At 59.6% G+C, this 113,599-nt stretch carries 100 protein-coding genes, 1 tRNA gene and 1 pseudogene (1 of these 102 cut by a window edge); 49 read left to right on the forward strand and 53 right to left on the reverse strand.

All coding sequences use genetic code 11. The annotated features are described in order from the left end of the window. The 4 genes from D0T11_RS23600 to D0T11_RS06190 form a co-directional block, all read right to left on the reverse strand. Positions 1-108, reverse strand: a 108-nt coding sequence (locus D0T11_RS23600; protein ID WP_449547621.1) for a transposase-like zinc-binding domain-containing protein, incomplete at its 3' end; no start/stop codon positions are given. Between the two features lie 123 nt (positions 109-231). After that, positions 232-3,228, reverse strand: coding sequence for a protein O-mannosyl-transferase family (locus D0T11_RS06180; protein ID WP_119654914.1), 2,997 nt, complete (start codon positions 3,226-3,228; stop codon positions 232-234). 250 nt (positions 3,229-3,478) lie between these two features. Beyond that, positions 3,479-4,102, reverse strand: a complete 624-nt coding sequence (locus D0T11_RS06185; protein WP_119654915.1) for a T9SS type A sorting domain-containing protein — start codon at positions 4,100-4,102, stop codon at positions 3,479-3,481. 217 nt (positions 4,103-4,319) lie between these two features. Beyond that, positions 4,320-5,081 (reverse strand): biotin--[acetyl-CoA-carboxylase] ligase, encoded by a 762-nt coding sequence (locus tag D0T11_RS06190; RefSeq protein WP_245990632.1) that lies wholly within the window; start codon positions 5,079-5,081, stop codon positions 4,320-4,322. A gap of 42 nt (positions 5,082-5,123) precedes the next feature. On the opposite strand from D0T11_RS06190, the gene rsfS reads away from it, so the two are divergent. Both rsfS and ftsH read left to right on the forward strand, forming a co-directional pair. Then, the gene (rsfS, locus tag D0T11_RS06195; protein ID WP_119654917.1) at positions 5,124-5,519 is read left to right on the forward strand and encodes a ribosome silencing factor; all 396 of its coding nucleotides are present in this window, start codon (positions 5,124-5,126) and stop codon (positions 5,517-5,519) included. 99 nt (positions 5,520-5,618) lie between these two features. After that, positions 5,619-7,742, forward strand: coding sequence for an ATP-dependent zinc metalloprotease FtsH (gene ftsH, locus D0T11_RS06200; protein WP_119654918.1), 2,124 nt, complete (start codon positions 5,619-5,621; stop codon positions 7,740-7,742). 86 nt (positions 7,743-7,828) lie between these two features. Here the strand turns inward: ftsH and D0T11_RS22020 are convergent, their stop codons facing one another. Then, positions 7,829-8,047, reverse strand: a complete 219-nt coding sequence (locus D0T11_RS22020) for a hypothetical protein (RefSeq protein WP_147374540.1) — start codon at positions 8,045-8,047, stop codon at positions 7,829-7,831. Positions 8,048-8,324: 277 nt separating this feature from the next. Here D0T11_RS22020 and D0T11_RS06205 point away from each other — a divergent pair, with 277 nt between their 5' ends. The 4 genes from D0T11_RS06205 to D0T11_RS06220 all read left to right on the forward strand — a co-directional run bounded on the left by D0T11_RS06205 (position 8,325) and on the right by D0T11_RS06220 (position 13,533). Continuing rightward, entirely contained in the window at positions 8,325-8,987 is a 663-nt protein-coding gene (locus D0T11_RS06205) for a LutC/YkgG family protein (protein WP_119654919.1), read from the forward strand. Then, positions 8,962-9,756, forward strand: coding sequence for a UDP-2,3-diacylglucosamine diphosphatase (locus D0T11_RS06210; protein ID WP_119654920.1), 795 nt, complete (start codon positions 8,962-8,964; stop codon positions 9,754-9,756). The genes D0T11_RS06205 and D0T11_RS06210 overlap by 26 nt, the downstream gene beginning before the upstream one ends. Beyond that, entirely contained in the window at positions 9,704-10,666 is a 963-nt protein-coding gene (locus D0T11_RS06215) for an NHL repeat-containing protein (protein ID WP_147374541.1), read from the forward strand. The genes D0T11_RS06210 and D0T11_RS06215 overlap by 53 nt, the downstream gene beginning before the upstream one ends. A 236-nt stretch (positions 10,667-10,902) precedes the next feature. Further along, on the forward strand, positions 10,903-13,533 hold the full coding sequence (locus D0T11_RS06220) for a S8 family serine peptidase (RefSeq protein ID WP_119654922.1): 2,631 nt from the start codon (positions 10,903-10,905) through the stop codon (positions 13,531-13,533). Positions 13,534-13,843: 310 nt separating this feature from the next. Here D0T11_RS06220 and D0T11_RS06225 read toward each other — a convergent pair whose 3' ends face one another. Both D0T11_RS06225 and D0T11_RS06230 read right to left on the reverse strand, forming a co-directional pair. Then, positions 13,844-14,653, reverse strand: a complete 810-nt coding sequence (locus D0T11_RS06225) for a M57 family metalloprotease (RefSeq protein WP_119654923.1) — start codon at positions 14,651-14,653, stop codon at positions 13,844-13,846. A 316-nt stretch (positions 14,654-14,969) separates the two neighbouring features. Further along, positions 14,970-15,773, reverse strand: coding sequence for a M57 family metalloprotease (locus D0T11_RS06230; protein ID WP_119654924.1), 804 nt, complete (start codon positions 15,771-15,773; stop codon positions 14,970-14,972). Between the two features lie 407 nt (positions 15,774-16,180). Between D0T11_RS06230 and ricT the strand changes: the two genes are divergently transcribed. Together ricT and D0T11_RS06240 are read left to right on the forward strand one after the other, a co-directional pair. Beyond that, a complete protein-coding gene (ricT, locus tag D0T11_RS06235) occupies positions 16,181-17,800 on the forward strand; it encodes a PSP1 domain-containing protein (protein WP_245990634.1) in 1,620 nt (539 codons plus the stop codon). An 18-nt stretch (positions 17,801-17,818) separates the two neighbouring features. Further along, on the forward strand, positions 17,819-18,319 hold the full coding sequence (locus tag D0T11_RS06240) for a gliding motility lipoprotein GldH (RefSeq protein WP_119655020.1): 501 nt from the start codon (positions 17,819-17,821) through the stop codon (positions 18,317-18,319). Between the two features lie 78 nt (positions 18,320-18,397). Here D0T11_RS06240 and D0T11_RS06245 read toward each other — a convergent pair whose 3' ends face one another. Continuing rightward, entirely contained in the window at positions 18,398-18,589 is a 192-nt protein-coding gene (locus D0T11_RS06245) for a cold-shock protein (RefSeq protein ID WP_119654926.1), read from the reverse strand. Positions 18,590-18,729: 140 nt separating this feature from the next. On the opposite strand from D0T11_RS06245, the gene D0T11_RS06250 reads away from it, so the two are divergent. Beyond that, positions 18,730-19,611 carry a hypothetical protein gene (locus tag D0T11_RS06250; RefSeq protein WP_119654927.1) on the forward strand — a complete coding sequence of 294 codons (882 nt, stop codon included), beginning with the start codon at positions 18,730-18,732 and terminating at the stop codon, positions 19,609-19,611. Positions 19,612-19,882: 271 nt separating this feature from the next. Here the strand turns inward: D0T11_RS06250 and D0T11_RS06255 are convergent, their stop codons facing one another. Further along, positions 19,883-20,773, reverse strand: a complete 891-nt coding sequence (locus tag D0T11_RS06255) for a hypothetical protein (RefSeq protein ID WP_119654928.1) — start codon at positions 20,771-20,773, stop codon at positions 19,883-19,885. Between the two features lie 158 nt (positions 20,774-20,931). Between D0T11_RS06255 and D0T11_RS06260 the strand changes: the two genes are divergently transcribed. Continuing rightward, entirely contained in the window at positions 20,932-21,720 is a 789-nt protein-coding gene (locus D0T11_RS06260) for a phosphatase PAP2 family protein (protein ID WP_119654929.1), read from the forward strand. Positions 21,721-22,238: 518 nt separating this feature from the next. Further along, entirely contained in the window at positions 22,239-22,613 is a 375-nt protein-coding gene (locus D0T11_RS06265; protein WP_119654930.1) for a hypothetical protein, read from the forward strand. A gap of 192 nt (positions 22,614-22,805) precedes the next feature. Here D0T11_RS06265 and D0T11_RS06270 read toward each other — a convergent pair whose 3' ends face one another. Further along, positions 22,806-23,846 carry a ComEA family DNA-binding protein gene (locus D0T11_RS06270; RefSeq protein WP_119654931.1) on the reverse strand — a complete coding sequence of 347 codons (1,041 nt, stop codon included), beginning with the start codon at positions 23,844-23,846 and terminating at the stop codon, positions 22,806-22,808. A 302-nt stretch (positions 23,847-24,148) separates the two neighbouring features. Next, positions 24,149-25,126, reverse strand: coding sequence for a hypothetical protein (locus D0T11_RS06275; protein WP_245990635.1), 978 nt, complete (start codon positions 25,124-25,126; stop codon positions 24,149-24,151). 127 nt (positions 25,127-25,253) lie between these two features. Between D0T11_RS06275 and D0T11_RS06280 the strand changes: the two genes are divergently transcribed. From D0T11_RS06280 to D0T11_RS06290, 3 genes are all read left to right on the forward strand, one after another. Continuing rightward, positions 25,254-25,850 (forward strand): DinB family protein, encoded by a 597-nt coding sequence (locus tag D0T11_RS06280; protein WP_147374542.1) that lies wholly within the window; start codon positions 25,254-25,256, stop codon positions 25,848-25,850. A gap of 170 nt (positions 25,851-26,020) precedes the next feature. Continuing rightward, positions 26,021-32,320, forward strand: coding sequence for an alpha-2-macroglobulin family protein (locus tag D0T11_RS06285; RefSeq protein WP_119654933.1), 6,300 nt, complete (start codon positions 26,021-26,023; stop codon positions 32,318-32,320). A 149-nt stretch (positions 32,321-32,469) separates the two neighbouring features. Further along, complete coding sequence (locus D0T11_RS06290; protein WP_147374543.1) at positions 32,470-32,814, forward strand: hypothetical protein; 345 nt, start codon at positions 32,470-32,472, stop codon at positions 32,812-32,814. A gap of 97 nt (positions 32,815-32,911) precedes the next feature. Here the strand turns inward: D0T11_RS06290 and D0T11_RS06295 are convergent, their stop codons facing one another. From D0T11_RS06295 to D0T11_RS06310, 4 genes are all read right to left on the reverse strand, one after another. Further along, a complete protein-coding gene (locus tag D0T11_RS06295; RefSeq protein ID WP_147374544.1) occupies positions 32,912-33,772 on the reverse strand; it encodes a hypothetical protein in 861 nt (286 codons plus the stop codon). A gap of 122 nt (positions 33,773-33,894) precedes the next feature. Beyond that, positions 33,895-34,221, reverse strand: a complete 327-nt coding sequence (locus D0T11_RS06300; RefSeq protein ID WP_182888272.1) for a 2Fe-2S iron-sulfur cluster-binding protein — start codon at positions 34,219-34,221, stop codon at positions 33,895-33,897. A 92-nt stretch (positions 34,222-34,313) separates the two neighbouring features. After that, entirely contained in the window at positions 34,314-35,330 is a 1,017-nt protein-coding gene (locus D0T11_RS06305) for an NAD(P)/FAD-dependent oxidoreductase (RefSeq protein WP_119654936.1), read from the reverse strand. Positions 35,331-35,696: 366 nt separating this feature from the next. Continuing rightward, positions 35,697-36,467: a S24 family peptidase gene (locus tag D0T11_RS06310; protein WP_182888273.1), complete on the reverse strand. Its 771-nt coding sequence runs from the start codon at positions 36,465-36,467 to the stop codon at positions 35,697-35,699. A gap of 173 nt (positions 36,468-36,640) precedes the next feature. Here D0T11_RS06310 and D0T11_RS06315 point away from each other — a divergent pair, with 173 nt between their 5' ends. The 5 genes from D0T11_RS06315 (at position 36,641) to dnaB (ending at position 40,112) form a co-directional block, all read left to right on the forward strand. Continuing rightward, entirely contained in the window at positions 36,641-36,889 is a 249-nt protein-coding gene (locus D0T11_RS06315; RefSeq protein ID WP_147374546.1) for a hypothetical protein, read from the forward strand. 2 nt (positions 36,890-36,891) lie between these two features. Continuing rightward, positions 36,892-37,194, forward strand: a complete 303-nt coding sequence (locus D0T11_RS06320) for a helix-turn-helix domain-containing protein (protein WP_119654939.1) — start codon at positions 36,892-36,894, stop codon at positions 37,192-37,194. A 12-nt stretch (positions 37,195-37,206) separates the two neighbouring features. After that, positions 37,207-37,761: a hypothetical protein gene (locus D0T11_RS06325; protein WP_119654940.1), complete on the forward strand. Its 555-nt coding sequence runs from the start codon at positions 37,207-37,209 to the stop codon at positions 37,759-37,761. A gap of 110 nt (positions 37,762-37,871) precedes the next feature. Beyond that, positions 37,872-38,705, forward strand: coding sequence for a hypothetical protein (locus tag D0T11_RS22450; RefSeq protein ID WP_182888274.1), 834 nt, complete (start codon positions 37,872-37,874; stop codon positions 38,703-38,705). Positions 38,706-38,720: 15 nt separating this feature from the next. Continuing rightward, positions 38,721-40,112, forward strand: coding sequence for a replicative DNA helicase (gene dnaB / locus D0T11_RS06335; RefSeq protein ID WP_119654941.1), 1,392 nt, complete (start codon positions 38,721-38,723; stop codon positions 40,110-40,112). A gap of 287 nt (positions 40,113-40,399) precedes the next feature. Here dnaB and D0T11_RS06340 read toward each other — a convergent pair whose 3' ends face one another. The 6 genes from D0T11_RS06340 to D0T11_RS06370 all read right to left on the reverse strand — a co-directional run bounded on the left by D0T11_RS06340 (position 40,400) and on the right by D0T11_RS06370 (position 50,855). Next, entirely contained in the window at positions 40,400-40,912 is a 513-nt protein-coding gene (locus tag D0T11_RS06340) for a hypothetical protein (RefSeq protein ID WP_119654942.1), read from the reverse strand. Continuing rightward, on the reverse strand, positions 40,912-43,143 hold the full coding sequence (locus D0T11_RS06345) for an AAA family ATPase (RefSeq protein WP_119654943.1): 2,232 nt from the start codon (positions 43,141-43,143) through the stop codon (positions 40,912-40,914). The genes D0T11_RS06340 and D0T11_RS06345 overlap by 1 nt, the downstream gene beginning before the upstream one ends. Positions 43,144-43,371: 228 nt before the next feature. Then, positions 43,372-45,606 carry a DEAD/DEAH box helicase family protein gene (locus tag D0T11_RS06355; protein ID WP_119654945.1) on the reverse strand — a complete coding sequence of 745 codons (2,235 nt, stop codon included), beginning with the start codon at positions 45,604-45,606 and terminating at the stop codon, positions 43,372-43,374. 35 nt (positions 45,607-45,641) lie between these two features. Next, on the reverse strand, positions 45,642-46,745 hold the full coding sequence (locus tag D0T11_RS06360; protein WP_119654946.1) for a phosphoadenosine phosphosulfate reductase family protein: 1,104 nt from the start codon (positions 46,743-46,745) through the stop codon (positions 45,642-45,644). 11 nt (positions 46,746-46,756) lie between these two features. Next, entirely contained in the window at positions 46,757-49,990 is a 3,234-nt protein-coding gene (locus D0T11_RS06365) for an ATP-binding protein (RefSeq protein ID WP_119654947.1), read from the reverse strand. Next, the gene (locus D0T11_RS06370) at positions 49,974-50,855 is read right to left on the reverse strand and encodes a DUF4007 family protein (protein ID WP_119654948.1); all 882 of its coding nucleotides are present in this window, start codon (positions 50,853-50,855) and stop codon (positions 49,974-49,976) included. Before D0T11_RS06370 ends, D0T11_RS06365 begins: the two co-directional genes overlap by 17 nt. A 382-nt stretch (positions 50,856-51,237) precedes the next feature. Between D0T11_RS06370 and D0T11_RS06375 the strand changes: the two genes are divergently transcribed. From D0T11_RS06375 to D0T11_RS06385, 3 genes are all read left to right on the forward strand, one after another. Beyond that, positions 51,238-51,816 carry a hypothetical protein gene (locus D0T11_RS06375; RefSeq protein WP_119654949.1) on the forward strand — a complete coding sequence of 193 codons (579 nt, stop codon included), beginning with the start codon at positions 51,238-51,240 and terminating at the stop codon, positions 51,814-51,816. Next, the gene (locus D0T11_RS06380) at positions 51,791-52,621 is read left to right on the forward strand and encodes a hypothetical protein (RefSeq protein WP_119654950.1); all 831 of its coding nucleotides are present in this window, start codon (positions 51,791-51,793) and stop codon (positions 52,619-52,621) included. The genes D0T11_RS06375 and D0T11_RS06380 overlap by 26 nt, the downstream gene beginning before the upstream one ends. Before the next feature lie 88 nt (positions 52,622-52,709). Then, positions 52,710-54,386, forward strand: a complete 1,677-nt coding sequence (locus tag D0T11_RS06385) for an AlbA family DNA-binding domain-containing protein (protein WP_119654951.1) — start codon at positions 52,710-52,712, stop codon at positions 54,384-54,386. A 9-nt stretch (positions 54,387-54,395) separates the two neighbouring features. On the opposite strand, the gene D0T11_RS06390 is transcribed toward D0T11_RS06385, so the two are convergent. The 7 genes from D0T11_RS06390 to D0T11_RS06425 all read right to left on the reverse strand — a co-directional run bounded on the left by D0T11_RS06390 (position 54,396) and on the right by D0T11_RS06425 (position 58,574). Further along, positions 54,396-54,764: a hypothetical protein gene (locus tag D0T11_RS06390; RefSeq protein WP_147374547.1), complete on the reverse strand. Its 369-nt coding sequence runs from the start codon at positions 54,762-54,764 to the stop codon at positions 54,396-54,398. Positions 54,765-54,821: 57 nt separating this feature from the next. Beyond that, the gene (locus D0T11_RS22455) at positions 54,822-54,962 is read right to left on the reverse strand and encodes a hypothetical protein (protein ID WP_182888275.1); all 141 of its coding nucleotides are present in this window, start codon (positions 54,960-54,962) and stop codon (positions 54,822-54,824) included. A 759-nt stretch (positions 54,963-55,721) separates the two neighbouring features. Beyond that, positions 55,722-56,021: a hypothetical protein gene (locus D0T11_RS06405; protein WP_119654955.1), complete on the reverse strand. Its 300-nt coding sequence runs from the start codon at positions 56,019-56,021 to the stop codon at positions 55,722-55,724. An 84-nt stretch (positions 56,022-56,105) separates the two neighbouring features. After that, entirely contained in the window at positions 56,106-56,549 is a 444-nt protein-coding gene (locus D0T11_RS06410; protein ID WP_119654956.1) for a hypothetical protein, read from the reverse strand. Then, positions 56,536-57,033: a M15 family metallopeptidase gene (locus D0T11_RS06415; protein WP_119654957.1), complete on the reverse strand. Its 498-nt coding sequence runs from the start codon at positions 57,031-57,033 to the stop codon at positions 56,536-56,538. The genes D0T11_RS06410 and D0T11_RS06415 overlap by 14 nt, the downstream gene beginning before the upstream one ends. Next, positions 57,020-57,250 (reverse strand): hypothetical protein, encoded by a 231-nt coding sequence (locus tag D0T11_RS06420; RefSeq protein WP_147374548.1) that lies wholly within the window; start codon positions 57,248-57,250, stop codon positions 57,020-57,022. Before D0T11_RS06420 ends, D0T11_RS06415 begins: the two co-directional genes overlap by 14 nt. A 964-nt stretch (positions 57,251-58,214) precedes the next feature. Continuing rightward, positions 58,215-58,574, reverse strand: coding sequence for an SLOG family protein (locus D0T11_RS06425; protein WP_119654959.1), 360 nt, complete (start codon positions 58,572-58,574; stop codon positions 58,215-58,217). Between the two features lie 166 nt (positions 58,575-58,740). Here D0T11_RS06425 and D0T11_RS06430 point away from each other — a divergent pair, with 166 nt between their 5' ends. The 7 genes from D0T11_RS06430 to D0T11_RS06460 all read left to right on the forward strand — a co-directional run bounded on the left by D0T11_RS06430 (position 58,741) and on the right by D0T11_RS06460 (position 61,830). After that, positions 58,741-59,061 (forward strand): hypothetical protein, encoded by a 321-nt coding sequence (locus D0T11_RS06430; protein WP_119654960.1) that lies wholly within the window; start codon positions 58,741-58,743, stop codon positions 59,059-59,061. Beyond that, a complete protein-coding gene (locus D0T11_RS06435; protein WP_119654961.1) occupies positions 59,054-59,353 on the forward strand; it encodes a hypothetical protein in 300 nt (99 codons plus the stop codon). The genes D0T11_RS06430 and D0T11_RS06435 overlap by 8 nt, the downstream gene beginning before the upstream one ends. 11 nt (positions 59,354-59,364) lie before the next feature. After that, entirely contained in the window at positions 59,365-59,676 is a 312-nt protein-coding gene (locus tag D0T11_RS06440; protein WP_119654962.1) for a DUF3846 domain-containing protein, read from the forward strand. A 3-nt stretch (positions 59,677-59,679) separates the two neighbouring features. Next, a complete protein-coding gene (locus D0T11_RS06445) occupies positions 59,680-59,895 on the forward strand; it encodes a hypothetical protein (RefSeq protein WP_119654963.1) in 216 nt (71 codons plus the stop codon). 58 nt (positions 59,896-59,953) lie between these two features. Continuing rightward, complete coding sequence (locus D0T11_RS06450) at positions 59,954-60,694, forward strand: hypothetical protein (protein WP_245990638.1); 741 nt, start codon at positions 59,954-59,956, stop codon at positions 60,692-60,694. An 85-nt stretch (positions 60,695-60,779) separates the two neighbouring features. Next, complete coding sequence (locus tag D0T11_RS06455; RefSeq protein ID WP_119654964.1) at positions 60,780-61,469, forward strand: PD-(D/E)XK nuclease-like domain-containing protein; 690 nt, start codon at positions 60,780-60,782, stop codon at positions 61,467-61,469. A gap of 40 nt (positions 61,470-61,509) precedes the next feature. Beyond that, positions 61,510-61,830, forward strand: coding sequence for a YegP family protein (locus D0T11_RS06460; RefSeq protein WP_119654965.1), 321 nt, complete (start codon positions 61,510-61,512; stop codon positions 61,828-61,830). Positions 61,831-62,041: 211 nt separating this feature from the next. On the opposite strand, the gene D0T11_RS22025 is transcribed toward D0T11_RS06460, so the two are convergent. The 6 genes from D0T11_RS22025 to D0T11_RS06470 form a co-directional block, all read right to left on the reverse strand. Further along, positions 62,042-62,722, reverse strand: a complete 681-nt coding sequence (locus D0T11_RS22025) for a hypothetical protein (protein ID WP_147374549.1) — start codon at positions 62,720-62,722, stop codon at positions 62,042-62,044. Positions 62,723-62,773: 51 nt separating this feature from the next. Then, positions 62,774-63,223 carry a hypothetical protein gene (locus D0T11_RS22030; RefSeq protein ID WP_147374550.1) on the reverse strand — a complete coding sequence of 150 codons (450 nt, stop codon included), beginning with the start codon at positions 63,221-63,223 and terminating at the stop codon, positions 62,774-62,776. A 97-nt stretch (positions 63,224-63,320) separates the two neighbouring features. Continuing rightward, complete coding sequence (locus D0T11_RS22460) at positions 63,321-63,488, reverse strand: hypothetical protein (protein ID WP_182888276.1); 168 nt, start codon at positions 63,486-63,488, stop codon at positions 63,321-63,323. A gap of 3 nt (positions 63,489-63,491) precedes the next feature. Beyond that, a complete protein-coding gene (locus tag D0T11_RS22035) occupies positions 63,492-64,301 on the reverse strand; it encodes a hypothetical protein (protein WP_147374551.1) in 810 nt (269 codons plus the stop codon). A gap of 4 nt (positions 64,302-64,305) precedes the next feature. Beyond that, complete coding sequence (locus D0T11_RS06465) at positions 64,306-65,604, reverse strand: reverse transcriptase domain-containing protein (RefSeq protein WP_119654966.1); 1,299 nt, start codon at positions 65,602-65,604, stop codon at positions 64,306-64,308. A 317-nt stretch (positions 65,605-65,921) separates the two neighbouring features. Beyond that, positions 65,922-66,401 (reverse strand): exodeoxyribonuclease X C-terminal domain-containing protein, encoded by a 480-nt coding sequence (locus D0T11_RS06470; protein WP_147374552.1) that lies wholly within the window; start codon positions 66,399-66,401, stop codon positions 65,922-65,924. Between the two features lie 206 nt (positions 66,402-66,607). Between D0T11_RS06470 and D0T11_RS06475 the strand changes: the two genes are divergently transcribed. After that, entirely contained in the window at positions 66,608-67,690 is a 1,083-nt protein-coding gene (locus tag D0T11_RS06475; protein WP_147374553.1) for a helix-turn-helix transcriptional regulator, read from the forward strand. Between the two features lie 108 nt (positions 67,691-67,798). On the opposite strand, the gene D0T11_RS06480 is transcribed toward D0T11_RS06475, so the two are convergent. Then, positions 67,799-68,236 (reverse strand): hypothetical protein, encoded by a 438-nt coding sequence (locus D0T11_RS06480; RefSeq protein WP_245990640.1) that lies wholly within the window; start codon positions 68,234-68,236, stop codon positions 67,799-67,801. 164 nt (positions 68,237-68,400) lie between these two features. Next, positions 68,401-69,147, reverse strand: coding sequence for a hypothetical protein (locus D0T11_RS06485; protein WP_119654969.1), 747 nt, complete (start codon positions 69,145-69,147; stop codon positions 68,401-68,403). Between the two features lie 151 nt (positions 69,148-69,298). Between D0T11_RS06485 and D0T11_RS06490 the strand changes: the two genes are divergently transcribed. Beyond that, the gene (locus D0T11_RS06490) at positions 69,299-69,499 is read left to right on the forward strand and encodes a hypothetical protein (protein ID WP_119654970.1); all 201 of its coding nucleotides are present in this window, start codon (positions 69,299-69,301) and stop codon (positions 69,497-69,499) included. Between the two features lie 161 nt (positions 69,500-69,660). Here D0T11_RS06490 and D0T11_RS06495 read toward each other — a convergent pair whose 3' ends face one another. The 3 genes from D0T11_RS06495 to D0T11_RS06505 form a co-directional block, all read right to left on the reverse strand. After that, a complete protein-coding gene (locus D0T11_RS06495; protein ID WP_119654971.1) occupies positions 69,661-70,959 on the reverse strand; it encodes a site-specific integrase in 1,299 nt (432 codons plus the stop codon). 158 nt (positions 70,960-71,117) lie between these two features. After that, a tRNA-Arg gene (locus D0T11_RS06500) sits at positions 71,118-71,191 on the reverse strand. Between the two features lie 147 nt (positions 71,192-71,338). Beyond that, a complete protein-coding gene (locus tag D0T11_RS06505; protein ID WP_119654972.1) occupies positions 71,339-72,049 on the reverse strand; it encodes a TVP38/TMEM64 family protein in 711 nt (236 codons plus the stop codon). Positions 72,050-72,231: 182 nt separating this feature from the next. Here D0T11_RS06505 and D0T11_RS06510 point away from each other — a divergent pair, with 182 nt between their 5' ends. Then, a complete protein-coding gene (locus D0T11_RS06510) occupies positions 72,232-73,371 on the forward strand; it encodes a cystathionine gamma-synthase (protein WP_119654973.1) in 1,140 nt (379 codons plus the stop codon). Positions 73,372-73,459: 88 nt separating this feature from the next. Here the strand turns inward: D0T11_RS06510 and D0T11_RS06515 are convergent, their stop codons facing one another. Both D0T11_RS06515 and D0T11_RS06520 read right to left on the reverse strand, forming a co-directional pair. Then, the gene (locus D0T11_RS06515; RefSeq protein ID WP_119654974.1) at positions 73,460-75,988 is read right to left on the reverse strand and encodes a T9SS type A sorting domain-containing protein; all 2,529 of its coding nucleotides are present in this window, start codon (positions 75,986-75,988) and stop codon (positions 73,460-73,462) included. Between the two features lie 36 nt (positions 75,989-76,024). Next, positions 76,025-76,762 (reverse strand): hypothetical protein, encoded by a 738-nt coding sequence (locus D0T11_RS06520; RefSeq protein ID WP_119654975.1) that lies wholly within the window; start codon positions 76,760-76,762, stop codon positions 76,025-76,027. Between the two features lie 367 nt (positions 76,763-77,129). Here D0T11_RS06520 and D0T11_RS22465 point away from each other — a divergent pair, with 367 nt between their 5' ends. Further along, positions 77,130-77,285 carry a hypothetical protein gene (locus D0T11_RS22465; protein ID WP_182888277.1) on the forward strand — a complete coding sequence of 52 codons (156 nt, stop codon included), beginning with the start codon at positions 77,130-77,132 and terminating at the stop codon, positions 77,283-77,285. Positions 77,286-77,496: 211 nt separating this feature from the next. Next, positions 77,497-78,192 carry an SGNH/GDSL hydrolase family protein gene (locus D0T11_RS06525; protein ID WP_119654976.1) on the forward strand — a complete coding sequence of 232 codons (696 nt, stop codon included), beginning with the start codon at positions 77,497-77,499 and terminating at the stop codon, positions 78,190-78,192. Between the two features lie 118 nt (positions 78,193-78,310). On the opposite strand, the gene D0T11_RS06530 is transcribed toward D0T11_RS06525, so the two are convergent. After that, on the reverse strand, positions 78,311-79,321 hold the full coding sequence (locus tag D0T11_RS06530) for an OmpA/MotB family protein (protein WP_245990642.1): 1,011 nt from the start codon (positions 79,319-79,321) through the stop codon (positions 78,311-78,313). Between the two features lie 242 nt (positions 79,322-79,563). On the opposite strand from D0T11_RS06530, the gene accD reads away from it, so the two are divergent. The 7 genes from accD (at position 79,564) to D0T11_RS06565 (ending at position 86,280) form a co-directional block, all read left to right on the forward strand. Beyond that, a complete protein-coding gene (gene accD / locus D0T11_RS06535; protein ID WP_119654977.1) occupies positions 79,564-80,457 on the forward strand; it encodes an acetyl-CoA carboxylase, carboxyltransferase subunit beta in 894 nt (297 codons plus the stop codon). A 238-nt stretch (positions 80,458-80,695) separates the two neighbouring features. Continuing rightward, complete coding sequence (locus D0T11_RS06540) at positions 80,696-81,439, forward strand: OmpA family protein (RefSeq protein ID WP_245990644.1); 744 nt, start codon at positions 80,696-80,698, stop codon at positions 81,437-81,439. 358 nt (positions 81,440-81,797) lie between these two features. After that, a complete protein-coding gene (locus D0T11_RS06545; protein WP_119654978.1) occupies positions 81,798-82,502 on the forward strand; it encodes an OmpA family protein in 705 nt (234 codons plus the stop codon). A 109-nt stretch (positions 82,503-82,611) separates the two neighbouring features. Further along, positions 82,612-83,373 (forward strand): endonuclease III domain-containing protein, encoded by a 762-nt coding sequence (locus D0T11_RS06550; RefSeq protein ID WP_119654979.1) that lies wholly within the window; start codon positions 82,612-82,614, stop codon positions 83,371-83,373. A 317-nt stretch (positions 83,374-83,690) separates the two neighbouring features. After that, positions 83,691-84,674, forward strand: coding sequence for a radical SAM protein (locus D0T11_RS06555; RefSeq protein WP_119654980.1), 984 nt, complete (start codon positions 83,691-83,693; stop codon positions 84,672-84,674). A 448-nt stretch (positions 84,675-85,122) separates the two neighbouring features. Further along, positions 85,123-85,632: a gamma carbonic anhydrase family protein gene (locus D0T11_RS06560; protein WP_119654981.1), complete on the forward strand. Its 510-nt coding sequence runs from the start codon at positions 85,123-85,125 to the stop codon at positions 85,630-85,632. A gap of 120 nt (positions 85,633-85,752) precedes the next feature. Continuing rightward, positions 85,753-86,280 (forward strand): hypothetical protein, encoded by a 528-nt coding sequence (locus D0T11_RS06565; RefSeq protein WP_119654982.1) that lies wholly within the window; start codon positions 85,753-85,755, stop codon positions 86,278-86,280. A gap of 136 nt (positions 86,281-86,416) precedes the next feature. Here D0T11_RS06565 and D0T11_RS06570 read toward each other — a convergent pair whose 3' ends face one another. After that, positions 86,417-87,748, reverse strand: coding sequence for a hemolysin family protein (locus D0T11_RS06570; protein WP_182888278.1), 1,332 nt, complete (start codon positions 87,746-87,748; stop codon positions 86,417-86,419). 228 nt (positions 87,749-87,976) lie between these two features. Between D0T11_RS06570 and D0T11_RS06575 the strand changes: the two genes are divergently transcribed. The 4 genes from D0T11_RS06575 to D0T11_RS06590 all read left to right on the forward strand — a co-directional run bounded on the left by D0T11_RS06575 (position 87,977) and on the right by D0T11_RS06590 (position 93,728). Beyond that, entirely contained in the window at positions 87,977-90,178 is a 2,202-nt protein-coding gene (locus tag D0T11_RS06575; protein ID WP_119654983.1) for a protein-disulfide reductase DsbD family protein, read from the forward strand. A gap of 134 nt (positions 90,179-90,312) precedes the next feature. Continuing rightward, a complete protein-coding gene (locus D0T11_RS06580; protein WP_245990646.1) occupies positions 90,313-91,431 on the forward strand; it encodes an isoaspartyl peptidase/L-asparaginase family protein in 1,119 nt (372 codons plus the stop codon). Positions 91,432-92,025: 594 nt separating this feature from the next. Next, complete coding sequence (locus tag D0T11_RS06585; RefSeq protein WP_119654984.1) at positions 92,026-92,511, forward strand: AsnC family transcriptional regulator; 486 nt, start codon at positions 92,026-92,028, stop codon at positions 92,509-92,511. 248 nt (positions 92,512-92,759) lie between these two features. After that, complete coding sequence (locus D0T11_RS06590; protein WP_119654985.1) at positions 92,760-93,728, forward strand: energy transducer TonB; 969 nt, start codon at positions 92,760-92,762, stop codon at positions 93,726-93,728. A gap of 85 nt (positions 93,729-93,813) precedes the next feature. Here D0T11_RS06590 and trxA read toward each other — a convergent pair whose 3' ends face one another. From trxA to D0T11_RS06610, 4 genes are all read right to left on the reverse strand, one after another. After that, positions 93,814-94,143 carry a thioredoxin gene (gene trxA / locus D0T11_RS06595; protein WP_044016382.1) on the reverse strand — a complete coding sequence of 110 codons (330 nt, stop codon included), beginning with the start codon at positions 94,141-94,143 and terminating at the stop codon, positions 93,814-93,816. Between the two features lie 222 nt (positions 94,144-94,365). Next, the gene (locus D0T11_RS06600) at positions 94,366-94,734 is read right to left on the reverse strand and encodes a hypothetical protein (protein ID WP_088463728.1); all 369 of its coding nucleotides are present in this window, start codon (positions 94,732-94,734) and stop codon (positions 94,366-94,368) included. A 99-nt stretch (positions 94,735-94,833) separates the two neighbouring features. Further along, positions 94,834-95,751 (reverse strand): TIGR01777 family oxidoreductase, encoded by a 918-nt coding sequence (locus tag D0T11_RS06605; protein ID WP_119654986.1) that lies wholly within the window; start codon positions 95,749-95,751, stop codon positions 94,834-94,836. Positions 95,752-95,869: 118 nt separating this feature from the next. Then, positions 95,870-96,391: a GbsR/MarR family transcriptional regulator gene (locus tag D0T11_RS06610; RefSeq protein ID WP_119654987.1), complete on the reverse strand. Its 522-nt coding sequence runs from the start codon at positions 96,389-96,391 to the stop codon at positions 95,870-95,872. 519 nt (positions 96,392-96,910) lie between these two features. Between D0T11_RS06610 and D0T11_RS06615 the strand changes: the two genes are divergently transcribed. Together D0T11_RS06615 and D0T11_RS06620 are read left to right on the forward strand one after the other, a co-directional pair. Next, entirely contained in the window at positions 96,911-97,291 is a 381-nt protein-coding gene (locus tag D0T11_RS06615) for a YsnF/AvaK domain-containing protein (protein ID WP_245990649.1), read from the forward strand. A 41-nt stretch (positions 97,292-97,332) separates the two neighbouring features. After that, the gene (locus tag D0T11_RS06620) at positions 97,333-98,163 is read left to right on the forward strand and encodes a YsnF/AvaK domain-containing protein (protein ID WP_245990651.1); all 831 of its coding nucleotides are present in this window, start codon (positions 97,333-97,335) and stop codon (positions 98,161-98,163) included. A gap of 669 nt (positions 98,164-98,832) precedes the next feature. Here D0T11_RS06620 and D0T11_RS06625 read toward each other — a convergent pair. From D0T11_RS06625 to dnaE, 3 genes and pseudogenes are all read right to left on the reverse strand, one after another. Further along, positions 98,833-100,284 (reverse strand): hypothetical protein, encoded by a 1,452-nt coding sequence (locus tag D0T11_RS06625; RefSeq protein WP_147374554.1) that lies wholly within the window; start codon positions 100,282-100,284, stop codon positions 98,833-98,835. A gap of 103 nt (positions 100,285-100,387) precedes the next feature. Further along, positions 100,388-101,881: a helix-hairpin-helix domain-containing protein gene (locus tag D0T11_RS23535; RefSeq protein WP_380283435.1), complete on the reverse strand. Its 1,494-nt coding sequence runs from the start codon at positions 101,879-101,881 to the stop codon at positions 100,388-100,390. Further along, positions 101,858-105,328: pseudogene (gene dnaE, locus D0T11_RS23540) on the reverse strand (DNA polymerase III subunit alpha); the annotation flags it as partial. The gene D0T11_RS23535 and the pseudogene dnaE, both read right to left, overlap by 24 nt. Before the next feature lie 396 nt (positions 105,329-105,724). Between dnaE and D0T11_RS06635 the strand changes: the two are divergent. Then, positions 105,725-106,792: a fatty acid desaturase family protein gene (locus tag D0T11_RS06635; RefSeq protein ID WP_119654991.1), complete on the forward strand. Its 1,068-nt coding sequence runs from the start codon at positions 105,725-105,727 to the stop codon at positions 106,790-106,792. 86 nt (positions 106,793-106,878) lie between these two features. Here D0T11_RS06635 and D0T11_RS06640 read toward each other — a convergent pair whose 3' ends face one another. Together D0T11_RS06640 and D0T11_RS23330 are read right to left on the reverse strand one after the other, a co-directional pair. Next, on the reverse strand, positions 106,879-107,583 hold the full coding sequence (locus D0T11_RS06640; RefSeq protein ID WP_147374555.1) for a LysM peptidoglycan-binding domain-containing protein: 705 nt from the start codon (positions 107,581-107,583) through the stop codon (positions 106,879-106,881). Between the two features lie 44 nt (positions 107,584-107,627). After that, a complete protein-coding gene (locus D0T11_RS23330; protein WP_119654993.1) occupies positions 107,628-109,850 on the reverse strand; it encodes a lytic transglycosylase domain-containing protein in 2,223 nt (740 codons plus the stop codon). A 360-nt stretch (positions 109,851-110,210) separates the two neighbouring features. On the opposite strand from D0T11_RS23330, the gene D0T11_RS06650 reads away from it, so the two are divergent. Next, positions 110,211-110,930 carry a porin family protein gene (locus tag D0T11_RS06650; RefSeq protein WP_119654994.1) on the forward strand — a complete coding sequence of 240 codons (720 nt, stop codon included), beginning with the start codon at positions 110,211-110,213 and terminating at the stop codon, positions 110,928-110,930. A gap of 241 nt (positions 110,931-111,171) precedes the next feature. Here the strand turns inward: D0T11_RS06650 and D0T11_RS06655 are convergent, their stop codons facing one another. Continuing rightward, positions 111,172-113,599, reverse strand: partial view of a TonB-dependent receptor gene (locus D0T11_RS06655; RefSeq protein WP_119654995.1) — the 3' portion only. 500 nt of this gene lie beyond the right edge of the window; 2,428 of the gene's 2,928 nt are visible here — the last part of the coding sequence; the start codon falls outside the window, past its right edge — the gene reads right to left on this strand; the stop codon is at positions 111,172-111,174.

Raw genomic sequence — 113,599 nt, forward strand, 5'->3', positions numbered from 1 at the left:
TTGGTGGCGGCAGGCTTTGCACTGGTATTTGGGCTGGCCGTGGCGGCTGCCGTTCTTGCGCAAGTCAGCACTGCTGCACTTGCCACACGTCAACGTGGTCTGAAGCATGGGAGTAAGATACTACTCACCCCGCATTATACCACCGCCACCCGGCCAGGACCCTCCCCAACGCAAAGGCCGGCCCCGKTTCCGGGGCCGGCCTTTGCGTTGGGGACGAGGACGAAACGGTGCTTACCGCCCGCGGTAGTATTCGTTGAGCAACTTGATGGCCCGCTCGGCCCGGGTCCGGTCGCCGATGGCCTCGGCGGCGCGGCCAATGCTGTTCAGGCTCAGCAGGTAGGTCTGGAACTCCTGGTCGAACAGGGCCTGATTGTGGGTGCTGTAGTAGGCCAGGCCCCGCTCGGCGCGGCCAATCATGGTGTCCATAATTTCGTTGGCCCGCTTGGTGTCGCCCACGGCCACCAGGGCCGGAATAAACTGGGGGATGTAGTAATCGTAGGGAATGGCCTTGTCGGGCATCACCTCGAACGCCTTGTCGAGCACTTGTTTGGCGCGAACCTTGTCGCCGTCAGCGAGCAGGGCGTCGGCCAGGCGCGAGAATTTGTCGCGGTAATTGGCCGGGAAGCGCAGGTTGTTTTCGTCGTAGAAGATGTTGGGGTTGTCGAGGCCGCGGTAGGCGAAGGTCTTCATGAGCTTCTCGTACATCAGGTCCTCGGCCACGTAGCCTTCGTCGCCGCCGCCCTTGGGGTCGTAGTTGGGGTCTTTGGCGGGCAGAATGCGGTAGGCCATGCCTTCGAGCTGGAAGTAGGGTTGCAGGCCCATGAAGTCGCGCGAGTCCACGGTGCTGGAGAAATACACCGGCCGCTTCCAGTTGTTGGTGGCCAGAATATCCAGAATTACGAGGCTCTTCTTCTCAATGGCACTCTTGCTCACCGTCCATTCCATGCGCGGTACCAGCTGGGCGCGGCGGCTGGCCGGCACAATGCCCATCTTTTCCACGGCAGCAGTATCCACGGGCAGGTAGAAATTGCGCGAGGGGAAGGAGAGCAGCGACTTGCTGCCGTCGCCGTAACTCACTTGGAGCAAGGGGCTGTTCTGTTCTACCAGCTGCATGAACTGGCGCACATCTACTTCCTTCACGGCCGGGTTTTCGGCGAAGGGCAGGTAGTCGTTGGTGCCTTGCTTGAAGTTGGCGTTGGTCATCGAAATGGGCAGCGGCTCCGACTTATAGGAGTCGCGCTTCATCTGGTCAATGTACCAGTCGGTGTTCAGGTAGCTGAGTACGGCCACGCGCACGTCGGTCCGGATGCCTTCCACTTCCTGGGCGTACCAGAGCGGGAAGGTGTCGTTGTCGCCGTTGGTGAACAGGATGGCGTTCGGGGCGCAGGAGTTGAGCAGGTTCTTGGCCGAATCCACGGACAGGTAGCGGTCCGACCGGTCGTGGTCGTTCCAGCCCTGGCTCACCATAATACCCGGCACCACCAGGCCCAGCAGCGTAACCACGCCGGCGCGCACGGTGTCGGCCTTAAGCACGGATTGCAGCAACTCGGCCAGGGCCAGCACCCCCAGCCCGATCCAGATGGCGAAGGCAAATGTGGCCCCCGCAAACGTGTAGTCCCGTTCCCGGGGCTCAATAGGCGGCTGGTTGAGGTAAAGCACGATGGCCAGGCCCGTGAACAGGAACAGCAGGGCCACAATGAAGGCGTTGCGCCCGTCGCGGCGGATGTGGAAGAACAAACCCAGCAAACCCAGCATCAGGGGCAGGGCAAAGAAGGCATTGCGGGCCGGGCTGTCGGCCACCCGCTCGGGCAGGCCGTTACCGTCGGCGCTGCCCCACAGAATGCCGGACTGCTGCAAGTCGCCCTCGCGGCCTACGTAGTTCCACATGAAGTAGCGCCAGAACATGTGGCCCATCTGGTACTTGAACAGGAAGCCCAGGTTCTGGCCCATCGTAGGCTTCACATCCTTACTGATGCCGTCAATCCATTTCTGGTAGTTGTACACGTGCAGCGGGTCGCTGCTGTAAATGCGCGGCAGCAGCATTTTGTCTTCGGGGCGGTATTCGAGCACCGGGCGGTACTCGGCCACCACATATTTGCCATTCTGGCGCACGTAGCGCGGGGCACCCTCGTTCTGGGCAATAGGCTGGGCATTGAGCTGGGGGCCGTAGAGCAACGGCCGGTCGCCGTACTGCTCGCGCTTGAGGTAGCTCACGAAGGAGAGCACATCCTCGGGGTTGTTCTCGTTGATGGTCGGGTGGTAGCCGCTACGAATCGGCACGATGAGGTAGCTCGAATACCCGATCAGGATAAACACGAAGCTCAGCATCACCGTGTTCAGCAGCCGGCTCCGGCGCTGGAACGACTGCCGGAACCCCAGCCAGATCAGGCCCACGAACACCAGCAGGAAAATCACGATGCCCCAGTTGAAGGGCAGCCCGACAGTGTTGACGAAGAACACCTCGAACGCGCCCGCCAGCGTGGGCAGGCCCGGAATGATGCCGGCCAGAATCAGCCCCACAATCAGACTGCTCACCACCAGCGTGATGATGCCGCCCATAGTGGTCGGGTTCGGGGTGCGGCGGTAGTAGTAAATGAAGCCCAGGGCCGGGATGGCCAGCAAATTCAGCAAGTGGACCCCAATGCTCAGGCCGATAACGTAGGCCAGCAGCACCAGCCACCGGTCCGAATCGGCCTCGTCGGCGCGGTTTTCCCACTTCAGCATCAGCCACACTACCGCCGCCGTGCACAACGACGACATGGCGTACACCTCCGCTTCGCCGGCATTGAACCAGAACGAATCGGAGAAGGCGTAGGCCAGCGCGCCCACCGCGCCCGCGCCCAGAATTAGTAGCGTCTGCCCGAAGGTGGGCTCCAATAGCCGGTCGTCGTGCATGCCGGGACGGTGGAGCACCAGCTTCTTGGCCAGCATCGTGATGATCCAGAACAGGAACAGCACCGTGAACGAAGAACTCAGTGCCGACAGCGCGTTGATCAGCACCGATACCTTGGTCACGTCGCCGAAGGACAGCAGCGAGAACAGCCGGCCCAGCAGCAGGAACGTGGGAGCCCCGGGCGGGTGGGGCACCAGCAGCTTGTAGGAGCAGGCAATGAACTCGCCGCAGTCCCAGAACGAAGCCGTAGGCTCGATGGTGAGTAGAAACACGGCGGTGGCCAGGGCAAATACCAGCCAGCCCGCCAGATTATTCAGGCTTTTGTAACTCCGCATAAAGTAGGGTAGGGAGAAGACCAGCCGACGCCGGTCCGCCGCTAAGCAACGGGAAAAAGTTCAGAGAGAAAGTCAGCGAAAGTCCAAAAGTAGCCAATAAGTAGCGAGGTGCCCACGCTAAATCAACCAATGCCCATCGGCACCTCAACCAACTCCCGGAATCGGCCTGCAGCCGTTGCCCCAAAGCAAAAGCCTCTGCCGGTGGGCAGAGGCTTTTGCTTTGGGGCAACGGCTGCGCGAAGCGGTCGGGTTAGTTCTGCAAAAGCAGCCGCTTCGTCGAAACTACCCGGTCGTTCTGAAGCAGGCTGTAGAAGTACATGCCCGCCGGCAGATCCGAAAGGTTCAGGCTCATGCCCCCGTCGGCTGCCTCGGGTCGGAGCGCCACCGTGCGCACTTCGCGCCCGATAATGTTGCTCAGCCGCAGTTTGTAGTCGTGGCCCACGGCCAACTGCGCGACCGAAACCGTCACCAGCCCCCGGGTGGGGTTCGGCGAAACTGAAAACGCGGGCACCACCCCGCGGGCCGTAGCCGTGGCAGTCGTAATACCACTCACCGTGATGACGCCAAACTGCCCCAGGCCGGGGGCTCCGTGCGCGGTGCAGTGGTAGGGGAAGTTACCCGCCGCCGCAAAAGTGATGGACTTGGCTACATTGGCCGCATTCATCGGAAACGTAGCCCAGGCCCCGTTATCGGAAGCAGTCGGGTGGCTGCTCTGCCCCACGTACTTCCACGTCACCACGTCGCCGGGCTGAATGGTAAGCGCGGCGGGCCGGTAGAAATTGTCACCTACCTCAATGGTAAACGTGGCCGCCAGCAGCGGGAACTGCCATAACAGCAGGAAAAAAAGCGAAAGAGAGCGTAAAGTAAGTTTCATGGCATGCAGCGAAGCGTAGTCGGAGAAAAAGGAACAAAACCCGTAGGCTAATGATAGAATTTACAACTACCATGCCCTGTTGGCCGGCGGTGTCATTCGGGCAGATACTAGATTAGAGGCATTGGTTGCCCCATAGTTTAGGCGCAGAGATGGTAAAGTACGGTAAATAGTTGGTAGTGAATATACTAAAACGATTAAATAATCGCTACAGGAGTTTTTACACGTACCGGATTTCCTTCAGATCGAAGTAGCGGATCTGGTCCCCGGTTGCCAGGGCCAGCCGGCCGGCCTCATCTACGCCCACAATCCGGCCCCGCAGCGGCTGCCCGCCGGCCTCGTAAGCATGCGGCTGCTCAAAACGGTAGAGCACCTTCAGATAGTCGGCCCGCAACCCGCCCACCCGCCCCGCCCGCAGCTGGAGGTAGCGCCGCTCCAGGCACTCCAGTAGCCGGCCGGCCAGCGTAGCCAGCTGGTAGGCCCGGCCCGTGAGGCAGCCCAGCGAAGTAGCCGTGGGCACCCCGAATTTCTGCTGGTTCACGTTCAGCCCGATGCCCACAATACTGTGCTGAATCTTTGCGCCGCTCAGGGTGTTCTCGATCAGGATGCCGCCCAACTTCTGCGACCCATATACTATGTCGTTTGGCCACTTCACGCGCAGGGCCTCAGCTGGCCCCAGCAGGGCCGTCAGCCAGTCGTGCACGGCCAGGGCCACGGCCTGGCTGAGCAGAAACTGGTCGGCGGCGGGCAGAAAGGCGGGCCGCCACACCACCGACAGGGTCAGGTTTTCGCCCGGCGCTGCTTCCCATTGGTTGCCCCGCTGGCCCCGCCCGGCCGTCTGTTTGTCGGTTATGACGCAACAACCATCCGTGGCCCGGTTTTGGCCAATCAGAACCTGCGCTTCCGTGTTTGTGGAAGCGCATTCGGGCAGCCAGACAAGCTGTTGGCCCGTGAAGAGCGTTTGGGGGAATAGTGCCTCCACGTGTTTTTCGTACTTTGTGACGTTCAAACCTAACAATACCTTATGAAAAGTACCCTGGTTCGGCAGGATTCGGACAAGTTGGCAGATGTAGTGGTGCGCGGGATGCAGGAGAAGAAAGCCTCCGACATCGTGGTGCTCAATCTGAAAGAGCTGAAAAATGCCGTGGCTGATTACTTCGTAATCTGCTCGGCTTCTTCGGATACGCAAATTGAAGCCATTGCGCGCTCCGTGGAGGAGGAAGTGGAAAAACTGACCGGCCAGAACCCCTGGCAAACGGAAGGGCGAATGAACCGTGAGTGGGTACTGCTCGACTATGTGGACGTGGTCGTGCACGTATTCCTGCGCGACCGGCGCAAGTTCTATTCCCTGGAAGAGCTCTGGGGGGATGCCCAGATCACGTACGTGGAAGAAGACGAAACTTCGGCGGCCGTAAAGTAAAGGGCGGGCTGTGGCGTCTTCGTGAAGGCGGGCGGGCATGCCAACAAACGCCTGCTTGGCGTGTTCCGCCTTTGTTTTTTGTTCTAGCAACTTCAATCCATGTCCGATACGACGCCTAAAAAGAAAAAACCAATACTTCCCAACCCGGCTCCGCGGCCGGGAATGCAGCTCTGGGTCCTCACGGGCCTGGTAGTCCTGATTCTGGGGATGGTGTACCTCAACCAGAGCAAGCCGATGGTCGAGATCAAGCAACTCGAATTTGAGCAGATGCTCAAGGTCGGGGATGTGGCCGACGTGGCTCTGGTAAACGACCGGCAGGTGGAAGTGACGCTCAAACGGGAGGCCCTGGCCAAACCGGAGTACAGCAAGCGGCTGGCCCCGCGTGGCCCGCTGGCTACTGCCCCCGCCGCAGGAGCCCCCCAGTTTGGCTTCCGGGTAGTGGATGGCAAGGTGTTCAAGGAGGATCTGGACAAGCTCCAGGCGACCCTGCCTGCTACCAACCAGGTGGGCCTGAAAGTAACCGAGGAACATGGCTACGGTGACTTTATTGGCACCTGGGGCTTCATGATCCTGCTTTTCGTGGGCTTCTGGTTCCTGATGCGCCGCATGAGTGGGGCCGGTGGTCCCGGGGGCCAGATCTTCAACATTGGCAAGAGCCGCGCTGCTCTCTTCGAGGGCGGCGACAAGGTGAAAATCACTTTCAAGGATGTTGCCGGCCTGGAAGAAGCCAAGGAGGAAGTACAGGAAATCGTGGAGTTCCTCAAAAACCCCAGCAAGTTCACCATTCTCGGCGGTAAAATTCCGAAGGGAGCTTTGCTGGTAGGCCCTCCGGGTACGGGTAAAACCCTGTTGGCCAAAGCCGTAGCCGGCGAGGCCGATGTGCCCTTCTTCTCGCTGTCGGGTTCTGACTTCGTGGAAATGTTCGTGGGCGTGGGCGCAGCCCGGGTGCGCGACCTGTTCAAGCAGGCTAAGGCCAAGGCCCCCTGCATTATCTTCATCGATGAAATTGACGCCATCGGCCGTAGCCGCAGCCGGGGGAACACGCCCGGTGGCAACGACGAGCGGGAAAACACGCTGAACTCCTTGCTGGTGGAAATGGATGGTTTTGGTACCGATTCCGGGGTAATTATCCTGGCCGCTACCAACCGCCCCGACACCCTCGACTCGGCCCTGCTCCGTCCTGGCCGCTTCGACCGTCAGGTCAGCATCGACAAGCCCGACATCAACGGCCGCACCGAGATTTTTGAAGTTCACCTCAAGCCCATTACCCTGGGTCCCGATGTGGAAGCCAAAAAACTGGCCGCCATGACGCCCGGTTTCGCAGGGGCCGAAATTGCCAACGTCTGCAACGAAGCGGCCCTCATTGCGGCCCGCCGCGACAAGAAGATGGTGACCATGCAGGACTTTACCGATGCCGTTGACCGCGTAATCGGGGGCCTGGAGAAGAAGAATAAAATCATCAGCCCCGGCGAGAAGAAAATTGTGGCCTATCATGAGGCGGGCCACGCCGTAGCCGGCTGGTTCCTGGAGCACGCCGACCCGTTGGTGAAGGTGAGCATTGTGCCCCGCGGCGTGGCTGCACTGGGGTATGCCCAATACCTGCCCCGCGAGCAGTTTCTCTACAACACCGAGCAGCTCATGGACGAAATGTGCATGACGCTGGGCGGGCGTGCCGCCGAGGAAATCGTGTTCGGCAAGATTTCGACCGGGGCGCTCAGCGACCTGGAGCGCATCACGAAGGTGGCCTACAGCATCGTGACCATGTATGGCATGAACGAAAAGCTGGGTAACGTTTCGTTCTACGACTCGAAAGGGCAGAATGAGTACGGCTTCACGAAGCCCTACTCGGAGGCTACCTCGCAGATGATTGACGAGGAGGTACGCACCATCATTGCCCAGGCCTACGTGCGCACCAAGGAGCTGCTCACGGAGCGCCGCCACGAGCTGGAGGTAATTGCCAAGGAGCTGCTGGAGAAGGAAGTGCTGCTTCAGGACGACCTGCAACGCCTCGTGGGGCCGCGCCCTTACGACACCCAGACCAGCTATCAGGCCCACATGGCGGGCACCGACCGCTCGGAAACGCTGAGTGAGCGCAAGCAGGAGCACCCCGGCCTGCCCCTGGGCAACGATCTGCCCGACCTGAACCTGCCCGGCGTCGACCAGGGTACGGACCCGGCCGGTGCTCCTTCGGACCCCAGCGGCGCGGCGGCAACGCCCGTATAAGCGCCCAATTTTTCACACGACAGCCCGCTGCACTTTGGTGCAGCGGGCTGTCGTGCGTTTTTACTGGCCGATAACTGCCTGACGAATCAGGTTCCTGCAGCGGCTGCGCCCTGGGACTCGCGCCGCCGTAGGTAGTGCTGAGAGGAAACCAGGCGCCGGGCCTTGGCAAGGCCCGGCCGGGCAAAAGCCGCCCGGATGCCAGGGAGCAACTCCAGCAGCCACCCATTGAAATCGGCTTCCGAAGCGGGCAACAGCGTCAGGGGCGCGGCAGAAGAACGGGCTACGGGAGCAGCGTTTCCGGGCATGGAGGAACGGGCTGTTTTTTCGGTGGAGGTAATTTTTCACTGGCCGCAAGGCCAAAAGGATGCCATGATGGCTGCAAGCGACTGCTGATCAGGGGTGTTGAGTTGACTCCTGGTTTTGATAAGGGCGTTTTGGGTATCGGGGCCGCAGTAGGAAGCGTCAGTGGAATGGAATTTTATCTACTGGTTTCGGGGGGAGTAAGCACTTGGGCAAGGAGGATAGGTGCAAGGCCCAGGGGGTGTTTTCAGGATGAGCGAAACCGGCTTACCTTTACACGCTATGTCGGATACCTCCCGTGATATTGTACTGCGCCGGATTCGGGAAGCCCTACGGCAACCCGCGCCCCAGCCGGCGCGGCCCGATTTTACGGCCCCACTCCATCCCCGCCCCGCTGAGGGCGACGATCTGGCAGTTGCTTTCGCCCAGAGCTTCGTGCGCGTGGGCGGTGTGTTCTACTACTGCGAGTCGGAGGAACATTTCTACGACCAGCTCTTCGCGTATAAAAAAGAGAAGCAGCTGGAGCACCTTTATGTGTGGGAACCGGAGCTGAAGAAGCTGCTGCACGCCGGTAACCTGGTTTTTCTCAACGATGAGACCGGTTTTCAGCAGCATGCCGACGCCGGCCTGACCACCTGCGAAGCCCTGGTGGCGCGTACCGGCAGTATCCTGGTGTCGGCGGCTACCGGCAGCGGGCGGCGCCTGAGCATCTACCCCGATCAGCACCTGGTGCTGGCCCGCACCTCCCAGATTGTAACAGATATCGGCGACGCGCTCCGGCTCATGCAGCTCAAATATGGCCCCGATAAGCTACCTTCCATGATTTCCCTGACTTCGGGGCCTAGCCGCACGGCCGATATCGAGAAAACGCTGGTGCTCGGTGCCCACGGCCCGCGCAGCCTCGTGTTGTTTCTACTGGATGACGCGCCCGCCGCAACTACCTGACCTCGCCCTGCCGCCCGGCCGCCGGGTATACTTCGCCTCCGACTTCCACCTGGGCGCGCCCGATGCCGCCCGCTCGCGGGAACGGGAGCGGCGCATTGTGCGCTGGCTCGATGCCGCCGCCCGGGATGCGGCAGCCATTTATCTGCTGGGAGATATTTTCGACTTCTGGTTCGAATACCGCCACGCCATTCCGCGCGGTTTTACCCGCCTCCAGGGCAAGCTGGCCGAACTCACCGACGCTGGCATCCCGGTAACGTTCTTTACCGGCAACCACGATATGTGGATGTTCGACTACTTCACCCAGGAACTCAATATTCCGGTGCTGCGCCACCCGGTCAGCCAGCGCATCGGTGGTCACCAGTTCCACATCGGCCACGGCGACGGCCTGGGTCCCGGCGACCACACGTATAAGCTGCTGAAAAAAGTGTTTGCTTCCCCACTGGCCCAGTGGCTGTTCGCCCGCCTGCATCCCAACCTGGGCATTGGGGTGGCTACTTACTGGAGCCGCCACAGTCGCCTGCAAAACGGCGCGGCCGATGCCCGGTATTTTGGCGAGGATGAGTGGCTCCTGACGTATTGTCGGGAAGTGCAGGCACGGTTTCCGCACGAGTACTACGTATTCGGGCACCGCCATTTGCCCCTCAACGTGGAAGTAGCCCCCGGAAGCCGCTATATAAATCTGGGTGAGTGGGTCAATTATTGTACCTACGGCGTGTATGATGGTGATACGCTGGCGCTACTGGAATATGAAGATGGGTCGGGGCAGTGAAAAACGGGCAAACGGGCTCTGCCGCGTCCTGCTTGCACTGCTTACTGCCCACGTTTCACTTCTCACCCAGGCCCAGACCACGGCCCCGCCGGCGGGGGCGGTGACCCCGGCGGGCCAGGCGGCCCCCGGGACTCCGCCGCTGCCCGATACGGCCACGACCCGCCGGGGCTGGCAGTTGGTGCGCACCATCAAACTCGACCAGCCCGGGGCCGCGTCCCTCGACCGGCGCGGGAACCTGTACGTGGCCGACCGCCAGAACAATCTGCGCCAGTTCGGCCCCGATGGGCAGGCGCTTAACACCTACTCGCCCCCCCTGCCAGGGCATGTGATGCAGGTGGAGGCCTGGAATACGGCCAAAGTGCTGGTGTTTTACGATGACCGCCAGCAGGTGCTGGTCCTCGACCGGTTTCTGTCGCCCATCAGTGAGCTGGCCCTGGCTACTTACCTCGACGGCCAGGCCCGGGTGGTGACGCTGGCCCCCGACGACCGGTACTGGCTGCTCAACGAATCGGACCTGACGCTGCGGCAGTTCGACGTGACGCAGAAACGCTTTACCATCACGACGCCCCTGGATCTGCTCATCGGCCGCTCCCGGCCCGATTTCCGCTTCCTGCGCGAGTACCAGAACAACCTCTACCTGCTCGACCGCACCGGCGGCGTGTACGTGTTCGACAACCTGGGCAACTACCGCAAAAAACTTCCCCTGCCGGGCCTGACTTACGTCGGTTTTCGGGGCGATGAGCTGTATTACGTAGCCGCCGACGGCCTGCACTTTTTTCATCTTTACCAGCTCACTGAGCGGGTAGTGCCCCTGCCGGTTGCCACCGCGCCGCAGGTTCTGGTAGGCGACGAATATGCCTATCTGCTCACGACCACCGGCGTACAGGTGTATAAAATGCCAGGCAAGTAGGCAGTGGAGGGAGAACCGGCGGGTAAGAGCTTGCTTATGGAGCGTCGGAGCTCCGTGCGGCCGGTAACTCGGGCGAAGGCGGCACTGGATTTAGAAGGGCGAAAGCAGAGTGGACTGGGCCATGAAAAGGGGGGAGCATTACCCCGTGATGCGTGGCGGTTTCTGGTTATATTTGAAAGCAGCAACCCCGGTTACTGCTTCCGCTCCCCAACTGCTTCCGCAACCAATCCGCTACTATGTCTACTGCCGTGTTGCGCCACGCCGGGCGCTTATTGTTGTTGCTGTGGCTCAGTAGCGCCGGGACGCCTTTGCGGAGTGCCGCGCAGCCCGGTTTCCGGGCCGTCAGCCGGCTGGCCCCGGGGTTGCGGCCGGGGGGCGAAACGGCCTGGCTGCGGGTGAGCGTGACCAATGAAACGGCCTTTCGGCAGTGGCTGGCGCGCACCCGCCCCGGGGCCACGAGCCAGGCCGAACCCCGGCACGCCGGCCTGTTGCGCGTGCGCGGCATTGCCCCCGAGCACCTGGCCACCTGCCCGTGGGTGAGCTTCGTGGAAGCCGCCGACCGCGTTGCCCGCCCCGAGCGGGAACTGGGGGGAACCGATTTTGGGGCCAACAAGGTAACGGCTGTGCAGGGCCGCTACCCGGCCCTCACCGGAGCCGGCCTCACGGTATCCATCAAGGAGAGTCCGCTGGACCTGGCCGATATTGACTTTAAGGGCCGACTGCTGAATCCGGACCCGCTGGCCCCGTTGCTCAACGCCCACGCCACCATTATGGCCACCCTGATTGCCGGCGCGGGCAATTCGGCCCCCAGCGGCCGGGGAGTGGCCTGGCAGGCACGCATCGCCCAATCCAGCTACGACAACCTGCTGCCCGACGACGGGGCGCAGTTGGCCGCGCAGGCCGTATCGGTGCAGAACCACTCCTACGGCGTGGCCGTGGAAAACTTCTATGGCCTCGAAGCCCGCGCCTACGACCAGCAGGCGCGCCAATACCCGAACCTGCTGCACGTGTTCTCCTCGGGCAATTCGGGCGACCAGCCGGCCGCCCCGGGGGCATACGCCGCCTTGCCTGGAGTGAGCAACCTGACCGGAGAGTTCAAGAACGCTAAAAACAGCCTGAGTGTGGGCGCTACCGATGCTCTGGGCGCAGTGAGCCCGCGCAGTTCGCGGGGGCCGGCGGCCGATGGCCGGGTGAAGCCGGAGCTGGTGGCCTTCGGGGATGGCGGCACCTCCGACGCAGCGGCCCTCGTTTCGGGCATCAGCCTGCTGGTGCAGCAGGCCCACCAGCAACAGCGCGGCACGCTGCCCTCGGCGGCGCTGGTGAAAGCTGTCCTGCTCAACACAGCCGACGATACCGGCGCGCCCCAGGTAGATTTTGTGGCCGGCTACGGGCAGGTGGATGCGCTTGGGGCCGTGCAAACGATGCTGGCGGGCCGGTTCGTGGAAGACGTGGCCCGCCAGGGCCAGGAGCAGGTGTTCCGCCTGACGGTGCCCGCCGGCATCCATCGCCTCAAGCTCACGCTGGCCTGGACCGATGCCGAAGCCGCCGCCAACGCGGCCCCCGCGCTGGTCAACGACCTCGATCTGACCCTCCATCACCCCGCCTCCGGCCAAAGCTGGCTGCCCTGGACGCTGAACCCGTATCCGCACCCCGATTCGCTGGCCCAACCCGCCCGCCGACGGCCCAACCACCTCGACAACGCCGAGCAGATTACGCTGGATGCTCCCGTGGCCGGCACCTACGAACTGCGGGTACACGGTTATCAGCTGACGCAGGGCAGTCAGCCATTTAGCGTGGCGTACGAGTTTGAAACCGGCCTGAGCTGGATTTCGCCCACCAAAACCCACAACCTGGGGGCGGCTGGCCCGGAGTTGGTGCGGTGGCAGTGGGCCGGCCCCGCCACCCCGGCCCGCCTGGAGTATCGGCCGCTGGGCCAAAGCAACTGGCAGGTGCTCAGTACCGCGCTCGACTTGACGGCGCAGACCTTCCGCTGGACGACCCCCGACACCACCCAGCCAGGCCAGCTCCGGCTGGTGGCCGGGACCACCACCGTTGTTTCGGATACGTTTTTCGTGGCTCGTCCCCTGCGCCTGGGAGTTGGGTATTCCTGCGGTCAGGAGGCGCTGCTCACCTGGCGCCGGGTGCCCGGGGCCAGCGCCTACCAGGTGTACGCGCTGGGGGCAACTCACCTCAGCCCGTTGCGGTTGGTGGCGGATACGGCGCTGCTGCTTTCGGCCTCCGAAGTAGCGGCCCGCTATTTTGCCGTGGCGCCCGTTATCAGGGGCCGGGCCGGCGAACGAGGCTCAACGGAGGACCTGCAACAAGCCAGCAACGGATGCTACGTACGCTCCTTCCTGCCCCGGCAACTGGTTACCGATACGGTGCGCTTTGATCTGACACTGGGCTCGGGCTTCCGGTTGCGCACGATAACGCTGCAACGCCGCCGTCCCGACGACGGCCGTTTTGAGGACGTACAAACCCTGCCAGCGGGCGCGGCCACGGCCCTGGTCCTGACCGATGCCGCCCCCCTGACCGGTTACGCCCAGTACCGGGCGCGGCTCTCGCTCGCCGATGGAACTGAGGTATACAGCCAGCCGGAGCGGGTTTTTCGGGTAGTGGACGCGGCGGCCGTGTTGGTGTATCCGGTTCCGGTGGTGGTGGGGGAGCCGTTGCGCATTGTGTTGCCGCCCGAGCAGACCGCCGACGTGCGACTCTACGACCTGGCTGGCCGCCTGCATAGTGCCCCCGTGGCGGAGGTTGGCACCATCAAGCGCATTGCCACCGGCACGCTTCGTCCGGGCACTTACCTGTTGCGTATTAGCCTGCGCGGCGGCGCTACCATTACCCGTCGCATCACCGTTCTGTAGCCTGGGGCCACCGTCAGGCAGTTCTTGCTTGCCGCTAGTGCGGCAAAGGATGGGGGAAGGGCGAGAGAGAACCGGCCGGGCTTGCCGGCCAGTTTCGTGCTGCGTAACCGCAGCCGTGTACTGGGTGCTTTGTTCTGATGCCGTTGCTTCTGAAGGCTCTGCCTGAACATGAATGCCGACGAGCAGGCGGCTATCTTTCCTGGAACGGTTGCCGACCGCTTGCCGGCAGCGGGGCGCTAACTAGAAAAGCCGTCCCGACTCAGCTGAGTCAGGACGGCTTTTCTAGTTAGCGCGGTTAACCGCACTACGCTTAGTACACGTAGTTGAGGGCCGTGCGGTCGTTGGCGTTGAAGGGGCGGTCGTCGGTTGAGCCGATGCAGGCCAGCATCCACGAGTTCGGGTCAGCGCCGGAAGGAGTGCCAGGAATCAGGATAGCCCCAATCGTGCTGGCTCCCTCGTTGGAGGCGGACCCACCGCAGCTATACGCGCGGTTGAAGTAGTCGGTGTGGCGGAAGCCAATGCAGTGGCCCATCTCGTGGGCCATGATGGTGGCCACGTTGTTAATGGAGCGGGCCCCGATTACGCTCGGAGCGAGTTTGAAGCCGGGGGCAGGGTTGCCATTGGAAGGGAAGCCACCCGACTGGCCCAGCACGCCCGGACCCAGATCGGCCGAGTAGGTAATGGGCAGATCGGCCGTGCCGGAGGTAATGCGGCGCATCGTAATGCGCAGACCCTGGGCATTGTAGCGACGGATAGCCTCGTCGGCGGCCTGCACGTAGCCGTTGGGGAACTGGCTCGACACGCTCACCGTGAGCACCCGGGGCAGGCGGCTCACCAGGTTGGTGGTGCGGTACTGCTCATCCTGACCCACGCGCAGCAGGCTCTGCTCCGGCTTGCTGGCCAGCATTTCCTTCGTCAGCAAAATGTCGCCTTCCACCACTACGCCTTCGGCCGTAGCCTGGGCTCCGTCGGTGGTAAAGCCTAAGGCTTTAATCTGATCGATGGTGCTTTCCGAAAGCTGGTTTTTGACTTCGATGGCGGCTTTCTCCTGGCAGGAAGAGAGGGAAAGGGCCGTAACTGCCAGCAGGGCGAGCGGGGCAAAGGTGTTGAGTGCTTTCATTTATTTGGTTGTGCTTAAGTGGAAGAACGAAACAAACTTAGCTTTCCATTGATGATATTTCAAAATAAAGGCCAAAATGTTATAGAAGTTTCACTTGTTCATTTGAATAAATAGAAATGTCACAATCAGGTGGAATGCGCCCTTAGGCACAGTAGGAGGAGTTTTTGGTGAATGATGAGGAGAAGAAAAAAAGTAGCCCAGGCAGTACCGTGCAGGGGCCTGGCATACAAACGCACGGGAGCCAAAACGCAAAAGGCCAGCCTCCGGGAGGCTGGCCTTCTTTTCTCCCCGTGAAGAGCGAGAACTGGAACGCGTTCTAGTACACGTAATTGAGGGCCGTACGGTCGTTGGCGTTGAATGGCCGGTTTACGCCGGTGCCAATACAGGCCAGCATCCAGGAATTCGGGTCAGGACCCGAAGGCGTGCCGGGAATGTAAATGGCGCCTACCGTGCTGGCACCCTCGTTTACGGCCGAGCCGCCGCAGCTGTACTGCCGGCTCATATAATCAGTGTGGCGGAAACCGATGCAATGGCCGATTTCGTGGGCCAGCACCGAGGCAATGGTCGTGGTGGCGTAGTTCGTGCCCAAAGCATCCGAGTTCACCAGTACCTGGCTGTAGGGGTTGCCCCCCGAAGGAAAGCCGGCCGAGGCCAGGTAGGAAGAGCCCGTAGGAGCCTTCGTTAGCACAATGCTGCCCCCCGAAGTCACCCGCGAGAACTTGAGCAGCAGGTTCTCGGCATTGTAGCGGCGGATAGCCTCATCGGTGGCCGTTACATAAGCAGAGGGCAGGGTAGTAGACACGCGCACCGTGATGGTGCGGGGCAGCCCACTCACCATATTGGTGGTGCGGTACTGCTCCTCCTGGCCCACGCGCAGCATCTGGTAATCGGGCGTTGCGGCCAGCATTTCGGGGGTGAGCATGATGTCTCCTTCCACCAGTACCCCGCCATCAACTTTGGTAGCGCCATCGGCCGTGAAGCCCAGCGCCCTGATCTGGCTGATGGTGGTTTCGGACAGCGTATCCTTTACTTCTACATTGGCTTTTTCCTGGCAGGAGGAAAGCGACATGCCCAGCGCGGCCACCAGGGCGAGCGGGACAAGGGTCGTGTTTTTTTTCATGTGTTTTGGTTGTGTTTTGGTGAAAGAACAGGATAAAAATAGCTTTTTGTTAATGATATTTCAAAATACAAGGGGCTTGATTGCTGAAATTGTACACAAGTAAATAAGTCACAGGTAGCTGAATATTGACCGGTTTCAACTGATTGATATTGAACTATAAGGCTATGCGAGCGTCAGTAGGAAAGGACCCTCTCGTGAACCCGGGAAGGGGTGAAGCCTCCGGGTAGGGGGCCGGTGTACCAGCGAAACGGTGAGCTTCCCGGGCAGGATAGCACTGATTTGGCCGGTAAAAAAATCTGCTTTCTGACCTGCAATCGGCTGCCCCGGCTATTTCTTTATCTTTGTCGATAACCGATTTCACGCAGCCCTTCTTTTCCGGCTGCTTTACCATATAGATCCTCCAAGCCGTGGCTTGCTCAACCTGCTCCTCCTCCGGCGGGGGGTGCTCCACTACTTCTGCTTCGGGCTGCGGCTCAAAGGGCAGCTGTAGCAGTGGCTGTACCCGCCTCAACGTATTCGACTGGCTCCAGGACCTGGATATGCCCAGCGACTTCAAGGAATTTGACCTCGTGGAAGTACGCTTCAAAGGCGGCCGCAAGGACTTTTTCCGTAACCAGAGCCGCCTGCCCCTGATCACCGGCGACGCCGTGGTGGTGGAAGCCGCCGGCAATGGCTGGCACCTGGGCCACGTTTCGCTCAAGGGCGAACTGGTGCGCCTCCAGATGAAAAAGAAAAAGGTGCCCCTGGATTCCAAGGAAATCCGCCCCATTCTGCGGGTGGCTACCGACCAGGATGCCGAGCGTTGGCAATCCGTCCGCGACCTGGAAACCGGCACCATGTTCCGGGCCCGGGCCGTGGTCGACGAGCTGCGCCTGAAGATGAAGCTCTCCGACGTGGAGTACCAGGCCGACCGCACCCGCGCCACGTTCTTCTACTCGGCCGATGACCGGGTGGACTTCCGCGACCTGATTAAGCGCTTGGCCGACGAGTTTCGAGTGCGTGTGGAGATGCGCCAGATTTCGTTGCGCCACGAGGCCGGCCGCCTGGGCGGCATCGGTAGTTGCGGGCGGGAGCTGTGCTGCTCCACCTGGCTGTCTGATTTCAAGAGTGTGAGCACGACTGCCGCCCGCTACCAGAACCTGAGTCTGAACCCGGCCAAACTCTCGGGCCAGTGCGGCCGGCTCAAGTGCTGCCTCAATTACGAGCTTGATACCTACCTCGACGCGCTCAAGGACATTCCGCAGGTGCAGCGTCCGCTGCTCACCGAGAAGGGCGAGTATGTTCTTCAGAAAACGGATATTTTCAAGCGCAAAATGTGGTTTGCCGGCCGTGGCGACAACAATTGGGTGGTGGTGCCCGCCGAGCGCGTGCGCGAGGTGCTGGAGCTCAACAAGCGGGGCGAGAAGCCGGAAACGCTGTTGCTGCCTATGCGCGAGGAGGAAAGAGAGCCCGAGGTAACGGCCATCGTGGAAGGCTCCCTGGAGCGCCTGGACGACAAAATAAAGGCCTCTAAGCGGCCCAAGCGCGGCAAAAAGAAGCGGACCGATGAGCCCCAGAGTGCCTCTCCGGCTCCGGCGGCGGCCCGGCCTGCTCGTGGCGGAGCTGGCCGCAGCAGTGCCCCCGCCCCGGACGACCGCCCGGCCCCCGCGCCCGCCGAAGGCGGCGAAGCAGCCGGCCGCCCCGAAGGCGGCGAGGAGCGCGCCCGACCCCGTGGGGCTGCGGCCCGGCCGCTTAACCGCCGCGGCCGGGGCCGCAACGGCGAGAGCCGCAACGAAGGGCGTGGTGAAGGCCGCCGCGCGCCGGGTCGCACCTCCGAAGGCGGCGGTGCCTCTGCTTCCGACACCCCACCCCCGCCCCGCGAGGGTGCCCGCTCGCCCCGCAACCCCGGCGAAACGCCGGCTGGGGGGAGCCGCATGGGCACCGAGGGCGGGAGCGAAAGTCGTCGGGGCCGTGCGGGCCGCCGGGGAAGTAGCCGTCCTGGGCGGGAGGGTAGTGGCGCGGAGGGAGCCGCGCCAGCAGGTTCTTAAGTACTGTTGCCGATGCTGATGAACTATAAGCTACTACGCGCGCTGCCCGTGCTGGCCCTGCTGACGCTGGCCGCCTGCGACCCCGCCGAGGTCTATGAAAAGAACACCGACCTTACCTCGCCGGCCGGCGACCCGTACGTGTGGGCCGTGCAGGAAAAACCCGCGTTCGAGTTCGAAATCCCGGACACCACCCAGGCCTACGACGTGTACCTGAACGTGCGGAATGTGGCCGATTACGGCTACTACAACCTGTACGTGCGGGCAACGCTGACCGGCCCCGATAACCGGGTGCTCTCGCGCAAGCTCCACGAAATGACGCTCATGGACCCCAAAACCGGCGAACCCCGCGGCGACGGAAGCGGCGACATTTTCGACCACCGCTTCCTGGCCCTGCCCGGCCAGCAGTTTCCGGTAGCTGGCACGTACAAAGTCGTGCTGGAACAGTATATGCGCCAGGACCAGCTGCGCGGCATTATGGCCGTGGGCGTGCGGGTGGCCCGGCACCCGGCCAGCAACTGAAAAGGGGTAGCACTACGCCGCAAAAAAAGGCCCGCCGACACTGTCGGCGGGCCTTGCTGGCTTGGGAAGTTGAGGTGCCTAAACGCGCTCTACCTTCACGGCATTCTGGCCTTTCTTGCCGTCGACGACGTCAAACGAAACCCGGTCGTTTTCGCGGATTTCATGCACCAGGCCGGTCTGATGAACGAAAATTTCCTGGCCGTTTTCGTCCTGAACAATGAATCCGTAGCCCTTGGACTCATTGAAAAATTTTACTGTTCCGGTTTTCATAGCGGGTGTAAGCGGTTGTGGAATGAGAGAATGGCGGTAAATCTACGGGGTTTTCCAGACTGACAAAACTAAATTGCCCGGAACGTGGCCGCCGGGGCTGCGTATGAGAACCATCTTCCATCCCAGCTGCCGCTACTCCAATGACTGACGCCCCCCAACCCGCTGACACGCCCGCTACTACTCCCGCCAACGAGGCCGCCTCGATGCCTATCGAGTTGCAGACGCCCGATAATACGGCCGCCGGGCAACCCGTGGCCCACGACCGCAACCACGAGCAGAATGAAGTAGCCGGGGCCAGCCGGGGCGAATTCGGCCGCCAATCGGACCAGGGCCTGACCCAGGGTGGCTATGGTAACGAGCTGAGCCGGGGTACCGCCACCTACGCCGGCCCTCCGGTGCAAGCGGCAGCTACCACGGGCTACGTAGGCGAGCGGGCGCAAACGGCCGCGGGCGTCCCGTCGGACGAAAACGGCAGCTTCGGTACCGAGGCCGTGGGGGCGGGCCAGCCCGCCGGCTCCAGCGTGGGAGCGGCCTTTGCCAACGACAACGCCGCACCCCAGGGGCCGGACTCCGGCTACGCCGATAATTACGGTACCTCTTCGTTGGGCGGCCAGCCCAATGAGAGTCCCCGGCCGGAGCCCGGCCAGCGCAATCAGCACGAAGACTACACGCCCGGCCACCCCGAAGCCGGCCCCGAGGGGCTGCGAACCGGAGCCCAGCCTACCAACGCCACGTACGGAGCCGATGAGGCCGCCGCCACCCCCCCGGCCGGGGAGCCCAACGGCTACGAAGCCGCCGGCTCCGCCGATGCCCAGGGCGACGAAAAAGTCGGTTTCGGCTCCAAAGGCGGTTCCTACAACGACGAGTACGATGATGCCCGGCCCGCCCAGTCGGCCGGCTCGCCCGCCCGGGGCGACTACGAAAAGCAGGACGCGGCCCCCAACTACGGCGAGGCCTCGGATGAGCGCACCGACAACCCCGATTCGCCGGACTACGGACCCAAGTCCGGTTCCCCGGCCTAGCAAGTCGTCCGGATTGCCAATAGGGCAACATCCCGCCCCGGCCAGAGCTGGGGCGGGATGTTGCCCTATTGACGGGCCAAACAAAGGTGCGGAACAGCCGCCTAATGGCCTTTGGGGGGGGATTAAGCTTGCCAGCTTGCCAGCGTCGTGCGTGGAGTGTCCGGGCACTGAGGACATTATTGCGGGGGCGGTGGGGTCAGGGAAGTAGCAGGCCCGCTCGATCGGTTTCAGGCTTGCTGCTGCCGGCTTCTAGTGGACCACTGCCGACTGCTTATGGTGTCCCCGCAGCCTGGGGGGCGACCTTGTGGCGGGCTTCGAAGAGCTTGCCCTTTTCGTTGCTAAAGACCAGGTCCTGGTTGGTGGTGTAGACTACTGCTTCGGCCTGCCCGGACTTGGGTAGCCTGAGCTGGCTTTTCAGCCCGTCGAAAAGGCGCCGGTTGGGCAGGCGCTCGAACTGGTACACGTACCCGGCCCCCAGCAGTGCCACCCGCTGGCCATCGGGGCTGATGTCGGCGGCCGTAACCCAGGTGGGCAGTTGCAGGCTGTCGGCGAGGCGGGCCACGTAGCGACCGGGGCGGGCGGGCAGCACGTATTGCTTCACATATTGGCCCTCGCCCCGGTTTTTGGTGTAGAGGTAGAGGCTGTCCTGGAAGTAGTAAAAGGCCTCGCAGTCGAAGTTGCGGTGGGGCTTGCGGGGCGGAAATTTCCGCTGGTCGGGGTAGGAAAATTCGATAGTATCCACCTGTTGCAGGGTGGGGCCGCTGAGGCGGTAGATGCGCAGGTTGCGGCGCTTGTTCTTGTTGTTGCCGAAGTCGCCCACGTACAGGCGGTGCTCATCGTCCTGGGTCAGGTCCTCCCAGTCGATGTTCTGGAGCGGTTCCAGGTCCAGGGATTGGAGCAAGTCGCCCTGCCGCGTGACGCGGTAGAGGCGGGCCGTGTTGCCGCCGTCGGCGTGGGTCCACAGGTCGCCGCTAGGGCCGGCAATTTCCAGGCCCGAGCTTTCCTGGGCCCGCTTATTGAGCTTGCCGATTTCCGCTACCTCATATTCCTTGTTCACGTTGGCAAAAGCGCCCCGGCTGTTGTCGGTGGTGCAGGCAGTAGTAGCGGGCAGCAGGGGCAGCAGGAGCAGGAGCGGAAAACAGCGGGAGAGGGGCAGCAGCATGCGGGCGGAAAAAGGAAACAGGCAGAATTGTTGGTTGGGTTTGCGGCTGCTTACGCCGAGCCCGGTAAAACGGCCATCTAAAGATCCGAATATACCGGCCGTTTTAGTAGCACCGCTTCCCGGAAGGCGCTACCTTACCAGAGCTAATCTGCCCGTTTATGAAGCTTACTGGTTCCCCGCTGTTCGGCTGCCTGCTGCTGGCCTTCCTCTTGCCGGGCCGTCCTGGTTGCGCACAGGTTCTGGCCCCAACCGATTCGGTGCGCCGCCCGGAACCGGCGCGCCCCTGGCGGCGGCGGCCCGCGGTGCTGCGCACGGCCATTCCGCTCACCCTCGTAACGCTGGGCTACTTCAGCCGAAACGAAAATATGCTGGACGAGTTCAAGGAGGAGCTACGCGAGGAAACCCGGGAGCACTTCCCGCAGTTTTCAACTACCCTGGATGATTATAGCCGGCACGCGCCCATCTGGATGGCTTACGGCCTCTACGCCGGCGGCATGAAAGGAGAGCGGGGCGTGGTGCCGTTCAGCATCTGCTACGGCCTTTCGCACGCCCTGAGCACGGGTCTGGTCAGCAACCTCAAGCGCATCAGCCATACCCGGCGGCCCGACGTGGCCACCGACTTCAGCTCCTTCCCCTCGGCCCACACGGCTGAGGCCTTCATGACGGCCACGCTCCTGCACGAGCAGTTTGGTAAGGACCGCCCCTGGGTATCGGTGGCCGGCTACACGGTTGCCACGGCCACGGGGGCCATGCGCATGCTCAACGACCGGCACTGGGTTACCGACGTGGTGGCCGGGGCCAGCATCGGCTTTCTCTCCGCCGAAGCCGTGTGGCGGCTCTATCCCGCCGTGGCCCGCCTGCTGCCCGCCCGCCTGGGCCAGAAACTGCTGCTGCTGCCCACCTACGCGCCCGGCGGAACTGTGGGGGCGGTACTGGTGGTGCGTTGAACCAAAGTGTTTATGCCCGGTGCCGGCCTCTCCACAAAAGGCCGAAGCAAATCTTGCCTGTAAACAGTATTTTAGAGGCATCAGATAAGTAGCAATAGCTCGGTGCTTATCTGACTTCTGTCCCTTTACATAATGCAAGTTATAAACCCGCTCTTGGAATCGGTGCGGGTTTTGGCCCTGCTGACCGGGGCGCTGTCGCGTGGTACTTTTGCCGGAGGACCAGGCTCCGGTTTAGGAGTTTACGAAACTCATCTACTTGGCGCGTTTCGTAAACTTTGAATCGTAGACGAGTTTCTTAAACTCTCCTTGTCCTATTGGGGCCAGCTGGCCACCAAGTGCTGAGCTGATTCCTGCCGTTCACTGAAAGGAGCGTTAGATTACTTGTTCATCCGTCACCCAAAGCCTGGTGCTGCCCCTATGGAATAAGGGCAACTTTTCGAGGGAAGTAGTTTGGGCACTGATGCAACGGATGACGGCTCAGGACGGTCACCAGGTTAAACAGCCCTTTTAGATTTTAAATGATGCGAAAGCCCTTGCTTTTACTAGCCCTGCTGACAGCTAGCTGCCAAAAGGCTGCTGAGGTAGCCCCCAATACGGAAATGGCCGCTGATGAGGTGGAGATTACGACCCAGGGCCGCAATTATGACTGCGGGGTCGCACAGGTGGTGGCCAGCGACCCGGCCCAGGTACGGCGCACGATTGGGCCATCGGGTTACGAGCCCACTTATTTGGCCTACCAGCTTGATACGGTCCTGTGGGTGCGGAAAAATCGTACGTTGTACGTGCGAATTCGCAAGCCGCAGCCAAATGAGGCGGTTATCTGCCATGCGCTCGGACCAGGCTACGCGGCGTTTACCGTCATCAGTGCCCGTTTGAAGCCAGGCAGCGAGTAGGCAGCTCACTCGTTCAGGAAAACGGTGATTCAAATAGACCGCATAGCGCTTATAACGTCTTACAAACGGTCATCTGGAAAACGTTATGTTCGTTCTTACTCACCTGCTGCCCACCTGCTGCCCACGTATGCTCCGGGTGAAACTGCAAGGGTGGGAGTGCGGTAACTGGTAAGCCGGCATCTATTCACCCACTCACCGGACCACAATATAGGGCAGCATCTTATCAAACGTGGCCTCGTCCAGCACCCGAATTTTGCGCAGGTCGGTGGGTTGCTGGAAGGGGCCGTGCTGCTGGCGGTAGGCCACCAGCACCCGGGCCAGGCGCTTGCCCACGTACGGGTGGGCCTGCAATACCTCGAAGGAAGCGGTATTTACATCGAGTAAAGCGGGGGCGAAGCCGGGGGCCACGAAGGTGTACTTGCGCAGGCTGTCCACCAGGTCGGGGGCGTCGTGCAGGGCGTATATTTCGGCCAGCTGGTTTGCCTGCCGGAAGCCGCCCAGCCGCTGCCGGTACTCGACCACCCGCCGCGCGTAGCCCCGCCCGATGCCCCGGATTTGCATGAGCTGGGTGGTGTCGGCCGCGTTCAAATCGAAGGCCACCAGGTTGCGGGGCTTGGCCGCAAACCCGGGCCGGGCCTCGAAGGGCTTGCGCTCGGGGAAGCGGTTTTCTCCTTTGACGAAGCTACGCGGCTCCCGGGGCGGGAGCTGGTCGGGGAGCTGGAGATAGGGCGCGAGGCGGGCGTAAGTGGTGTCGGAGAGGCCGTAGGCTTTGCGCAGCTGCTCCTTGGCCCGGAAGCCACCCACGGCGGCGCGGTACTTCACCAGCCGCTCGGCCAGCCAGGCGGGCAGCCCCCGGGCCTGCCAGTCGCGGGCCGAGAAGGTATTCGGGTCGAAGGCCGCCAGCGGCACCTGGGGCACCCGCTCGCGGGCGGCGTACGAGCGGCGCGGGTAGCGGCTGACGAAGGCGGGCCGGGCGGTGCGGCGGGCGGCCAGCGCGGTGGCCCAGGCATCGAGGCGGCGCTGGTCGGGGGCCGGGTTGTAGGTGGGCAGGGCCGGGCGCAGCAGCGCGGGCAGCGCCAGCCAGAGCCCCAGCAGCAGCAGCAACACCACGAAGCCCGAGGTTTCGCGCCGCGAAAACCCGAAGTAGCGCCGCACCGCCCGCCGGGCGCGGGCCGCCACCGAAAAGCGGCGCACAGAAGCCGGGACGGGTGGTTTGGGGCGGGAAGCGGCCATAACGAATAGACTAAAGGACCGAATAGACTCGCTTAGTTTAGCGGGAAATCGGCAGAAAATCAACTGACTGCGCGCAAAGTGCCGCCGTCGGCCGATAGGCGGCGAAAACGCAGTAGCGCGGGCCAGTTCCTTTCCGCCACCCGAAGCGCCGTTTCGGCCGGCAACACCGGGGCCACCCAACACAAGGAGCAGGCGCGTAATAATGGTATACACGCCTTGCCCACCGAGCGGGGTTGTATACCTAACCGGGTTACGCACTGACCGGGCTTACCCGGACTTCGTCCGCTTCCGGGGCTGCCGTACTACTTCCGGATTTTCACGTCGACCTCGTAGCGGTAGCGGGGCGGGCCGCCGAGCGGGATGGCGAAGAAGGGCAGGGCCACGTCGTACTGGTCGGTCACGTAGAACACCAGGTCGTTGGGGGCTTTGGAGAGGGTGGTGAGTTGGAGGTCCAGCGACAGGCCGTGCTCCTTGTCGGTGATGGGGTGGGTGCTGCTGGCCCACTCGTTGTTGCCGCTCACGGCGGCCGGGTGGCCGTTTTTGGAGACGCTGAAAATCTTCAGGCCCACGTCGCCGTCCACATCAAAGTTGCTTTGCTTGATGCTCACCACCCGGTCGTTGACGAAGGGGTAGAGGTGGGTTTTGCGGCCGGGCGTGGCCGCGAGGCGGAAAGCGTACTCGTAGGTGAAGGCGTTGCCGCCCTCCACGGCCACGTTCTCGGTGGGCGAGGTGCTCAGGAAATAGCGGTAGAGGTTGCCGTCGTCGCCACTTTTGCCCTGCACCACCATCTTGAATACGTAGCCCTCAAACTCGGGCACCAGCTCGCCCTCCAGCGGGTTGAGCGGCCCGAAGGTGTACCACTGGTTGTCGTAAGTTTTTTCGCTGCCGAACCGCACCTGCTTGAGCAAGGTGCCGGAGCGGTACTGGCCTTTGGGGTCGGTGGCGCGGGCATCGGGGGCGGAGTGGGTGCCGGGGCCGCCGTAGAGGCTGAACTCGGTGGTGGTGTTCCAGCCGTGTTTGATTTCGTCGTGCTGGCCCCCGCAGTCGGGGTCGAAGACGCGGATGTAGACCGGCTGGCGGTTTTGCTTCGGGATGAGAAAGAAAAAGGTCTGGGTGAAGTCGTCGTCGCCCCAGCTCTTGTCGGCCTGGGCCCCGAAGGTGACCAGGAAGGCAATGTTTTCGCCCGGGTTGGGGGCGGCCTGAGCCCGCGCACGGCTCAGGGGCACGAACAGCAGCAACAGCACAACCGGGCTCAGCCGGCGCAGAAAAGACAAGAACATATCCCGAAAGTACCGCCCGAGGCGGAATTTCCACGAATCGGGGCCGGAATTAGGGCGCGGCGTTGCCGAATCGGGCGGGGGCGCGTATCATTACAACTGATTCCGCTTTCCCCGCTTGTTCCGCGCCATGCCAACGACCCCCCACCGTACCACCGATTTTCTGGATGCTCTGGCCGCTGAGGTGGAGCGGGCGCGCGAAATGGCCAACCGCCGCTTCCGCTCCCTCACCGACGACCAGCTCAACCGTGGCCCTGGTCCGGGCAAATGGAGCGTGGGCCAGTGCCTGGAGCACCTCAACATTGTGGGCGGCCTGTACCTGCCGGTAATGGGGCGCAAAATAAAGGCGGCCCAGCAGCGCGGCTCCTCGCCCGCCGACACGGTCAAGCACGGCTATATCGGTCAGAAAATGACTGACGCCATGCGCGTACCGGCCGCCGAAAAGCCCATTCAGTCGCCCCAGCAGTATGCGCCCAGCGGTTCGCGGCTGCCGCGCACAGTGGTGGAGGTGTTCGGCCGCCAGCTCGATGAGCTGAGCAGCCTGCTCAGCCAGGCCCGCCGCGTGAACATGAACGCCATCCGCATTCCCAACCCGATCATCCCGCTCCTGTATCCGCGTCTGACCGACGCTTTCGAGCTGCTGGTGGAGCACCAGAAACGCCACCTGCTCCAGGCCGAGCGCGTGTTGGACGGGCTTGGCGTGAGTGAAAGGGAGGACGAGGAGTGAGCCAGGGAGTTCGTGAAGCACTAACCGCCGGCTTCCCACCACCCCGCCGAACCTGCGTTCGGCGGGGCTTTTTTTGCTCTTTCGGGTTGGGTTAGAGAATCGGTGTGGAATCCGGCGGCATCCGGCATCAGGGTTTTCAGCAACTTGCCCCTCTCATTCGTTCTGCTGCTATGCGTCCATTCCTGTTCAGCTTACTCGCCCTGCTGATGCTCATCGCTCCTGGTTCATCGTCGCAGAACACACCCGGGGGCGGTGGCCCCGGCGGCCCCAACGCGGCCACCTGGAAGAAAATCGACCAGCTACTAGCCAAAGACCAGACGGCCTCGGCCGCCCGGTTACTGGAGCCGATCTACCAGCAGGCCCGTCGCCAACAGGATACGCCCGAGTATTTGCGCGCTCTGCTCTACCAGCTGCGCCTGCTGGAAAATAAGGAGGAAGAGGCCGACTACCAGGCCATCCGGCTGGTGGAGGCCGACGTGCAAACGGCGCGGTTTCCGGCCCGGCCGGTGCTGCACAGCCTGCTGGCCCAGCTCTACGCCCGCTACTACAACCAGCACCGCTACCAGCTCTACCGCCGCACCGCCGTGGCCGGCCCCGACACGGCCGACCAGAGCCGCGCCGACCTGCGCACCTGGGACGCCACCCGCCTCGGGGCCGCCGTGGTCAGCCACTATCGCGCCTCGACTACTGATGAGCCCGGCCGCCAGCAGCAGCTGAAACTCGCGGACTTAGGCTACCTGACCCGTGGAGCCGATGCCGAGGGCCGCCAGCGCCACCCCACGCTGTTCGATTTGCTGGCTTTCCGGGCCGTGGCCGGGTTGAGTAATGACGAGTTCTACATCACCCGCCCCGCCCAGCAGTTCCAGCTCACCGACCCGGCCCTGTTTGGCCCGGCTGCCGCGTTTGCCGGCCTCAAGCTGGAAGCCCCGGCCGCTGATTCGCTCAACGGCCAGTTCCACGCCCTGCGGGTGCTTCAGCAGCTGCTGGCCTTCCGCCTCGCCGATACCGGCAACCCCACCGCCCTGGCCGACGCGGATTTGCAGCGCCTGGAGTTCGTGCACCAGCACGCCCAGCTGGAAAACAAGGCGCAGCTCTACCGCGCCGCCCTGGCCCGGGCCGCCGAAACCTACCGCGCCCTGCCCGTAGCCGCCGAGTTCCGGGCGGCCGAGGCGGCGGCCTGGCAGGAGCAGGACCCCGCCAAAGCCCACGCGTTAGCCCTGGCTATAGAGCAGCAGTACCCCAAAACCCGGGGGGCAGAGCAGGCCGCCGCGCTGCGCCGCCAGTTGGAGCGGGTGGAGGTGAGCTTCACTACCGAAGACGTGCTGCTGCCCGGCCAGCCCTGGTTGCTGAAGTTGACCGCCCGCAACGCCTCACGCCTTTACGCCACCGCCTACCGCCTGAGCAGTGCCCACCGGCTGCGGCAGCTGGAAAAGCCCGAGCTATACGAGAACAAAACCCTGACGCAACGCTACGCCCGCCAACTGGCGGCCAAGCCTACTGCCACCTGGACGCTGGACGCCGCCGCCGGTCCGGCCGATTTCCGGAGCCATACCGGGCAGCAGGCCGGTCCGGCCCTGCCGCTGGGCCAGTACCTCATCGTGCTGAGCACCGCGCCCACTAACCCCACCAAAGAACAACCCGGCACCATCACAGCCACGAGCCAGGTGCAGGTGAGCCAGCTGAGCTACGTGCGCCGTAGCGCCCCCGATGCCGAAGGCCCCGAGCTGCTGGTGCTCCACCGCCAGACCGGCGCACCCCTGGCCGGCGTGCGGGTGCTGCCGTTTTTTCAGTTCTACGACCAGAGCCGCCGCGCTTACGAGCAACGGCGCGGGCAGGTGCAAACCACTCGTGCCGAAGGACAGGCGCAAATCCCCCTGGGCATCAAAACGGGCGAGAACACTCAACTGGCGGCCACCCTTTTCACGCAGGGAGCCGACTCGTTGCTGATGACTGAGAACATGGGTTACTATGGCCCCCGCCGGAGCCGCAGCAAGGAGCGGGAGCAGCCTCAGCGCCAAAGTTTCCTCTACACCGACCGCGCCATTTATCGGCCCGGCCAAACGCTCTACTTCAAGGGCATCCTGACCGAAACGCTGGCCGGCAAGTCGCGCCTGCTAACCAGGCAATCCGTTTCCGTTCTTCTCATCGACGTGAATGGCCAAACGGTGCAGACGCTACCCTTCACGACTTCCGATTTCGGCTCCTTCCACGGCTCGGTCGTGCTGCCTACGGGCCTGCTCAACGGCGAAATGACCCTGCAAACCGAATATGGCAGCGTGGGTTTTGCCGTCGAAGACTACAAGCGGCCCACGTTCCAGGTTGCGTTTGCACCGGTGCCGGGCACGCCCGTGCTGGGGCAATCCGTAACGGTGCGCGGCACGGCCACCGCCTACGCCGGCCAGCCCGTGGATGGGGCCGCCGTGAGCTACCGGGTGGTGCGGCGCACGTTCTGGCCCTATTTCGGGCGCGGCTTCTACGGAGGCGGCGCGCCAGAGCAGGAAATTGCCAACGGCACGGCCCGCACCGATTCGGCGGGCGGTTTTGCCGTGACCTTCGTGGCCCAGGCGGGGGAAACCGCTCCGGGCGGCAAGCGCGGCCCCTGGCAGCCGGGCTACGTGTTCGAGGTAACGGCCGATGTGACGGACGCCGCCGGCGAAACCCGCACCGGCGAGCAGCGCCTCAGCCTCGGCACCGAGGCCCTGACGCTACGTTTTGAGTTGCCGGAACTACTCAACCGCACCGAGTTGCCCGAGTTACGCCTGCTCAGCACCAACGCCACCGGCGAGGCCCTGCCCGCCCAGGGGCAGCTGCGCCTTTATCGCCTCACGCCGCCCACCCGGGCGTTCCGGCCCCGCCTTTGGGAGCGGCCCGAGCGCGAGGCCCTGAGCGCGGAAGAGTTCCGTGGCCGCTTCCCGCTCGATGCCTACGGGCCCGAGGACAACGACAGCACCTGGACCCGCACGCTGGTGCTCACCCAGGCTTTCGATACCGAAAAAACGCCCCTGCTGCCCGAGCTGGCTGCCCAGCTGGCCCGCCAGGAGCCCGGCCGCTACCTGCTCGAAGCCACGGCCGCCGCGGTAACCGCCGGTCAGCCCGCCCCGCGCGCCGAGCAACTCTTCACCCTCTTCGACCCCGCCGCCGCCCAGCTGCCGGTGCCCACCACCGACTGGTTTGTGCCCCTGCAAGACAGCATCTGCCCCGGTGGCGTGGCCCGCTTCCTGGTGGGCAGCTCCGAAGCCGGAGCCCGCGTGTTGCTGGAAGCCGAAGCCAAGGGCGAAACCCTGCACTCCGAGTGGCTGACACTACGAGCCGGCGAGCAGCGCGTGCTGGAAGTGCCTGTGCCCGCCGCTCTTGGCGAAACCCAGCTCTACGTCCACCTCACCCAGGTGCGCGACAACCGCCTCTACCTGCACACCGCGCCCGTGCAGGTAGCCGCGCCGCCCGCGCCGCTGGTGCTCAGCATCGCCACCTTCCGCGACAAACTCCAGCCCGGCCAGCGCGAAACCTGGCGCGTCACCATCCACCAAACCAACGGCCAGCCCGCCGACGCCGAGCTGCTGGCCACGCTCTACGATAAGTCGCTGGACATATTCCGGCCCCACGGTTTCGCGGCGCTGGACTTTCCACGGCCCTATTTCTCCGCCACGTTGGCCTGGCAGGGGCATTTTGGGTTGGAAGAGAGTGAGGAATTATTCGATGCGCAGCCGGAACTGGGTCCGCCCGATCCGGTCGATTACCCGCACCTCAATATGTGGGGGTATGTGGGGGAAGATGAAATTGCGGACCAGAAAGCCCTGCGGGGTAGCGTAATTTCAAACAAAGTCATAAAGGGTAACACCGACAACCCAGCCGATTTGGCTGGGCTGGAGTCATCAGCTGCTATGGCTGCTCCTATGGCCGCTCGCTCGGCAAAGTTTTCCGCGCCGGTTATCAAACGGGACGAAGAAGTACGTGCTGATGCCTCCAGCGAACTGGCTCGGCCAGCCCCCCAACCCGACCTAAGCAACGTGCAGGCCCGCTCCGACTTCCGCGAAACGGCTTTCTGGCTGCCCGCGCTGCGCACCAATGCCCAGGGCGAAACCGTGCTCGAATTCCAGATGCCCGAGGCCGTCACGCGCTGGCAACTGCTGGCCCTGGCCCACGACCAGCAGCTCCACTCCGGTCTGCTCCAGCGGGAACTTGTGACCCAGAAGAAGCTGCAAATCACGGCCAACGCCCCGCGCTTCTTCCGTGAGGGCGACCAGCTCACTTTCCAGGCCAAGCTCAGCAACCTCACTGCCGACGCCCTGGCCGGTACCGCCCAGCTCTTCCTGCTCGACGCCCGCACCCAGCAGCCCCTCAACACCCAACTCCTGCAAAGCCCCGCCCAACTCGCCTTCGACCTGAAAGGCAACCAAAGCCAGGCCTTGAGCTGGAGTATCACCCTGCCCGAAACCGCCGAGGGCCAGCTACCCTTAGAAGCCGTAACCTACAAAGTAGTAGCCAGGGGGGAATTAAGAATTGACAATGAAGAATTAAGAATTAAGGACCGCAAGGCACGTCGGAAGTCCAAAAACCAGCAACCAAAAACCAAAAACCAAGAAACCATCGAAGACGGCGAGCAGAACACGCTGCCGGTGCTGCCCAACCGGCTGCTCGTAACTGAGAGTCTGCCGCTGCCGATTGTGGGGCCGGCCACCCGCGAGTTCGAGCTCAAGAAGCTCACCAGCACCACCTCGGCCACCCGGCGCAACTACTCGCTCACGCTGGAAATGACGCCCAACCCGGCCTGGTACGCCGTGCAGGCGCTGCCCTACCTGATGGAGTACCCCTACGAGTGCTCCGAGCAGACCTTCAGCCGCCTCTATGCCAACCTGCTGGCGGCCAAAATTCTGCGCAGCAGTCCGGCCCTGAAAACCACCCTGGCCGAGTGGCAGCGCGCCGCCCAGGCGGGCGACAAAGCGGCCCTGAGCAGCAAGCTGGAGCAGAACCAGGAGCTGAAAAGCCTGCTGCTCCAGGAAACGCCCTGGGTGCGCGACGCCCAATCGGAAACCGAGCGGATGCGCCGCCTCGCCGAGCTGTTCGACGAGCCCCGGCTGGAGGCCGAAACGGCCCGCGCCCTGGCCAAGCTCCGCCAGATGCAGCTGCCCGACGGCGCGTTTCCGTGGTTCGAGCGCATGCCCGCCGACCGCTACATCACCCAGCTCATCGTGGCCGGCTTCGGCAAGCTGCACAAGCTGGGCGCTTTCGATGCCCTGAAAGACGAGCAGGCTCGGCCACTGCTGCAAAGCGCCCTGGCGTATCTGGATGGCGAATTGCAGCAGAATTATGCTAATCTGCGCAAGCAGCCCAAGGTTGAGCTGACCCAGGACCACCTCACCGACCTCCAGATTCAGGCCCTGTACGCCCGCAGCTTCTGGCCGGCGCCAACCGTGCCCAAAGCGGCCCAGGCGGCCTTTGCCTACTACCAGCAGCAGGCCGCTACCTACTGGCTTGGCCGCACCCGCTACCTCCAGGCCCAAATGGCCCTGCTGCTGCATCGGGCCAAAACCCCAGCCGCCGCTACTCGCATCATAACCGCGCTCAGCGAAAACGCCCTGCACAGCGACGAGCTGGGCATGTACTGGAAAGATGTGCGCCCCGGCTACTACTGGCGCGACGCCCCCACCGAAACCCAGGCCACCCTCATCGAAGCCTTCGACGAGGTAGCCAACGACCAACGCGCCACGGATGAAATGAAGCTCTGGCTGCTCAAGCAGAAGCAGGTGCAGAGCTGGCCCAGCACCCGTGCCACCGCCGATGCCTGCTACGCCCTGCTGCTGCGCGGCTCCGACTGGCTGAAACCCGCCACCGAGCCGCTAGCGGTAACGGTAGGAGGGAAGCCCGCCCAGCCCACCCGCCAGCAGGCCGGCACCGGCTATTACAAACTCACCTGGCCTGCCGCCGAAATCCGGCCCGCCCAGGGCCGCGTAACGGTGCGCAAGCCCGATGCCGGCGTGGCCTGGGGCGCGCTCTACTGGCAGTACTTCGAGCAGCTCGACAAGATTACGTCCGCCGCCACCGGCCTGAGCCTGGAGCGCCAGCTCTACCGCGAGCAGCGCACCGCCGCCGGCCCCGTGCTGGAGCCCCTCACGCCCGCCAGCCCCCTGCGGGTGGGCGACGTGCTGGTGGTGCGCCTGGTGCTGCGCGCCGACCGCGACCTGGAATATGTCCACCTCAAGGACCAGCGCGCCGCCGGCCTGGAGCTCATCGGCCAGACCAGCGGCTACCGCTACCAGAACGGGCTGGGCTATTACGAGAGCCCCCGCGACGCGGCCACCAACTTTTTCATCAGCGCTTTTCCCAAGGGCACCCACACCTTCGAGTACCGGTTGCGGGCGGCGCAGGCGGGCAATTTCAGCGGCGGCCTCTCGCAGCTGCAATGCCTCTACGCCCCCGAATTCACGACCCACTCGGCCGGCACGCGGGTCATCATTGCCGGGCAGAAATAGGATTCCGCATTGCTGAGCCGCGCAGCTATTTTCGGCGAATACGGGCAAATAGCCTGCCTGGTAGCACTTTGTTGGAGCCAGGGGTTGAGACTTGCCGACTCGAATTGTATCTTTGCGCTTCGTTTAGAATCTAGCAAGAACTAAAGTTGATGCGTAAACTCGTAATGCTACTATCGGTGGTGCTGCTCGGCAGCGCGCCTGCCTGGGCCCAGGACGATGCCAAAGCCTCGGCCACCATCACGCCTACCGACCTGCCCGGGGAAGAAGGACTATCGGCTCAGGAGCGGGCCGAGCGCGATTTCCTGATGCCTACCCGGCGCAAGCGCGCCGCTGCCCTCGAAGCCGTGGAAGAAGCCGCCCGCAAAGCCGAAGCCGCTGCCCAAACAGCTTCGGCTTCCTCCGAAGAAAAACCGACCCCGGAGGCCACCGAGGTCGTTGTGTCAACGGAGGCCCGTAAAACGGTTGTCAAGCGCAAATCATCCGGCCGGCGTTAGGCCGGCTTCTCTCTCCAAACCATAGCAGAAAGCGCCGCCCGGCTACATGCCGGGCGGCGCTTTTTTGTGCGAAAGAAAGGCCCATGAGCTACCCGCCTTACTCTTCCGCCGGCTCGAAATACACCGGCGGCGCTTCCGGTTCCGGCGTGGCCGATGACGCGGGCATCCGGCCGTAGCGGGGCGTGTGGGTGGTGGCCCGGTTCGCGGGGTGGCCCAGTTGCCAGCCGTAGCCCAGCTGCACAGTAGCGTAAGAACCGCGGTTGCGCAGCACAAATCCACCCTGCTGTACCTGTCCGTTGGCATTGAGGTAGGCCAGCTGTTGGGTGCGGCTCTCCACCAGCGTCCGTAGGCCCTGGCAGTAACCCAGGCTGAGCAGCAGGCTGTGGGTTGCATCCAGCGCGTACCGTACCCGGGCTTCGCTGCCTACTACTACAGCTGTGCGGTGCCGTTGCTGGTTGCGCCATTCCGCTACCGGGTGGCTGAAGGTCGGCTGGGGCTGTTGCGCCCCCCAGGAACTCAGATAGTTGTTCTGATAGGGGCGGGCCAGCCAGGCATACGCCGCCATCAGGGCCGCATCCAGGCTCAGGCGAGGACTGATCTGCCACAGAGTAAGGCGGCGCACTGCCAGCCCGGTTTGCAGCAGCGCCCCAATGCCCACCCCGGATGAGCTACTGCTATTTGGAATCCGGTACCGCACGCCCGGTTGCAAGTCGGTCACTGCCTGAAAAGCCTCCAGCGCCCAGCGCGGACTAACCGGGTACGAGAGCCGCAACCCGGCCGCCAGGGCTAACCCGTGCGCGGGCCGGAAGCTGCGGGGCGTGGCGGCGAAGCGCTGCATGGTCGCCTGCGAAAGGGCGACCCCGGTACTCAGACTTAGCTGGGGGCCTTGTTGCGCGGAGCCCGCGTACGGCAGCAACAGCACGAAGCCGCTGCTTATCAGGTATCGATAAAGAAACATAAAATGCCGGAGTTGTCTAAAGCATAAAGACCTATAACGGCAATCCTGCGAGTGTAGTATGTTAGTGGTACAAACAAAAAGCCGGCCCAGGGGCCGGCTTTTTGTTTGTAGTGAGGAGCACGTTACGCGTCCTGAGGCATGAGGCGTACCACCAAGCCGTCCAAGCGCGGGTGCAGGCGAATCTGGCAGGAGAGGCGGCTGCCCTGGGTCATCACGGGCAGGCTTTCGAGCATGGCCAGCTCATCGTCGGAGGGCTCGGGCAGCTCGGGGCCGGCCAGCACCTCTACGTGGCAGGTGCCACAAAGCGCCATGCCCCCGCAGGTGGCCTGAATGTCGTAGCCATCGGCCTTCATGATTTCCATCAAACTCAGCCCCATATCGGTGGGGGCCGTAATTTCGTGGCGGTGGCCGGGAGACTCCTCCACGTACACCCGTACTTCGTCGGTCATTTTCTTCAGCTGATGGCTGATAGCTGATAGCCGATAGCTTCGACCTGAAAGAACATCAGGCTAACAGCTAACAGCTCTCAGCTAACAGCCAATTATAGAGTGGGCACCCCGTTGACGGTGGTGTATTTGAGGGTGTACTTCTTGTCGGGGAAGATGTACTTGAACGCGCCCTGGCACATGAGAGCGGCCTCGTGGAAGCCGCAGAGAATGAGCTTGAGCTTGCCGGGATACGTGTTGATGTCGCCGATGGCGTAGATGCCGGGCTCGGAGGTGGAGTAGTCCACGGTGTTCACCTTCACGGCGTCATTCTCCAATTCCAGGCCCCAGTCGCCAATCGGGCCGAGCTTGGGCGTGAGGCCGAACAGCGGAATGAACGAGTCCACGGCCATCTGCTCGGTGCTGCCGCCGTTGGCCGTGATGGTCACGGCATTCAGGCGGCCGTTGCCGTGCACGTGGGTCACGTTGCTGCTCAGCACCAGTTTCACGCGGCCGGCCTCGTGCAGTTTCTGCACTTTCTCGGCCGAGTCGGCCGCGCCGCGGAACGTAGTGCCCCGGTGGACCAGCGTAACCTCGCTGGCCACTTCGGCCAGGAAAATGGTCCAGTCGAGGGCCGAGTCGCCGCCGCCGGCAATGACCAGGCGCTGGTCGCGAAACGTTTCGGGGTCGCGCACCATGTAGTACACGCCCTTGCCGCCCTCAAACGTGGTCAGGTCCTCGATAGCAGGCTTGCGGGGCTCAAACGAGCCCAGGCCGCCGGCAATGGCAATGGCCTTGCAGCTGATTTGGGTGCCGTCGATGGTGTTGACGACGAAAGAGCCGTCGTCGAGTTTGCGGTAGCCCTCTACCCGCTCACCCAACGTGAAAGTGGGGTGGAAGGGCTCAATCTGCCGCATCAGGTTGCTGACCAGGTCGCCGGCCAGCACTTCCGGGAAGCCCGGAATGTCATAAATAGGCTTCTTGGGATAGATTTCTGAAAGCTGCCCGCCCACCTGGGGCAGGGCATCGACTACGTGGCAGCGCAGTTTCAGCAACCCGGCTTCAAACACGGCAAACAGCCCTACCGGGCCGGCCCCGATAATGCAGATATCGGTGGAAATAGAATTGGTCATGTACGAACAGCGAAAAACGAAACATCCTGGCCCACGGGGCCGCACGCATAACAACCCAACCAGTCAAAACGTTGGCGAACAGGCTCCGATTGGTTCGGGGGGGCTTGCGCGGCCGCAAAGATAGGCAGCCGCCCGCCAGCCGTTGCCATATCCGCGGGAGAGAATATCGGCCATTACTCCAGCTGCGCTGGATAACAACAAAAAACGCCCTCAGCAAGCTGCTGAGGGCGTTTTGGTGGTCACGTAAGAACCACACTACCCCGCCCCGAAGGCTCGCTAACCTGTTTCTTGTCAACTACTTACTCCGCTGCTGAAAATCCCCGCTCCAAAATGGGGGCGCAAATGGGGGCGCAGAATCCCTAAAGCCTATTCCGCCACCAGCTTCACATCATACCGGGCCGCCACGTCCAGCAGAATACTCCGCAGGTGCTGCGAGTCATGGGCCAGCATTTCCAGCAGCACCAGCATCCGGTCAAATGTCTCGTTGGTGTTGGCCGGGATGCTGCCGGTCAGCAGCGCGTTGACCTGCCACAATTCTTTCAACTCCTTCTGGGGTAGAAAAAACGGGTCGTAAAACCGGTTGTCGGATAGCAGCTCGATAGGCTCGTTCTTCTTCACCGGTCCGCGCAGGCGCTTTACCATCAGCCGGTCATGCGTCACGACCACGTAAATGTGCTTGGGCTGAATCAGGTCCAGGCGCTCCGTGAAGGAGCCAATAACTAGGTCGCCGGGGCTGATGGTGGGCTGCATACTGTCGCCGGCCACCTCAAAGGCCCGCACCGACTTGCCGTGATGGCCAGGCACGCTGATAGTGTCTAACTCCCCCAGCGTTTCCTCCACGTCACGGGCAATCAGGTAACCAGCCTGCGCCTTCGTGCTCACGATGCTCACCTGCTCCTCGCCTTGCGCATTCACCGTCACCGCGTACGGGATGCCAGGGTAGCTGCCCGCCTCCGTAGCGGCGTCTGAGGTGTGGCCGGCCCGAATCATCGGAACCTCCCCGCGCATCAGCCACTCGGCCCGCAGCTCCGGGTAATTTTCCAGAATGTCCATTAAAGTTTCGTAGCCGGGCTTCGATTTATTCTGCACCAGCTTGTACAACTTTTGGGGACCCTCATAGCCCAGATTTTTGGCCAATTGATAGGCTGATAGTCCGTAGTGGCTCATTAAGGCACTGATACGGTCGCCGACTAGGGTTCTTTGTTCCACTTTTTTTGCTGTTAGTGGGTAAACTTTTATTGCTTATGCCAACTTTGGTAGCCATGTTTGTACGAACAGGGTCTAAACAAAGATACATAACAGCAAACAAAATGGAACACTTGGCAAAGATTATTTCCGAATTGCGCGCTACGCTGCCCAAGCGCAACGACTACGCCCGCCGCACCGTGGAGCTACTGGCTACTCAGGGCAAGACCTACTCCAAGCAGCAGGTCTACAATATCATGACCGGCCGCTACCATAATGCCGACGTGGCCGAGGCTTTCATTAGCGTCGTGGAAACCGAGAAGAAGCGCGTCGCCGCCCTCGAAGCCCGCGCTACCAAAGTCACCGCCGCCTAGCCATGCAAGTCGCCCTACTCGTTCCCGAACAGGAGTGGCAACAGCTGCTGGCCGACGTGCAGCGCCTCAAAGCCACCGAATCCGCCACCAAGCCCGCCCCGCCGCCGCCCGACCGGCTGCTGACCGTGCGACAGGCCGCGGCCCACCTCAACATCAGCCCCGAAGGCGTCCGCAAGGCCCGCCGGGCCGGCCGCCTGAGCGGCTTGCGCCTCAACGAAAAGGAGTGGGGCTTCCGCGAATCTGAGCTAAACCGTCACCTGAACCGCTACAACCGGCCACTGCCCGCGCTGGCTCGGGCAGCCTAACCCATTCTGCTCATGTCCCAGCTACTACCCATCGTCGGCCCCGGCAGCCCCGCCGGCCCGGACTCCGAAGCCTCCGCGTCCATCATCACCATTCAAAAGGCCCGGCTCAAAGACCAGCACCTGACCTGCGAGTTCATTGAGCAGCGCACCCCGGAGGCCCCGCCCCGCACCTTCGCCCTGACCTGCACCGAGCAGGTCCACCCCGACCTGCCCCACGCCCTCAGCCGCCTGGTGCCGCACCTGTGCCTGCTCACCGAGCAGCTGACCGAGACGCCCGACTTCTGGCCCGACGAATCTGAGGAGCTGCCCGCCCTGTTCGAAGCCTTCACCGTCACCGGCTTCTCCCTGGGCCGCTACCAGGGCGGCGTCACGCTCATCGGCCAGCGCGAGCTAACCGGCGGCCGGGTGCTCAACCTGACCACGCCCTACCAGTCTTTCGACGACGAGCAGGCCACCTACTCCTACACCGGCCTGCTGGAAACAACCCTGACTACTGCCCTGGCCGAGGTTGAAGCAGCCCTGCGCGGCAAATGCACCGACTACCGCCAGCTCGCTCTAAGCTTTTAGCTGACGGCTGTTAGCTGATAGCTTTTCCACCCTTGCCGCTCGCCCGCCAGGCCGGTTTTCCTCCTGAACATAAAGCTAACGGCTAACAACTGTCAGCTAACAGCTACAAAATGAAGCTCCCGGCTATCCAATTCTACCCCGGCGACTGGCACAAAGACCAGGGCGTCCAGGCCCTCGACCTCGCGCAGCGCGGGGCCTGGTTCGAGCTGCTGCTGATGATGCACGACAGCGACGAGCGCGGCGTGCTGCTCGTCAACGGCAGCCCCATGCCCGATGCCGTTATTGCCCGCCGCCTCGGTTTGGATAACCAAACGGCCAACCAAATGCTAACCACCCTGCTCGACTACGGCGTGGCCAGTCGCCGCGAGTCCGACGGCGCACTGTTCTGCCGCCGCATGGTCAAGGACGAGCGGTTGCGCCGGGTACGCACGGAAGCGGGCAAAAAGGGCGGAAACCCGCTTTTGCTTAACCAAAGCCCCAACCAAACCCCCAAGCAAACGCCAACCACCCGGGTTAAGCAAATTCCAACCCCTTCATTTTCATCTTCAACTTCAATTACATCTACAAAAAAAGAGAGGGCGGCGGCTGACGCCGCCCCACCCGCACCCACCGCTGAGAAGAAAGTTGAAAAGCCGTTAGGCTCCCCTCCCTACCGGGGAGGGGTTGGGGGAGGGGCTCCCGCGCTGGCTGAAATCCAGGCCTACGCCGCCGAGCAGCACCCCACCAGCGCCGATGCCCAAATCGAGGCCGCCGCCTTCCACGACCACTACGAAAGCAACGGCTGGCGCGTGAGCGGCAAAACTCCCATGGCCAACTGGCGCGCCGCCTTCCGCAACTGGATGCGTCGCCGTGCCCAATTCCAGGCCGCCGCCAGCGGCCAGTCGTCCACCCCCTCCCGGGCCCGCACCGCCCCCAAGCCGTCCGACCCCGCCCGCTGGAGCTAACCCATCCCAATCCCTATGAACTCCCGTCCCGCCACGTCCGCCCCCCGCTCCAACCAACTGCCCCCGCAGGTGCTCGACCTTGAAGCCGCCGTGCTCGGCGCGGCCCTGCTCGAAGCCGATGCCCAGCGCATCATGCTGGCCACGCTCACCACCGAGGAGGTGTTCTACTGTCCCGCCCACCAGCAAGTCTACCTGGCTATTCGTGACCTGGTGCAGCTCGGCGACCACGCCGACCTGCTCACCGTCACCCTGCAGCTGCGCCACCGCGGTACGCTGGCCCGCACTGGCGGCCCGGCCTTCGTGGCCGGCCTCACCACCAAAATCAACTCGGCCGCTCACCTCGAAACCCACTGCCGCGCCCTCCAGGAGCAGCATGCCCGCCGCGTCATCATCAAGGCCGGCACCGAAATGGCCGCCTACGGCTACGACGATACCCGCGACCCCCTGCAGCTGCTGGCCGACGCCCAGACCCACCTCACCACGCTCCACCGCAGCCTCGAAACCCGCCCCGGCCAAACCGCCGCCGCCGCCGAGGAAGCCACCTTCGCCCACCTGGCCCAATCCGTCGGCCAGCACGGCCTCACCGGCGTGCCCACCGGCCTCGCCCAGCTCGACGGCCTCACCGGCGGCTGGCAACCCTCCGACCTCATCATCCTGGCCGCCCGCCCGGCGATGGGCAAGACGGCCGCCATGCTCCACTTCGCCCGCACCGCCGCCCTCGACCACGGCCAGCACACCGCCATCTTCAGCCTCGAAATGCCCACCCTGCAGCTTATGCAGCGCCTGGTGGCCAGCGAAGTCCCCGGCTACAGCAACTCTGACTTGCGACGCGGTAACCTGCCCGGCGGCCTGGAGCAAGTAGCCCACATCCGCCAGCAGGCCCGGCGCCTGCGCACCCACGGCCACGCCCTCCACCTCAACGACACGCCCGGCCTCACCATCCAGCAGTTGCGCGCCAAGTGCGCCCGCCTGCATGCTCAGCACCCACTGCGCCTGGTCCTGGTCGACTACGTCCAGCTCATGCGCGGCGACACCAAAGGCAACCGCGAGCAGGAGGTCGGCAGCATTAGCCGCGGGCTGAAAGAGTTGGCCAAGGAACTCAATGCCCCTGTCATTGCCCTCTCGCAACTCAGCCGCGACGTGGAGAAAAGGGGAGGGGAGAAGCGCCCGTTGCTCTCCGACCTGCGCGAGTCCGGCAGCCTGGAGCAGGACGCCGACTGCATCATCTTCCTCTGGCGCGGCGAGTACTACAACATCGCCGAGTACGAGGACGGCACCGCCACCGCCGCCACCGTCCTGTTCGACATCGCCAAGCACCGCAACGGGGCCACCGACGATTTAGTGGCTGCCTGCAACCTTCGCCGTGGTACTTTTCAGGACCTGACTGCAATGCCCGCTAGCTTCTAAAACCCTGCGAAAGCAGCAAAATTTCGATACTCATTCCGCAATACAAATCCTGTATAATCAATGATTTGCTACGTGTTTTTAGCGAGTGATTCTGATACCTATTTCACCTATGTCTGTCCCCATAAGTCATCAGTTGCTTTGACCTTACCACCACGCTCGTGCAGCCGTGGGCCCATGCCGGGTACCTCTGCTACTGCGCCAACCTCCGAACCGCCACACTAGCCGGCTTTGCCCGCGCCGTGTTTGAAGTAAACAATGTGTTTATGTAGCCAATCAGATAACGCTTCTTACTTCATAATCAGTACGACCTCTTTTAGAAAAGTTACTACGTTACCGGGGTTCTCAAAAAACTGAGGTAACTCTTTACTTTTTGCCAACATCAGTTCGAAACCGCCAGCGGCATATTTTTCCATATTCTTAACCAAGTCTAGTCCCTTTTCATCTGCTTGTTCAAGACTCAATTCTTCGATTTCGTCAAATGGTAATTTTGCCAAGGTTAACAGGCTCATAAAAATAAAGTCGACCAGAGGTTGCGGCTTCCAATCCTTAATCTGTAGGAACTTAGGCCCAGCTGCGTTGCGCTCGAAATGTCCTTGATGCCGCGCCTTAATGCCAACCATCGTGGCATACATAAAACACTCGTAAACCGTCCCAAATGCTTTACCTCGTTCAAACTGCTCTTCATCGGAGCCTGCGCTTCTGCTAACGTCTTTAACGCGTGTTAAACGGCGCATGAAATCCTCGTAGGTATTAGGGTAGAGAGGGTACTTCTCTAGAAATTTTTCCTTAAGTAATTTCATTAGACAGCGAGGCGGGTAATTTGAACAGAGAGATTCTTACGGTTTTGGTTTGATTGTCCAGGGGGAATAACTAGTTGATAAACCTTCAGTTTTTTGCCCTGAGCTTCTACATCAGCTTTAACTAATGCAAGCTTTTCGCTGTCCACTACGTAACGGCCTTCTTCATTAGGGTCTTCATCTAGGAAGTCCTTTATGATGACAATGCTTTGTCCAAAAGCCTTTGCTGCTTCCGCAAGAAAACCTCTTGTCTTTACTGCATCGAAATCAGAAGTGGGCGCGTCTGTAATCAATGGGTAGTTTTTAGCTACCCCACGATTACGGTTTGCCGTAACAATAGCCATGATGATAGCGAGTTTGAATGAGCTTACTTGCGACGTATTAAGGTTCTGCATTGGGGTGCCAGCATCATCCTGAATTTCAGGTATGTACCCACCAGCTTCATACACGAAGCGAATCTGACCGTAAACTGCACCTGTGCGTTTATTTATACTGCTGTAGTGCTGGTTAGCTGTGTCTTCAAGGTGGCTAATCAACTTTTTGTATTGCGCTTTCTTAGTCAGCTCTGTTAGTTCACGCAGGTCAGATAGCATTTTTCGCTTCTCTAGCAATTTAGGGTCAACGTCGCTACCCTGCGTGAGTTTACCAAACTCCTCTTTCACCGTTTTCAAGGTTTCTGTTAGAGCAGCTGACTCTTGGCTGTACCGCTCAACTAACCCGGAATAGCGTTCTAATTCTCTTTTTGCCGACTCGATAGAGAGCACGACGCTTCCAGCAGTGCCGTTAGCTACCACACCGCTATTTACTGTCTCTGTTTCTGTCTCCCCAATGATGCGCTCTAACTCCTCTTGCAAGAGCAATTTTTGCGCCTCAAGCTGTTTTTGCTCAACGTACGCCGCAGCTATTTCATCATTAGCACGCGTAGCCTTCTCTCGCATTTTAATGCCGTGACGGTACATTTCCCGCAAGTCCAATTCAATGCTTGGCAGTGGTAAAAGCTTGGTTTTTTTGGGTTCGTTCTGGACTAGCAGGCTCTCGATTGCGATGTATTCTGAGGTTCCTTTGAGTGCTGGACGGTTGCAGACTAAGCAATGCTGCTTTTGCAACATATCCTTGACGTGTACCCCATCGGGAATGCCCTTTGGCAGCCTGGTCTGCTCTTGCTCACTCTGCGCCAACGTTGCTTGGTGTTTGGCTTCACGAGCCAAAGCGAAGCTGGAATAAGCGTCATATTTTTCCTCGAACTCATCCACTAAGTCCTCGGCGCCCATAATCAGCCAATTATCGGTAAAAAGCCGTTTGGCAAACCCAAGTTTTAAATCGTCAATTCGGGCTCGGACCTGCCCCAACTCACGCTCTCGGTGTTGCCGCTCTTTCTCCAAGGCTTGGATTTTGGTGGCAGAAGTCAACTGACTGATAATGCCATCTAACTTCTCAGACGCACCGTCTCGATTTTGTTTAGCCTCATCCATCTTCGTTTCAACTACCGTCAGCTTGGTTTGAACGTCCAGCTGTTGATGTTGCAACGTCTCCGTTTTCTGTTTACGAGTGGTGTCGGTTTTGAGGGCTTGTTTTAGTTCGTTATCAGCCGTTGTGTAGGCTGCCTGCGCAACTTCAATAAATCGGTCCCACTTCTCCACATCTGACAGCTGGTTAACCACCTGTTTAAGTGAATCGCGGCTAGAAGTATCAATAAGACTGTTGATGCCCCGTTCCCCCTGAAACCACACATACCGCTGAATATCACCCGGAATGAGTTGGGCTAGTAACTCCACCGGGTTGCTTACAGGCTTAAAGTGGTTAACGGCCTTGCGATAACCTTCAAGTAGACTCTCGGAGTCAGCTTTAAAGTCATTTGCTCCCGTTTTAGTGACGCTGAGCCGTCGAACGAACCGATAGGATTCATCTTGGTGGCCACTTTCTATCTCGATGCAAACTTCGCACAACACCTTGCTGCCAATCTCGGCCTCCGCAAGCGCACGTTCATTTGCCAGGGTATGCCTTATCTCCGGCCTCATATCTGACGTTTTGCGCACAGTGTTAGCAGGTATTCCACCTGCTCGCGGCTTGTCGTCAGTAATACCGTCCTTAAAAATCCATTGAATTGCGTCATACAGCTTACTCTTGCCGTAGCCATTGGCACCCAATACTAGGTTCAAACCATCAGAGAATTCTAGTTTGTTATTGTCGTAATAACAAAGAAAATTGCAAAGAGTAATATTCAAAAGGCGCATAAAATCACTTTAAACGGTTATTGAGAACGGAGTGGAGATGAGACGCAGTAATCTTCGTAGAGCCGATATCAATCTGCTTATTAATCATCTGACGAATTAACTCTACCATCAGGTTGCTGCTACTGTGAGTTAGACTCGCTGTAGCTATATCATCGTCGGTGATTTTGTAGCTTTCACGAATGGTTTCGTCCTGTAAAAAGGCCTTGAATGTTTCTAAGTGTGGACTTGTCATGCTACAGGCGGTGAGTAAGGGTTTAGTGAATCGGGGTTGATTTGGTAACGGTCACATATTGACCGGACAGCTTTTATAGCTGCGAAATTATTTATGGCCATATAAGCGAAGTCAACCACCCGTTCCAACTCCTTTCTCACTAGATTCTGCTCAAGCTCAAATGACGCTCCAGTGGGTACACTACTTGGTATAACTACCAAGTCATAAATTCTGGCAAAGTGCTTATCCGGATGCTGACGTAATATCCGTCCACGTCGTTGAATGAACTGCCGCGGGTTGCCAGTGCTTGAACAGAATATAGCCTGTTCAGTACGTGGAATATCTACGCCTTCATCCAAGCATTTCATTGATAGTAATACATCAATCTTGCCTGTCTCAAAATTTCGAAGTGTATGTTCCTTATCAGTTGACTCGCTGATGTAATCGGCAACGCGGGTTTCCGGCGATACTTCGCGTACTGCGTTAGCATAGTAATCGATAATGCGGCTGTCCTCAGGCACTTTCGGATAAAAGTCCAAATCAGTTTCATTTTCATCGTAGAAGCCTTCTGGAGCATACACTAGGGTATATTTTAGCCCAGGACCATCCTCCGATTTCATGATGTCTCTTAGTACACTCTCAAAAGCAGCCAACTTGCTTGTTGCTTTGTGTATGATGCGTTTCCGCTGCATCAACAACTTTTCATAGCTCTTCTTCGCGGCATTATCCTTACTCGCTCGGTCATGCAAAGAAGCTAGTTTAGCGGATATTTCGGTATACTTCTCCATCTCCGGCTGAGTAAGTTCAACCACGCGGGGATAGTAATAATAAGGGCAAAGAATACCCTCATCAATTGCCCGTTCCATAGTGAAGTTGTAAGCGTATGGTGGTGCATCATGGAAAAATGCTTCCATTTGTTCTGTTCCCTCTTCATCATAGACGCGTTTTGGGGTAGCCGATAACCCGATAAGCTTTTTCACGGGCAATTGTGCGAACAAGGCCGCAACAGCTGGAGCGCCGACGTTATGAGCTTCATCGGCTACCAGAATTATTTCGTCACCTGCCGCCTTCAGAAACGCTTGAAATACGGGGTTACCAAATGTCCGGTACGTCGAAACGATAACGTAAGAATCAGGTACACCGAAGCTCTGCGAGTTTCTAATGTCATCTAATGCCTCCTTCCAACCAGCGTTTTTAGAAGATGCCTTGATGATTCTTCGAAAATTAAATCTTTTGGCCTCTTTTTCCCATTGCTCAACTAATATGGTAGTCGGTACCAGAATGACAATTTGATAGTTTTCCTGTTTTGCAAATTCATTTAAACAGCAGTTCAACGCCGTAATTGTCTTGCCCGTACCCGTTGCCATTGCGAAAATGCCATGATGGCCGTTACCAATCCAATTCTCATAAGCATCCTGCTGATACTGTCTTGGTCCGCTCTCAAACGGGAAACGAGGAGCATTACGGTACGCTTCTATCTTTTGCATAATCGTTTCCAATACTCGCCGCGTTGCTTCGCTATGCTTCAGTTTAGCCTTTTGAGCTAGTAAATGTTGCTCATTTACTAGGAGCTCGTCTAAATCCTTGCCGCCATAATCTTGTAAAATGGCCTCTTCAATTTCTTCAAATGGAATGAGCGCAGCAATGTCTGACTTGCCTTCAAAAATCTGGTTATAGTCGCGCTCGTGCCTTAGAAAAGCCTCCCCTTTGTAATGCCAGGATAATTTTAGGTCAAGCTCTTCTAGATTTTCCATCAAACCCGAAGCAGTGAAATTGCACGAGCCTTTAAATCGCACTTTATTGGTGCCATCATAGAAGATGCCCGACTTATAGTGTGCAATTCCTCTTCTGCCTATTGGTTTGATTGCTCTAATTTCTATCCTCTTTTGTGCTATTAACCAGGCGATGCAATCAAAAAAATGGTGTCCGTAACTGTCTAAAGCATCTTTTATCCCGTAGTAGTCTTCAATCAAAAAACGGTTGTCATCCTCTTCTGCATCGAGGCCTTTTAGCACCGTTGCTTTGTCCTTAGACGAGAGAATATTATTAATTATTAGCCTAACCCGACCACCATTGCTGATAAACTTTGCAAAACCGAGCGACAGAACATTGATGGCGGACGAACTGAAATAGCCAAGCAAAAGGTCTGCCCGTTTGCTCTCCACAAATCCTTCTAGAAAGAAAGCAAAAGGTTCGTCATCAGTGCCTGACCGGTATTCTTCGTCAATTGGAAATAAGATATCTGTCAGCACAGACGCGTAGATTTTAGGTTGGCAATTAGGTTAGGTTAGATGAAGCAAGATGCACAACCGACCTCTTCCTCATCATCTAAGATATCCAGCAGGTAAGGGCTTGCAGGCCCTTTTGCTTTGCGCTGCTTTCCAATAGCGTCAAGCTTGATTTGACGCAGCCGCACCGGCTTAATTAAGTCGGTCAGCGACTCTTCCATCCAGGTGTACCCGTCCCGCTCATAGGCAAGAGCCCGCTCGAATAGTTCTGGGTGCTGCTCATAAAGCCATACCCATTCAATCTTTTGCTGAAAGAAGCAGAAAAAGCAGCCCGAGCGACTACGGGCGTACTCACCCTTTTGCCCGTCCACCTCAAATGTGATTTTCTCATAATAGGCCGGCACGCCCACTCCGCTTTCGCGCAGCAGCCGGAAGATGTCGGCTCGAATAAGATTGTCGTCGTTGTCGAGTAACGAAAAGTCAGTTGCTTCGGCCAGCGGATAGGCAGTGCCTCGCAGCATCCCAAACACTACTTTATTAAACAGGCGCGTGTCGGCATCAAGTAGCGCGTTGAGCTTTTGCGCTTGCGTAAAACCTCGTGACAGTGGCGTTTCGGCCAAGGCCACCACCCGCGTCAGCTGTGCGGGTTCACTCAGTTCCTCATACAGCCCGCGCAGCCGCGCTATGGCATCGTTTTGCAGCACCTTTTGCACCACGTCTTCGCTCCAGATGTTACGCCGAAAGGGAAAAATAGACTGGATGTTGGGTTTGCGCGAGATATAGCCTTCACGGTCCTCGTCACCGCGAATTCCCACATAAGACACTACTGGGTCATCACCCACAAACTTCTCAAAAGGCTCCAACTTCAGCTTTTTGGTGCACCACCGAGCGCTCGATGACGGCAGGTACCCACCGTAGACCTTCACGAAATGGTCGAATGAGTCCTCTGGGCTTTCTTCCGCTGCTTCCAGACGCGTCACTTTCTGCCCTAGGTAGTTTTCCAGGTTGCTAATCAGCGTGTACGTTTCCGGCAATTCCTTTCCTGTGTCACAGAAGTAGTATTCAAGCTGCAGCTCCGGGTGCTTGTGGCGTAGGTAGATAGCTAGCGCCGCGCTGTCCTTACCGCCGGAAATGCCGAGTAGATGTCGTGTGGGCTTAGTCATAGTCGTACTATTTATAGTTGCTCCTGTAACAGGCGGGCTAGGATTGCGAGACTGCGAGCTTTGTCTGTGCCTAGTAGCGCCCGAATTTCATTTTCTACGGTTACATCTGCGGTGCTGAGTTGCTTCGGCCGCCGAATGATACGGATTTGTTCTTTTTTTCCAAACGCCGCAATACCTAACCGGAAAATATCCTCTGCACCAGCATCAGGGTTGGCTTTCGCCAGTTCACACAAATTGTCTAGCTCATGAACGCGCTGCTGAAACTCATCTTGGAACCTACGTTCATCAGCATCCTCAAAGCTAGTTAGGCTCTTACCAAGCACGCAAGTTGCCATTGAGTTGAGCCACGATTCCCGGTCGTCTAGTTTCGACGTTACTCGGTCCTGAAATACGCGGAGGTCTGCCGGAACTCGGTGCTTTTCTAGTCCCTTAAAACGCTCCTGAAGCCGCCGCTTATAGTCGTCGAAGTCCACTGTTTTACCTACTACCAGACTGCTAATGAATGCATCCATACGAGTCAGCAAAGCCGGGTATGCTTGGAGCAGACGGGCAATATTTACCTGTAGGGTTTTCACGTAACGTTCCCGCGTATCCGCGTCACGCTGCAGTTCAGGGAGGTTGAAACCTAAAGCCCCCGGAAACTTCTCAAAGAAAGCCGCTTCTGGGTCCTTCGCGGTGGAAATGCTTTCGCGTAGACGCTGTGTTGCTACGGGTAGGTTGCGGGTATGCTGTGCATAAGCTGGCAGTTGCTTATACATGGTCAAAAAGGGCTTAATAGACTCAATGAAAGTTGCATTTGACACTCGTTCAGTTGAGCCTAGCTGCAGTAATTCGCGGTAGTCGTTGAACAGTGCCAACTTTTCAGGTAGTAGGGCAAATGCCTTAACTGTGTATAAAGCGGGGCTTTTTGTGAACAGGTCAACTACAGCCAAATGCATTTCGGGTATATACTTACCCTGCTCTCCATAAAGCGCAAACTCGTGGCGCTTCATAAATAAAAATAGCGGCACCCAAAAGTCCACAAGCCCTTGTTTAAGCTTGAGCGGCTTGCGAAGCAGCGCCTGCATCAGTTCCGAAATCTTTAACGGACCTTCCTGTGACCGCTGCAAAAATTCCTCACCTATCTGCCACAGAGCTTGAAAAGAAGCGTTGGTGGGAGTAGTTAGAGCGTACTCGCCGTTCACCACTTGGTGTATACCAGTCTCCTTCAGTAAGGAGAGGTAGATGGTCTTTTCTGGCGGAAAATTCTTGATAGGAAACCCCAAGTCAGGGTATTGCCAATTTTCAAACAGCGCCCGCATGAAATTTTTCCGCGCCGTAGCAATAGGCGTAGATAGCTTGGTTTTGTTCACCAGCTCGCTGCGGTAAACGGGCGTGTCAGTATAAACGTGAGCGGCGATGTTTGACAAGCAGCGGTTGAATGCCCGACGCCCCTTAAAATTAAGCTGTGCCGGCCCATTCGTGAACCAAGTTATCGCGCCATCTTGCGCATAGAGATTGTCAATGACATAGTGGCGAAGCAGTGCTTCCTGGTGTTCAAGAATACTGTTTAGCTCGCGCCGAGCTACTTTATCGTTCAGGTTCTCGTCGCGCACTTTGCGCACCTTATCAATCTCCCGAATCAACTTCTTTATCTCCCCCGACCGCTCATAAATGCCATATAGCACCGCATCTTGACGAGCGCCAACTGTCTGTTGCAGCTTGTCGATAGTGAGCGTGTCCGAAAAAATAAGGTTTACAAACCCATCGACTTCCCCTTTCGGCTCTTCCAGAAGTGCTTCTTCTGTCATCCGTACTTCGAAGATGCGTGGTGTGCCCTTCTCAAAAGATATTTGCTTGGCCGCGATATAGGGAAAGGTGAAAAACTCTTGTAGCCGGGTCGCTACGTCGGTTACCTGTTCTACTAGATTGCCCGCCTCATCAATTGCTAGCTCAATGTCTAGGTCAGTGCCCTCAAACAGGATATAGCTGTTTTTGTGCGGCACTAACCGAAGTAGTTTTTGCTGCACGAGGATTTGCAACAAGTGTGCAACAGAGGCTACATCCAAGCTAGTCTGCGCGTACGTTTCCAAGAACTCGGAGCTGATTTCAGCCCCTGCCGGCGCGAAAATGGACAGCATGCCAATGGTTTTCACCAACTGGTTAGCTGCTTCCAAATCGGTGGGTACCTCAAAGTGCTTTTCCAGTTGCTCTAACGTGGACCGAATGATAGCCCACTGCGCAAAATGGGGGTTGTACTTCGATGTGAGCAGGGAGTAATAATGGAAGCTTAGGTAGTCATATACCCGGCTCAAATTGAAATAGGTGCCGCGGGCGCTATGCTGTTGTAGACCTAGGTAATCATTCGACTGAAGGAAAGTGAACAACGACCGTTCATTTTGCCCGTAGCGCTGCAAGGCCTGTACTAACACAGCTGCCGATAGCAAATCCATTGGCCACAACTGCTGCTGCATTTCTGGCGAGAAATAGTCGCGTAATGGGAACGCTTGGGCCTTGGCAATGGCTTCAAACAATCGGCTGTTCGCGACGGCGTCTGCTGCTGTGGCCTGCTGCGTGGTACCAAGCTGTTGAGCCGCCAGAAACAGTAGTTGCTCTACAGGTTCGTTAAACGTCAGTTCTTTAAGCCGGCCTTTAACCTTATCCCATTCCTGCCGCTGCGTGCGCGTCAATTCCAGTGAGTAGGCACTAACATCCTGGTGAACAGTCGTCAGTAGCAGAATTTCTTTGCGCGAGTCGTTGATGTACTCAGCCAACTCCTGAATAAAGTACAGCTCCTCTTCAGGGTTCTCTTTTGCGGCGTACTCTAGAAACTTGCCAAACTCATCTACCACTAGCACCAGTGCGGATTTCTTCTTGGCTAAGCGGCGGTACTCATCATCTAATGCCGCAATGATGGTGGAAGTAGATGTGTCGGCCGTGGCCCCCACTACGTAGTGTTGTGCCAGGGTTTGTTTCAGCGAGGCATACTGCCCCACGAAATGCTCAAAGTGAAATCCCTTTACATTCTTAAAACCAGCCTCAAGCTGGAAATAGTCGTGCTGCTTGCTCAGCGTCTGCTGAAAGGCCCACAAAAACGCGGATTTGCCTGTACCATAAGCCCCAACGATGTTGAAGCAGTGGATGCCCGAGAGGTAGTTATTAATTAGCTGCCCAAAAACCGTTTGGGCATTGGGGGTGGGCAGATACGACAACTCCTGTGTGGCATCGCGGACGATGTTGACGGAAGGACTAAACGGTCTGGCCATAATATTCTTGTAGAACCTCAGTGAGGTTGATTTGCTCTTTCTTAACAGTCAGCACTCGGTTTCCTGCTGTACTCGAATAGACAATAGCCGCTGGGAAATGTGCTATCATCTCTTCAATCTTGTGGAATAGGCCTTTCTCGTTTAGGGCGAACACTAATCCCGGCGAGTCTGGCGCAACTTCTAGGTCGGTAAAGCTGATGGTTTCACCGTAAGCCTTGTTTTCTATTATTACCCGCAACACCACTTGCCAAGGTAACTCTGGTCGCTCTAGGTTTTCGATGCTGTAGCGGGTGTCATCATTCTTATTTACCACGAGTAGGCCTAGGTCCTGCAAAAGGCCCGTAGACTCCTCCTCAATATCCACCTTGCCCGATGCCTTGCCTGAAGGGCCATAAGCCCGCAAGAATACAGCAATGTCAGAGTTTAGAGTGTTCTCGTTAACTGGGCTATTGCGTTCGGCGCATTTGCGGTTGATGAAGTTCTGCAGCTGTGTCTTACTGAATGAAAAGCCGTCTTTGCGCAGTTCATTGAATACATAGTGATAGAGCGAGGCCCGGCCCGTGCTTACCAACAAGTAGTGCAGATGCCACAGGGTAGCTCCATCCTCAATGTATGGATCAAACCCATTGGCATTGAGCAACTCATGGGCGACGGGCTTCAAGGTATCCGTTTCGTCCGTCAAGCCAAAAGCACGTAGCCAGTACCGAATCGACGTGACCATATTCTTCCCGACCCCCAACTTAACCACTGCGTCATCGTCGTTGAAGTTGCCTCCAGCCTCGATAAAGTCATATCCTTTCTTTAGCCAATTATTACGGCAAAGAAAAGTATCATGTCCCTGGAATATTAGCCGGTCTAATAGCATAGCAGTGCTTTTTATGCTAAGGTAGCAGAAAGCCACCCTAAGCCGATACTACCACTAAGGCTTTGAGCAAATAAAGTTGGCTAACTAACACTTATAATCTATTATCATCACTAATTTGCTAATATACATGGCTGTAATACAACGGGCTTGCTCACGCCACTAACCGAATACACCATATTGCAGACTCATTGTCATTCGCCAGCGCATCAAAACCACCTATTGCTTCTAGGCCTTCACAGGTGTTCTTCAGAATAGCGCGGCTCCCTGACCTCTCTCTATTTGGCCCAGCGCTGAACTTGTTGACTGGTATAGGAATCCTAGCTTTGCATGATTGCCTAAAGTTCTCTTCCACGTTGAATTGCCTTGAGCCAGGTAGCTCGCAATGAAAAAAATTAATACCATCGTCCGCGACAATTACGAGCGCTACACGGCCCTAATTGCTGAGCCCAAACGAACCGCGGGCCCCGGCCTCGACCTATCGCAGAAGAAGGGCACAAACAAGGTGCTACACGCCTGTCAGATACCAGTCATTCACTCCGACGACCCCATTGACCTATGGCTCATCGCTGAAATTCGCATCGACCGGTTGCACGATTTCAAATTCAAGTTGCGTGCCCCTAGTTTCATGGGTGAGCCACTGCTCAACTATGATTCAGCTGGTCCTACACACCGCAACGAGGGAGTTACGTCCTTGCCGGAACAAATAGTGACCACTCCGCATTTTAACTGTTATGACCAGCAGGGCCGCCGCATCGCCTATAAAACAGCGCCCCTAACCAACCCCGAGGTCGTCCGTGAGTTGGAAGATATTGACCGTTGTGTCATCCATTTTTATGAGGAAACGCGGCTGACCCATGACCCCGCCGGCTACCCAGCCATTTCGCTCACCGCCCCCGGCACCCTGCCTTTCGCTCACCATACCAACGCCGACCCCCATGCCCACGTCGTCCGCTTCGTTTGAAGACCTCTTCCACCGGGTGCGGCAGGATTACGGGCAGCTGTGGGACTTTAAACTTCGGGGCAAGACCCTCGAAATAATCACGCCGCACTCCACTACTACCGACAAGTTTGTGTCGGTTTTCCTCGTCGCGCAAGACGGTGACTTTGTGGTCAGCGACGGCGGTTTCCTGGCCCACGGTAATTACATTGAAACCGACATGGGAGAGTCCGTCTGTTACAACCGGATGTTTGAGCACCTGGAAGTCCATTATGAAATCAAGCAGATAATGGACACTGTTGGCACGCTCATTTACTACAAGAAGACCAATGAGGCCGCACGGGTTAGCTCCTTGGTCCTTGACGTGGCCAGCTTTATTACCGGAGCCGTCAACGCCTCCCAGGTTGCTTTCGTGCCAGCAAACGAAGTCGCTGCCCGCCGCCGGTTTACCGGGCAAGCTAATACGTATATGCGCGAAATCTTTGCCCGCCGAGAGATACGCTTCAATTCCCGTATCAACGACGACATCAAGACCAAGTACAGCGTGGTGCTTCGCCATCGAACCAAAGTAAGCCTTGTTAGCTACGTCACGGGTTCTGATGAATATTACTTCTCAAACAGCATCAGCAAAGCCAACATGGGGTTTGAGCTACTGGTTGGCACACCGGTAAGTGACCTGATTAATCATAGAGTGGCATTGGTCGATGATGTTTCAGCCGGTTACCAGGCTGGCGCTTTTGCCGGTCACCTGCGCGTGCTACGCAAAACCTGCCCTGTTGTATTGTGGAGCCAGAAAGATGAGCTACACAGTATTCTAGAGAGTGATTAGTGGCAACTGACAACAAAAGCTAGTTCGTCTATCTCACGTCGCAGGTTTTGCCATTAGCCTGCATGTCGCCTAGTTTGCTACTCCGCCCATGACTGTTGACCAAGTGCGCCGCCTGCTCGCCCAGGGCGAGGGCATCCAGCTCGAATTCAAAGAAGCCGACCACGCCCTGCCGGACAACTTCTTTGAAACCGTGTGCGCCTTCCTCAACCGCGACGGCGGCACCATCCTGCTCGGTGTCGAGGATGACGGTACCGTGTGCGGCGTGCAGCCCACCGCCGTGCAAACCCTCAGAACCAACATCGTCAACCTCTCCAACAACCCCGAAAAGCTGGACCCACCCTGTGTGCTCTTTCCCAGCCAAGTGCAACTGGCCGGCAAAGAAGTGCTGTGCGTGCAGGTGCTGGCCGATTCGCAGCTGCACCGTACCCGCGGCGTCGTTTACGACCGCAGCGAAGACGGGGACTTCGGCGTCACCGACCCCGCCCGCATTGCCGGGCTACATAACCGCAAGCGCCTCTTCTACACCGAAAGTACTGTCTACCCCCACCTGCGCCTCCAGGACCTGCGCGAAGACCTTTTCCCTAAGGTCCGCCAGCTTATGGCCAGCCGCAACCCCGGCCATCCCTGGCTCACTCTCGACAATCATCAGCTGCTGGTCAAGGCCGGCCTCTACCAGCGCGACAACCAGCAGCAGGAGGGGTATACCCTGGCTGCCGCTCTGCTATTTGGCCGCGACGAAGTCATCACCCAGGTTGTACCGCATTTCCGCGTCGACGCCCTGCTGCGCCGCCACAACGTCCAGCGCTACGATGACCGCCTCGATATCCGCACCAATCTGATTGACGCCTACGAGCAGCTGATGGGCTTCGTCAGCAAGCACCTGCCCGACCCATTCTATATGGAAGGCACTACCAGCATCAGCCTGCGCGACAAAATCTTCCGCGAGGTAGTGGCCAACATCCTCGTGCACCGCGAATACACCAATGCCCTGCCCACCACTTTTGTCATCTACGCCGACCAAGTGATAGCCGAAAACGCCAACGTACCTCACCATGGCGGCCCGTTACTACTCGATACCTTTGCCCCCTACCCGAAAAACCCCACTATTGCTCGGTTCTTCCTACAGTTGGGCCGCGCCGAAGAGCTTGGTTCTGGGGTGATGAACGTCACCCACTACCTGCCCAAGTACGTGCCCGGTGCCCTCCCGCGCTTCATCGACGGCCCCGTATTTCAAACCGTGCTGCCCCTGCTCGTGCGCCTGCTAGGGGAGGAGGCCGCCGGCCTGCTCCTTCGGGTCCTGTCCCTGCCCCCCGATGCCATCACCCAGGCCAATCTCGCTGTTCTCTCTCTAAGTCCCAACCTGCCCACCCCATCCGATGCTTCCCCGGCCGCGCTGGTCTACCAGCAGGGACTAAGCTGGTCCGAAAAAGGGACCAAGCTGAACTTAGACAAAAGCCCCCTAACTACCCCCCAGCCCACTTTCGACCAGTGGCAAGAACTAAGCGATGAGGAAAAAGGGACCAAGCTGGCCTCGCCTCGCTTGCTGCAATTCCTGCGCGTCCTCACCCTGTGCCTCCAGCCCCAACCCCTGACCGCCGTCCTCAAAGTTCTGGATGTGGCCAACCGCACGAAATTCCGCACCAGCTACCTGGAACCCTTACTTCAACGGCGTTTGCTAGCTCTCACCCTGCCCGACATTCCCAACTCCCCCAATCAGCGCTACCAAACCACGGAGCAAGGCCAGCTACTAGTAGCCGGAGGGTAAGTCCAACCCTCACGCCCGCTTCCGCTGCTGCCGCCCCCGATGTTGCTCCCAGCCCCACACTGCCGCCTCAAAGGCCTCGGCCGACAGCGTTACCACTGAATACCGCACCCGGTCCCGCAGGATGTAGTCGCCGATGGTATTGTGGTACCCCTGCCGGCGCAGCTCATCTGCCTGGCCTGGGAGTAGCACGGTCGCCAAATGTATCTGGTAGCCGCCGCTCGGGGTGGTTATCACGCTCACGCGCCGGTTGTGCAGCCGCCGCGTAAAGCCGTGCCGTTTTTCGTACCGCGCCGGACTACCCGGCAAGTGCGCCGGCGGGGTGAGGTAGGGTTTCTGCCGGGGAGTGGGCAACGCGGCTTTCTTGCGTGGAGTCTTCATAAAAACTGGTTTAGGTAGGTGTAGGTAATAAAGTCGGAAAAGAGGAGGGGCGGGGCCTCACGCCACCTGCTGCCCGCCCCATTGCAGAATGTCTTCGCCATTAGCCCGCGCCAGCGCCACCCACACCACGGCCACCACGCCCAGCCACCCCACACGCTTGGCATCGTCATAGGCCTCCTCGAAATAGCAGGTCGCCACGTACTTCACCAGCTTCGCCGTCACCGGCCGCTGGTCGAGGGCGCCCGGCAGCGCGAGCCGCCACGGCCCTGCCTCATCCGGCCGGGAGAGCTCGATTTCCCGCTCCCGGCCCGGCCGCTCCGTAATGGTGGCCCCCAGAACAAAAGCCGCGCGCCCCATCAGCCTAAAAAAATAACCAGCCTGGTACCGTGAGCGAGGCGACCCGGCCCTACAGAAGTGGCTGAGGTAAGTGCCCCCACCGGCTCCCGGCCAAAGCAGGGGGGTAGCGGCCGTACGCCGACTGGTCGCCCGGAATATCCCGCCAGCAGCGGAAAGGCCGTGATTAGCGTAGCAATAGAGTTGGCAGCGTGGTTCATGCAGAAACTAAAATTGGTTAGCAGTACCGCAAGTATACGGAACTGCTAACCAATTTAGTTTACTGTGTGCTAAAATAATTAGTTGATGTTAACTATCCTTGTTTTCCTGTTGCCTCCTAAAGTGGCTGCCTGAGCACCTGTTTACTTCGAAGTGTGGCTATTACGTTAATTCGCTTACTCACGCGCCCGGCTCCGGCGGTTTTCGCTTCTTCTCACGCCGCACCCCCTTAAAGGGCTTACCGTCTTCCTTCACATCCATGAAGCGCCCCGTTTCAGCATCACGCTTCACAAACTGCTTCGTAACGGGATTGAAAGTCTGTGACCGTTTTCGCACGGCCCCTTTGCGGGCGTTGTCGCCGGTGGGAGGGTTAGTTGCCATTTGAATCAAAGTGTAGGTGAAATATCAAAGTGAAGCCGCGTCCCCGCGCTCCACCACCCGCTGCCGGTCAGCCGCCCCCGGCTCATCCGCCACCCGCCGCAGGTCCCCGTTCGGGTCCACCGCCACCGACGACACAGCCGCGGCCACCGAGCCGGCCAGCAGCAGATAGCCGCCCAGCGTCACCAGCGCCGCCGGCAAGGCCACCGGAGCCGTGGCAATAATGCCACCCACGGCCGCCAGGGCCGCGCCAATCGTGCGCACCTTCCGAAAGAACCGGGGCGTCGGCAACGTCACCCGGTCGAGTATTGTCAGTTTCTGGTTCATGATGGTAGTTGTTAGTGAGTAATTGTCAGTTGTTGGTTCACTTAGGAGGTAGCCACTGACAACTGCCAACTACCCCCCGACAACTCATTCCTTATCCAGCCGGGCCAGAATCCGGTCCGCCCACTTGTTGCGCGAATCCTGCTCCTTGCTGGCCTCAGTCAGCACCTTGGTGCGCTCCTCCACCAGGGCCATGGTCTTGTCGATGTGCGCCAGCCGCTCGGTTAGCTTGAGGACCAGGTCGGTCATTTCCCGCCGCAGCTCGGCCCGCTGCTGCAAACCCTCGTTGCGCACCTGCTCGGCCTGCAGCTTCATTTCCTCCCGCAGCTTGCCCTCCCGCGCCACGGCCGAAATGTGGTAGTCGTCCACCTTCACCGCCAGCGCCGCCGCCTGCTGCTCCTGCTTCTGGCAAGCCACCTTCAGCTCCTCCACCGCCCGCCAGTTCTTCACGAAATACAGCAGCACCGCCACCGCCCCGCCCACCACCGACGTCACCACGCCCCAGTTGTCGAGTAGATTACCCACGTCCATCACCCCCTTTCCGCGCCGTCAGCACCTCGAAGTGCGGCCGGTCTTTAAATGAGGGCCAGTCGCCGCCCCACACCACCCGGGCGTCGGCGTACTTCATCAGCCGCGCAAACTTGCTCAGCAGCAGCCCCGACCACGATACCGACCCATCAGCCAGCTGAAAGGCCACGTCCAGCGCCGGGGTAGGAGGACCCAGGTTGTGCTTCGACTGCCCCCCGCGCTTGTAGGTTACCACTGGCCCCGGCTTGCCGCGCCCCTGCCGGTACAGCTCCTCCTGCCGCTCCGGACTCCGGTAGCATTCGGTAATAATGGGCCGCCCCGCCAGTCGCAGCACCGGGTCGCCCAGCCACCGGGCCAGGGCCTGCGAGTAGGCCGCGGCCAGACTCGGCACCGCCTGCCCCAGCCGGACCGCCTGCCGCTGCTCCTGCGCCTCACTCAGCACCGGCACTGTCCGCTGCTGGCCAGCCAGCAGCTTATGCGCCGTCATCGGGAAGGGGCTCTATTATGGCCGCCTCGGCGGGTGCCGCAACCACGCCGGCTGCCAGAAACCCGCTCACGCTTTCGGATTTCCGCCAAGCCTTGCGCCCTGCCGCCCGGACAGTCACGATGGCCACCAGCGCCTGAACAATCAGGCGCCCGTAGTTCACAATGGCCGTCGCGTCGGGTAACACCAGCTCGTGGCTGGTAATCTGCTCCGCTTTCATACTGCTAAACATCGTGGTTGTGTCTATAAAAGTTGCTGGTCATTATTGACTCTGCAAACATACACAGATTGATAAACTTTAGTTGTATAATGTGATGCAAGTCAGTTAGCTTATAATTGAACTTTTACGAGTATCCGGGATAGGTATTTTATTTCCTGGTTGTGGGCGGCTCCCCAGCCCTCCGCTCCGCTACGGGCCGGGGCCAGGCTGTCCAGGGGTCCGCTTCGCTGCCGTGCTTCGCACCGCTCCCGTTGGTCGTGCCCTTCCCATCCTTGCCGCATCCTGCCGATTCAGTTGCTGCTCAGCGCGACCTTGTGCCACGCTCCGGCCCACCGCCTGCCACTTCCTGCGCCAACGCGGCATTACGCTCGTCGTTCCTGCGTCACTCCTCCCTGCGTTTGCTATGGCTCCGGGCGCGGCAGGCGGCCAGCCTCCGCTACCGGAAGCCTGCCGCACCCGCCCAACTCAGTTCCGCTTCGGCGGCTTCGCGCTGCTACGCAGCCTGCGCTGCATTCGTCCGGCTCTCCCCACCCGCTGATACTACAGCCCCCGAGCAGCACCCACCGCACCGCCGCCGGCCCGCGCCAGGCCCGAAAAAAGGCCCCGCGCCGCCCGTCAGCTCCCCCTTCAATGGCTGCGGGCCGCAGTCCGAAAAAGGCCCGCCACCCGCTTGTAAAGCTTGCGTTCGGGCCACGCAGGCCAAAGGATATGGCCCGCTTCGCGGAGAGTTTCATTGGGGAGTACCCCAAGCCCCCGCCATCATGCCCAGGCTGACGCCCAGTCATCGGCCTCGGCTTCCGCATCCTCCCGTTGGTCGGCCGCTCCACCCTCATAAGGTGCCCTTCGGGCCGGCTCATTGGGGGCTTCAAGGCCAGCCCCCGTGCCCCCTGGCCAAGGCATTCAAAGTGTTCAGTTGGGCCGCCGTCGGGGCCGCTCCTGGGGCCTGGGGCTTGCTGGCTGCGCCTCAGTCCAGCGGCAGCAGTTCCATGGGGCGTCCCAGGCGGCGGGCGGCGCGCAGGGCGCTCAGGGTGCCCTTGCTGCGTCCGTCCCACACCACCAGCACCCGCGTGGCCCGCTTCACTATCTCGGCGTTGCGCACGTGGGGCGCGGCGGTGGGGCCATGGGTGGCGTAGTCGGGCCGCAGTTCCAGCAGCGGCACCCCATTGGCCCGCGCCCAGGCCGCCGCCAGGGCATCCACGCCGGCCGCGCCGCCGCTTACTACTTCCGCCGGCTCCAGTTCGGCCAGGCGCCGCGCCAGGGCTGCGCAGTGCTGGATGCCACGGCTGCCTACCACCGCTACTACTTCGTTTTTGTATTTTACCATACTTAAAGATAAGTAAAAAATAGTTGCTATTAAGGAGTTTTATATCAAACTTTAGTTTGTTTATGTCGCTTAAAGTTGTATATTTGTTAGGTAGTCGGGAAGGCCCTGGCTACTTGCCCACCCGGAGGCCTACGGCACGGGCACCCCACGGCTAACACGTACAGCCATGCAACCCACTCAACTTCTGCAGCTCGCCGCTGCCGCCTGGCAGGGTCCCGCCCTCTGCTCATTCTCCGGCCTCTACATCAGCCAGTCCGCCGCTACCTACAGCGCGGGCGGCACCCGCTGGCACGTTGCTATCAATTTGGCCGACCGGCCGGCTTGTCAGCCCGCCGGGGGCTTCGCCGGCTCTTCGCTCTGCCCGTTCGATGCGCTCCGGCAGGCCTTCCGCGCGTTGCGCGCCGTGGCCCCGGCCTACGCCTTCGCGGCCGTGTGGGAGGTAATGAAGGCCGAGGACGAGTACGCCGGGGTTCCTGCTCATGTCTAGCAGCGCCACTCTAACCGCTCCCGCCGCCACGGCGGGGGCGGCTCCGGCCTCGGTGCCGGAAGTGCGCCGCCAGCTGGCCCGTACGCAGTCCGTGCTCTTTGATGCCCGCCACGACTTGCACGCCATGCGTGACGAGTACCCGCGCCGGCCGGCCCGCTTTACCCGTATCCGCGCCGCCATCATCCGCCTGCGCTACGCCCGCACCGCTTACAAGGCCGCCGCCGAGGCCTTCCACGCCAGCCCGGCCGGCGAGCAGCTGCAGCGGCTGCGCCAGGGCTATGCCCGCTCCTAAAGCCCCGCGTCATGCCACAAACTACCACTTACCAGCCCCAACTGCTCGACCCGCACAGCGCCCGGCCGCAGCCCGTTATGCCTCGCAACGGCCGCAGCTTCAAGATGGCCGAACTCTACCAGCTGCTCGACTGCCGGACGGTGGACGTGGTGCGCCTTTCGGAGGAGTTGATTCTCATTGTCGACGACGAAGGCAAGTTCCGCAACCCCTGCTACCTCAACCTGCTGGCCACCCACTTCTACCATCAGCACATCCCGGAGGCGCGCGGGGTCGACGTGGTAGTGGGCCGCGTCATTCTGTGCCACGATAAGCAGTTCCGCTGAGTCGTGCGCAAGCTAGCCGCCCCCGTCTGCCGCATCGTGCAGCGGCCCGTGCCCGGCAGCCCCTTGGGGGCCGGCACCTACCTCACCCTGATGAGGTGCCCCGGCAATGCCTGGGCCGTGCTGCTGCTCGGCGGCCGGGCCGCCGGCCTCCGCGCCGCCTTGCGCGCTGCCTGCCGCGCCCAGTGCAGCAGCACCTGCCGCCGCTGCCGGCCACCGTAAGCGCCGCCCGCTTCCGGCCCTCACTCTTCCTCACTTCTAACCTCTAAATTCTTCTCTAATGACTACTGCCACGAAATCTCCCAAAACGCACACCACTGCCCCCACCGCCAAAACCACTGAGGTTATGTCAGAACGCACCCCTCCCTACCGGGGAGGAGCTGGGGGTGGGGCTGGCTACCTCATCGACAAGGTAGACGAGGCCACCGGCGAGGTGGTGCAGGTGCCGCGCTTCCGCTACTTACCCGGCCACCCTCGTCAAATCCGCTTCGATGCCAAAGCCGGCCAGTTCAACATCGGCGGTACCGTGCCGCTGGGCCCGTCGCTGTCCTTTATTCCGCTGGCCTGGCGCGTCTTCTCCGACAACATCCTCAACATGGGCCGCAAGCTGTGGGCCGAGCTGTTTTTTGCCGACGACAAGGGCGCTATCTGCGCCGTGCTCTTCCACGGCTACAGCGTCGAAAACCTCTACCGCCTCATAGAGCCGCTGTTTTACGACGACCTCACCCTGGCCGATGTGCTGGTGAAGGTTACGGCCGAGAAGAAGCAAACCACCAAGGACGGCAAGACGGCCACCTACTACATTGCCAGCTTCAGCTACGAAGCCGCCGCCCCGGCCGAGGTAGCCGCCCGCCGTGACTTCGCCCGCGACTTTCCCATCTGGCGCCAGGAAACCTGCACTACTGCCGCCGATACGCGCATTCAGTACGGCTACACCGTGCCCGCTGAGGATGAGCCCGAGGAGGAACCCCAGGGCGAGCAGCCCACCACCGAACCGGCCGCTTTGCCCCAGGCTGCCTAGCCCTGTCTTCCCCGGCCCCCGCCCCAGTAGGGGAGGGGGCCACCAGATGGTATCCAAGCCCGCAAGCCTCCAAACCCTCAAAGCCATGTTTCACGCCCTCGCCCATCACCCCGACCTGACCCAGGCCCAGCACCGCGCCCTGCCGCACGTCAGCAATACCGACCTGAGCACGCTCAAAAACGAGCTGCTGGGCCAGCCCCGCCAACTCAACCCCGTGGCGCTGGCCTACGGCTCCCACTTCCACACCGCCGTGCTGGAGCCCCCGCACTACGCCCGCACCGAGGAGCGCGGCATCAAGTGGACCGACTTAGAGATGCTGGCTCGCCAGGTGCGCCGCCAGCGCTACTGCCGCGACCTGCTCTACCGGGGCCGGGCTGAACAGTCCTACACCGCTACCCATACCGCCACCGGGGTAGGGGTGAAGCTCCGCCCCGACCTGCTGGTGCGCAGCTGCGCCGGCCGCCAGCTAACCCTTATCGACTTCAAAACCAGCAGCAGCCCCGACCTGGCCCACTTCCTGACTACCGTTGAGAAATACGACTACGACCGCCAGGCCGCCTTCTACCTCGACGTGCTCGGCGCTACCCGCTTCCTCATCATCGGCGTGCAGAAGAGGGCCCCGCACGACGTGTGGCGCGTCGAGCTAACCGCCATGCCCGGCCTCATCGAGCAGGGTCGCAAAAAGTACACCGCCCTACTACGCCACCACGCCCGGCAAGCCGCCGGCTTAACCGTTCCGCTTACCGTGTCCGCGCCGTTGGCGCTGGTCGTCTAACTTGCTGCTATTCATTTCACCCCATTATCTCCTTCCCACTATGGCAGTCTTTCAAATCTTCCAGAGTAGCGGCCAATATTGGTACCGCCTGCGCGCCGACAACGGCGAAATCGTCCAGTCCAGCGAAGGCTACACCACCAAAGCCAGTTGCCAGAACGGTATCCGGTCGGTCCAGGCCAACTGCCAGCCCCACCGCTTCGAATCCTATTTCGCCAGCGGCCAATACGGCTTCAACCACGTCGCCGCCAACGGTGAAATCATCGGCCGCAGCGAGAAGTACACCACCGCCCAATCCCGCGACCATGGCATTCAGGTAGTGCTCCAGGAGGCTCCCTCCGCCCGCCTCGAAGACCAGAGTTAAGCATGTTGTCGAACGCAAAAGCCCGCTGGCGACTTGCCAGCGGGCTTTTGCGTTCGATTCGGGGTGCGGTGGGCACTAGTTGCTCACCGTGTCAGGGGCAGTCGGTTCGACGGAATCAGTCATAGCTACTGTAGCTGCTCTTACGCTGGGGTAAATGGTGAGGTATCGGAGCTAGTTTATTCCTTCTGACGCAGCCGATACGCGAAACTATCTATCTGCCTTTGGGCGGTAATTTTTTGAATCTGTCTTTGTCAGTACAACTAAAATTCTCCGCACCTATTTCAGTCATTATGTGCATCTCAACAGGGAAATCCTTAAGAGGAGCATATAGCCTGTTTGATAACTGCTCCTTAGTATATCCGAGCTCTTCTAATACAGTAACGCCCGCTCTAACTCCAGTATGTATATAAACGAAATCGGGCTTTATTCCTAAGAATGACCCGGTACGGATTGCGGCATCATATATTGATAGCTGGCCAAATTTTGCATTTACTTCACTGCATTCCTTGATTATATTATGCAAATCATCAAAATTTTCTACTTTTTTGATATCGTTTAAACGCTCGTGCGTAAGCCGAGCTATGATTTTCCCATCCTCAAGAGGTAAACCCCTGTAGCTTCCGTTAGTCCCCTTAAAATATTCTTGATGATTATGTCTAATTAAGAAGGTTTGATTGTTGCGAGATATTTTAAAAACGCCGCAGCAGGCGTAGGATAAGACATCTTTTAGGTTGCTTTCATTTTTAAAAAATCCAAGATATTCTTGCAAATAATGTTCGTAGTTATCAAACCTAAATTCCTTATTTAGTGAATTTCCATTAAGGTCACTATATTTAAAGAACTTATGCGGCTCATAGAGGAAATCGTTAACAAGGTTTTCTAGAGTTATCATATTATTTATGTATTTATATTGTGCAATTGAAAAGAAAGAGTTATTGGTGATTTATATTTCCTTTTTGAATAATCTTACTGCATCTGATAAATTGCCACCTTTATCAGCAGATTTTAGTACTTTGAACAGCCTGACAAAGGCATCGCCATAAAATTTACTTTGCTTTAGATTTATTATTTCGGAGCCACCATCTGAATTTTCAATGGTTACTTTGATTCTCATTTCATTATTACTTGTCCAGTTTGGAAATGGGGGCAGCCAACTGTCTTTTTCAGCTATGACACACTTAAAACCCCTCCATTGCAGGCAGTTAGAGCTAATGCGCTCAAAATTTCCATCAAATAAAGAATAAGCGTAATAATGGTTTTTGCCACTGAATGAGGGCGCATCATATGCACAGTGAATGAATGCAATTATCTCAGCGCCTGGTAGTTGCTCAGCATGTGTTAATTTAACAACATCACCTGTGCTGTAAACAGCCATTATAAAGTTAGAGTGCATGATTTGGAGTTTAGTTCAAGATTTATGCAGACGCTAACTTACTTAAGGACGTCTCCCTTTTTCAGCTTCTCATCAACTTAGCCCTGGCAGTATGTTTCTAGCTCATCCGCACCGCCGCCCGCTCGAGCTCCGCCAGCAGCATTTTGAGCAGAAACGTTTTGCCCGTACCCGCATAGCCCCGCAGCAGAAATACCGGCTCGTTGGGGCTGTTTAGGAAGAGCCGGAAGTCGATGAGGGCGGTGGCTTGGGCAGGGGTTAGGGTCATGTGTTAATTTGTTTGATTGGCAGGAGATATGTAAATATCCTCTATTTTTAAATTAGGTATCAAGTCTCTTAGCGGGACTATAATTTTCATTAATTCGCGCAGATAATTATCGAAATCAGTTTCAATTTTTGCTAATTCATATTCTTGATTATTTGCTAAGGTCTTGAAGTTCCAGCCATGACTATCGGCATTCCTTAGCCTATAACAAGCGTTATACTTATCAGTATTATATGTCTTTACTAATGAGTATTTGCAGTCAGGATGTGCCTTGAAGAATGGGAGAAATTGATTGTTAATCAACCATATTTTATTTACGAGAGAGAGCTTTTTAGTAACTTCTTGATGAATAATCCTTCTAGGAATTCTGGTGTCTATGTCTAATTTGTATTTAGACCATTCATTTTGGTTGTCTAAAAGGCGTTCAACTAAATTGCTATGATTTGTAATGTAGTTGACTAAAGTTTCGATTTGACGGAAAGCATTTCTACAAGCTCTTGCTACTTGGTTGTTGAGGAAGGCGAAATTTGTTTCCTCGTGGCAACGTATCAAAAAAATCTTGAATTCTAATGAGTCGGGAAGTTTTTGGTAAAACCCTTGTGCGCGTTTTGTTAACGACTCGCCAATTATTTCTAACTTATTGTGAATAGCTCTGGCTGCTTCACGGTCTTGCTGTATTTCATGCAGAAGCGTTAGTTGTCCTTCCAGCCTATTGCAGAACTCCGTAATAAGCTTTTTGGCCAACGTTTCATTGATTTGTCGAGCAATAGAAATATTTTCTAACAGCTCTTTGTATTGCTCAATTTGCTCTTTCATATTGTTATAATTTTGGCATAACAAGGTCAAGGGAAAATCTGAATTTTTGTGTAATAGTTAGCTCCTGCAATACTCGAGTGAAGTTGATGAATTCAGGATTTTCTATTCCACGTACCATTCCCAAATAAGCAATTTTCCCCGCCAGCACCCGTTCCAAATTTGGCACTGTGCCCTTATGACGTGCCCCAGCTTTGCTTTCGCGGTAGTGAGACCGCAAAGTAGCACTTGCTACCTCATAGCCTTTGGTTTCCCAATTGTGCAACATAGCCCGAATTTGCCGCACGTACTCACGAGGCACGTTTGGCTGTTCATTTACCACAATGCCAGTCACCTCCTGACGGGTATTGGGCAGTTGTAGACGTCGCTTCAGTGCATTTTCCTGATAGCCTTCAGCGTCCAGAATCTCCTTTAGCTCCGAATGAAACTGCTCCCGGAAGGCTGGGCGCTGGCTCGAAAACGTGAGGTCGTCGGCATAGCGCGTGTAGGTGGCACGGTGGCGCGTGGCAAGCTGCCGTAGGCGGCGGTCAAGGCGCTGGCAGACGGCATTAGTAAGCAGTGGCGAGGTAGGAGCACCTTGCGGCAGGCTGCCTTGGTCGCAACATAGGTTTGCCACCAGCCGGGCCACGGCCGGCTGCAAACCAAAGGGAGCAATGCGAAGTACGCTCTCTACCCGCCCGTAATGGGTGTTTGTGAAGAAATCCTTTAAATCCAAATTCAGCACAAACCGGCGGCCCGCGTGAGGCTGGGCGTTGGTGAGTACGCTACGGCCTGGTACAAAGCCGTGAGCCGCTTCATCACAGGTAGTGAAGGCAGCAGTTAGGCAGAGCAGGAGCAGCCGTTGAATGCGTCGTAGGCCGTGGTCAGGGGCTTTGATGACGCGCATTTCGCCACGCGTCCGCTTCGGAATCTGGAAGGTGCTGTAGCGTGTAGCCTTCTTATGAAAGGCGTAGTAGTTGAGCACCTTTCCAGTGAGGGGCTTGGGTTTGTGTAGCGGGTTTTCGACCACATCTAGTTTCAGCGCAGCATTCAGCACCTGCGCCAACGTGTCCGCATCCTTCACTTCCCCTAAAGGCACGGCCAAGCCAGCAGTGTCAATGATTTCGGGCAGCGGCAAGGGACGCTGTTGCTGGTCCTTTTGGGCGTTCACCATGGCCCAAAACCCCGCTTGGTATTCCGGCGACAGTATACGCAACAGTTCCGCGTGTTGGGCTACTTCCGGCGCCTGCTCGGCCGCCTCACCTATCCCCGCGTCCGGTTGGTCCGGAGTAGCAGAGGCAGCATCAGGAGGTAGGTCTTCAGGCATTGGGGCAGATAGCGGATAATAAAAATTGAAAGTACCTGTCGGGAGTCTTCTTTGCGTCTTCTACTTCAAGGAAAGCAGATGATAATTCAAAATAAATTCTGAATAAAGACTCAATTCAAAGACAATAAAATCAATTAATTAAATAAAAATTAATCAAGTCAACTGTCAATGATACCGTTATCAAAACGGGCGCGGCGCAACGCCGCACAAGGTCAAAACCCCAGTCACAGGTACTTTCAAAGAACAGATGGCTACCGCAGTTCGGTAACCAGTAATTTCAGTTAGCGCCGCAACTACGGCACTTTAAGGGAAGGAAGCTAATACCCCATGGCATCACGCAACGAATCCATATCGCCGCCGAAGTCGTCATAGTCTCCGTACTGCCCATCCGTAAGGGCGTCAAAGGTGTCCCGGTCAGCGTCGTCGCGGCTGTAGTAGTCGCCCGAATCGTAGGAGTCGTAATCGTCGTCAGCTTCCTGTTGCCGTTCCATTTCAGCTTGCAGCTGGCTTTCCTTCTCGTCCAGCTTGTTCCAGGCGGCATCGGTCATTTGCTCGCTCAGCTTGGGGTATGCCTGTTGCCAGGCTTCTACCTCAGCCCGGTGCAGCGCAAAATGGTCCAGCACCTGCAGGCAAAAGTTCAGGTAGCCCGGGTTCTCAACCAGTACTTCCGCTACGGTCTGGCCCTGGTGGCGGCCGAAGGAGAAAATGGTGTCCAGGGTGTAGAACTTCATAGTTGCGCTGGCTTTGGGGTGGAAGGTGTTGCAAAGGTGCAGGCCCGAAATGCAGCCTATCTGCATCAGGAAAATTTTCTGTAAATATTTTTTAGCGCCGTATAACCAGCCGTTTCGCTCCCCGGCAGGCAAAGCAAATGCCGCCTTCCACGTGCCGGAATACTGGTAGGGTGCCCCGGCCTCCGCACCGGCCACATTCAACAGTGTGGGGTAATTCTGTAGTTGCGGGTGGGTAGGCTAGAACAGTGCTTTGGCTCATATGAAGTGCTTTTGTGCGTATTGTTGCAACAAAGGTGCTCCCCCGAAATGCAGTCTATCTGCATCCGTTAATTTCTTTTCAAAAATTTCTGATGCCCGCTAATAAAAACGCGCTGCTACGCTATAAAGTCCTCGATGACTGCCTCAAACGCCGGGGCCGCTATTGGTCGATTGAAGACCTGATGGAAAAAGTAGGCGACACGCTGCGGGAGGATGGTGGCCCCGCTAGTGTCAGCAAACGCACTATTCAGGAAGACATCAAGAACCTGCGCCTGAACTACCAGGCCCCTATTGAAACTGAGCCGGGTAGGGGGTATTACTATTCCGACCAAAGTTTTTCCATCTCCAACACTCCGCTTACCCTCGACGACCTGCCCGTGCTGCATCAGAGCCTGGCAGTGCTCCGCCAGCTCCAGGCCTTTGGTTTATCCGATGAACTGGACGAAGTAGTGCAGCGCATCGAGCAGCGCCTCTCGCAGCCCGGCACGGCTCCCATGTTAGATGTTGTGCATTTTGAGCAAGTGCCGGCCTACACGGGTCTTACCTGGCTGCGGCCCTTATATCAGGCCATTCGACAGCAAGAGGCATTGTGGCTCACCTACCAGCCCTTTCATTCTCCCAGCGCCCGGCGCGAACTGGTACATCCGCATCTACTGAAGGAATTTAACCACCGGTGGTTTCTGCTTGGGCTCAACGCTAACGATATCCACATTACCAGCACCTATGCCCTCGACCGCATTATAGCCCTTGAACCGGCGTTTGTATCATACCGGCCGGTCGAAATAAACCCCCATACATATTTTCAAAACGTCATTGGGGCGTCGGTCCCGCCGAATGGGGGAGTGGTAGAAATTCGGCTTAGATTCTCTCCCAATCGCTCCCCGTACATTCTCACCAAGCCCCTTCACCCCACGCAGCTTTTAGTAGCTGAAACATCACAGGGTACTGAATTTGCACTCCAGCTTATACCCACCCGTGAATTCAATACGCTGCTTCTAAGCTTCGGCGCCGACGTTGAAGTATTGTCCCCGTTTAGCCTGCGTAGCCACATAAAGCAGCAATTGCAAAAGGCTCATGCTAACTATCCGGATATATAAGGGTGTGACATTTCTATGCTACCCCTCCTGGCGTCGCGCCAGTAAAAAGCAAAGGCCGGCTCCTGACAGGAGCCGGCCTTTACGGTGACTAAGTTCAAACCCTACCCTCTAGATTTCAGCTGCTGCCACATTCTCAGCGGCTTGTCCACCGGCCCCAGTAGGGTGTTTATCAATGCTAGGTTGTGCTGTTAGCCTCTTTGCAGCCTGAACGGGCGGAATAATGGGCGTACCCGCCGCCAATTCCCCAAATAGCGGGTTCTCTGGCAACGGCTGCCCACCGTTACCGTCCGGTATCAGATTGAAGAGCTGCTCTTCCTCACCCGGTGTACTCTGGCCCAGCAGCCCCGTCAGCTGGTCGGGTTGCAGCACGTCGAGCAGGTCATGCACGAGCAGCGTCTGGGTGCTCACGTCCACGTTGTAGAGGCTGTTCAGCGCGTTCATCTGAGCCGCCGCGTCCTGGCTGAGCCGCAACGCGTCGGCCAGCAGCTGAGCATAGCGGCGGGCTTTCTGGTCCGACTTGGCCCGCTGGCGAATAGCGCGCTTCATGCGCCGCTTGAATTGCAATTGATAGGCCGTAAGTGCCATAATGAAGGGAGATAGGAGGGGTGAGAAGTGAGACAAATGCAAGGCGGTCAAACAGCAGAGGTGAGAAGCAGAAGCAAGCCGGTAGGTGGCCCTGACTTCTCGCTTCCCACCTCTTGCTTCTGCCGTTAGGCCACGTACTCAATAGCCAGCGGGTTGGTGCTGTTGTTATTGAGCGGGTAGAACTTGCCGTTTACCTGCTGGTAGAAGTTGATGCCTACCACGGCCACTACCAGGTTAGCCGCGGGCGGAATCGCCGGCAATGTTGCTACTACTGTCTGATTGGCCAGGGCCCCGCTGTTCACCGCCAGGATGCCGAGCGGGGCCGCCACCACGGCATTCGTAAAGGTCAGCGTCTCCATATCCACCGACGATACCGCGAAGACCACCTCGAAGTGCGTCGTCCCCTGCGGAGCGGCAATGTCGCTGGTCGGGTTCAGGCTCGGGATGGTCATCGTCACGTCCGCGCCGTTACCCGTCACCTCGTAGGGGAAATACATCGTCTGCCCGATGCCGGCGTCCGCGTTGAAGTTGAAGCCGAGCAGCGGGGCCGAGTTGCTGGTGTCGAACACCCGCTGGCCCCGGTCATTCGTGTCGTCCAAGCCAATGACCTCGCGCATCAGCTTGGTGAGGCGCGAGGCCACGCGGCTGTCGCTGGCCGAGGCAATGGCCACGCGTAGCGAGTCGCGCACTGCCTTGCTATACTTGGCCGCCTGGCCAAATTCCGCCGTGTTCTCCCGGGTACGGGCCATGCTGGCCGCCGTCAGGTACTTGGCTTTGTTGGAAGCCGGCTTCTGCCGGATGCTTCCGTCTTTGGCAAACACGAGGCCCCCGACGGTGCCCTGAATGCCTAAAATACCGGTTTGTTGTGCCATGGTGAAAAATAGTTGATGAAGTGAATGATTCTAATTGTAGCCCAGGCCCTGTAAATAGACCTGTTTCCAATTGTGAACTAAAATTCATCTACTATTTTTGACTAAGCAAGCCCGGCGCCCGAACTAACCCGGTTTACCCCCAGCCMCCCCCATGCCCCGCATCTGCATCTACCCGAAAGACGTGGCCCAGCTCACCGGCCGCAGCTACGATGCCGCCAAGCGGCTCGTGCGCCGCGCCCGTCAGGCCGCCGGCAAGCCGGCCGGGGCGCTGGTATCAGTGCAGGACTTCTGCCGCCTTACCGGCCTCGATGAGGCCGAAGTTTCCCGGGCCCTTAATCCAGGGTCCGCGTAACCGCCCGCCGCAGCTGCCCCGTAGCTCGCCCGTATCTCCGCCCTGGCTAAGCCCTATCCGTCACGCGCCGCGCTCCTCAGCTGCTGCCCACAAAAACGCCCGGCCCAGAGCAAGCTCCGGCCGGGCGTTTTTGTATAAGACCCGCTCGTCAGCTAGCGCCTCTAAGCGGCCACCAGCACCTGGCAAACTTCCGGCACGGCAGCAACAGCCGCTACCGTCTCCCCATCCCAAATCCGCCGCATCTCCTGATGCTGGAAATCCTCGACAATCTTGGCGTAAATCATAGTCGTCTGGATTCGGGTATGGCCCATCACCTTCTGCAATACTTCCATCGCCATGCCCCGCAACAGGCTTTGCGTGGCAAACGTGTGGCGCGCCGTGTGCATCGTCACCAGCTCGTACTTGGGTACCTGCCGCTTCACCACCTCACCCAGCTCCGTAGTCACCACTTCCACCATCTCCCGCAGCCCCGCCAGCGCACTGATTTTCTTTAAATTCCGGTTCATCACCTGATTGGTCATCACCGGCATCAGACGCACCCCCGTTCCCTCATACTTATCCAGCAGCGCCGAGGCCGCCGCCGTCAGGTAGATGCTTACCGACGTGCGCGTTTTGGTTTGGGTCAGCCGTAGCACCCGCGCCCCGCTCCATTCGTGCAAATTCCCTTCGCGCAGCTCGGCCAGGTCCGAGTAGCGCAGTCCGGTGTAACAGCAGAATAGAAAGGCGTCCCGCGTCCGCCCCAGCCCCGCTGGCATCGGGGCCACTTCCAATAATTTAAGGTCCGAGGCCAACAAGTAGACCTTGTCCACGTCCACCCACGCTGCTTTCAGCTGCCGCACCTTCAGGGCCAGCGTCAGCCCCCGGTCTTCCCCGAGGTAAGCCAGCATAGCTTTAATATGCTTGACGACTTTCCAGATGGAATTTTGCGCCAGCTTCTTCTCATTTCGCAGGAACGTTAGCAGCTGGTCGTGCATGGCCACATCATAGGCTGCCAACGTCAGCTTGCGCTTTAGCTTCCCCTCAAATTGCTCCATCAGGTTGCGCGTAGTTTTTACGCCCTTCAGCGTGCTGGCCCGCCGCCCCCGCGCCGCCAGGGCCAGGCGGTACTCATCAAACAGCGCTATCAGTGGGGGCACCGCCGCCTCCTTCGGCTTTTCGACGGGGGGAGGAGGGGCCAGGAACGCCTTTAGGTCAGCTGGCGTGGGCTCGATGCCCGAGGTGCGCAGCTGCCGGTAAGCCGCCTGCACCCGCGCCGCCAGGCTGTCCAGGTATTCGTTGGCTTCCTGAAAACCGGGCTTGGAGCGCCGAAACTTCTGTTTGTCGGTCTGCCACTCCGAGGCCAGGCATTTTTCACGGGTTACCAGACGCAGGCGCTGCCCGTCGAAATAAGCCCGCAGGTGAATGGTGCAGCGCCCGGCTGCATCCGGCCGATCAGTGCGGCGTTCAAATTGTACCGTCATGGGGGTTGGGATTGGGGGTGTGATTGGGGGCGCATTTGGGGGTTTAGATAAGGTGAAACCAGGTAGTAAAGGCAATCCGGACCAAACGCAAAAACCCCGGAAAACCGCTTCAGTTACCTGATAAGCGACTTTCCGGGGTTTCCGGGGGTAATTAAATGTGGTCACGTAAGGAGTCGAACCTTAAACCTTCTGATTCGTAGTCAGATGCTCTATCCAATTGAGCTACGCAACCAATTTTCACCGCGAACCGGAAGCGTTTTTCCGTTTTGGTTGTGCAAAGATAGCAGGGAAAAACCGGGCGGCGCAAGCCGGGAGCTAAAAAAATGACGGCTCATGCGCGGCCGCACCCACAAGATGCTGACATACAGTCGGAATTTTTTCAATCTGTTTGCGCATCCTGCCGCAATACCCGTCGCATGGCCCGGGTGAAGAGGAAGTAGAGCCCGAACAACGACACGGCCATCAACAGCACCACCAATACTTTGCCGGCCGTGCCGGTGTCGGGGTCCTGGATGAGCTGGAGCACGTCCTGGGCTTTGGTGCCGAGCCAGTAGAAGAACAGGGTGCGCGGCAGCATTCCCACCACCGAAGCCGTTAGAAACTGCCGTTTCGGAACGCCCACTACCGTGAGAATGAACGTGATGAGGGCGAAGGGCAGCACCGGCGAGAGGCGGGTGAGCAGTACCAGCCGCCAGCTGTCGGCCCGCAGTTCGCTCATCACGGCGTGGGCCTTCGGAAACCGCTCCAGGAGCCGGATGAGCTTGCCTTTATCCAGGGACTGCGCGATGAGATACCCCCCGTAGGCGGCCAGCATGTAGGTGAGCAGCATCCCCGGAAAACCCTGCCAGCCGAAGAAAAAGGCCGTAACCAGCACCACCACGGTAGTATGGGTCAGCGAGAGCGTCATGGTGGCGGCCACAACCACGAAGTAGAGCACCATCTGCCCGGGGCCGGGATTCGTGAGCCAGTCCTGGTGCTCGTGCAACGTCCAGGTCAGCACACTGTCGCCGACGAGCGGCAGCAGCGTGAGCAGCAGCAAAGAAACAAGGGTGGAGGTATTCTGCTGAAACAGCTCTTTCAGAAACGACATAGACGGCTGGCAAACGGGCTGGCCAAATGCGGGCCGGCCCGAAGCTAAGAACGTAAGAATGGCCGCGAAGGCTGCCCGGTTGTGCGCCCGGCCAGCAAGTCCGGCAAAAAAAACCACTCTCCCAAAGCCTCGTACCTTTGTCCCGTAACTGATCTGCCACCCGCTTACCTACTTCATCCCGTATGAAATTCGGAACCAAAGCCATCCATGCCGGCGTGCACCCGGACCCCGCCACCGGGGCCATCATGACGCCCATATACCAGACTTCCACCTACGTTCAGACCTCCCCGGGCCAAAACAAGGGCTTCGAATACTCCCGCACCCACAACCCCACCCGCAGCCAGCTCCAGGATGCGCTGGCCGCCCTCGACAACGGCAAGCACGGCCTGGCTTTCGCCTCCGGCATGGCCGCCATCGACTGCGCCATTAAGCTGCTCCAGCCCGGCGACGAGGTGATTTGCACTGACGATTTGTACGGCGGCTCCTACCGCCTCTTCACGAAGGTGTACGCGCCCTACGGCATCAACTTCCACTTCGTGCCCATGCACGACATGACGGCCGTGGAAGCCGCCGTAACCGAGCGCACCAAGATGATTTGGGTGGAAACGCCCAGCAACCCGCTACTCAACGTGATTGATATTGCCGCCGCGGCAGCCGTGGCCAAAAAGGCCGGGGCCCTGCTGGTGGTCGATAACACCTTTTCGACGCCCTACCTGCAGAACCCGCTCGATCTGGGCGCTGATATCATCATTTACTCGCTTACCAAGTACATGGGCGGCCACTCCGACACGGTGATGGGCGCGCTGGTGGTGAACGACGACGAGCTGAACGAGCGGCTGGCCTTCTACCAGAATTCCTGCGGCGGCACACCCGGTCCCCAGGACTGCTTTTTGGTGCTGCGGGGGCTTAAAACCCTGCACGTGCGCATGCAGCGCCACTGCGAAAACGGCCGTAAAGTAGCCGAATACCTCAACGCCCACCCCAAAGTGGACAAGGTGTTCTGGCCCGGCCTCGAAAGCCACCGCAACCACGCCGTGGCCGCCAAGCAAATGCGCGACTTCGGTGGCATGCTCTCGTTCGTGCTCAAGGGCGATAAGCAGGCCGACGCCATTGCGGTGCTCGAAAAATTCGAGCTCTTCACGCTGGCCGAAAGCCTGGGCGGCGTGGAAAGCCTCTCGGGCCACCCCGCCAGCATGACGCACGCCAGCATCCCGGCCGAGCAGCGCCGCAAATCCGGCCTCTCCGACTCACTTATCCGCCTGAGCGTGGGCATTGAGGACGTTGAGGACCTGATTGCCGACCTCAAGCAGGCCATCGGCTAAGGCACCAGGCTTACCGAAACATGAAAGCGCCCACTCAACTTGAGTGGGCGCTTTCATGTTTCGGTAAGCCTGGTGGGCTAAAGTGAGGTTACTGGAGCACCACCTTTTTACTGATGACCCGCTTATTCACCGTCACATTAACAATGTAGATGCCCGTGGGTAAGCCCGCCAGATTCAGTGAAACCTGCTTGGAGCTTGCCCGCAATGGCTCCAGTTGCTTTACCAGGCCACCGTAGGCATTATATACCTGCACGAGAGCTGCACCCTTCGTGAGGCCACTGATGTCCAGATTGACGATACCGGTTGTTGGATTGGGATACGCTGTGAAATCGTTGATGGCCGGTGACTCCTGCTGCTGCTGCTGCGTAGCCATAGGCCGCGAGTAAGCCCCCGTGTTGTAGGGGCAGGAGCCCGGCGTGGTCGATTCGACCTGCAACGGCCCGCAGGTGAGCTGTTCGACCAGCGTGGGCAGGGCAACGAAGTTGGTGCCCGGCGTTACCTGGAAGCCAGCTCCAAGACCGATGAAGTCACCGGCCAGAAACTTCGAGACGCCCGGGCTGCCGGGGTGGTCAATTGTGCGGGTGGTCGTCAGGCCATAGGCATAATCGAAGTTCGAGGCGGTTACACTCTTGAGCCCCTGGGTAACAGCGGGCGTCGTATACCGGGTAGAGGTGCCGGTGTAGTCGTTCAGCTCCACGTCCGTCCTGGTGGGGTCGAGGGCGGCGGCCAGGTTCGTAAACGGCGGCTCGTTGCCCCCACGCAGGTTGGTGGCTACCACGTTGGTGGTATTGAGCGTGACGGCGTAGTCCTGCACGTAGTACACGGGGGGCGAGTCGCTGGGGCGGTCGGCCCGTTGCAGGATGGCCTTGACGCGCACAAAGACCCGGGCTCCGGGCTTCACGGTAATAGTCAGGCTTTTGAAGCAGGCCAGGCTCACGAAAGGCGTTTGGAGCGTATGCGTGTTCTTGTCCGGGTCAATATCGACGACCTGCAAAACGCCCGCCTGAATCTGCGTCTGCATGTAGTCGCGCGAGTCGCGGTATTCCGTGTTGTTGCTGTTAACGTAGATGCCCTCCGCATAAAAGGGCTCCCCCGTATTCTCGGCTACCAGCGCCGCTTCCACCGACGTCAGGTTCAGGCCGGCGGCCTTGTTGTAGGCCGCAATCAAATCGTTGCTGACCTGATACGATTCCAGCCGGTCGAACGCCGGGCGGGTTCCCCAGCCATCGTGGCACCCATCCTGGTATTCGTAGTAGCAGGGGTCGTAGTAGCTCAGTTCCCCCGAAGTGTAGTCCCAGGCCAGCTTGTTGAGCACCGGCATATTCTTGATGGTGAAGATGCCGAGCTTGCAGTCGTAGTAGGTCTGGGTAGAGCCTGAGCCCAGGTGCTGGGTGCCGGGCACCTGTACCAGCACCGTGGCAATGGGATAGCGCGTGGTAATGCTGCCTTCCAGCGCGATGGTACCGTTGGAAATGGTGGGAGTGAAGGGAGGCGCCTTGGGCTCGGCTGCGGCATCGTCTGAGGGCCACAGGAAACCGACCACGCTGCCAATAACGCCGAACGCCGTGCTGACGCCGCCGGCAATGTTGAGCACGTTTTTGATGGTTTTTTGCAGGCCGCCCCCAGCTTGCGTAGCCTGGGCCACCTTGCTGTACACCGTGAGCATATTTTCGTTGCCGGCGCGCTGGGAGCTGGGGGCAGTCAGGAGCTTATTGGCTTTGTCGTGCACCTTGTTCACGAACTTTTCCGCTTCCTCGGGCTTCACCGAGCCCAGCAGCTTCTTGCCTTTGGCCAGAAACTTTTTGGTGCCGGCCAAGGGGTCCTCCTGCACCATCGTGCCCTTCTGCCCCGCAAACGCATAGTCTTCCTGGGCGTCCGTTTTGAAGCTCAGGTTGCCGCTGAGCTTAATGTCGGAGGTGACGATGCCATGCACGGCAAATTCCAGCGCGTTGCCGGCAAACAGGCTGCTGCCGGCATTGGGGTCGTAGGCGGCCGTGAATTCGGCCATGAGCCAGTTGGTTTGCCCGCTGAGCTTGGCTACGTACGACACGATGTCGCTGCTCAGGTCGGTGCGCTGCGAGTAGCTGTCGGCAGTGAGCAGCAGTTCGTTGGTCAGGGCCATCACGCCGGTGCTGCGGTTGGCATTCACGCTGCTGTGGCTCATCGTTACCAGGGCGCCGTTGATGAAGGTACCCTGGCTGGTATCTACGTAGAAGAACGCCCGGATCATGCCGGTGTACTTGTTGTAGAGGATGAAATAGGGCGTGCCAACCGGGTTGAGGGCACCCAGGTTTTCGCGCAGCAGCTCCCAGCCTTTGGCCCGGGTATAGTCCTGGGAGTAGTTCAGCTGCTGGAGTACGCCGCTGGTGCCCGATTCCCAGGGAGCGACCACCGAAATATCGGGTTGGTTGGGGCGCCGGATGGCCCAGGTACGGCAGTAGTCCAGGGAGCCGGAAGGGCCGGAGCGGGGCGTTTCCCAATCCCAGGTCGCGAAGCTGCGGCTGGTCATGTCGGCGGGGGCTACCGTGCCGCAGGGGGAGGGTGCCTGCGCGTGCAGGGGGCCGTTGAGGCCCAGGGCAAGGGGCAGCAACAGCAGTAAGGAGTGGATATTTTTCATAGACCAAGTGCTTGTTAGAAGGACAAAAGCCCTGGTTTACTTACCAGCCACCTGGTCGGCTTTAAGTTGCTGCACCTGCTTGTTGAGGTCGATCAGGTGCAGGGTCAGCTCTTCTACTTTCTTGAGCAGCAGTACGTTCATTTCGCCCAGGTTGGCCCCGTTGGCCGTCACGTCGGCCGTAGTCGGCACCTCGGGCAAGTGCTTGTTTTTCTGCACGTAGGCCTCCAGCTCGGGCAAAGGGGTGAGCTGATAGTCTTTCTCAAACACGTAATCGGCCCAGTTGCTGGGGTTGTCGGCCAGGATGTAAAGCGAGCTTGCCGTGACTTTGCCGTATACCGAGAGCTTGGCGTCGGAGTGCATGCCAACCGAGCGTTTATTGCCGATCTGCAAGCGGCCGTCGGCGTGCAGCGTCATGCGTATCAGGCTGGGCATGTTCACATCGGTAATGGTCTGCCCACCAGCCGAGCCATTCGCCGTAGGCAGGGTCAGAAACATCAGCGAGCCATTGATGCCGCCCACCATGGCGGAAGCCCCGTTATTGCTGCCATCCGAAAAGCTTTTCCAGTCGCTGTTCCAGTAATTCTGCTTGTTGAGGTTGAAGCCGATGTAGGACGAGCTCCACAAACTGGTGGAATAGGCCGAACCAATACCCAGGGAACTCAACGAGTTATTGGCATACGTTTTCTGTTCCTGCCCCTGCGCCTGGGCGGCGGAGGTGGCGCCCCCCAGGGCAGCGGCAACCAGGAACGAGCGGAGTAATTGTTTGCGGAGCATGCGGATAGTGGTGAAAATGGGGTAGAAAGTAAGGAGAAGAAGGACTGAATACAGGGCAAAAGACTCCGCCGCCGCGTGGTTCGACCGGTGCTGGCGGTAAGCGGTAGCATAGGTAGGGCCCAGAATACCGGCCCTGAAATTTGTTACACCAACATCCGCATTGCCGGGATAAGTAGGTCCGTAGTGCGCTTCCATGAGAACCGGTCAACCGACCGCCGGAGGGTCCGGCCCGTCCGTTGCGGCCCACCCCAGCCCCTGCGGCTGGGCCAGACCTTTCCGTCGGTTCTGAGCCCTCCTCTACCGTGTTGCTACGCAGTCGTCGTCGTACCAGGAATCCTGGCTTTGGGGGCTCCCGTTTGTTCCGCTGGTGCTCCTGGTAGCCCGCGCCGGCTTCGGGTACGACGTTGATTGCTGGTCGCGCTGGGCCACAGGTCACTACAAGCACGGCCTGAAACCAGCCACGCTGCTCTTCGATTTCGCGGGCGCCATCATGATGAGCCGCCTATGCGGGCGGACCCGGTAGCTCGACCGGGCGCTGCTGCCGCTTAGGGTGCTGCGGCCCAACTGGCTGGCCCGGCGTATGCCCACCACCGCCGCGTGCTTTTCCGGATTCAATGCGAAACCCAACCGACAGCAAGCCCGCACTTGCCTAGCGGAGCGCGCTGGGAAAGCCGGGCAAAAATCTGGGTAACAGGCAGGTTCGTAGGTGCCCGCTACACCTGCTTCCCCTGCTCATGCGCCTGCTGCTGTACCTGTCTTTTCTGCTTCTGGGTGTTGGCTGCGGTTCCGGCGGCTCCGATCCGGCCCCGGCTGCTTTGCCAACAACCCCATCTGGGCCGGCCCCGGCGGCTATCCGCTTCCTGTCCTTGGGCGATTCCTACACCATCGGGCAGCGCGTACCGACCGCCGCCCGCTGGGGCGTGCAGCTTGCCCACCTGGCCCCGGGCCTGCAAACCCCCGACATCATTGCCCAAACCGGCTGGACGACGGCTGAGCTGCAGCAGGCCATCCGGCTGGCTAATCCGCCGGCCAGCTACGAGTTGGTTTCGCTCATGATTGGCGTGAACAACCAGTTTCGGGGGCTGCCCCTGGCTACTTACCGCACCGAGTTTCGCGACCTGCTGTACACCAGCATCCGGCTGGCCGGCAACCGCCCGGGCCGGGTGTTCGTGCTTTCCATCCCCGACTGGGGCCGCTCACCCTACGCCCAGCGCTACGATCAGGCGCGCATCAGCCAGCAAATCGACCAGTTCAACGCTGTGGCTCAGCAGGAAAGCCAGCAGGCCGGCGTGGCCTTCCTCGATATCACCGACCTGACCCGCACCGCCGACCCCACCCAGTTCGCGCCCGACGGCCTGCACTATTCCGGCTCCCAGATGCGCCAGTGGGCCAGCCGCGCGCTGCCCGTAGTGCAGGCGCTGTTGCAGTAGCAGGCACCGGGGAGTGGTTTTGGTCAACCCCGTTTTTTTTACCTGCTTCTTCTGAACGCAGCAAAGCCCTTCTGACCATCTGGCCAGAAGGGCTTTGCCGCGTCTATAAGGATGAAACCTACTTGCCCTGCGAAGCCGAGTTGCTGTCCAGGATTTTGAACAACTCGTTGAGCTTAGGCGTGAGGATGATTTCGGTGCGGCGGTTGAGGGCCTTATTTTCGGGGGAGGAGTTGGGGGCTACGGGCACATACTGGGAGCGGCCCGAGGCCGTAACGCGCTCCGGCGCTACGCCGCCGGTAGTGAGCAGGCGGGCAATTTCGGTGGCCCGCAGCACGCTCAGGTCCCAGTTGTCCTGCATGGCCCCGGCGGCCCGGCTGAAGGGTACGTTGTCGGTGTGGCCTTCCACCACCACGTTCACGTCGGGCTGCTGCTGAAGCACGGCGGCCAGCTGCTTGAGCGCCTCCTGGCCTTTGGGGTCTACGCGGGTGGAGCCGGATTTGAACAGCAGTTGCTCCGAGAGTGATACGTACACTTTGCCGTTGCGCATTTCCACTTGCAGGTCGGTGCCCTTAAAGCCGCGCAAGGCGTTGCTCACGCTGGCCTTGAGCGCATCCACGGCCCGGTCCTTCTCGGCCAGGGCTTTTTGCAGCTCGCCCAGCTTGGCTTCGCGGGCCGTTAGGTCCTGGTTGAGCCGGTCAATGTCGGCCCGGCTCTTTCTCAGGTTCTGGTCCAGCTCGCCCAGCTCGGCCTCGCGGCGGGCCAAGTCCTGAGATACTTTGTTGTAGTCGGTCGTTTTGTTGGCCATGGCCCGGTCCGAGTTCTTCAGCAGCCGGTCGTAGCTGTCGGTGAGCTGGTTGTAGAGCTGGCGGGTGCGCTCCAGGTTGCGGCCGGTTTCGGTGGAGTCGTCGGTGAGACGGCGGTTCTGGAGGCGCAGCTGCACCAGCTCGTCCGACGCTTTCTTGAGCTCCGTGGTGGCCTGGCGGTTCAGGCGCTCGGCCTCGTTCTTGGCCTGCTCCGTAGCCGACTGGCGGGCGCGCAGGTCGTCGTATTTCTTGGAGGCCACGCAGCCAGGCAGGGCCGGAGCCGCCAACAGCGCAAACAGGGCCAGCGTAGTAGGGAAGTTTTTCACGGTCGGGAGAGGTTAGGGGAGGCGGCTGGCGAACAACCAGCTTCGCATAGCAAGGTAAGATGTTGCGGCCGGATGTAGCGCGGCAACAGCTCTGCGCCCGGCCCGAGGCGCTTGCCCATTTCGTGGCCACCCACCTGCACATTAGTTTCACACTTTTGGATTCCGCCGTAACTTGCACCTGGCAAATGGCCCCACCGGCCCGGGATGCCCCACTTCCTCTCCCTGATTTCACGTTCTACCCTATGTCGTCCTGGTTTAAGCGCAAAGAAAAAGGCATCGTCACCCCGACGGAGCACAAGAAGGAGACGCCCGATGGCCTGTGGTACAAGTGCCCCGAGTGCAAAACGGTGGCCACCATGGTCGAGCACAAGCGCTTGCTCCACACCTGCGCCAACTGCTGCTATCATGACCGCATCAACGCGGCCGACTACTTCGAGTTTCTCTTCGATAATCACCAGTACGAGGAGTTGGACGCGGATATGCGTTCCGCCGACCCCCTGAACTTCGTCGATACCAAAGCCTACCCGCAGCGGGTGGCCGCCACCGAAACAGCCACCGGCCTGCGCGACGCCGTTCGCACGGCCCACGGCCAGCTCAACGGCCTGGGCCTGGTAGTGGCCGCCATGGACTTCAAGTTTATCGGGGGCTCAATGGGCTCGGTGGTGGGCGAAAAAATTGCCCGCGCCATCGATTATGCCCGCCGCAACCGGCTGCCCTTCCTGATGATTTCCCGTTCCGGCGGCGCGCGCATGATGGAAGCGGGCTTCTCGCTGATGCAGATGGCCAAGACTTCCGCTAAGCTGGCGTTGCTCTCCGAAGCCGGCTTGCCCTACATTTCCCTGCTCACCGACCCCACCACGGGCGGCGTAACGGCCTCGTTCGCCATGCTCGGCGACTTCAACATTGCTGAGCCGGGGGCTCTGATCGGGTTTGCCGGCCCCCGCGTCATCAAGGAAACTATTGGCAAAGACCTGCCCAAGGGCTTCCAGAGCGCCGAATTTGTGCTCGAACACGGTTTCCTCGATTTCATCGTGGACCGTAAGGAGCTCAAGCAGCAGTTGTTTGAGTTGCTGACCATGCTCCAGCCAGCCCCGGCCAAAAAGCCTGTGGCAGAGGCCGTTGCTGCCCGGCGGTAAGCAGGCCTGCACTTCCGGCCCCCGTCAGCCGGTTTTCGGCACTCTTTTTGGAAACAGGCCCGTTAGGGGCGTTTGTAGCGTCCCTAACGGGCTTTTTGCCGGAACCAGCTTTGCTGGGACGTCTGTTGCCGGTTCCGGTATAGCGTGTTAGCTATATTTGCCGAACATTTTTCTTTCAAACGCAGTAAGTACCCCCAACCAATCAATTGCTCTTTCTCTCACCCTTCTTTTGAATTTTATGACTTCTCGTAATTCTCTTTTCACCCTCCTGATGGCTCTGGTGCTGTTTATCAGCTCCTGCGCTACTTCCCAGACCCGTAACCCGAACATCCCGGAAGCGGATACCAACGGCACGGGGCCGCGTAAAACCGGCATGAGCAAAACGGCCAAAGGTGGTCTGCTGGGCGCTGGCGGCGGGGCCATCGTAGGGGGCGTACTGGGCCGCGTAATCGGCGGCAAAAACGGCACGGCCGCAGGCGCCATCATCGGCGCAGCAGTTGGCGGTACCGGCGGGGCTCTGATCGGCCGCAAAATGGATAAGCAAGCCGAGGATCTGCAAAAAGACATGCAGAATGCCAAAGTGGAGCGCGTTGGGGAAGGTATCAAAATTACGTTCGACTCGGGTATCCTCTTCGACACCAACAAGAGCGAGCTGCGGGCGGCTTCGATGTCGGAAATCCAGAAAATGTCCGAAGTGCTGAAGAAGTACCCCGACACCAATGTGCTGGTGGAAGGCCATACCGATGCTTCCGGTTCGGATGCCATCAACAACCCCCTCTCCCAGCGCCGGGCCCAGGCCGTGGCCAACTACACCATCGGGCAGGGCGTGGATGCTTCGCGCGTAACTACTCAGGGCTACGGTTCGAGCCAGCCGATTGCCGACAACACCACCGAAGCCGGCAAGCAGGCTAACCGCCGCGTGGAAATTGCCATCTTCGCCAACGACAAAATGAAGAAGGCTGCCGAAAACGGCACGCTGTAACTCAGCCTTCCGGCCCACAAAAAAAGCTTCCTCAACTGAGGAGGCTTTTTTTATGCCCGACAATGTGGAGCTGCCATTGACTGACAGAAACTGGAAAAGGGACTTTTTTTAGCTCAACAGCTGACGTCAGGTCGTTTGCCAGCCACTCGTCTTCTGGGCTATTACCGGGCGCGGAGCCGGCTCCGCCGGGGAGTGGATACCCGTTGAGGGCTGCGCAGCGTAATTTTTCTTCTGACTTCTGAATTTCTGGCAAGGAGGTTGCAAATTGCCGCCGCAACCCCGGACCACTGCCCGCAAAATTGCAGTCAGCCCTGATGGTGCATCGTTGAATCATCCTTCACTTCTCTTCTTTTATTGCATGAAAAATTCTCGTTCCCTCCTCATTCTGCTGCTGGCTATGCTGCTGTTGGGTGGCAATTTCGCCGAGGCCCAAACCACGACCACGAAGAAGCCCTGGAGCAAGACTGCCAAGGGCGGTATTATTGGCGGACTGGGCGGAGCCGCCGGCGGGGCTATCCTGGGGCGCGTAATCGGGGGCAAGTCCGGCACGGCCAAGGGGGCCATTATCGGTGCGGCCGTAGGGGGGGCCGGGGGTGCCCTCATTGGCCGCCGCATGGACAAGCAGGCGGCCGAGTTGCAGCGCGAAATGGCCGGTGCTACGGTAGAGCGCGTGGGCGAAGGCATCAAAATTACCTTCGACTCGGGCTTGCTGTTCGCCAAAAACTCCTCGGCCCTCACGGCTTCGGCCCAGAACAACATCCAGGAGCTGGCCAAAACGCTCGTCAAGTACGGCGACACCAACGTAATTGTGGAGGGCCACACCGACACGAGCGGCTCCGACGCCGTCAACAATCCGCTGTCCCAGCGCCGGGCCCAGGCCGTGGCCAACTACACCCAGCAGCAGGGCGTCGATGCCTCGCGGTTCACCGTAACGGGCTACGGCTCGACCCAGCCCGTGGCGGACAACTCGACGGAAACCGGCCGGGTAGCCAACCGCCGGGTGGAAGTAGCCATCTTCGCCAACGAAAAGCTGAAAAAGGCTGCTGAGAAAGGCACCATCTAGGCTTCGGTCAGGTGTTGATAGGTGAGCGGTGGCCCCCGGGKGGGGGCCACCGCTTTTTTTATGGGCCAGCCGGTGCAACCCGGCGGCCTGGCCGGTGGTACAACCGACTATGCCTGTTCTCTACGATGCCCCGGCCGCCGCGAAAACCCTCCGCAACTACGAGGCGCTTCAGCGCTTTTATCCGCCGCTCACGTTGGAAAAACCCCGCCGCTCGCCCATGCGGGAGCTGATATCCACCGTTCTGTCGCATCGCACTACCCATGCCGATGAGGAACTGGCCTACGACCGGATGCTGGCCGCTTTTGGCGACTGGGCCGGGGTGCTGGCTGCCCCGACGGCCGAACTGGCCCACGCCATCCGAACCACCCGCTGGCCCGATACCCAGGCTCCGCGCATTCAGGAAATTCTGCGGCGCGTGAAGGCCGAACGGGGCGAGTTCGCGCTCGACTTCCTGGCCCAGTGGCCTACCGCCGAGGGGATGCGGTGGCTGCACGATATGCCCGGCATCGGCCTGAAAACGGCCTCGCTGGTCCTGCTGTTCAACTTTCACAAACCCGTGCTGCCCGTGGATACGCACGTCCACCGCATTGCCCAGCGAGTTGGGATGATCGGGCCGAAAACCTCCGCCGACAAAGCGCACCAGCTGCTGCTGGCCCAGCTGCCCCCCGACCCGCTGGTGCTGCTCAACTTCCACAAGCACAACTACTGGCACGGCCAGAAGGTGTGTTTCTTCAGCCAGCCCGACTGCGCCCGCTGTCCGCTCAAAGGCTTTTGCAACTACTACCTCGAACACCATGGCCCCGCTACCCCTGCGGCCCTGGCTGCCACGCCCGCCCGCTGGGAAGTAGCCTGGGGCGAGTTGGCGCACTGATTGTGAGCTGTTAGCTGAGAGCTGTTAGCTATCAGGGCAAACGCATGAACAGGAAGCCCTGGCGTTTCTGATGAGTGAGGGTACTTTTGCGCAATCCATTCTTAGGCTCGCTCCTTCCTGAAGGGCCTTCAAACGCGGCAAATGTATTCGACGATTTGTTCATGCGTTTGCCCTGGTTAGCTATTAGCTTTCGTTCGGGAGTTGTTCCAAAACTGCTGGTTGTAGCTTGCGGTGTGGATTGCCTGCCGAACCTTATTGGCTACGTGGATTCCTGAACAGAGCTAATCGCCAACAGCTCTCAGCTAACAGCTTAAAAAATGCGCCTCGTTCGTCATCCGGTCCTGTGCAATTACTACGTTACGTACCGGTGTAATGCCAAGTGCTCCTTCTGTGACATCTGGGAGAAACCCTCGCCCTATATCACGCTGGAGGACGTGGCGCAGAACCTGCGCGACCTGAAACGACTGGGCGTATCGGTGGTCGACTTTACCGGGGGCGAGCCGCTGCTCCACCGCCAGATTCATGAGTTTGTGGGCCTGGCCCACGATATGGGCTTTATTACGACGCTCACCACCAACTGCCTGCTCTACCCCAAGTACGCCGAAAAGCTGCGCGGCAAAGTGGACATGCTGCACTTCTCGCTTGATTCCAGCGAGAAGGAAGTACACGACAAGGGCCGGGGCGTGGCCTGTTTCGATTTCGTGCTCGAAAGCATCCGGGTGGCCCGCGAGCTGGGGGAGCGGCCCGACGTGCTGTTCACCGTGTTCCGGGAAAATCTGGCCGACCTGGAAAACGTGTACCGCGACATCACCCGGCCCAACAAGCTGGTGCTCATTCTCAACCCCGCTTTCGACTACAACGGCGTAGATGCGGGTGGGCAGCTCACGGAGGCCGAGCTGGACTACCTGTCTGACTTCGGCAAGCGTCCGGGCGTTTATTTGAATGAGGCCTTCATTCAGCTCCGCCGCGACGGGGGTAACCATGTGGCCGCGCCCGTGTGCCGGGCGGCCAGCACCACACTGGTTATTTCGCCCTCCAACGAACTGGTGCTGCCCTGCTACCACCTGGGCGAACAGAAATTTCCGGTTCAAGGCCGGCTCTTCGACCTCTATAATTCGGCCGAAGTGCAGCAGCTGGCCGCCCTCGAAGGGCGGCTGCCCCAGTGCGAGGGCTGCACCATCAACTGCTATATGCAGCCCAGCTTTGCCGTCGAAACCAGCAAATATTTCTGGCAGGCGCTGCCCAGCACCCTCAAATACAACTGGGAAAAAGGCACCTGGAAACGGATGATTTTCAGCTGAAAAAGCAGGAAGCTAAGCGGTGGGAAGGGGGGGGACATGTGGCGCGGTCCGTTGGCGTTACGCCGCGGCAAACGCTGCGGCCGGTTTGGCGGCCAGCTGCCTCCACAAACACTGGTGTTGCGGCGGCTCGTGAGGGCGGCTGTTTCTCTGCTTCGGGGAGGGCAGTCGATGGTGCAGAAAGCAGAAAATAAGCTACGAAGAAGGTAGGTTATTCTTCTGGAGTAGAATAATAACCTACCTTTTGGCGGCCTCGTCTCCGGCGAAACTCATGCCCCGGCTACTGCCGCGTGCACTAACTGCGGCAGTGCTTGCCAGATAATCGGAACCGGAAGTCGTGCTGCGCGGAGCGTACCTCTGTAAACCGGGCCTTGGACGGGCCGCGCCTCTTCGCGTAACGGAAGCTCGATGACTTCCTCATTTTCCTGCTTTCTCACTTTTTAATCACCCAATGGCTACTATTCTTCCCGTTCGGGGGAAACACCCGCAGCTAGGCCCCGATTGTTTCGTGGCCGACAACGCGACCATCGTGGGCGACGTGACGCTGGGCCGCCACTGCACCGTGTGGTTCAATGCCGTAGTGCGCGGCGACGTGAACAGCATCCGCATCGGCGAGCAGACCAACATTCAGGACGGGGCCGTGCTGCACTGCACCTACCTCAGGGCGGCTACCACCATTGGGGCGCGGGTGAGCATTGGCCACCGGGCCATTGTGCACGGCTGCACCATCGAGGACGACGTGCTGATTGGGATGGGGGCCATTGTGATGGACCACGCCGTGGTGGGCACGGGCTGCATTATTGCCGCCGGGGCCGTGGTGCTGGAAAATACCCGCTGCGAGCCGGGCTACCTCTACGCCGGAGTGCCGGCCCGCCGCATCAAGCCCGTTACGGAGCAGCAGCGGGCCACTATCGGCCAAACGGCCGAGAATTACGTGTTGTACGCCAGCTGGTTCGCATAATTTTTTTGCGACAGTACGCAGAAACGATATTTCTCAATAGATTTGTTCGGCCCTATTGGGGAGTTTACAGAATTCTTTAAAAAGGCTATCGATTCATTTTTATCCCCCTTTTCATTTTCCATGAAAAAGTACTACGCCTACCTGTCAACCGCGCTCATCGCACTGACGGCCCTTTCCTCTTGCAACCGCGCCAACTATGCGTTTAAGCCAGCATCGTCGGCTTACCACGGAACGGAAGTTGCCCGTACTGCTCCCAGCGTACCCGAACTGTCGGAGGCGACTGTTGAAGCGCCCGCCGCCGCAGTAAAGCCCGCTCCCGAAACGGCCGTAATTGCTCCGGCCATTGTCGCCCGCCAGCGCGTGTCGGCCGCCGTTAAAAGCAGCGCTAGCCAGCGCGTGGCTCCGGTTGCGAAAACTTCGGCTTTGCAGAGCCGGCTGGTGGCCAAAGTGGCCAAGCGAATCGACCACCAGAACGTAGCGTCAACTACTCAGGCCCAATCCAAGGCCGGAAAAGCCGCTATCGTCACGCTCGTTGGCCTGGTGCTGCTGCTGCTAGGTGTCGCAGGCGTTCCTATCGTAGGCCTGATTGGTCTGATTGCGCTTATCGTGGGCATTGTTCTGCTCATCGTTGCGCTGGTGAACGGCTAACCAGGCTTCTCCACGCCGGACACACAACGCGCCGTCTCCTCAAGGGGACGGCGCGTTGTGTGTCCGGCATATTGCATGAGGGCCGTCGGCCCGGGGCTCCATGTAGGGACCGGAGCCGGGCAAACCGGGCAGGAGGCTACAGGTCCAGCGTCTGGCCGATTTCGGCCTCCTGCTCCTCCCCATTCATAACGCGGATCTGGACCAGCTCCACGGCGCGGCGGGAGCGTTTGAGCACCCGGAATTCGTAGTTGTCGAGCATGGCCACGTCGCCGACTTCCGGGATGTTGCCGTAGAGCACGTTCAGCAAGCCGCCCACGGTTTCGTAGTCGTCGCCCTCGGGCAGGGGGTGGGGCAGGTGCTCGTTGGCGTCGGGGATGGGCGTGGCGGTATTCACGCGGTACTCGGTTTCGGATACCTTTTCTACCACCGGCACCTCATTGTCGTACTCGTCCTGGATTTCGCCCACCAGCTCCTCCATAATATCCTCAATGGTGACGATGCCCGACACGCCCCCGAACTCGTCGGACACGATGGCCATGTGCATGTGTTTGCGCTGGAACTGGCGCAGCAGGCGGTTGATTTTCTTGGTTTCGGGAACGAAGTAGGCGGGGCGAATGATTTTGGCCAGCTCCAGCGGCTCCTGCCGCCGGATGATCTGGAGCAGGTCCTTCACGTAGAGCACGCCCACGATGTTGTCGATATTGAGCTCATAGACCGGAATGCGCGAGTAGCCCTCGTTGTAGACCACTTCCAGCACCGCGTCTTCGGGCGTATTCATTTCCAGGGCGACCAGCTTGGTGCGGGGCACCATAATCTGCTTCACCATCCGGTCGTTGAACTCGAACACGTTTTCCAGCAGCTCATGCTCCGACTCCTGGATTTCGCCGCTCTGCTTGCTCTGGTCGAGCAGCATCCGCAGCTCTTCGGAGGTGTGCACGTCCGCGCCGTGAGACGAAACCACGCCAAAAATGCGCAGCACCAGATTCGAGAGCTTATCAAGTGACCAGATCAGCGGAAAGGTCAGGAAGGCAAAGGCCCGCAACGGAATGGCAATGGCCATGCTCGTGGCTTCGGGTTTCTGAATGGCCAGCACCTTGGGGGCCTGCTCACCGAGGACGATGTGCATGACGGTGATAAGCGAAAAAGACGTGACAATGGCAATCTGGTGCACCATGGAGGGGGCCACTACCAGGCCGAACTTCTCGATAACGGCCAGAATAACTTCGGCCACCACGCTTTCTCCAATCCAACCCAGGGCCAGCGAGGCCAGCGTGATGCCGAGCTGGGTGGCCGAGAGGTAGTAGTTCATCTCGTGCAGCATCGACTGCAAGAGCTGGGCGATGCGGTTGCCGCTCTGGGCTTTCAACTCAATCTGGGAAAGCCGCACCTTGACGAAGGCAAACTCGGCGGCCACGAAGAATCCGTTGGCGGCCACCAGCAGAATAGTCAGTAAAATCTTTAAGCCCATAGGTGCGGAAGGCGGGCTCAACCGGCCCGGTCTTCCTTTGTATGGCAAAAGTACGACATTCGGCGCAAGGGGTTGGACTTGCCCCCGTATCTGGTCCATGAGTGGCCGCAGCGTGCGGCGGCGGTGGCCCTATCCGCGAACCAGATAAACCAGTTCCGTCGTGCGGCTGTTGCCGTTTCTGCCGATCTTTACACTTCTTCTTCGGCTTCCCGTCGTTTTTTGCTCCTTATGCTGCGTCGTTTCTTCTTTCTGCCAGTGCTGCTGGCCCTGCTGTTTTCCTTCGCCGGTACGGCGCAGGTGCTCAAGCCCACCCGGCTCACTACTGTCATCAGCCAACCCGCCGCCCGCGTGGGCGAGGAGCTGGAGCTGATCGTGAACGCGCGCATCGAGGATAAGTGGCACCTGTACGCCACCAACTTCGACCCTGATCTGGGGCCTACGGTGTTTTCTTTTGCCTTCGTCAAGAGCCCTGCCTATGAGCTGGTGGGCGCGCCCAAATCGGTAGGCGCCCAGAAGCACTACGACGACGTGTTCAAGGGCAACGTTACCTACTTCGAGAAAACCGGCCAGATCCGCCAGCGCATCCGGGTGTTGCAGCCGGGCTCGCTCACTATCAAGGCCGAGGCCGAGTTCCAGAGCTGCACCGACGTGGACGGTAAGTGCATTCCGGGTGAGGAAAGCCTCACCTTCGGTCCCATCGACGTTGCCGGGGCCGCCGCCGCCGCGCCCCGCGAAACTGCCGCCCCGGTTGCCCCTGCCACTACGGCCGCCACTACGGCCGCCACTGCTGCTGCGCCGGCTACCGCGCCGGTTGTGGCGGCCGGTACCCCGGCCCCTACTGCCGACCCGGCCACCGTTGCCGCGGGGCCGGCCCCGGCGGTCGTAGCCGCGGCCAACGCCGCAACGTCGGCGGCCGTTGCGCCCGCCCTGGCGGCGGCAGCCGAGCCGGTGGCGGCTGCCGGGGGGCTGTGGGGGTTCGCGCTTACCGCCTTTCTGTTCGGCTTAAGCGCCCTGATTACGCCCTGCGTCTTCCCACTGATTCCGATGACCGTTTCGTTCTTCACCAGCGGTAACGACAGCCGTTCGCGCGGAATTCTGAAGGCCGCCGTCTATGGCCTGAGCATCATCGTGATTTACGTGCTGATTGGCGTGGTGGTCGCCGCTTTGCTCGGCCAGGATGGCCCCAACCTTATTGCCACGCACTGGCTGCCGAACCTGATTTTCTTCGCTGTATTTGTCGTTTTTGGCCTTTCCTTTCTGGGGCTTTTCGAAATTACCCTGCCCCACGGCCTGGTCAACAAGATTGATGCGCAGGCCGATAAAGGGGGGTGGATTGGCGTGTTCTTCATGGCCCTCACCCTGGTACTGGTTTCTTTTTCCTGCACCGGCCCCATCGTGGGCACTATTCTCGGGCTCTCATCGCGCGGGGAGCGAATTGCCCCGGTAGTGGGTATGTTGGGCTTCTCGCTGGCCTTTGCGCTGCCGTTCACGCTGTTTGCCATCTTCCCGGCCTGGCTGAAAAGCCTGCCCCGCTCGGGTGGCTGGCTGAACACGGTGAAGGTCACGCTGGGCTTCGTGGAATTGATGCTGGCCCTCAAGTTTCTGAGCATGGCCGACCTGGCCTACCACTGGAACCTGCTCCCGCGCGACATCTACTTGGTGCTCTGGATTGCCCTCTCGGGCCTGCTGGGGCTTTACCTGCTGGGCCGCTTTAAACTCTCCCACGACTCCGACCTGACCCACCTGAGCGTGGGCCGGCTGCTGATGGCGGTACTTTCCTTCAGCTTCATGACCTACCTGGTGCCGGGCCTGTTCGGGGCTCCGCTACCGTTGCTGGCCGGCTACCTGCCCCCCCAGAGCCGCACCGATTTCACGGTGGCGGCCGCTTCGGCCCCGGCCGTTGCCACGGCCACCACGCCCAACGCTGCCTGCGAAGTCCCCCGCTACGGCGACTTTCTGGAGCTGCCCCACGGCCTGTCGGGCTTTTTCGATCTGGAACAGGCCCAGCGTTGCGCCAAAGCCCAGAACAAACCCTTGTTCATCGATTTCACCGGTCATGCCTGCGTGAACTGCCGCAAGATGGAGGCCACCGTCTGGAGCGACCCGCAGGTACTCAAGCGCCTGCAAAACGATTTCGTGGTGGTGGCCCTCTACGTAGATGACAAGGTGGAACTGCCGGCCAGCGAAGTGTACGTGTCGAAGTACGATGGCAAAGAAAAGACCACGCTGGGCAAAAAAAACGCCGACCTTCAGCTCGCCGCCTTCAACGTGAATGCCCAGCCGTATTACGTGCTGCTCGACCCCAATGCCCCCGCCGACCTGGCCCACGCGCTGGCCCCGCCCATCGGCTACGAGCCCGATGTGGCCGAATTCGTACGGTTCCTGGATGCCGGCTTGGCGCGCTACCGCCAGCAGGTTGCGGCCCGGTAACGCCGGCTCACACGCTGCCCGGCTCCGCCACGTAAACCAAACCGCCGGCCCTGGCTTCAAATCCGGGTCCGGCGTTTTATCTTGCTGGTGATACCTCTCTCGCTCCAAGCGTTCATCTTTTTACTCCGCTGATTATGCTCCAGTCCCTGCGCCTTTGCCTGGCTTCGATGCTGCTGGTTGTTCCCGCCCTGGGGCAGGCCCAATCGGCCACCTCTGCCGCGCCCGATCCGTCGCGCATTACGCTCGTCATTCACGGCGGGGCCGGTACTATCACCCGCGCCCTGATGACGCCCGAAAAGGAGCAAGCCTACCAGCAAGCCCTGAACCAGGCCCTGGACGCGGGCTACGCCGTGCTGAAGCGGGGGGGCACTTCCCCGGATGCGGTGGAAGCCGCCATCCGGATTATGGAAGACTCCCCGCTTTTTAATGCGGGGAAAGGGGCCGTATTCACCCACGACGGCCGCAACGAGATGGATGCGGCCATCATGGATGGGCGTACGCTGGCGGCGGGTTCGGTGGCGGGCATCACGGTGGTGCGCAACCCCATCCGGGCGGCCCGGGCCGTGATGGAACAGTCGGAACACGTGTTGCTCACGGGACCGGGAGCCGAGCAGTTCGCCCGCGAAAAGGGGCTGGACATTGTGGAGCCGGGCTACTTCTACACCGAAGCCCGGCACCAGCAGCTGGAGAAGGCCCTGGCCGAGGAGCGGAAGCCCGGCACGCCCGATCAACTCAACGCGCCCTCTGCCGCCCCCGAGAAAGGAAAGGCAAAAATCAAGGCCGGTAAGGCTCAGGGCGCGGTACTGCCCAACGAGCAGATTTTTACGGAAGGCAAAAAATACGGCACAGTGGGCGCCGTCGCCCTCGACCAGTTCGGCAACCTGGCGGCCGCTACCAGCACCGGCGGCATGACCAACAAGCGCTACGGCCGGGTTGGCGACGCACCCATTATCGGGGCGGGCACTTATGCCGACAACCAGAGCTGCGCCGTTTCCTGCACGGGCTGGGGCGAATACTTCCTCCGGGCCACCGTGGCCCGCGATGTGGCCGCCCGCATGGAGTTTGCCGGCCAGGCAGTAGGAGCCGCCGCCCAGGCCACCATCGATAAGGTGGGCAAACTAGGGGGCGACGGGGGCCTGATTGCCGTGGATGCGAAGGGCAACATTGCTATGCCGTTCAACTCGGCCGGCATGTACCGGGCCTACATCCGGGCCAGCGGAGAACGAAAGGTCCAGATCTATAAGAACGAGTAGCCTGCGTAAATGGCCCCGGTAAAGGAAAGGCGGCCCTCGAAAACGCGCCGGGTTGACATTGTAAAAAGACAAAGGCTCCCGGCAGTAGCCGGGAGCCTTTATTTCAGGAATATCCGTGGGTTTTCGAGTGAAAAAGGCGAACTTTGCGCCCGGATTACCAAAAATCTGGTGTCAGAACGGCAAAAGGAATCAGAAGGAAGCTGGTCGAAGAAAGGAAAAAGAAAAGGCGGCACCCACCCAGATGCCGCCTCTCAATTCAGAACGTACCCACCCAGATACGTCCCGTTTTCCTCCTCACTTGTCCCACCCAAAAATCGTTGTGCTGTAGAAGAAGGACTCGAACCTCCACGGAGTAGTTAGCCGGCCGCCGGACCAGTTTTTCCCGAATCTCCACCCCCGAGAGAGGAGGGTATGTCTGCCAGTTTCATCATTCTACAGGGTCAAAAACAATCCGCTGCCGTTTGCGTTGGATTGTGACAAATGTAGTGGGTTCCTTGTTCTCATAAAATAAATTCAGGCATTTGCAGGGAAATTTACATACTTTTTAAAAAACGAAGCACTTCGTTAAAATATATATAATCAACACCCCTGAAAATGGCTCGCAATTACGAACTTGACGACACCGACCGGAAGATTCTGGCCCTGTTGATTGAAGATGCCAAGATGCCCTATACCGAAATCGCGCGCAAAGTGCACGTTTCGGGGGGTACGGTACACGTGCGCATGGCCCGGCTTGAGGAACTAGGTATCGTACTGGGAGCTACTCTCAAGATCGACTACCAGAAACTGGGCTTCGGTGTCCGGGCCTTTCTGGGAATTTATCTTCAGAAGAGTTCCGTCTACGAGGGCGTCGTAAAGCAGCTCTACCAGATTCCGGAGGTAGTCAGCATCGATTTCACCACCGGAGCCTATGGCATCTTTGCTCGTCTGATCTGCCGTGATACCAACCATCTGCGGGAAGTGCTGCATGAGCAGATTCAGCTGATCGAAGGAATTGAGCGCACCGAAACCCTGATCTCGCTGGAGGAGGCCTTCAACCGTCCCATTCAGCTACAGGAAGTGGAGGCGCAACCCAGCTAACTCCCGAAACCGATTGCCAGCCTTGCGCCGCTTCCTTTACTGCAAGGGGAGCGGCTGTGGTATTTTAGAGCAGTTACCAGCTCACCCGGCAGTGGGCAAACCGGTGAGAACGTCCTGTGAAAGCAGTGGAAATAGGCCGACAAATAGCTTAAGTAGCACTTTAAATAGAACTTTTGGATAGGCTTGGGCATTGACCTTCTGCTGGTTATATTTCGTACAACCAGGTAGGGGCTTTAATCAGGTTGTTTATGGGAATTCGTTGCGTTGTTCTCGTATGTTTTACCTTCCTGGTTCATCAGGCGGGGCTAAGCCAGAGCCTACCCGCTGTCTATCTCAATGATCAGGACCAGCCCACGGTGCCCGACAGCGCCACGCACTACCGCCTCGTCGACCGCAAAAACGAGTTATTGGGTACCTACGCTATGCGCGAATATGCGCTGTCAGGCACATTGCTGCTAAAAGGCACCCTCTCTTCCATCGAGCCGCCCGTGCGCAACGGGCTGCTTACCTGGTACCACCCCGACGGCAGCCGGGCCGCCCAGGTGCATTACCGCGACGATGAAGCGGATGGTTTGTACCTAGGCTGGTATGAAGATGGGCGGGTACACCAACGGGGCGACTATTCCGACGGCCAGCGGGTGGGCCGCTGGCTCTCGGTTCACCGCAACGGGCAGAAACGCTCGGAGGGGCGCTACCATGCCGGCCGTGCCGTGGGCGAGTGGCACTACTACTTTGATACCGGCGAGCTAAGCGCCATCGAAATGCCTGACCGGCAGGGCAAGCCCTTGGCCCTGGCGTTTTTCAACAAGGATGGCTCCCCTTACATGAGCCGGGTACAGGCCCGGGAACTACCCCGCTTCCCGGGCGGCGACGCGGCGCTGCTCAGCTTTATAGCCCGCAATACCAATTATCCGCGCAATATCCGGCGCAAGGGCATTACGGGCAGCGTGTACGTGAACTATACCGTGGGCGAGGATGGTCGCGTGAGCCAGGTGCGGGTGGTGCAGGGCCTAGCCCCCGAGGCCGACCAGGAGGCCAGCCGCGTAGTGGCCAGTCTGCCGGCTTTTGAGCCCGGCCGCGAGTACAATCTGCCGACGGCCATGACGTTTACTATTCCCATCTACTTCGCTCCGAATTTCTCGTTGGCTTCCGGCCTCAAGCACCCCCAAGTGCCTCCTTCCGAAGCCCGTGCCGCTGCCCCCGAGCCCAACGACTAACTATCGGCCGCAATAAGCCAAACACCCCGGACCTGCTGAAGCAGATCCGGGGTGTTTGGCTTATTCTACAAAAAGTAGCCGGAAATTAGGCCGTTACCTGGGCGTCGAGCTTCTGGGCCAGCACGTGCTTGGGCACAGCACCCACTTGCTTATCTACAACCTGGCCGTTCTTGAACACGAGCAGGGTGGGGATGCTGCGGATGCCGAACTTGGCCGACGTCTGCGGGTTTGCATCTACATCGACTTTGCCAATAATAACTTTGCCTTCGTACTCGCCGGCCAGCTCTTCTACTACCGGACCCACCATGCGGCAGGGGCCGCACCACTCGGCCCAAAAGTCCACGAGTACGGGTTTGTCGGAGTTGATGATCTGGTCGAAGTTAGCATCCGTGATTTCGATGGCTTTATGTCCCATGATAGTCAGGTTTGGTTGAAAGGTGTAATGCTTCTATACGAGCAAGCGGCCCGCAAGGTAGCAGATTGCGTTCCAACAAGGAGTAGGCCGGAAAGTTCACTTCGGCCAGAGTGGCAGTTTTGCCGCCCAACCTGCCCGGAGTCCCGGCGGCTACGCCCCAGGCAAGGCGCAGCTACCGGGGCCGGAATACACCCCACATCAGGCGGCGTTAATTAGCAGGCATCAAGAGTGATATGCCTTGGCGTACTGCTGCGCGCGGTTGCGTAATTTGTAGAACACGTAGAGGTTGAAGAAGTGCATGCCGCCCAGAATCAGGATGATGGTGCCCACCTTCACGCTGAGCAGTTCCACGCTCTGCTGGTAGCTGCCGATGGGGTCGGTACTGCGGAGCGTAAGCATGGCGTAGCCGATGTTGATGAGGTAAAAACCCGTCAGCAGCAGCTTGTTCACCGAATCGGCCAGGGCCTCATTGCCGTGGAAGATATCGACCAGAAACGTGCGGCCATTGGTGAACAATGTGCGGGCGACCCAGACCGTGAGTACAACCGTGGCGGGCAGGTACACGCCGTAAACGAGGAGGTGAAAGTTCATGGTAGTAAGGGAAAAAAGGTGAGGAATGAGAGAAATAGGAAGAACGTGAGTTGCGCTGAAGAATAATCGAGTTGCTGCTGAAGCTGGCCGGGGCAGCAATCAGGTCAGTTGCGGCAGTAAATCGGCCAGGGCGGTGGGGCAGTCGGGAAACTGAAACCGGAAGCCCGCGCTGAGCAGGCGGTCTGGTACCACCTTGCGGCTCTTGAGAATCAGCTCGGTTTCCGTGCCCAGCAGGAACGCCCCCACTTCGAGCAGCCATTGCGGTTGCGGCAGGTGCCAGCGCGGGCGGTAGTGCTGGTCGAGCAGGGCCATGAAGGCGTGGTTGGACAGGGGTGCGGGGGCGCAGAGGTTGAACGCCCCTTCCAGATTCGGGCGGGCCACCAGAAACTCCACGGCCCGGCAGAAATCGGCGATGTGCAACCAACTGATCCATTGCTGACCGTTGCCCTGCGGCGTGCAAAGGCCGAAGCGGGCCAGTTGGGCCATTACGGGTAGCGCCCCGCCATCGGTGCCTAGCACAATGGCCGCACGCAGGGCTACGCGGCGGGTGGCGGGCACCGGTGCCAGGTTGAACTCGGCTTCCCAGCGCTGGGCCACCATCTCCGAGAAATCCCGCCCGAGCCGGCCGCTGGCTTCCGTGTTGGCCGGCTGTGCCTCCCGGGTGTCCTGGTAAATAGTAGCCGTGGAAGCATTCAGCCACACTGCCGGAGGAGTAACACAAGCCGCCACGGCTTCGCCCAATATCCGGGTGCTGTCGGTGCGGCTGCGCACGATGGCGTAGCGGTTCACGGCGTGGTAGCGGCAGTCCACGGATTTGCCGGCCAGGTTGATGAGCACGGCCGCGCCCTCCAACTCCGCCGCCCACGGCCCCAGCGTGCGCCCGTTCCAGCGGACTACGCCCGGCCGGGCGGTGCGTCCTAGCACTACTACGGAGTAGCCCAACTGGGTAAAGTGCCGGGCCAAGTGTCGACCCAGAAAGCCACTGCCGCCCGCGAGAATCAGTTTGGGTCGTTCCATAATCGAGAGGATGAAAAGAAGAGAGAGAAAGGTGTATCCGAGGAATATAATATCGATAATTATTCTTATTAAACTTTCAATAAAAATTGAAATATGATGACAAAAAAATAGGCTTGCCTTAGGAGCGGGGCCGCATGAGCTTCATGAACGTGCTCAGGAACCAGTTCTCATCGGCTTTGATGAGGGTGGCGGCGGCCCGGTCGGCGAATTCGGCGAAGTTGTGGATGCTACCAATCATCTGAGTGAAAGCCTGTGCTTCCTCCGCCGAGACGGTGGGAGAGGGCTCCACCTGCCGGATTTCACCCAGCACCCGCATGATGGGCGCCAGCTCGCGCTTGTGGCGCTCCTGCAAAATGAGGGTAGCCACCCGGTGAATATCTTTTTCAGCCGAGAAAAACTCGCGCCGCTCCCCGGGCCGCAGCTCCTTGCGCACGAGGCCCCAATCCATAAGAGCCCGCACGTTGAGGTTGGCGTTGCCCCGCGAAATCTGGAGCTGCTCCATGATGTCTTCGGCACTCAGCGCGCCCACCGAAACCAGCAGTAGCGCATGTACCTGAGCCATGGTCCGGCTCACGCCCCAGGCGGAGCCCAGGGTGCCCCACCCTTCAATGAACCGGCTTTTGGCTTCGTCGAGTTGCATGCCTCAAATGTAGAAGAAGATTTCAAACTTTCAATATAAATTGAAAGTTTATTTTGAGTTCAATTCGCCACGTTGTTAAAGAGCATCCGATAGTCACTCACGTGCATTTTAGCGTCGTTCTACCAAGCTGAAATCTCGGACTTTAAAAGCAGAACAATGCGCTTTCTCAAGTCAAGCTATGGCTGGTTGAACATAAATTTATTTGAAAAAAAGCGCCCCCGAATCAGGCAATTGACAAATGATCAAACAGTTGAGTTTGTAAAAGTCAAAAACATACCATAGCTGGTCCAGAGGCCCTCTTATGTAATAAGTATATAACTAAACAAATATTTTAATAGTACAAAACCATGGCCGACCAGCAGGCATTCGCTTTACTGACTTATCGAACCAGTAGCCATTAGGGGCGTAAGAATAAGGGCAACGTCTTACTTACTCTTTTCACTATCTATGCAAGCCGACTCTGTTTTTGATGCTAATCAGGCGGCTGATAACCGGCTAAATTCGGAAAATCGCCGGCCAATGGTGCTGCCCGTAGTAGAGGAGCAAGTAGTAATTGACCGCAACTTGGTCGAAACCGGCCGGGTTCGCATCAGTAAAACGGTACAGGAGCACGAGCAGGAGGTAAACGTGTTGCTTCAGCACGATGAAGTTCAGGTAGAGCGTGTGCCCGTTAACCAGTTTGTGGCCGACGACGCGCCGCTACCCGGTAGCCGCCAGGAAGGTGATGTGCTGATTGTGCCCATTCTGCGCGAGGTGGTCGTTACCCGGGTGCTGGTTGTGGAAGAACTCCGCATCAGCAAGCGCGTGGTGGAAGAGCCGCACACCAGTACGGTAACGCTACGCCAGGAACAGATCAGGGTTGAGCGTAGCGCAGACAATTCAGTGCCCCCTCAGCCTTAGAAAAATAGTCTTTTCTTTCCAACCATTTATAAATCAATACCATGACTCAAAATACCATGAATCAGACCGTAGTAGGAATTTTCGATACCGCCACCCACGCTCAGCAAGCGGCTCAGCAGCTCAAAACAGCTGGTTTCTCGCTCGACGATGTAGACACCATCTCCCGCGATTCGAAACAGGGCAGCAACTACTATAACAGCACCGGAACTACTACCGAAGCGGCAGGCGACGCCGCTGGTCGTACCGGCGACAGTATCGGCAACTTCTTCAGCAACCTGTTCGGCGACGACGATGATGCGAACCGTTATTCGCACGTAGCCCGCAACAGCCACTCGATGGTAACGGTGCATTGCAAGTCGGCTGACCATGCTCACAAGGCTGCCGAAATTTTGGATAAGGCTGGGGCGATTGATGTAAATGAAAAGGCCCAGCAGACTGGTTATAAGGCTTCTGGTACTGCCAACAAAGCAGGCGAAGTATCGGCCAAAGTAATTGAGGAAAACCTGCAAGTAGGTAAGCGCGTGGAGCAAACCGGTGGTGCCCGTCTGCGTAGCCGCATCGTGGAGCGCCCCGTAGAAGCCAGCGTGCGGTTGCGCGAAGAGCACGTGAGTGTTGAGCGTACCCCCGTAAATCGTCCGGCTACGGAAGCTGATTTCAACGCCTTCAAGGAAGGTGAGGTTGAAGTAACCGAACGCGCTGAGCGTGCCGTAGTAGGCAAAGAAGCTCGCGTAGTGGAAGAAGTTACGCTGGGTAAAAATGTAACCGAGCGTGAAAAGACTATCCACGAAACTGTTCGCAAGACCGAAGTGGACGTCGAGAAACTCGGCACCAAAGATGTGCGCAACGACCAGAACACGCGCAATACTAAGTAACCTATAGTGTTTTAGGTAGCTTTTTAGCTGCCCGGAGAATAAGAGCCTCATCCGCATTAGCCGGGTGAGGTTCTTACTGCTTCCGCTGCTTTGAAGTTCGCGCAGCAGGGAACCTTCAGCGCGCGAAATTCAGCCCAATGCCAACAAGCCCTAGTAGCGCAATCAGCCCGGACAAAATACCCAAAATGGGGCTCACCGGAAAAAGAATAAGGGCCAGCACGCCCAGCACTGCAACCCCGAGCAATAACAAGGCACTGCGGAGCAGCCGTAGCACAAACCGCCCGCTGGCGGCAGACCGATGCGGTTGCCTCACATTCTGCCCCGTCGTTGTGGAATAGGGCTGTTGCAGCCGGACATAGGCTGGAGCAGATGCTGCTTCTGAGGGAACCTGTGCCCGGGGTAGCTGGCGCAATCCAACGAGGGTAGATGCGGTTACCTTTCGGACTGAAACAGCCAAAACAGGGGGCTTCGGCACCTGGAGAATAGGGGATGGGCTGGCGGCCGTTTGTGGGCCAACCGGCCCGTGATATACATTAGGTATGATGGGCAAGGGCCGACCTGACCGGCAACCGACTAATCCAAATGCTACCATAGCGGCACAAACACCTCCGTAAGCCAACTTGCTGACGAACATTTTTGGTGATTGTGAGCGGTTTATCCGTAGCGGCCTCAACGTGCGGGAGAACTTCGCTGACGGTCAATTTCGTCAAGGTCGGCTTCTCCTTGCGCTGCCGATACCCATTCGCAGATCGGCCGTTTGGAAGCTTTTCCGTTGGCCGTAATGCGCAGATAGTTGAAGCGGGCTGGGTTGGGAATTACTAGCTGACAGGGCAACCCGGGTAGCTCCAGACAGAGCCGAACCACACGGCCCGGGTAAGGCCAGGGAATTTCCAGGTACTCCTGAGGCCGCAACTGGCCGGCGGCGCGATTATCGAGGCTGAACGGAATAGGAGCCGTTGAGGCATCGGCGTAGCGATACATGTAGATGTAAGCGGTATCGGTACAGGCCGGAGCCGGCAGTAACAGATTCGGGAACTGCCCGGCCTCGCCGGTGCGCATGTCCACGGCGTAGCCCATCGGCTCGGCCGTGTGGTCGACACCCGCCACCCGTGATGCTCCCGCACCGATTATTGCCGCCTGCATCTTGGCCCGTCCATAGGCTTGGGCCCGCGCCTGCATGTAGGCTACGTCGCCGGGAGTTTCGCCCACGAAGGTGAAAGAGTTGTGGTAGCGGTGTAGCGGAAAGAAGTTGTTCTGATGCTGCACGAATAGCTGACGGCCGTCCGAAAAGCCCCACACCTGCCGGGCCGCCTGCTCGTGGCCACCTTCATTCACAACTTTCACCCGGAGCCGGGGTACCCCGTACCAAAGGTGACGGGCGTTTGGTGAGCCATGACCAAATGCAACGGTGTCAGCTACGGCCCAAAATCCGGGAGCAGGCTGGTTGGCCAGAAACTGCTCGAACGTGCGGTACACCCCGGGGCGGAGTGGCTCGCGCAGGATGGCGGCGTTCAGCGTAGCTGGCTGGTCGGCGGGGCTGTCGGTGGCCAGCTGGGCCAGCGTGCGGACCGGATTCTGAGCCGCCGCGGGCCAGGACTCGGGGCGAAGCTGGCGCAGGCACTGTTGCAGCAGTTCAGCTAGGTGGCCATCGTGAAGGCCGGTACTGAGTAGGGCACGTTGGGCAGTGTGGGCGGCCGCGCTCTGCATGAAATGGTAGCCGTCGGGCAGGTGGGCGTAAACATCGAAGGCGAGGTCGGCTCGGGCTTCTTCGCGCAGGTAATTCATAGTTTCGCTTATGCGCAACTGGCGCACGCACAGCACCACGGGCTGGTCGGTGGGGCGGGCAGGTAGTTGCTCGCGCAGGAAAGCGGTGAGTTGCGGTTCCATCCCCTGCCGGAACAAGGCCACCGTGGGCCGATCGGTTATGCCCACGTACACCATGCCAAAGGGCGGCTTGCCTGGCCGGCCATCCACTACCTGCTCCACATACACCATGCGCGACGGCAGCGTAATAGTCTGGTTACTCAGGTCGAGATAGTACTGTGCGGCTGCCGGGCGGATCAGCAGAAAGCACAGTAGAAACAGCAGAGTTAGACGGCTGTGACGAAAGGATAACAACATAACGAAGTGTAGTAAGACGATAGGCAACGGCCGCCACGAAAGTCTGAAGTAGTGGCGGCGGTAAAATTGGTGTGATTTACTGAAAGTCAGCAGTATCAGGGCTTTAGATAAGCTGGCAGGCCTCAATTTCCATTTCGCGCATCTTGCGGATGAACTCCTTGGGCTCGATGCGGTAGCGGCGCGAATAGGTGTCCACGGCCAGGTGCTCATGGGGCTCAGCAAACTTGATTTCCAGCTTCTTGGAGCCGGCCGCGCTTTCCACGGCTTCCATAAAACGGTCCATGAAGGGCTCGGTGATGGTGCGCAGGTCCAGCTGCACGCGCACCCCGTTGGCCAGCTTTTCGGCCACGTTGAAGAGCGGCTCCATGGTCATGATTTTAAACTCGAACTGGTCGGAGTCGCGGAAGCGCTGGGCGTACTTGCCCCGGATGAACATGGGCGGCACCTGCTCCTTGTCGTAGTTGCGGGGGTTGATGATGCTGGAAAACTTGGTGTAGTCGTCGCGGAACAGGGCCAGGTTGAGGCTAGAGTCGTAGTCTTCGATGTTGAAGCTGACGAAGGGGTGGCCCGTTTTGGTGGTCTTGAACAGCACGTTCGAAATCAGGCCGGCCACTGTAATATCGCGGTTCTTGTAGCTCTCAATCTTATCTAATCCGCAGGTGCAGTAGGAGTCAATTTCGAGTTTGAAGTCGTCCAAAGGGTGGCCCGAGAGGTAGAAGCCCACCACTTCTTTTTCGCGGCGCAGCTTCTCCGTGGGGCTCCAGGGCTCCATATCCTGAATTTTGGGCATCGGAATGGCCATTTCGCCGCCGCCGCCGCCAAACAGGCTCTGCTGGGCCGATTCCTTCGCTGCCTGGTGCTGCTGGCCCACTTTCATGGCCTTCTCAATCAGACTCTGGTCGTTGCCGGGCGCTTCCAGGAACTGGCGGCGGTGGTAGCGGTCGAACGAGTCGAAGGCGCCGGCCTGGGCCATGCTCTCGAAGGTTTTCTTGTTCACAGCCCGCAGGTTCACGCGGCGCGAGAAGTCGAAAATATCGGCGTAATGGCCACCCTTCTCGCGCTCCTGCACAATTTCCTCCACGGCGGCCTCGCCCGCGCCCTTCACGGCCGCCATGCCAAAGCGAATCTGGCCCTGCTTGTTCACGTTGAACTTGAGGATGGATTCGTTCACGTCGGGTCCGAGCACGGCCACGTTCTGCTTGCGGGCTTCCTCGATAAAGAAGGTCACCTTCTTGATGTCACCCATGTTGTTGGTGAGCACCGCGGCCATGTACTCGGCCGGGTAGTGGGCCTTGAGGTAGCCGGTTTGGTAGGCCACCAGCGAGTAGGCGGCTGAGTGGGAGCGGTTGAAGCCGTAGGCCGCGAACTTCTCCATCACGTCGAACACCTCGTTGGCCTTTTTGGCCACGATGCCGTGCAGGTTCTTGCAGCCTTCAATAAATTTGTCCCGCTCCTGAGCCATCTTCTTCATGTCCTTCTTGCCCATGGCGCGGCGCAGCAAGTCGGCGCCGCCCAGCGAGTAGCCAGCCATAATCTGGGCCGCCTGCATAATTTGTTCTTGGTAGACGCAATTATGAAGTATAATATTGTTACCCAAGAAGTTGTGGATGCCGGCTACCTCGATATCATATACCGCCTGCTGTCCGGCCGGCTCGATGCTGACGATTTCTTCCCAGCGCACCCGCAGGTTCCGCTCGGTGACGGACAACGGCAGGGCCCGCGTCAGCGGAGCCACCACGGCCGCGCTGATGCGCGGATTACGCGCCAGCCGGGTGGGTTGCAGGTGCTGGCGGTCGAAGCCATGAGTGCGCATCAGTTCTTTGTTGGAACCAGGCCAGACCAGACGTAGCTCGGCTACGAAAGCCGCACGGCTCACCGTTGCGGAAGTGGCCGGAGTGGCCTTCGCGCCGTACTGGCGACGCTTCTCCACGAGATGAGGGCCAATGAGCGCATCGAACTCGCGCAGCTGGAAAGTGCTGATTTGGTAGGCCGTAGTAGGCTGCTCGTCGTTGGGGTTGTGGTAACTGGTTTCGTAGGTTACCGCCCGCAGACCTAAGCGGAGCAACAGTGTCTGCACATCGCGGGCCAGCAGGGGCGAAATCGTTTTATAAGAGCAGATTTTCGCGCCCACATGCCCGTCACAGTCCCAAAGGGCCGCCACAAAATGGGCAATGCACGTCTGGTTCAGACCAAAGACGAACTCGGGCACAAACTTCTCCCGCGAAGCCAACCCGCCTTTCTGAGTCTTTAGCCCTAACTCCCGCAGCCAGGCCAGCAGGCTGGTGGGCTCGTGGTAATATCCCTTCTCGGCCACTTTCACCGACACCCGCGTTACGTCGCGTACCTGTTGAAGAGTGCTGACAGTCAGATTTTCAAAAGCCGTGCTGGTGCTAGCGGTGTAGGCTGCTACTAAGGCAGGGCTGTTAGATACAAAGTTGCAACAGGCACCCGACGTCAGAGAGCCGTCGGCCAACAGGTAGGCCAGGGTACGGAGCTTATCGAGGTCATAATCAGCCTCATTCTCCACGGCCAGTTGGCGAGGAGCGGCGATGAAGTCGCCGGGCGCGAGCTGACCGATGGCCTGCCAGCCGGCTTCGGTAAGCACCTGATGGTCGGGCGTCATAGTGGCCGTAGAGCCGTCGCGCAGGCGCACTTTCACCACATCGCGCACCCCGTTATCAAAGAAGCGGGTGATGGGGGCCACGGCTGGGTTCAGCTCGGCATCCACACCCTGCACCCGGAAGCTGCCTACCCGGTCCGCTAGCTCGTCAATGCGCACCCGGGCTCCGGTATCGGCGTCGTGAACCAGTGTGTCGCCGGTTACGCAAATGCCCTGGGAGTAGTTGAGGATGGGTTCCAGCAGCTCGTGCGGGTACTCCACGGCCTCGCGGCCGTGCTTGCGGTTGATGAAGTTGGGGATGAACTGCATCGGGCCCGGGCGGTACAGGGCGTTCATGGCAATCAGGTCCTCGATGTTGGTGGGCTTGAGGTCCTTGAGGTACATGCGCATGCCCTCGCTCTCGAACTGGAACGTGCCGATGGTGTCGCCGCGCTGGTAGAGCTCGTAGGTTTTGAGGTCGTCAATCGGAATCTCGTCGATGTCGATTTTGACGCCGTGGTTTTTCTCGATCAGGTTGATGGCGTCCACGATAATCGTGAGCGTCTTCAGACCCAGAAAGTCCATTTTCAGCATCCCGGCACTCTCAATCACCTTGCCGTCGAACTGGGTGATGAGCAATTCCGACTCTTTGGACGTGGAAACCGGAATGTACTTGGTGATGTCGTCGGGGGCGATAATGATGCCCGCCGCGTGGATGCCGGTGTTGCGCACCGAGCCTTCGAGCTGGGTGGCGAGGCGCAGAATCTGGCCCCGCAGGTTGTCGGGCGCGTCGTCGCGCCGGATCATGTCAAGCTCCTGGTTTTCGGCAAAGGCCTTGGTGAGCGTGGTGCCCACCTGGTCGGGTACCATTTTCACGAGGTCGTTGGCCAGGGCCAGGGGCAAATCCATGGCCCGCGACACGTCCTTGATGCTCGACTTAGCGGCCATCGTACCAAACGTGATAATCTGGGCCACCTGGTTTTTGCCGTACTTATCCACCACATAGTCAATCACGCGCTGGCGGTTCACGTCGTCGAAGTCGATGTCGATATCGGGCATCGACACGCGCTCAGGGTTCAGAAAACGCTCGAACAGCAGCGAGTACTTAATGGGGTCGATGTTGGTGATGCCCACGCAGTAGGCCACGGCCGAGCCCGCCGCCGAACCCCGGCCCGGCCCTATGGCCACGCCATTGTTGCGGCCGTGGTTGATGAAGTCCTGGGTGATGAGGAAGTAGCCTGCGAAACCCATCGTCTCAATCACGCGCAGCTCGTAGTCCAGGCGCTCCTCAATTTCGGGGGTGCGGTCGGAGTAGCGGCGCTTCTCGCCCTCGAACGCACCCTTGTAGGTGAGGTGGCGCAGGAAGGCATCGGCGTTGGCGTGCTCGGGCGGAATGGGGAAGTTGGGCAGCAGAATATCGCGCTGCAGCTTGGGCGGCGTGATTTTATCTACGATTTCGTTCGTGTTGTCCACGCTTTCGGGCACGTCGGCAAACAGCGCGTTCATCTCGGCCTGGCTCTTGAAGTAGAACTGGTCGTTGGCGAAGCCAAAGCGCGACTTGGGCCGCGGAGCCTGGGCCTCCTCATCGATGCGCTGGAGCTGGCGGCGGATGTGGGCATCCTGCCCGGCCAGGGGGCGCAGGTTGTCGAGGTGGTCGTAGAACACCTTGTTGTCCTGGGAAATCAGGCGGAAATAGTTGGTCTGGAAGTCGCCGACCGGGATGCTGTGCTCCTCGCCGGTGTTCACGCACAGCAGAATATCGTGGGGCGCGAAGTCGGTCTGCTCCACGTAGTGCGAGTCGTTGGTACAGATGACCTTGACGTTGTACTTGCGGGCCAGGCCCAGCAGCACCTGGTTCACGTCTTCCTGGCTCTTGCCGGTGCCGTCGAAATTCATCAGCCCGTGGCGCTGAATCTCGATGTAGTAGTCGTCCTCGAACACGTCGAGCCACCACTTGAGCAACTCCTCGGCCTTGGCCTCGCTCTGGAACAATATGGCCTGGGGCAGTTCGGCGCCGATGCAGCAGCTGGTGGCAATCAGGCCCTTATGGTACTTAAGCAGCAGCTCCCGGTCGATGCGCGGAAACTTGCTGTACACGCCCTCAATGAAGCTCATCGAGCAGAGCTTGCTCAGGTTGTGGTAGCCGTCCTGGTCCTTGGCCAGCAACAGCTGGTGGTAGCGCTTGTCCCGCTCGCCCTTCTCGCGGCTGAAGGCCTTTTTGTGGCGGTCTTCCACCAGGTAGAACTCGCAGCCCACAATGGGCTTCACGTTGTACTTGTTGGCTTCGGCCACAAAATTGAACGCCCCGAACATGTTGCCGTGGTCGGTGAGGGCCACCGCCGGCATCCCATCGGCCTGGGCCTTTTTCATCAGGCCCGAAATGGAGGCCTGCCCGTCGAGCAGCGAGTATTGGGTGTGCGAGTGCAGGTGCGAGAAAACGGGCATCTTCTTTTTAATTAAGCAGTAGAAATCAAGAGGTGAGAATGCCGTTCAAAGGGCTTTCTGATTCCTGATTCAGCCGTGGGCCAAAGTAAAGTTACCCAGTAATTGGTGGGCGCGAAAGGTTGCGCGGCAACGGATTTCCTGTATGACCGATCCGAGCGCGGTACGAAGCGCAAAGCCCGTACCTTAGGAACCTCAACCGCCAAAACCCGACGGAACCAGAACCGGATTGCCACGGGGGAACAGTTGGGCTTGCTTGCTGCATAGCTATATTCATTCCGGCCGTCAGACCTGCTTCGGGGGCCAACTGTTCTTACCTATTGCTGCGCCGCCGACGCCCCCGCTACCTATGTTTTTTCGCTAATTCCCGGAGCCGTTTTCCCGCAGCCAATATCTCGCATGAAGTCTTTCGTTACCCTTACCGACCCGGTGTACGACCCGGCCGCGCCCGTTTCCCGGTTTGGCCGGTGGCTCCAGCAATTTTTGCAGGACAAGCGCGACTTGCCCTTTCTGTATCTGATTCTGGAAATAACGTTCACGCTGCTGCCACTGGTGGCCGTGCTGTTCGTGCCGGGCTTGGCGCGGGGCTGGTGGTGGGCCGCGTTCGGGGTGTATCTGGGCCTGACGACGTTTTATTTCAAGGGGCCGTTTGGGCTGATGCTGCACTGCACCAGCCACCGCATCCTGTTCAAAAAGCAGTACGCGCGCCTCAACCACTACATTCCGTGGGTGATTGGGCCGCTGTTCGGGCAGACGCCGGAAACCTATTTCACCCACCATTTGGGCATGCATCATCCGGAAAATAACCTGCCCGATGATGAAAGCTCCACCATGTTCTACCAGCGCGACTCGGCCGCCAGCTTCGGCCGCTACCTGGCCGATTTTTTCCTGCTCGGCATCCCCAAACTCGTGCGTTACTTCGGCCGCACCCGCAAGCTCAAGCTGCGCGGCCGCCTGCTGCGGGGCGAAGTGGCCTACTTGGTGACGTGCCTCGGCCTGGCCTTCGTAAACCTGCCGGCCATGCTGGGCGTGCTGGTGCTGCCGGTGCTCGTGACGCGGGCCGTGATGATGCTCGGCAACTGGAGCCAGCACGCCTTTATTGATAGCGCCGACCCCGGCAACTGCTACACCAACAGCGTCACCTGCATCAATACCAAGTACAACCGCAAGTGCTGGAACGACGGCTACCACATCAGCCACCACCTCAAACCCGCTCTGCACTGGACCGACCACCCCCACCACTTCCAGCAAAACCTGGCCCAGTACGCCCAGCAACAGTCGGTGGTATTCGATGGCATCCACTTCCTGCACATTTTCGCCTTCCTGATGCTGCGCCGCTACGACCTGCTGGCCCGCCACTTCGTGGACCTCAACCAGCGCTACGCCGCCGACGCCGACGTTATCGTGTTCCTCAAATCGCGCACCCGCCGCATAGCCCGCCCGGCCGTGCTACAGGCGGCGGCCTGAGGCAGGACGTGAAGCTTCAGTCAAGCCAAACAGCAACGCCACTCCCGGGAGTGGCGTTGCTGTTTGGCTTGGGGGCTTCCGCCGCCCTAGTTGGCGGCCTGCACCACCAGCACTTCCCCGATTTTCACGCCGTTATCCGCCTTGTTGTTCCACTCTTTTATCTGATCAGCGGTGACGTGGTACTGGCGGGCAATGCCGTAGAGCGTGTCGCCTTTCTGCACGGTGTGGTGGCCCTCAGTGGGCACGGTGGTGGCGGCAGGCGTTGAAATAGCGCCGGTGGTGGCAGCTACGGGAGCCAGCGCGGCCGTGGCGGCGGCTTTGGAGGAGGGGGCCTTCCCCGAAGCGGGGAGACGGGCGGTACCGGCAAAGCCGGAGGCGTGCAGACGGTCGGCGGCGGCTTTTAGCTCGGGGCTCTTGGCGGCCCGGTCGTCGAACTCCTTGTACTGAGGACTGCGTAGCAGCGTGTTCAGCTCCACCTGCCAGGGCTGGCGGCGCAGGCGCTGGGCCAGTTGCTGCTGCTGGTCGCGCGAGAGGCTGGCCGTGTACTGGCTTAGCCGCTGGTTGCGAACCGGAATTTCGGCCAACGCGGCGGTAATCAGGGACGCGCTCCGGGTATCGGTGGGCTCAAAATAAATGGCGCGCAACTGCCGCACGCTGGCCTCCACCAGGCCCGACATTACACGAACGGAATCTTCGGACAGAGCCGCCGGAACCATTTTTTGGGCCTGAGCAGCTCCGGCAGTAAGCAAGCTGCCGACAGTCAGCAGCAGGGCACGGGAAAAAAGACGCATCGGAAAGCGACGAAAAAGAAAACGGGAAGAGGAAAGGATAAGCGCTAGTTGGCGGGCGTGATGAGCAGAATTTCGCCGGGCTTCACCGCGAAGTCGGCCTTGCTGTTCCACTCCATAATCTGCTTGATGGTGACGCCGTATTGGCGGGAAATGGCATACATCGTTTCACCCGGTTGCACCGTGTGGCGCACGGCAGTGGCCGGTACCGCCGCCGCCGGAGCCGCCGCACTACCAGCCGGACTGGCGGCCGGGGTACCCGACGCCGGAGTTTCGGTGGGGGCAGCCACGCGCAGCACCTGCCCGATTTTGAGCGCGGGGTTGGCGGGCAGGTCGTTCCAGGCAATGAGGTCGGCGGGGCGCAGCTGGAAACGGCGGGCCACTGAGTACAGGTTTTCTTTGGGCTGCACGGTGTGCAGGCCGCTGGCTGGAATTGGCTCCACGGTAGTCGGCGGAATGGCGGCCGGGGCCGGAGCTGCCGGAGCAGCTGCCGGAACCGGAGCAACTACGGCCGGCTTAACCGCGGCGGGAGCAGGAAGAGTCGGAGCGGTAGCAGTCGGAGCGGGGGCGGGGGCGGGGGCGGGGGCGGCAACAGGCGGGGCGGGACGCGGGGCGGCGGGAACCGGAACCGTTGGGGCGGGGCGCACCGGGGCGGGCGGGGTAGAAGCCGGTGCTGCATCGCGCGGCTCATCGGCTACGGGCCGGGCGGCGGGCATAGGTTTGGGCGGCGGCAGGGTAGAAACCGGGGCCGGAGCCGCCGGACGCGGAGTTGAAGAAGGTGCGGGAGCCGGCGCCGATGCGGGTGCCGGGGGCAGGTCGTTGAGGTTTTCTACCGGTTCATCAACAGCCGAATCCGGCTCTTCCACGCCGTCTTCCAGCATGCGGCTGGCGTTGGCCGTGCCTCCCCGATAAGGCTCCGATTCATCCGAAGTGCGCTTTTTTGCCCGCTGAGCGGCGGCGGAAGGCTTGGCTGACACGGGCTGCTCGAAGGCCGCCAGGGCGGCGCGGTTCTGGCTGTCGGCGTACTCTACTGGGACTGTTTTGGGGCGGGTGTGCTGGAGCCACAGCACGCGGCCGGGGCGCAACTCCTCGTTGCGGGCCATGCGGTTCTGCTGCCAGATGGCCTTGGCCCGGATGCCATACTTCTGCGACACCGTGACCACGCTTTCGCTGGGCTGGGCCACGTGGTACTCCACGGCGGCCTTGTCGCGCTTCTTCTGCAAAAAATACGGCTGGCCGGGCACAATCTGGTCGAACACAAACAGGTCGTTGTATTGCAGGAAGCGTTTCATCTTCAGATTGCCGCGCCTGGCCAGGCTTTCCTTGGTATCGCCGGGCAGCGCAATCAGAGCCCGCAGCCCATTCACGCGCACGAAGTCCGCGTTTTCAGGATCGGGGGCGGGTTGCTGAAGGAGCTGGCCGGCGGCGGCGTTTTTTTGCTGGGCAGCCAACAGGGTAAGCTGGGTAGGGTCGGTGATGGGCACCAGCAGGGTGTACACGCGGTCGGTGGGCACGGTGGGGGCCAGCAGCCAGCGGTTGTGGCGGGCCAGCTCCTCGGGGTTCTGACGCAGACTTTGGGCCATAAAGGCCAGGCCCTGCCCGGCCGGGGCCGGAAACTCCTGCAATTGCAGGGGCGGCTCGGTGTTCAGGTTCAGGGCTGGCTCGAAGGCGATTTTGTGGGCCAGAAACGTGAGCACGTAGCCGTTGGTGCGCTCCGAAATCTCCATTTCGGTGGCGTCATAGTCGGTGGGTAGCGTGTAGGGCTTGGCCCCGGTCAGGCCCAGGTTGTAGCTGATGAGGGCGTTGAGCCAGTTATGAAACGTTTTGTTGTTGCGCAGCAGGTACTGGGCCGCCGCCTTCGAGGAGGCCACAATGTGCTTGCGCTCATCCACCGATTCGTTCATCACCAGCCCAAAATCCTGGGCCGACTCGCGCTTGAACTGCCAGTAGCCCACGGCGTCGTGGATACTCTGGGCATCACCTTGTAAACCACTTTCCTGCAAGGCCAGAAAGTGAAAATCGAGCGGCAGGCCTTCCTGCTGAAAAGCGCGGTCGATGAGCGGGAAGTAAGCGTCGGCCAGCACCACCTGCTTCTGAAACGACGCCTGGTGGCGGCGTAGCGCATCCACTTTCTGCTGGAGGGCCGTGCGGCCGCCGTCGGTGAGGCGCAGGCGCAGGCCGCCCAGGGTCAGGTTGGCCGGTACCGGCACCGTTTGGGCCGTGCCCAGCAGCGGCAGTAGCAGGAGCAGCAGCAGGAAAAGTCGTTTCATACAAAGCAGGCGATACGCGGAGCCACTGCGCCAGCCCGGCTGGCCGGCCCCGTGAGCCTACAAAGTAGAGGAAAAATCGGGTGCGTTCCGTGCTGTTGCCCGCAAATCCTAGAGAATGACGGAATTCTACCGCGTAACAAAGGGCGGTAAGCGGGCAGTGGTTCGCGCTCAGATCAGTTGCCGCGCAAACCCGGTCAGCAACGCAAGCAGCCTGAGTACCGGCCCCTTTTATGGAGCTCCGGTTGCTGCACCGATCTTTTTCGGTCGTTTCTGATCAGGCCAGCAAGGGATTGCCTTTCCAGCACCCGGCGGCCAGGATATTGACTCAAATGAGCGGGACAATATCCCTAGCTTTGCACCATGAAACACCTGTTTATCTCCCTATTCTTACTCGGTTTAGTTGGTTATGCGCAAGGCCAAACCAATATCAGCGCGGGGCCCATTGTCGGGTTCAATGCCAGTACGGCGCCTTATGAGTACGACCACACCTTCACGACCCATTATCGAACTGGAGGCGCAATAGGAGTACTGGTAAATGCCCAGCGCCAGCACCTGGCCCTACAGGTAGCAGCACTTTACCAGCAGAAGGGGTTTCGCATCGATGATGAGTACACTTCACCCCGCAGTCTGTATACCCGCCAGAAAAACGACTATCGCCTGAATTACTTGAATATACCCGTGCAGGTGGCCTATGCCTTTCGTCGCGACGGGCAAGGGTTTCAGGTATTTGCCGGTGGCTATGTCGGGTTGCTGCTTCGGGGAAAAGCCGAACTTGATACGTACTATGAGGACGCGATGAGTGGAACGAGTGATGCGCGCCAAGGCACCACGAAGCTTAAGCCGGGGCGGGCCACTGAGCTTTATTCCATTCATTCCTACTCCCAACGAATTGATGCCGGCCTGCAAGTCGGAGCTGGTTACCGCTATGAGCAGCTACTACTGCAGTTGAGCTACAGCTACGGACTACGTAACGTTGGCCCCCGGTACGAGGAAGGGATTGGGGTCGGGTTTATTACACCCAGCTATTACAATCGGGTAGCGCAGGTATCGATGGCCTATCTGTTCGGGCATTCTGAATAGCCTGGGCGGGAGTAACTTTTCGTGCGCTTTATCATTCAACGAAACAGAAGGCCCGCTCCCATCTGGAGCGGGCCTTCTGTTTCGTTGAATTCAGCGGTAATCTGGCAGGAAGCGGTAAAGCAGCCCATCATTCCGAGCACAGCAGAGGAATCTTGTGGGTTGATGTTAGGGCTACTATTGCAACGTCAGTACGCAAGATTCTTCGACAGTGCTCGGAATGACGTTTGAACAGCCAACGTCCTTACATGCCGCCCCCCCCGGGCCGACCGGAACCGCCACCGGGGCGCGGACCGTCGCCGCCGGGGCGGCCCTCGTCGCCGTTGCTACGATCTGCGCCGCTGCCGAAGCTGCGGATGTTGTAGGTGAAGCTCAGCAGGAAGTAACGCTGCAAAATGTTGGTCTGGACGTCCTCGGTGTAAGCGGCCGCGATGTTGCGCTGAATGCTATTGTTCTGGCCCAGCAAATCGAAGGCATTGAGCTGGATTTCGCCCCGCTGGTTGGCGAAGATTTTCTTGCCCAGCGAGGCGTTCCAGAGCACAAAGTTCTGGTTGAAGCCCGCCGACAAACCCGAATACAGCTGGTGGTTGACGTCGGACTTGAGCGTGATGCCCTTGGCCACAATCCAGCTGAGGCGCAGGCTGGTGTTCTGGCGGAAGTAGCGGCTGTTGAGCTGGGGCTGCAACGAGTTGCGCACGTAGCTCTGGCTCGAATTCGAGGAGAGCGTGAAGTCGACTTCCGGGCTGATGTTGCTGCTTAAACTGGCGCCCAGCCCCGCCGAGGGTGTGCGGTTGTAGTTGAGCTCGCCGAACACCAGGCCCGGCGTTTGGGTGTAGCTGCCGTTGGCGTTCAGGCTCAGGTTCGACTTGATGAAGGCCAGAGGCAGGCTGTAGTTGAGAAACGAGCGCACCGCGTACTGCTCGTTCAGGTTCACGGGGCGGGTAAGCTGGCCCCCGGCCGGCACCGTAATGCCATCGACCGTCAGGGGCTGGGTGCCGGCGTAAACGGTGTTGTTGGTGATGTAATTGTTGACGTAGGAGCCGCTGAGCAACGCGAAAAACGAGCGCGACTTCTCGGGCACCGCCGCCGAGTAGCGCAGAAACAGGTTCTGGCGGTTTTCCTGGCGCAGGTTGGGGTTGCCGGTCGTCAGCTGCAACGGGTTCGAGTTGTTCACCACCTCCTGCAGCTGGCTCACGCTGGGCGGGTTGGTGCTGGTGCGGTAGGTCAGGCGCAGGTTCTGCTGCTTCGAGAAGTTGTAGCGCAGCCGGGCATTGGGCAGCAGGTTGAGGAAGCTGCGCTGGGTTTGGCCGGGGCGCGGAAACTCCTGGTCGCTGCGCAGCTGGGCGTGCTGCACCTCGGCCCCCACCGACCACTGCAAATCCTGGTTCTGGTAGCGGTAGCTCAGCTCGCCCGAGTTGGTGAGGTAGCGGCTCTGAAACACGGAGCTCAGCGTGTCGTTGAGGCGGCTGTACTGCTGCTCACCGGGCTCAAAATCGAAGGTTTTCTTGCTGGAGTTATTAGGCGTGTACGAGAGGTCGTACTCCAGCTGCAGGGCGCTGTGCTCGCCCAGCGGCTCGGTGTAGTCGAGGCTGCCGCGCCAGTTCCAGCCGGTTTGCTGGAGCTCCGAGAACTGGTTGAGCGTGCTGGTCAGGGGCTGGTTGTTACGGTAGAAGGTGGTGCTGGAGAGCAGGTTGTTGTCGCCGCGGTTGTCGGTGTAGCTCGTGTTCAGGCCGGCTGAAAACGTGCGGCCCCGGGTGGCAAACTTGTGGCGGTAGAGCAGCTGGTTGGCGGCCGAAATGCCCGTCAGGGCCGAGCGGTAGGAGCTGTTGTTGGCCCCCTGGGGCGCGGTGGCGGCATCGTGCTGCACCAGAAACGTGCTGCCGTCGAGCAGGCTGGTGCCGGTGTTGCGCTGCACCGAGAGGCTGGGCCGCCAGAGCAGCGAGTTCAGCGAATCAAACTTGTGGTCGAGGCGCAGGTTGAAGCGGTTGTTGCTGTTCTGGCTCGTAGCCCGCGCATCTTCCTGGTAGCGCAAATCCTGGCGCTGGCCGGGCGTGGGCACGTAGCGGCGCAGCAGGTTGGTGAGGCTGGTGTTGTCGCTCAAATTGAAGAAGTAGCTGCCCTGCACGTCGGTTTTGGTGCCCCAGGTGTCGGAGTAGTTCAGGCCCAGCGCGTGGGTCTGGCTGATGCCGCCCTGCTGATTGACCAGAAAGTCGCCCACGTTGCCGCTGCTCTGGCCGCCGCCACCACCGCCCCGGCCTCCGCGGCCACCCCGGCCCCCGCCACCCTGGGCCGAGGTGCCCACCACGCCCAGTAAATCGTCGGTGCCGAAGTTCTGCTCGTTGATGTTATTGCTCTGGGCCACCACCGAAATACGCTGCTTGCCGGCAAACTTATTGATGTTGCCGCTCAGCCGGTACCGGTCGTCGAGGGGGCCGTAGCCGGCCACCACCCGCCCGAACGTGCCGTTGCGAAACTTGGGTTTGGTGATGATGTTGATGGTTTTCTGCTGGTTGCCGTCGTCGAAACCCGTGAACTGGGCCTGGTCGGAAGCGCGGTCGTAGACCTGAATCTTGTCGATGACCTCGGCCGGCAGGTTCTTGAGTACCGCGTCGGGGTCGTTGCCGAAAAACTCCTTGCCGTCCACCAGCACCCGCTGCACCTGTTCGCCCTGG

This window comes from Hymenobacter rubripertinctus (assembly GCF_003583925.1).
In the GTDB taxonomy this organism is placed as follows: domain Bacteria; phylum Bacteroidota; class Bacteroidia; order Cytophagales; family Hymenobacteraceae; genus Hymenobacter; species Hymenobacter rubripertinctus.

Excerpts from the sequence above, each read along its gene's own strand:
- D0T11_RS06180 (WP_119654914.1), bottom strand. The coding sequence starts at position 3,228 with ATGCGGAGTTACAAAAGCCTGAATAATCTGGCGGGCTGGCTGGTATTT.
- D0T11_RS06185 (WP_119654915.1), bottom strand. The coding sequence starts at position 4,102 with ATGAAACTTACTTTACGCTCTCTTTCGCTTTTTTTCCTGCTGTTATGG.
- rsfS (WP_119654917.1), top strand. The coding sequence starts at position 5,124 with ATGAAAAGTACCCTGGTTCGGCAGGATTCGGACAAGTTGGCAGATGTA.
- ftsH (WP_119654918.1), top strand. The coding sequence starts at position 5,619 with ATGTCCGATACGACGCCTAAAAAGAAAAAACCAATACTTCCCAACCCG.
- D0T11_RS22020 (WP_147374540.1), bottom strand. The coding sequence starts at position 8,047 with ATGCCCGGAAACGCTGCTCCCGTAGCCCGTTCTTCTGCCGCGCCCCTG.
- D0T11_RS06205 (WP_119654919.1), top strand. The coding sequence starts at position 8,325 with ATGTCGGATACCTCCCGTGATATTGTACTGCGCCGGATTCGGGAAGCC.
- D0T11_RS06210 (WP_119654920.1), top strand. The coding sequence starts at position 8,962 with ATGACGCGCCCGCCGCAACTACCTGACCTCGCCCTGCCGCCCGGCCGC.
- D0T11_RS06215 (WP_147374541.1), top strand. The coding sequence starts at position 9,704 with ATGATGGTGATACGCTGGCGCTACTGGAATATGAAGATGGGTCGGGGC.
- D0T11_RS06220 (WP_119654922.1), top strand. The coding sequence starts at position 10,903 with ATGTCTACTGCCGTGTTGCGCCACGCCGGGCGCTTATTGTTGTTGCTG.
- D0T11_RS06225 (WP_119654923.1), bottom strand. The coding sequence starts at position 14,653 with ATGAAAGCACTCAACACCTTTGCCCCGCTCGCCCTGCTGGCAGTTACG.
- D0T11_RS06230 (WP_119654924.1), bottom strand. The coding sequence starts at position 15,773 with ATGAAAAAAAACACGACCCTTGTCCCGCTCGCCCTGGTGGCCGCGCTG.
- D0T11_RS06240 (WP_119655020.1), top strand. The coding sequence starts at position 17,819 with ATGAACTATAAGCTACTACGCGCGCTGCCCGTGCTGGCCCTGCTGACG.
- D0T11_RS06245 (WP_119654926.1), bottom strand. The coding sequence starts at position 18,589 with ATGAAAACCGGAACAGTAAAATTTTTCAATGAGTCCAAGGGCTACGGA.
- D0T11_RS06250 (WP_119654927.1), top strand. The coding sequence starts at position 18,730 with ATGACTGACGCCCCCCAACCCGCTGACACGCCCGCTACTACTCCCGCC.
- D0T11_RS06255 (WP_119654928.1), bottom strand. The coding sequence starts at position 20,773 with ATGCTGCTGCCCCTCTCCCGCTGTTTTCCGCTCCTGCTCCTGCTGCCC.
- D0T11_RS06260 (WP_119654929.1), top strand. The coding sequence starts at position 20,932 with ATGAAGCTTACTGGTTCCCCGCTGTTCGGCTGCCTGCTGCTGGCCTTC.
- D0T11_RS06265 (WP_119654930.1), top strand. The coding sequence starts at position 22,239 with ATGATGCGAAAGCCCTTGCTTTTACTAGCCCTGCTGACAGCTAGCTGC.
- D0T11_RS06270 (WP_119654931.1), bottom strand. The coding sequence starts at position 23,846 with ATGGCCGCTTCCCGCCCCAAACCACCCGTCCCGGCTTCTGTGCGCCGC.
- D0T11_RS06275 (WP_245990635.1), bottom strand. The coding sequence starts at position 25,126 with ATGTTCTTGTCTTTTCTGCGCCGGCTGAGCCCGGTTGTGCTGTTGCTG.
- D0T11_RS06280 (WP_147374542.1), top strand. The coding sequence starts at position 25,254 with ATGCCAACGACCCCCCACCGTACCACCGATTTTCTGGATGCTCTGGCC.
- D0T11_RS06285 (WP_119654933.1), top strand. The coding sequence starts at position 26,021 with ATGCGTCCATTCCTGTTCAGCTTACTCGCCCTGCTGATGCTCATCGCT.
- D0T11_RS06290 (WP_147374543.1), top strand. The coding sequence starts at position 32,470 with ATGCGTAAACTCGTAATGCTACTATCGGTGGTGCTGCTCGGCAGCGCG.
- D0T11_RS06295 (WP_147374544.1), bottom strand. The coding sequence starts at position 33,772 with ATGTTTCTTTATCGATACCTGATAAGCAGCGGCTTCGTGCTGTTGCTG.
- D0T11_RS06300 (WP_182888272.1), bottom strand. The coding sequence starts at position 34,221 with ATGACCGACGAAGTACGGGTGTACGTGGAGGAGTCTCCCGGCCACCGC.
- D0T11_RS06305 (WP_119654936.1), bottom strand. The coding sequence starts at position 35,330 with ATGACCAATTCTATTTCCACCGATATCTGCATTATCGGGGCCGGCCCG.
- D0T11_RS06315 (WP_147374546.1), top strand. The coding sequence starts at position 36,641 with ATGGAACACTTGGCAAAGATTATTTCCGAATTGCGCGCTACGCTGCCC.
- D0T11_RS06320 (WP_119654939.1), top strand. The coding sequence starts at position 36,892 with ATGCAAGTCGCCCTACTCGTTCCCGAACAGGAGTGGCAACAGCTGCTG.
- D0T11_RS06325 (WP_119654940.1), top strand. The coding sequence starts at position 37,207 with ATGTCCCAGCTACTACCCATCGTCGGCCCCGGCAGCCCCGCCGGCCCG.
- D0T11_RS22450 (WP_182888274.1), top strand. The coding sequence starts at position 37,872 with ATGAAGCTCCCGGCTATCCAATTCTACCCCGGCGACTGGCACAAAGAC.
- dnaB (WP_119654941.1), top strand. The coding sequence starts at position 38,721 with ATGAACTCCCGTCCCGCCACGTCCGCCCCCCGCTCCAACCAACTGCCC.
- D0T11_RS06340 (WP_119654942.1), bottom strand. The coding sequence starts at position 40,912 with ATGAAATTACTTAAGGAAAAATTTCTAGAGAAGTACCCTCTCTACCCT.
- D0T11_RS06345 (WP_119654943.1), bottom strand. The coding sequence starts at position 43,143 with ATGCGCCTTTTGAATATTACTCTTTGCAATTTTCTTTGTTATTACGAC.
- D0T11_RS06360 (WP_119654946.1), bottom strand. The coding sequence starts at position 46,745 with ATGACTAAGCCCACACGACATCTACTCGGCATTTCCGGCGGTAAGGAC.
- D0T11_RS06365 (WP_119654947.1), bottom strand. The coding sequence starts at position 49,990 with ATGGCCAGACCGTTTAGTCCTTCCGTCAACATCGTCCGCGATGCCACA.
- D0T11_RS06370 (WP_119654948.1), bottom strand. The coding sequence starts at position 50,855 with ATGCTATTAGACCGGCTAATATTCCAGGGACATGATACTTTTCTTTGC.
- D0T11_RS06375 (WP_119654949.1), top strand. The coding sequence starts at position 51,238 with ATGAAAAAAATTAATACCATCGTCCGCGACAATTACGAGCGCTACACG.
- D0T11_RS06380 (WP_119654950.1), top strand. The coding sequence starts at position 51,791 with ATGCCCACGTCGTCCGCTTCGTTTGAAGACCTCTTCCACCGGGTGCGG.
- D0T11_RS06385 (WP_119654951.1), top strand. The coding sequence starts at position 52,710 with ATGACTGTTGACCAAGTGCGCCGCCTGCTCGCCCAGGGCGAGGGCATC.
- D0T11_RS06390 (WP_147374547.1), bottom strand. The coding sequence starts at position 54,764 with ATGAAGACTCCACGCAAGAAAGCCGCGTTGCCCACTCCCCGGCAGAAA.
- D0T11_RS06405 (WP_119654955.1), bottom strand. The coding sequence starts at position 56,021 with ATGAACCAGAAACTGACAATACTCGACCGGGTGACGTTGCCGACGCCC.
- D0T11_RS06410 (WP_119654956.1), bottom strand. The coding sequence starts at position 56,549 with ATGGACGTGGGTAATCTACTCGACAACTGGGGCGTGGTGACGTCGGTG.
- D0T11_RS06415 (WP_119654957.1), bottom strand. The coding sequence starts at position 57,033 with ATGACGGCGCATAAGCTGCTGGCTGGCCAGCAGCGGACAGTGCCGGTG.
- D0T11_RS06420 (WP_147374548.1), bottom strand. The coding sequence starts at position 57,250 with ATGAAAGCGGAGCAGATTACCAGCCACGAGCTGGTGTTACCCGACGCG.
- D0T11_RS06425 (WP_119654959.1), bottom strand. The coding sequence starts at position 58,574 with ATGGTAAAATACAAAAACGAAGTAGTAGCGGTGGTAGGCAGCCGTGGC.
- D0T11_RS06430 (WP_119654960.1), top strand. The coding sequence starts at position 58,741 with ATGCAACCCACTCAACTTCTGCAGCTCGCCGCTGCCGCCTGGCAGGGT.
- D0T11_RS06435 (WP_119654961.1), top strand. The coding sequence starts at position 59,054 with ATGTCTAGCAGCGCCACTCTAACCGCTCCCGCCGCCACGGCGGGGGCG.
- D0T11_RS06440 (WP_119654962.1), top strand. The coding sequence starts at position 59,365 with ATGCCACAAACTACCACTTACCAGCCCCAACTGCTCGACCCGCACAGC.
- D0T11_RS06450 (WP_245990638.1), top strand. The coding sequence starts at position 59,954 with ATGACTACTGCCACGAAATCTCCCAAAACGCACACCACTGCCCCCACC.
- D0T11_RS06455 (WP_119654964.1), top strand. The coding sequence starts at position 60,780 with ATGTTTCACGCCCTCGCCCATCACCCCGACCTGACCCAGGCCCAGCAC.
- D0T11_RS06460 (WP_119654965.1), top strand. The coding sequence starts at position 61,510 with ATGGCAGTCTTTCAAATCTTCCAGAGTAGCGGCCAATATTGGTACCGC.
- D0T11_RS22025 (WP_147374549.1), bottom strand. The coding sequence starts at position 62,722 with ATGATAACTCTAGAAAACCTTGTTAACGATTTCCTCTATGAGCCGCAT.
- D0T11_RS22030 (WP_147374550.1), bottom strand. The coding sequence starts at position 63,223 with ATGCACTCTAACTTTATAATGGCTGTTTACAGCACAGGTGATGTTGTT.
- D0T11_RS22460 (WP_182888276.1), bottom strand. The coding sequence starts at position 63,488 with ATGACCCTAACCCCTGCCCAAGCCACCGCCCTCATCGACTTCCGGCTC.
- D0T11_RS22035 (WP_147374551.1), bottom strand. The coding sequence starts at position 64,301 with ATGAAAGAGCAAATTGAGCAATACAAAGAGCTGTTAGAAAATATTTCT.
- D0T11_RS06465 (WP_119654966.1), bottom strand. The coding sequence starts at position 65,604 with ATGCCTGAAGACCTACCTCCTGATGCTGCCTCTGCTACTCCGGACCAA.
- D0T11_RS06470 (WP_147374552.1), bottom strand. The coding sequence starts at position 66,401 with ATGCAGATAGGCTGCATTTCGGGCCTGCACCTTTGCAACACCTTCCAC.
- D0T11_RS06480 (WP_245990640.1), bottom strand. The coding sequence starts at position 68,236 with ATGAAGCGCGCTATTCGCCAGCGGGCCAAGTCGGACCAGAAAGCCCGC.
- D0T11_RS06485 (WP_119654969.1), bottom strand. The coding sequence starts at position 69,147 with ATGGCACAACAAACCGGTATTTTAGGCATTCAGGGCACCGTCGGGGGC.
- D0T11_RS06490 (WP_119654970.1), top strand. The coding sequence starts at position 69,299 with ATGCCCCGCATCTGCATCTACCCGAAAGACGTGGCCCAGCTCACCGGC.
- D0T11_RS06495 (WP_119654971.1), bottom strand. The coding sequence starts at position 70,959 with ATGACGGTACAATTTGAACGCCGCACTGATCGGCCGGATGCAGCCGGG.
- D0T11_RS06505 (WP_119654972.1), bottom strand. The coding sequence starts at position 72,049 with ATGTCGTTTCTGAAAGAGCTGTTTCAGCAGAATACCTCCACCCTTGTT.
- D0T11_RS06510 (WP_119654973.1), top strand. The coding sequence starts at position 72,232 with ATGAAATTCGGAACCAAAGCCATCCATGCCGGCGTGCACCCGGACCCC.
- D0T11_RS06515 (WP_119654974.1), bottom strand. The coding sequence starts at position 75,988 with ATGAAAAATATCCACTCCTTACTGCTGTTGCTGCCCCTTGCCCTGGGC.
- D0T11_RS06520 (WP_119654975.1), bottom strand. The coding sequence starts at position 76,762 with ATGCTCCGCAAACAATTACTCCGCTCGTTCCTGGTTGCCGCTGCCCTG.
- D0T11_RS06525 (WP_119654976.1), top strand. The coding sequence starts at position 77,497 with ATGCGCCTGCTGCTGTACCTGTCTTTTCTGCTTCTGGGTGTTGGCTGC.
- accD (WP_119654977.1), top strand. The coding sequence starts at position 79,564 with ATGTCGTCCTGGTTTAAGCGCAAAGAAAAAGGCATCGTCACCCCGACG.
- D0T11_RS06540 (WP_245990644.1), top strand. The coding sequence starts at position 80,696 with ATGACTTCTCGTAATTCTCTTTTCACCCTCCTGATGGCTCTGGTGCTG.
- D0T11_RS06545 (WP_119654978.1), top strand. The coding sequence starts at position 81,798 with ATGAAAAATTCTCGTTCCCTCCTCATTCTGCTGCTGGCTATGCTGCTG.
- D0T11_RS06550 (WP_119654979.1), top strand. The coding sequence starts at position 82,612 with ATGCCTGTTCTCTACGATGCCCCGGCCGCCGCGAAAACCCTCCGCAAC.
- D0T11_RS06555 (WP_119654980.1), top strand. The coding sequence starts at position 83,691 with ATGCGCCTCGTTCGTCATCCGGTCCTGTGCAATTACTACGTTACGTAC.
- D0T11_RS06560 (WP_119654981.1), top strand. The coding sequence starts at position 85,123 with ATGGCTACTATTCTTCCCGTTCGGGGGAAACACCCGCAGCTAGGCCCC.
- D0T11_RS06565 (WP_119654982.1), top strand. The coding sequence starts at position 85,753 with ATGAAAAAGTACTACGCCTACCTGTCAACCGCGCTCATCGCACTGACG.
- D0T11_RS06570 (WP_182888278.1), bottom strand. The coding sequence starts at position 87,748 with ATGGGCTTAAAGATTTTACTGACTATTCTGCTGGTGGCCGCCAACGGA.
- D0T11_RS06575 (WP_119654983.1), top strand. The coding sequence starts at position 87,977 with ATGCTGCGTCGTTTCTTCTTTCTGCCAGTGCTGCTGGCCCTGCTGTTT.
- D0T11_RS06580 (WP_245990646.1), top strand. The coding sequence starts at position 90,313 with ATGCTCCAGTCCCTGCGCCTTTGCCTGGCTTCGATGCTGCTGGTTGTT.
- D0T11_RS06585 (WP_119654984.1), top strand. The coding sequence starts at position 92,026 with ATGGCTCGCAATTACGAACTTGACGACACCGACCGGAAGATTCTGGCC.
- D0T11_RS06590 (WP_119654985.1), top strand. The coding sequence starts at position 92,760 with ATGGGAATTCGTTGCGTTGTTCTCGTATGTTTTACCTTCCTGGTTCAT.
- trxA (WP_044016382.1), bottom strand. The coding sequence starts at position 94,143 with ATGGGACATAAAGCCATCGAAATCACGGATGCTAACTTCGACCAGATC.
- D0T11_RS06600 (WP_088463728.1), bottom strand. The coding sequence starts at position 94,734 with ATGAACTTTCACCTCCTCGTTTACGGCGTGTACCTGCCCGCCACGGTT.
- D0T11_RS06605 (WP_119654986.1), bottom strand. The coding sequence starts at position 95,751 with ATGGAACGACCCAAACTGATTCTCGCGGGCGGCAGTGGCTTTCTGGGT.
- D0T11_RS06610 (WP_119654987.1), bottom strand. The coding sequence starts at position 96,391 with ATGCAACTCGACGAAGCCAAAAGCCGGTTCATTGAAGGGTGGGGCACC.
- D0T11_RS06615 (WP_245990649.1), top strand. The coding sequence starts at position 96,911 with ATGGTGCTGCCCGTAGTAGAGGAGCAAGTAGTAATTGACCGCAACTTG.
- D0T11_RS06620 (WP_245990651.1), top strand. The coding sequence starts at position 97,333 with ATGACTCAAAATACCATGAATCAGACCGTAGTAGGAATTTTCGATACC.
- D0T11_RS06625 (WP_147374554.1), bottom strand. The coding sequence starts at position 100,284 with ATGTTGTTATCCTTTCGTCACAGCCGTCTAACTCTGCTGTTTCTACTG.
- D0T11_RS06635 (WP_119654991.1), top strand. The coding sequence starts at position 105,725 with ATGAAGTCTTTCGTTACCCTTACCGACCCGGTGTACGACCCGGCCGCG.
- D0T11_RS06640 (WP_147374555.1), bottom strand. The coding sequence starts at position 107,583 with ATGCGTCTTTTTTCCCGTGCCCTGCTGCTGACTGTCGGCAGCTTGCTT.
- D0T11_RS23330 (WP_119654993.1), bottom strand. The coding sequence starts at position 109,850 with ATGAAACGACTTTTCCTGCTGCTGCTCCTGCTACTGCCGCTGCTGGGC.
- D0T11_RS06650 (WP_119654994.1), top strand. The coding sequence starts at position 110,211 with ATGAAACACCTGTTTATCTCCCTATTCTTACTCGGTTTAGTTGGTTAT.